The sequence below is a fragment of the Streptomyces sp. NPDC006551 genome, assembly GCF_040611675.1.
Classification (GTDB): Bacteria; Actinomycetota; Actinomycetes; order Streptomycetales; family Streptomycetaceae; genus Streptomyces.
Genome location: NZ_JBEXOT010000001.1, coordinates 56,749 through 172,091 on the forward strand (window position 1 = coordinate 56,749; position 115,343 = coordinate 172,091).

Here is a 115,343-nt window from a genome sequence, read left to right on the forward strand (position 1 = left end):
TCTGCGCGGTGAGTACGCCAGTGTCGACTGGGCCGGCTGGCCGGTTCCGGCCCCTGTCGCCCCTGAACTCGTCGGCCGAACCGACACCGTCGACGTACTCCTGTCGCCCGGTGAAGAGCCGAACCGCTGGCTGCTCCGGAACGACGTGGCCAACACCCTTCTCTTCGACCACCCGGTCGACCACGTGCCGGGGCTCGTCCTGCTGGAGGCGGCGCAACAGGCGGCACACGCGCTCGTCGCCCCGGCTCGTTTCACTCCCACCTGGGTTTCCACCCGCTATTCACGCTATGTCGAGTTCGACCAGCCCTGCTGGATCGAAGCCGAGACGCTTCCCACGCCCGACCCGAACGTGCTCTCCCTTCGAGTCCGAGGGGTCCAGCGCGGGGAGACCGCGTTCACGGTCGACTTCGAGGGCATGGCGAAGTGACCACCTTGTGCGTCCGGGCGAGGCGCACACCCGCCCGGACGCACAAGGTCATTGGTTCACGAAGCCCCCGTCCACCGGCACCACGGTGCCGGTCAGGAACGGGCAACGGTCGCTGAGCAGCCACGCCGCCGCGGCGGCGATCTCCTCGGGCTCGGCCGTACGCCCCTGGGGGGTGAGCGAGTTGACGAGGTCCTCGAGGCCGGGGTTGCGGCCGAACCAATCGGTGGTGATCTCGCTACGGGTGGTTCCTGGGGCCACCGCGTTCACACGGATGCCCTGCTTGGCGTACTCGTCGGCCGCGGCCCTGGTGAAACCGACGACGGCGTGCTTGGAAGCGATGTAGGGAGCGGCGGTGGGGATGGCCACCAGGCCGCCCACACTGCTGTTGTTGACGATCGAGCCGCCGCCGTTGCGCAGCATCGCCGCGATCTCGTGCCGCAGGCAGTTGAAGACGCCGCGGACGTTGGTGTCCATGATGCTGTCGTACACGTCGTCCGACATGAGGTGCAGCGGGGTACGGTCGCCGCCGATTCCCGCGTTGTTGAACGCCGCATCGAGGCGTCCGTACTCGCCCACCGCGAAGTCCACCGCCTTGGCCGCGTCCTGGGGGTCGGACACATCGCCGACCACGTACGCGGCTTCCGCTCCCTCCCCGCGCAGCTCCTCGACGAGCGCGGCCAGGCGGTCCTCCCTTCGCGCGGTCACCACCACCGTCGCGCCCTCACGGGCGAACACCTTCGCCGATGCCGCGCCTATACCGCTGCTCGCCCCCGTGACGAGAACGACTTTTCCCGCAAGCAGATCATTGGTCATGGCTGAAGTCTGTCAGGCCTTCCCGCGCGGTGGAGGGCAGCTCATGCCGGCTCGCCGCTCAGCGAGGACTCCCGCACCGACCTGCCGAGTACGCGGAGAAGTTCGGCCGGCCGGCGACGGGAGTCCTTGAACGTCCTCTGCTCAAGCACCACCAGCACGGCGCACTCCATCAGCAGAGCGGAGACGGCCGCTTCGTCTCGGAGCGGTGGTTCCGAGTCCGGATCGGACGGGATCCACGGCTGCGCCGGCGTGGCGAGCCCGAAGGCCTCGGCCAGCAGCCGCCGGGCACGGCGGACCGCCGCGGACCGGGCCGCGGCGTCATGCCGGTCTTCCCGGGCGAGGGCGGCCGGCAGGCAGGCTGTGAAACGCCGCAGCACCGCGGCCGCGTAGGGATCGGACAATTCGGCTGTGCCGGAGGGCTGTCCGGGCAGTGCGTAGGCCCCGGACGCGACCGACCTCGTCAGTCCTTCGTTCAACGCGTCCACGAAGCACCGCCCGATGGCGGCTATCCGGATCTCGCTGTTCTCCGGGTCGTTTCCTGTTCCGCCAGGCATTTCGCGTACACACCCGCGCATTCGTTGTGAGGTGGCCGTCGGTGCACCGCCGGGGTCGAGCGTGTCGGGCGACACGCCCGACCCCGGCGGTGTGCAGGGGCCTCGCTGAAGAGGCTCAGTCGAGTTCGTCGACGAAGGCGAACAACTCCTCGTCGGCCGCGTCGTCCAGATTCTTGCCGAGCTGCTCGTCGAAGGCCGTGCCGGTCGCAGGGCCGCCGAGCAGGTGCCGGAGCCTTGCCACCGCCTCCGATTCGAGTTGTCCGTCGCGAATCAGCGCCTCCAACTGGTCGAGGAGCGGAGCGGCTCGCTTGGCCGCCAGGATGCCCCGCAGATTCTCGGCCAGTACGGACGGAGTCGGATAGTCGAACACCAGCGTGGTCGGCAGCCGTTCACCTGTGGCCGCCGAGAGCCGGTTACGCAGTTCGACCGCTGTCAGGGAGTCGAGACCCAGATCGGTGAACGGCGCCTCGGACGCGATCGCCGACACGTCGTCGTGTCCCAGCGCGGCGGCGACCTCGCGACGCACCAGGTCGAGCACCGCACCCGGCTGTTCCCACGCGATCCCGGACCGCTCCTGGGCAGGCCGCGGCCGGTCGGCACGCGCTGCCGCTGCCTGTCCGCGACGGGGCACGAGGTCCCGCAGCGGCGAGGGCGGGTTCGAGGCGGCCCCGAGAGCGGCCCGGTCGATCCCGGTCACGGCGAGCACCGCGCTCCGGGCGTCGGTGGCCGCCGGGCCGGCGATCGCCGAGGTGGCGACGTCGAAGGCGGCCAGCGCGTCCGGTACGGCGATCGGGCGCAGTCCGAGCGCGTAGATCCGCCGCAGGTCGGCCTCGGACAGTCCGTCGCCCATCCCGGTCTCCCACAGTCCCCATGCCAGCGAGACCGTGGGGAGACCGAGCGAGTGGCGGTACTCGGCCAGGGCGTCCAGGAACGTGTTCCCGGCCGCGTAGTTCGCCTGTCCCGCGGTGCCGAGCAGTCCGGCGATCGACGAGTACAGCACCACGGGGGCGTCCCCGGCGACCTCGTGCAGATGCCAGGCGGCATCGATCTTCGGCCGGAGTACGGCGTCGACCTGCTCGGGGGTCAGCCCGTCCACGGTGCCGTCGGACAGCGTGCCGGCGGCGTGGACGAAGGCGACGGGGCGGTGGCGCTCGACGAGCGCGGCCAGCGCCTCGCGGTCGGCGACGTCACACGCCGCCGCGGTGATCTCGACGTCGGCCGCCGCGCCCTCGATCTCCGGCGCGGTCCCGCTCCGGCTGACCAGCAGCAGCGACTTGGCGCCGTGCCGCTCCACAAGATGCCGGGCCAGCGCCGTGCCCAGCGCACCGCTCGCGCCGGTGATCATGACGGTGCCCTCGGCCCAGGGGACCGCGGTCATCTTCGGGTTCTCCGGGTCTCCCGATCCGGGCTCGGCCGGCCGCTTGTACCGGACGAGCCTCGGGACCAGGAGCTCCGCGTCGCGAACCCGTACCTGCGGCTCGTCACCGATGTCGGCGCCGGCCAGGAGCTCCTTGACGGCGCCCCGGACATCGGCGGCACCGTCCCAGTCGGGACGGTCCACCAGGACGAACCGGCCGGGGTGCTCGGTCGCGGCGCTGAGGACCAGGCCGCGGACTCCGGCATGGGCGAGGTCGGCGCCGACCACGACGGCGAGCGTGCCGGTGCCGTCGGTGTCCAGCCGGTCACGCAGCACACCGAGGGTGTGGTGTACGGCGTTCCGGGCGCGCTGCGGCAGGTCGCCCGTACCGGCGTCGACCTGCACCACCTCGTACGCGGTGCCGTTCGCCGACGTCCCGGCGGGCGCACCGGCCGTGTCCAAGCCGCGCCAGACGGAGGTGAACAGAAGGTTCTCGCCGGCGGAGGCGCCGGTCAGGAGACCGGTGAGGGGACGCAGGACCAACTCGTCCACCTCGACCAGGACATGGCCCTCGGCGTCGGTCACCAGCAGGCGCACCGCGTCCGAACCCGTAGGGGTGATCCGGGCCCGCAGAGCCGTTCCGGCCGCCGCCGGAGCCGCGGCGTGGAAACGCACGCCGGACCAGGCGAACGGCAAGGCGGCAGGCCGGTCACCGGCGACGTCGGGCAGCAGGGCGTGCAGGACCGCGTCCAGCAGCGCCGGGTGCACGGCGAAGCCGGCTCCGTTTCCGGCCGGGTCCTGCTCCACCTCGACCTCGGCGAACAGCTCCTCGTCGTGCCGCCACAGGAGCCGCAGCCCCTGGAAGGCGGGACCGTACTCGTAACCGTGCTCGGCGACCCGGTCGTACACGCCGGTGAGGTCGATCTCCGTCAGATCGCCCGGCCACGGCTCGGCATCCGGTGCGGCCCGGTGTCCTTCGGTGTCGAGCGTGCCGACGGCGTGCCTGGTCCACGGAAGGTCGCCGGAGCCGGCGTCCCCGCTCCGGGAGAAGACCGTGACGTCGGTGCCGTCGACCACCATCTGGATGGTGAGCGTGCCGGTCTCCGGTACGACCACCGGTTCGGTGATGGTGAACTGCGCTATCGGGCCCGCCGACGCGGCCAGTTCGACCAGCGCGGTACCGGGCACGATCACGACGCCCTGTACCCGGTGATCGGCCAGCCACGGGTGGGTGGACAGGGACAGCCGGCCGGTCGACACGGTGGTGCCCCCCTCCCCCGCACCGCCCGTGGCGAGATCGACGGCCGCGCCCAGCAGCGGGTGCTCCGCGGATCGCAGACCGGCACCGGTCACATCGGCCTGTCCGGCCGGGGCGAGCCAGAACCGCTTGCGCTGGAACGCGTAGGTCGGCACATCGACAGGCTTGGCGCCGGGGAACACCGCCTGCCAGTCGATCTCGGCACCTCGGGTGAACAGGGTGCCGAGGGCCGTGACGACGGTGTGCGGTTCGGCCTTGCCGGCCCGCCGCAGCGGCACGGCGACCGGGCTGTCCGCCTCGTCGGCGGGGAAAGCGGCCGCGATCATGCCGGTGAGCACCGCGTCCGGTCCCACTTCCAGGACCGTGCGCACGCCCTCGTCCCGCGCGGTCCGCACCGCTTCGTGGAACCGGACGGTCGCCCGGACCTGGTTCACCCAGTACTCGGGGTCGGTCCAGTCCTCGGCGTGCTGTCCGGTGACCGTGGAGATCGCGGGGATCGTCGGGGTGTTGTAGGTGAGCTCCCGGGCGACCGCCCGGAAGTCGTCCAGCATCGGCTCCATCAGCGGTGAGTGGAAGGCGTGGCTGACCGAGAGCCGCTTGGTGCGCCTTCCCCGGCCGGCGAACTCCTCCTCCACGAAGGACAACACCGCCTTCTCGGCGCCGGACAGCACGATCGAGGTGGGACCGTTGACCGCGGCGATCGTCACCCCGGCGGGCAGGTCCCGCCCGTCGAGGTCGGCGGCGCTCGCCTCGACGGCGACCATCGCCCCGCCGCGGGGCAGGGCCTGCATCAGGCCGCCACGGGCGGCGACCAGCCTGGCCGCGTCGGACAGCGACAGCACTCCGGCGACATGCGCGGCGGCCAGTTCACCGATCGAATGGCCGAGCACCAGGTCCGGCCGTACCCCCCAGGACTCCACCAGGCGGAACAGCGCGACCTCGACGGCGAACAGCGCGGGCTGTGCCGTGCCGGTCTCGTCCAGGTCGTCCCCGGTGGCGATCGCTTCCCTGATCGTCGAGCGCAGCGAAGCGTCGAAGTGGGCGCAGACCTCGTCGAACGCCGCCGCGAACACCGGGTAGGCGGCTGCGAGTTCGAGGCCCATGCCGACGCGCTGTGCGCCCTGGCCGGTGAACGCGAAGGCCAGCTTGCCTCCCGCCACCCGCACCGGGACCGCGTCGCGCAGGGCCCCGGGGCTCGTCGCCGCGATCCGGTACGGCATCGCGGAACGGGTGGCCAGCGTGAACGACTCGTCCGCGGTGGACAGGTGGGCGACCCGTTCCGCCTGGTCCGCGAGGGCCTGCTCGGTACGGGCGGACAGCACCCACGGCATCAGGGGCGGCTCGGCCGGGGCCTCGGTGATCGGAGCCGGTTCGGTTTCGGCCTCCTCGATGATCACGTGGGCGTTGGTGCCGCCGAACCCGAAGGAGGACACGCCGGCCCGGCGGGGCTGCTCCCCGCGCGGCCACGGGCGGGACCGGGTCAGCAGTTCGACCTTGCCCTCCGACCAGTCGACGTGCCGGGACGGGGTGCCCACGTGCAGGGTCGCCGGGGCGATCTCGTGCCGCATGGCCTGGACGACCTTGATGATGCCGCCGACTCCCGCGGCCGCCTGGGCGTGGCCGATGTTCGACTTCAGCGAACCCAGCAGCACCGGGTTCTCCCGGTCGCGCCCGTAGGTGGAGATCACGGCCTGCGCCTCGATGGGGTCACCGAGCTTCGTCCCGGTGCCGTGCGCCTCCACGAGGTCGACATCGGCCGGGGCCAGGTCGGCGGCGTCGAGCGCGGCTCGGATCACCCGCTCCTGGGCGGGACCGTTCGGCGCGGTCAGCCCGTTCGAGGCACCGTCGGAGTTCACCGCCGAGCCGCGCAGGACGGCGAGCACCTGGTGCCCGTTGCGCCTGGCGTCCGACAGCTTCTCGAGGAGCAGCATGCCCGCGCCCTCGGACCATCCGGTGCCGTCGGCGTCGTCGGAGAACGACTTGCACCGGCCGTCCTCGGACAGCCCGCGCAGGCGGGAGAACTCCACGAACGGTGTCGGCGTGGCCATCACCGTCGCGCCGCCCGCCACCGCGAGGTCGCACTCCCCGCGCCGCAGCGCGCTCGCGGCCAGGTGCACCGCGACCAGTGAGGACGAGCAGGCGGTGTCCACGGTGAGGGTCGGCCCCTCGAACCCGAACGTGTAGGCGAGCCGACCGGAGGCGATGCTGCCCGCGCTACCGCTGTACAGGTATCCCTGCACCCCGTCCGGCGGCAGATCCGGCCGGGACCCGTAGTCGCTGTACATGACACCGACGAACACACCGGTCCGGCTGCCCCGCAGTCCCTGCGGGTCGAGGCCGGCCTTCTCCACCGCCTCCCAGGTGGTCTCCAGCAGTTGCCGCTGCTGCGGGTCGACGGCCAGCGCCTCTCGCGGCGACATGCCGAAGAACTCCGCGTCGAAGAGTTCCGCGTCGTGCAGGAATCCGCCCCGGTGGGTGGTGGAGGTGCCGGGGTGGTCCGGGTCGGGGTGGTAGAGGTCGCTCGGCCAGCCCCGGTTGACCGGGAACTCCGAGGTGGCGTCCCGGCCGTCGGCGACCAGGTGCCAGAGGTCCTGCGGTGAGGTGATCCCACCCGGGTACCGGCAGGCCATCCCGACGATCGCGATCGGCTCGTCGTAGCCCTCCTCGGCCGTCGCCGACCGTTCCCGGACCTTCGCGGGAAGCGGTCGCTCCTCGGCCGAGACGAGACTCCGCAGGTGCTCGGTCAGCGCGGCGGGGGTGGGGTGGTCGAACACCACGGTCGCGGACAGCCGCTTGCCGATCGCGGTGCTCAGCTGGTTGCGCAGTTCGACGGCGGTCAGCGAGTCGAAACCGAGTTCGCTGAAGGGACGGTTCTCCTCGACCTCGGCCGAATCGGCGTAACCGAGGACCGCGGCGACCTGACGGCGAACGATCTCCTGGACGTCGGCGGGGCCGACCTCCGGAGCGTCCGCTCCCCGCCGGTGGGCCTCACTGTCCCGCGCGGCCGTGGGGGCGGCCGCGGCCGGTCCGGCCAGGTCGCGCAGCAGCCCGGGCAGGTCGGTCCGGCCCCGGAGGGCGGCCCGGTCGAACCGGGTCAGGGCCAGCACCGCGGAACCGGTGCCGGTGACCGCGTCGAGGGAGGCGTCGAACAGGCCGAGCGCCTCGGCGGTGTCCAGCGGACGCAGACCCGTGCGGGCCAGTCGCTGAAGGTCCGTGTCGGTCAACTGCTCGGAGACACCGCTGGCCTGCGCCCACAGACCCCAGGCGAGGGAGACCGCGGGCAGGCCGAGTCCACGGCGGTGCTCGGCGAGGGCGTCCAGGAACGTGTTGGCCGCCGAGTAGTTCGCCTGGCCCGCCGTACCGAGCAGTCCGGCGACCGACGAGTACAGGACCAGCGGCCTGTCGCCGGCCACCTCGTGCAGATGCCAGGCGGCATCGATCTTCGGGCGCAGCACCGTGTCGATCTGTTCGGTGGTCAGTCCGGTCAGGGTGGAGTCGGCGACCACACCCGCCGTGTGCACCACCGCGGCCGGCTCGTGCTCGGCGAACACGCGCTCCACGGCGTGCCGGTCGGTCACATCGGCGGCCACCAGGCTCACGGCGGCGCCGAGGCCGACCAGCTCGGCCCGGAGGTCGGTCGCGCCGGGCGCGTCCTCACCCCGGCGGCTGACCAGCACCAGGTTCCGCACCCCGTGCTTCACCACCAGGTGCCTGGCCAGAACGGTGCCGAGGGTTCCGGTCGCGCCGGTGATCAGCACCGGGCCCGCGGTCCAGTCCACGCCGGCGTCCACACCGGTGTCCGAGGCGCTCGCCGCGACACCGGTCGGGCGGGCGAGCCGGGGCACCAGGATCCTGTCCTCCCGGATCGCCAGTTCCGGCTCCGGGGTCCGAAGCGCGAGGGCGAGCCGCTCCTCGGTGGCCGACTGGTCGGCCTCGATCAGGACGAACCTGCCCGGATTCTCCGCCTGGGCACTGCGGACCAGGCCGCGCACCGCGGCGTGCGACAGGTCCGGGGTGATCACGAAGGCGTGCCGGCGCTCGTCGTCCTCGGCGAGGATCGCCCTGAGGTCGCCGAGAACGGCATGGACCAGGGCCTTCGCCGCGGTCGGAACGTCCTGGTCCGGGTGCTCCGCCGCGACCGGTACCCGGTGCGGGACGGCGGGTTCCAGGGAGTCGTCGGGTCCGGCGGCATCCCGCCAGGCCACCGTGTTCATCCCCGCGGGCGCATGGCTCCCCCCGAGGGGCAGCAGCGCCAGTTCGTCCACCGTCAGCACGGCACGGCCGTCCTGATCGTGGACCACCAGATTCGCCGTGTTCCCGCGCACCGCGACCCTGGCCTTGACCGCCGTCGCACCGGACGAGTGACGGGTCACCCCGGTCCAGGAGAACGGCAGAACCGGCGGGGCGCCGGGATCGACCACTCCGGGAAGCAGCACGTGCAGCACCGCGTCGAGCAGTGCCGGGTGCACTCCGAAGCGGCTCGCCTCGGTCCGGTGGCGCGGCTCCAGTTCCACCTCGGCGAACCGGTCCTCGCCGTCGTGACGCACCGCCTGAAGGCCCTGGAACGCCGGGCCGTAGTGGTAGCCGTGCTCGGCCAGCCGCTGGTACACCCCGGCCAGGTCGACCTCGGTTCCGGCCGGTTCGGGTGCGACCGGGGGCGACTGCTGCCCGGGGACGAGGACGCCGTGGGCGTGTTGCGTCCACTCGGCCCGCTCGTCGGCCTCGGCGCTCGGCCGGGAGTGGATCAGTACCGAACGGCTGCCGCTGGGCTCGGGGGCCTCGACCCGGATCTGGACCGATACGGCTCCGTCTTCGGGCAGGACGAGCGGCGTGGTGAAGGTCAGTTCGGCGACCGTCGGGCAGTCCACCCATGCCCCGGCGTGCAGTGTCATGTCCAGCAGCGCCGTGCCGGGGAGGATGGCCTCGCCGCGGATCCGGTGGTCGCCGATCCATCCGCCGGCACTGATCTCACCGGTGAGCACGGCCGCGCCGTCGACGAGGTGCGTCGCCGTGTCCAGCAGCGGGTACGAGGAGGACGGGGCCTCCAGCCAGTACCGGCGGTGCTGGAACGGGTAGCGCGGCAACGGGACCGGCCCGGTCGCCGGGAGCACCGCCGGCCAGCCGACCGGTACACCGCGGACGTGCAGGGCACCGAGCGCGGCGAACGCGGTCTCCACGTCGCTTCGTCCGGAACGCAGCATCGACACCGAAGCGCCGCCGCTCTCCACGGCCTCCTCGTCCGCGATCGCCTGGGAGACCATCGCGGTCAGCACGGCGTTCGGGCCGAGTTCGACGAATTCGGTCACACCGCTGCGCCGCAGTGTGCGCACGCCGTCGAAGAACCGGACGGCTTCCCGGACATGAGTCACCCAGTAGTCCGGTGAGGTCAGCTGCTCGGCGGTGGCGATCTCGCCGGTCACGTTCGAGACGACCGGGACCCGGGGCTCGTGGAAGGTGATCGTGTCCAGCTCGGCCCGGAAGGCGGCCAGCACCCCGTCCATGTGCGGCGAGTGGAAGGCGTGGCTGACCGACAGCCGTCGGGTTCGCCTGCCCTGGCTCGACCAGTGTTCGGTCATCGCGGTCACCGCGGCATCGTCGCCGGACACCACGACGGCCCGGGGACCGTTGACGCCGGCGACCGCCGCTCCGGCGACCAGCGAGTCGAGCACCTCCTCCTCGGTGGCCTCCAGCGCTGCCATCGCCCCGTCGTCGCGGGCGGACTGCATCGCGGCGCCCCTGGCGGCGACCAGCCGGCAGGCGTCGGGCAGATCGAACACCCCGGCCACATGCGCCGCGGCCACCTCGCCGACCGAATGCCCGAGCAGGTAGTCCGGGGTGACGCCGTAGTGCTCGGCGAACCGGTGGAGCGCCACCTCCACGGCGAACAACGCCGCCTGGGTGTAGGCGGTCCGGTCGAGCAGGGCCGAGTCCGCGCTGTCGGGCTCGGCGAACAGCACGGCGCGCAGCGGCCGGTCGAGCAGCGGATCGAGGTGCGCGCACACCTCGTCGAGCGCGGCTCGGTAGACCGCGGACCGCTCGTACAACTCCTCTCCCATTCCGGCCCGTTGCGCACCCTGTCCGGTGAACAGGAACGCCGTCGCACCGCGACCCGCCCCGTTTCCGCGCACCACTCCGGGCCCGCCGGACGTGCCCGCCGCGACGGCGTCGAGGCCGCGCAGCAGCGTTTCCCGGTCGGCACCGAGCACGACGGCCCGCTGGTCGAGCAGGGCGCGCCGGCCGGCGAGGGTTCCGGCGACGTCGACGACGTCGATCTCCGGGTGTTCGTCCAGGTGGGCCCGCAGCTCGGCGGCCCGCACGCGCAGTGCCTGCTCGGTCCGGGCCGACAGCACCAACGGCACCGTCGGGTGAGCGGCATCGAGTTGATCACCCGGTACGGAGGGTTCGGTCGCCGTACGGGTGGGACGCGCGACGTTCTCGGCCTGTTCCAGGATCACGTGGGCGTTGGTGCCGCTGATCCCGAACGCGGAGACCGCGGCTCGGCGTGGCCGGCCGAGGTCCGGCCAGTCCTGCTGCTCGGCGAGCAGCTCGATCGAGCCCGCGGACCAGTCCACGTGCGGCGACGGCTCGCCGAGGTGCAGGGTGCGGGGCTGGACGCCCTGCCGCATCGCCTGGATCACCTTGATCACGCCGCCGACGCCGGCGGCGGCCTGGGCGTGCCCGAGGTTCGACTTCAGCGAACCCAGGCGAACGGGTTCGTCGCGGTCCTGACCGTAGGTGGCCAGCAGGGCCTGTGCCTCGATCGGGTCACCGAGCCGGGTACCGGTGCCGTGCGCCTCGATCAGGTCGACATCGGCGCTCGACAGACCGGCGTCGGCGAGGGCGGACCGGATCACCCGTTCCTGGGAGGGCCCGTTCGGCGCGGTCAGCCCGTTGGAGGCGCCGTCGGAGTTCACCGCGGAACCACGCAGCACCGCAAGCACCTGATGCCCGTTCCGGCGAGCGTCCTCGAGCCGTTCCACCAGCAGCAGGCCGACACCTTCCGACCAGCCCGTACCGTCGGCGTCGGCCGAGAACGACTTGCACCGGCCGTCCGTGGACAGTCCGCTCTGGCGGGAGAACTCCACGAACGTGCTCGGCCCGGACATCACGGTGACGCCGCCCGCCAGGGCCAGGTCCACCTCACCCGAGCGCAGCGCGTTCGCGGCCAGGTGCAGCGCGACCAGCGACGACGAGCACGCGGTGTCCACGGTGATCGCCGGGCCCTCGAGCCCGTAGACGTACGCCAGCCGTCCGGAGACCACGCTGGAGGTGTTGCCGGCCAGGAGGAAGCCCTCCACCTCGCGCGGGGTCGCCGGGAGCCGCGAGGCGTAGTCGTCGTACATCACGCCGGTGAACACGCCGGTCCGGCTTCCGCGCAGGACACCCGGGTCGATCCCGGCGTCCTCGAACGTCTCCCACGCCGTCTCGAGCAGCATGCGCTGCTGCGGGTCGGTGGCCAGTGCCTCCCGCGGCGACATGTCGAAGAACGCCGCGTCGAACAGGTCCGCGTCGTGCAGGAATCCGCCGTGCCTGGTGTAGCTGGTGCCCGGGTGGTTCGGATCGGGGTGGTACAGCCTGTCCAGGTCCCATCCGCGATTCGTCGGAAACTCGGAGATCACGTCCCGCCCGTCGAGGACCAGCCGCCACAGGTCGTCGGCCGAGCGGACTCCGCCGGGATAGCGGCAGGCCATACCGACGATCGCGATCGGTTCGTCGGTCCGGCTCCTGTTCTTGCTCCGCCGCCTCGAACCACCGGCCGGCTTCTTGTCCGAGGACGCGTTCGAGTCCTCGGACAGGTACGCCGCCAGCGCCTGCGGCGTGGGGTGGTCGAAGACCAGGGTGGCCGGGAGCTGCCGCCCGGTGGCCGCGATCAGCCGGTTGCGAAGGTCGACGCCGGCCAGCGAGTCGAATCCCTGCTCCCGGAACGCCTTGCTCAGGTCGAGCGTGTTCGGGTTCGGCAGCGCGAGCACCGCGGCCGTGGCCGCCCGGACGAGCTCCAGCGCCTGCTTCTCGGTCAGCGCGTGCCCCGCCTGCCCGACCGGCTCGGTCCTGGCCGGCTTCCGGCGCCGCCTGACCAGGCCGGCCAGCACGGCAGGCACACGGTCGGTGTCGGAGAGCCCGGACAGCCGCAGGGTCGCGGGGACGGGCAGCGCCGCGTCCCCGGACACCGCCCGGTCGAACAGGGCGAGCCCCTGCTCGGCGGTCAGCGGTGCCACGCCGGACCGGGTCCAGCGGTTGATCTCGGCCTCGCCGAGGGTCTGCCCCATGCCCTCCTGCCACAGGCCCCAGGCCAGTGACGTCCCGGGCAGCCCGAGGGCACGGCGATGCGCGGCCAGGGCGTCCAGGTAGGTGTTGGCGGCGGCGTAGTTGGCCTGACCGGCCGTGCCGAGCAGACCGGAGACGGAGGAGAACAAGAGGAAGGCGCCGAGGCCCAGGTCCGCGGTCAGTTCGTGGAGGTGCCGGGCGGCGTCCGCCTTGACCGCCATGACCGTGTCGATCCGCTCCTCGGTCAGCGCCGAGACCGTGGCGTCGTCGAGCACGCCGGCGGTGTGGATCACCGCGGTCAGGGGCGCGTCGGCCGGTACGCCGTCGATCAGCGCGGCCAGTGCCGCCCGGTCCGTCACGTCCACGGCGACCACGCGCGCGCCGTCCAGTTCCGCCATCAGCTCGGCGGCACCGGGCGCGTCCGGGCCACGACGGCTGACCAGCAGCAGGTTCCGTACACCGTGCTCGTGGTGGAGGTGCCTGGCGATCAGCGCGCCCAGCCCACCCGTGCCGCCGGTGATCAGGACCGTGCCGTCGGGGTTCCAGCCGAATCCGGGCTCGATGCCCCCGTTTCCGGTGGCATCCGCGACCGGGCCGGCGGCCTTGGTCAGCCGGGGCACCAGGAGTTCACCGTTCCGCACGGCGATCTGCGGCTCTCCGGTCCGTACCGCCGATTCGATCGCGGCCGCCGTCGCCTCCGGGGCGGCGGTGCCCGCGGTGTCGGCGACGTCCACCACGACGAGCTGGTCCGGGTACTCGCTCTGGGCGGTGCGCACCAGGCCCCACACGGCCGCCGCGGCGAGACCGGTGACCGGTTCACCCGGCTCGACGGCCACCGCGTTCCGGGTGACCAGTACCAGCCGGTCGTGCGGGTCGTGTTCGGCGGCCACCCACTCCTGGATCGCCCTGAGCGCTCCGGCGACCGCGGTCGCCGGGGCATCGGCCGGGGCGACCTCGACGACGGTGGGCCGGAGGGCGTCATCGGCGTCGGCGGCGGCCCTGGCCGAGGTGGACCGGGGCCGCCAGGTCAGCTCGTACATCGGGACGGTGTCGGCGCCGGTGCGCGTCGAGGCCCGGAAGGCCAGTCCGTCGACGGTGGCCACCGGGGCACCCGTCGCGTCGGCGAGCAGCAGTTCGTAGGTGTCGCCGCCGCCCGCCGGGGTCAGCCGGGCGCGGAACTCGGTTCCACCGACGACGCCGGTGTGCGCGCGTACCCCGCTCCAGGCGAACGGGAGACGCGTCCCCTCGCCGCCGTCGACCAGGCCCAGCACGATCGGGTGCAGCACCGCGTCCACCAGTGCCGGGTGCAGCAGGAACCCGGATTCCGAACCGAGGTGTTCGTCCGGGAGCCGGACCTCGGCGTACACGGTGTCGCCGTCCCGGTACACCGTCCGCAGTCCGCGGAACAGGCCGGTGTAGTCGTACCCGCGCTCGGCGAGGAGCGCGTAGGCGTCCTCGACCGGTACCGGGTCGCCGCCGGGCGGCCACTCCAGCCGGTCGGCCGCGTCGAGCTCCAGGGCGGGGTCGGCGTCCAGGAGCAGCCCGGACGCGTGCCGGGTCCATTCCCGTTCCCCGTCGCGCCGGGAGTGGATCGCCAGTTGCCGGTCGCGCACGGTGACCTGGATCTGGACCGTGCCGGATTCGGGGAGTTCGAGCGGGCTCTCCAGGGTCAGATCCGCCACTTCGGGCAGTCCGAGACGCTCTCCGGCGAACAGCGCGAGCTCCAGGAACGCCGTTCCGGGGAGCAGGGGTGAGCCGTTGATCACATGCCCGGAGAGCCACGGGTAGTCGGCCAGCGACAGGGTGCCCACCAGCACCACCTCGTCCCGGTCGACCAGCTCCACCACCGAGTCGAGCAGCGGATGCTCCGAGGCGCCGCGCGCCGGCCGGGGCGGCAGCCAGTACCGGTCCCGGCGGAACGGGTGGGTGGGCTCCTCGCCACCGGCCCTGGCCATGCCCGAGGCGAAGACATCCGCCTCGGAGCCGGTGGACCTGCCGAGCGGGATGACCCGGGTGATCCCGGCGGACCTGATGAGCGGAGTCAGCGCGGCCGACGGTCCGGCCTCGACGAACACGGCGGCACCGGCCTCGCGCAGGGCCGTGACGGCGTCGTGGAACCGTACGGTGCCGCGGATCTGGGTGACCCAGTGGTCGGCGTACCCGGTCACGTCGGCGGGGAGCGGTCGGCCGGTCACCGTGGAGATCACCGGGATCCGCGGCGGCCGGTGGTCGATCGACTCGGCCACCGCGCGGAACTCGTCGAGCACCTCGTCCATGTGGGGCGAGTGGAAGGCGTGGCTGACGGTCAGCCGGGTGACCCTGCGCCCGCGCTCCCGCCATCCGGCGGCCACGCTCTCGGTGGCGTCGGCGTCCCCGGCGAGAACCACCGAGACCGGGCCGTTCACCGCGGCCACCACGACTCCGTCGACGAGGGATTCGACGACCTCGGACTCCGTGGCCTCCACGGCGATCATCGCCCCGCCGGAGCGGGCCCGCTGCATCAGCCGGCCCCTGGCGGCCACCAGCTTGGCCGCGTCCGGCAGGGAGAACACCCCGGCCACGTAGGCGGCGGCCAGTTCACCGATGGAGTGCCCGGCGAGCAGCTCGGCGACGAGACCCTGCTCGGTGGCCAGCGCGGCCAGCGCCACCTCGAAGGCGAACAGCGCCGGCTGGGTGTAGCGGGTCTGGTGCAGCTCCGAGTCGGCACCGGATCCGGCGCCGAACATCAGCTCCTTCAGCGGCCGGTCCAGATACGGGTCGAACGCGGCGCACACCTCGTCGAGGGTGCGCGCGAACTCCGGGAATTCGGCGTACAGTTCCCGGCCCATTCCGGGGCGCTGCGCCCCCTGACCGGTGAACACCAGCGCCGTCGGGGTCCGCTCGCCCTCTTCGAGGACGACGTGGGCGTTCGTACCGCTGATGCCGAACGCGGACACACCGGCGCGAAGAGGCCGGTCGCTCCGCCGCCATTCCTCGGCCCGCGTCAGCAGTTCGACCTGCCCGGAGGTCCAGTCCACCCGGGAGGTCGGGACGTCGGCGTGCAGAGTCCGCGGCAGCACCTCGTGCCGCATCGCCTGGACCACCTTGATCACGCCGGCGACTCCGGCCGCCGCCTGGGTGTGGCCGATGTTCGACTTCAGCGAACCCAGGTACAGCGGGACGTCCCGGTCCTGACCGTAGGTGGCGAGGATCGCCTCGGCTTCGATGGGATCGCCGAGCGAGGTGCCGGTGCCGTGTGCCTCCAGCAGATCCACGTCGGCGCCGGTCAGGTCGGCATCGGCCAGCGCGGTGGTGATCAACCGCTGCTGGGACAGACCGCTGGGCGCGGTCAGCCCGTTGGAGGCGCCGTCGGAGTTGATCGCGCTTCCCCGGATCACGGCGAGTACCGGGTGACCCGCACGCCGGGCGTCGGACAACCGCTCCAGCACGAGCATGCCGACGCCCTCGGCCCACCCGGTGCCGTCGGCGTCCTCCGAGAACGGCTTGCACCGCCCGTCGGCGGCCAGCCCGTGCTGCTTGGAGAACTCCTCGAACATGCCGGGCGTGGCCATCACGCTCACGCCGCCGGCGAGCGCTGCCGACGCCTCACCGTCGCGCAGGGCCCGAACCGCCAGGTGCAGTGCGACCAGGGACGAGGAGCAGGCCGTGTCGACGGTGAGCGTCGGTCCCACGATGCCGAGCTGGTAGGCGATCCGGCCGGACAGCACGCTGGTCGTGGTCCCGGTCAGCACATAGCCCTTGACGTCGTCGTCCGCCTCGTGCATCCGGGGGCCGTAGTCGGAGGCGGTGCCGCCGACGAACACGCCGGTACGGCTGCCCCGCAGGGACTTCGGGTCGATTCCGGCCCGCTCCAGGGCCTCCCAGGAGGTCTGCAGCAGCAGCCGCTGCTGCGGGTCCATGGCCAGCGCTTCCCTGGGGGAGATCCCGAAGAACGCCGGGTCGAACTCGGCCGCGGTGTCGAGGAATCCACCGACCCGGGAATAGCCGTCACCGGGCTGCCAGCCGCGGTCGGCCGGGAACGCGCCGATCACGTTCCGCTCCTCGGACACCACCCGCCACAGGTCCTCGGGGGATTCGACCCCGCCGGGGAAACGGCAGGCCATGCCGACGATCGCGATCGCGTCCTCGTCCTGGCCGGAGGAGACGCTCGTACGTCGGGTCTGCCCGGGCGCGTAGGGGCTCCGCGCGGTGCTCCCGGACCCGATCCCGGTCTCGGTGAAGTGGGCGATGAGCTCCTGCGGCGTCGGGTAGTCGAACAGCAGGCCGCTGGAGAGCGATCGCCCGGTGGCGGCGGACAGGTTCTCGATCAGTTCCACGGTCATCAGCGACGAGAAGCCGAGATCGCGGAAGTTCGTGTCCAGCTCGATGCCGTCCGCGTCACCCGCCCCGAGGGCCGCCGCCACCTGGGCCTTGACCAGGGCGGCCGCGTCCGTGCCGGCGGCGTCGGCGCCTCCTGTGCCGGGCTCCGGGGTCAGGTGCTCGCCGGTCCAGAACCGCTCCCGCTGGAACGGGTAGCCGGGCAGCCGGACCCGCTTGCCCCGGACATCGGCGTACGCGGCCGTCCAGTCGACGTCCGCGCCGCCGACGAACTCGACGGCGAGCTCGGTCAGTGCCGCGAGCGACTCGTCGGTCCGGTCGGCCACCGCGTCCTGTGCCGGATCCTGGGCCGCGTCCTGCCCGGCCTCGGCGACCGCGTCCGAGATCACGTTCGGCGCGGGCGTCCCGTTCGCCACCGCGTCGAGCCCGGTGCGCAGCTCCTCGGCGTTCGCGGCGAGGACGACGGCCCGGTGCCGGAACGCCGTCCTGGTCGTCGCCACGGAGAAACCGAGGTCGTGCGGGGTGAGACCGGTGTCGCGCAGAAGGGCGGCGTGCGCCCGCAACGCGGCCGGAGTCCGGCCCGAGACGGGAATCGGAACCAGCGGGGTGTCCGGCCCGGGCTCGGTGGCCGTGTCCTCGGTGACCGCGCTCTCGGTGGCCGGCGGCTCGCTCACGACCAGGTGGGCGTTCGTGCCGCCCATGCCGAAGGACGAGACTCCGGCGATCAGCGGTCGGTCCGGGTGCGGCCAGCCGGAGAGATCCGTGTTGACCCGCAGTCCGAGGTCGTCGAACGGGATGTCCGGGTTGGGGGTTTCGAAGTTCAGGCTCGCGGGAAGCCGCCGGTGGCTGATGCCGAGCACGGTCTTGAGCAGGCCGGTGATTCCGGCGGCACCTTCGAGGTGGCCGATGTTGGTCTTGACCGACCCCACGAGCAGCGGGAGTTCTCCCTCGGCGGTGCCGTCCGCCCGCCGCCCCGAGAAGACCGCGCCCAGCGCGGCAGCCTCGACCGGGTCGCCCACCGGGGTCCCGGTGCCGTGGAGTTCGACGTACTGCACCTGGTCAGGGGTGATGCCGGACCGCCGCAGCGCGGCCTGGATCACTCGCTCCTGCGCCTCGGGGCTGGGCACGGTCAGACCGGGGGTGGCTCCGTCGTTGTTCACGGCGCTGCCGCGAATGACGGCGTAGACGTCGTCCCCGTCGGCCAGGGCCGCCGCCAGCGGCTTGAGCACCATGACCACGGCGCCCTCGCCCCGGACGTACCCGTTGGCCCTGGCGTCGAAGACGTAGCTGTGTCCGTCCGGCGAGAGGCCGCCGAAGCGCTGGGCTCCCAGCGCTCCCTCCGCGAGGAGGTTGAGGTTCACACCGGCCGCGATCGCGAGGGGCGATTCGCCAGATCGCACGCTCTGGGCCGCCAGATGGACCGCGACCAGCGACGACGACTGGGCCGTGTCCACCACGACGCTCGGGCCGCGCAGATTCAGGGCGTAGGAGACCCGGTTGGCGATGATGCCGCGGTGCGTACCGGTGTTCGTGTGCTGCGTGATCGCGCCGTCGCCGCTGCTCAGCACCAGGCCGGCGTAGTCGTCGCGCAGCGAGCCGACGAACACCGAAGCGGCCGAGCCGTCCAGGTCGGCGGGAACGATGCCCGCGTCCTCCAGCGCGGCCCAGGCCAGCTCCAGTACGAGCCGCTGCTGCGGATCCATCGCCGCGGCTTCTCGTGCGGAGATCCCGAAGAATCCGGCGTCGAAGTCGCCGACCCCGTCCAGAAACGCTCCGAACCGGGTGCCGCTGTCGTACCTGACAGAATCCGAGATCCTGTCCCGCCGGCCCTTCGGTATTTCGGTTATCGAATTGCGGCTGTCGCTCAGCAGATCCCAGAACTCGTCCGCACCGGTCGCCCCGGGCAGTCGGCAGGACACTCCGACGATCGCAACCGGCTCGCCACGACCGTCCTCGTAACCGTCATGCCATGTCGTCATGTAAACAGCTCTTTCCTTTACGATTCCAGACAGCCGCGACACGGTTCCCGGTACGCACGGGCGCACCGGGAACCGTCGTTCCGATCTCCGAAATACCTACTGGCCGGACGCTCCGGTCGAATCCGTGGGCAGCAGGGCGGCGCCGTCCTGGTCCCGGAGCACGACCAGCAGTGCGCGCAGCGCCGACTCCAGCCGGTCGACCTCGGCGTCCGTGATGTGGACGGACGGCTCGAGCCGCAGCGTGTTCGTGGCGCTGGCGGTGGGGAGGATGCGCACGGCGTGGACCCGCAGCAGGTAGCCGGACAGCAGATAGCCGAGGAGTCCCGCGCGGGCCTGCTCGGCGATGACCGCCGAGGAGGAGTCCGACTGGTCGTGGAATTCCAGGCCGATCATCAGGCCCTTCCCGCGGACCTCCTTGATGACGGTGCCGAACTCCTCCTGGAGCTTCCGCAGCATCTCCGTCAGCCGGTCCCCGCGCTCCGCCGCCATGCGGTAGACCTTGCCGTCCTCGGCCTCCAGCAGGTCCACCGTCCGGCCGGCGATCAACGTGGAGAAGGCGTCCTTCGCGAAGGTCGAGCTGTGCACCAGCTCGAACTCGTTGCGGTAGCGGGAGCCGCGCACCAGCGTCATCGCCGCCTTGGCGATCCCTCCGCCCAGGCTCTTGGCCAGCGTGTAGTAGTCGCCCTGGAGGCCGACGTGCGAACTGGCGAAGAAGGCGCCGGTGCGGCCCATGCCGCTCTGGACCTCGTCGACGATGATCGGGCAGTCGACCGCCGCGCACGCCTGCTGGATGCGCAGCACGGTCTCCCGGTCGAACGGCCTGATCCCGGCCTCGCCCTGAACCGGCTCGAGGATGAACGCGGCGACGACCGGCAGGTCACGCTCGACCACGCGCACCGCACGGCCGTCGACCGCGAGGTCGAACAGCGTCTTCCGCTCCGACTCGACGGTCTTGGCCAGCGCGTCCGGTTCGTGCACCGGCACGAACCGGCACTGCGCGGCCAGTGACGCGAACGGCGCCCGGAAGCCGGTGTTGTGGGTCAGCTGGACGCTGCCGACCAGCTTTCCGTGGAACGAACCCTCCGGTGCCAGGAACACGGGCGCCGTCGCCATGCGCGCACCGTTGACGCTCCGGATCCCGGCGATCACCTCGGCCGGCGAGGATCCACGGGGCCCGTCCGGGTCCGCGCCCAGGCGGTCGAGGGGCTCTCCGCCGACGATCTCGGCACCGCCGGCCACGGCCGTACGGGCCTTCTCGAGGTTCCCCTCGATCTCCTCGGCCAGTTCGGCCAGCTTCGCGACCCGGTCGAACTCGGCGTGCTTCATCGCGATCTCGACCGCCTCCGCGCCGCTGTTGGCGAAGATCGCGGAGTAGGGCTCCGACGTGCCGAACTCGCGCCGGAGGGCGGAGTTGACCTTCTGCGCGAGGTCGTTGGCGTACGGGTGCTTGGAGAACTGCGCGTGGACCGGCACTCCCTGGTCCAGCAGCTCCTTCGCGTACCGGACGATGTCGGGATTGTTGTGTCCGATGATCGTCGAACCGTAACCGCCGACGAGGTCGAGCACCGCGACCTCGCGCCCCGCGTCGTCACGGTAGAAAAGACTGTCCTTTTCCGCCCTGAAAAAGTGGACGCTCAGGCCGAGCGAGGCGAGCAGACCCCCGATATAGGGTTCCGCGAGGTCGCTTTCTTCGATTTCCGGGTTCGTTTTCAAGTCCGGTTCCCAACCTTTGAGGGCCTACTTACCCGGCACGCTACCCGCCCCTTCTCACGGGCCTGTAATCGGTCACCCACTGGCGCGCAGGAGTGCGGAATTACTGGATCGCGACAACACCTGGGCGACAATGCCGAAGAGTGCGAGTAGCAAGAGAAGTTCTCCGGGAAAGGGAGATTTCCGTGCAGGGTACTGAGGAGCCGGCTGGTGCCTCTCCTGAGGCGATTCTGAAAGCTGAGGGCAAGTGAGCACCGACGAAAACCAACTCCGCCAGTACCTCAAGCGTGCTGTTGCCGACGCCCAGGCCAGCCGCAGGCGGCTGCGCGAGATCGAGGAGAAGGACCGGGAACCCATCGCGATCGTCGGGATGGCGTGCCGGTACCCCGGCGGCGTCGACTCGCCGGAACGCCTGTGGCAGGTGGTCGCCGACGGCGTGGACGCGGTGACCCCCTTCCCCGAGCACCGCGGCTGGCCCCTGGACCGGCTCTACCACCCCGACCCCGACAATGTCGGCAAGTCCTACACCGACCAGGGCGGATTCCTCCACGACGCGGACAAGTTCGACCCGGAGTTCTTCGGCATGTCGCCGAGGGAGGCACTGGCCACCGATCCGCAGCAGCGTCTGCTGCTCGAGACGGCGTGGGAGAGCTTCGAACGGGCCGGAATCGCCGCGGAGTCGGTGCGCGGCAGCCGGACGGGCGTGTTCATCGGGTCGATGTACCACGACTACGGGTCGCGCCCGTACCTGCCGCCGGAGGAGTTCGAGGGCTACCTCTACAGCGGAAGCGCCGGCAGCGTCGCGTCGGGCAGGCTGGCGTACGTGTTCGGCCTGGAAGGACCGGCCGTCACCGTCGACACGGCGTGCTCCTCCTCGCTGGTCGCCCTGCACCTCGCGGCGGCAGCGCTGCGTCGAGGGGAGTGCGACCTGGCCCTGGCCGGTGGCGTGACGGTGATGTCCACGCCACAGGCGTTCATCGAGTTCTCCCGGCTGCGCGGTCTGTCGGCCGACGGAAGGTGCAAGTCCTTCGCGGCCTCCGCCGACGGCACGGGCTGGGCCGAGGGCGCCGGACTCCTGCTGGTGGAACGGCTCTCCGACGCCCGGCGCAACGGCCACCAGGTGCTCGCCGTGATCACCGGATCGGCGATCAACCAGGACGGTGCCAGCAACGGGCTGAGCGCGCCCAACGGTCCCGCCCAGGAGAAGGTGATCCGCCAAGCGCTCGCCGCCGCGGACCTGTCCGCCGCCGATGTCGACCTGGTCGAGGCGCACGGCACCGGAACGCCTCTCGGTGACCCCATCGAAGCCAACGCCCTGCTCGCCACCTACGGGCGGGGCCGGCCGGCGGACCAGCCCCTCCGGCTGGGGTCGCTCAAGTCCAACATCGGGCACACGCAGGCCGCTGCCGGCGTCGGCGGTGTGATCAAGATGGTCCAGGCCATCCACCACGGCGTCATGCCGAAGACGCTGCACGCCGAGGACTCGACACCGCACGTCGACTGGAGCACCGGTGCGCTGACGCTGCTCACCGAGGCGCAGGACTGGCCGGTGCTGGACAGGCCGCGCCGGGCCGCCGTCTCCGCGTTCGGGTTCAGCGGCACCAACGCGCACGTCATCGTCGAACAGGCCCCCCAGCAGGCCCCGGAGGAGGCGCAGGAGGCGTCCGCCGCACCCGCGGCGCCCGCGTCCGTGACGCCGCCTCCGGTCCTGCCGTACGTCCTGTCCGCCAGGTCCCCCCAGGCGCTGCGCGCTCAGGCCGAGCGCGTCGGCGGGCTCCTCGCCGAACGCCCCGACGTCGACCTGCTCGGCCTGTCCCACTCGCTGGCCACCACCCGCTCGGCGCTGCGGCACCGCGCCGTGGCGCTCGCGTCCGGCCGGGACGAGCTGCTGGAGAGCCTCGCCGCCTTGGCGGACGAGGGCCCCGGCACGATCCTCGGCACCAAGGACGAGGGCAAGCTCGCGTTCATGTTCACCGGTGGCGGCGCTCAGCGCATCGGGATGGCGCGCGAACTGGCCGAGACCTTCCCGGTGTTCGCCGCGGCCTTCGACGAGGTCTGCACGGCCCTCGACGAGCACCTGCCCCGTCCGCTGCGCTCGGTGATCGAGTCCGGCGACGAGTTGGACCAGATCGACTACACCCTCGCCGCCCTCTTCGCGGTCGGCGTGGCGCTGTTCCGCCTCCTCGAGACGTGGGGGGTGCACCCCGACTACCTGGTGGGCCACTCGACGGGCGAGCTGATAGCCGCCCATCTCGGGGGCGTGCTGTCGCTGTCCGACGCCGCGGTCCTGGTGACCGCCCGCGGGCGCCTGATGCGGTCCCTGCCGGAGGGCGGCGCGATGGTCGCCGTCGAGGCGACCGAGGAAGAGGTCCGCGAGACCCTCGACCCGGAGGGACGGGCGGTGATCGGCACGATCAACGGCCCGCGCGCGGTGGTCCTTTCGGGCGACGAGGACGCCGTCCACGCCGTCGCGGCGATCTGGAAGGAGCGGGGCCGGAACGTCAAGGTCCTGCCGATCCTCCGCGCCTCGCACTCGCACCGGATGGACCCGATCCTCGACGAGTTCCGTGAGATCGCCAAGGAACTCACCTTCCACCGGCCGAAGTTCGGCATCGTCTCCACGGTCACCGGCCAGGTGGAGAACGGCGACGCGTGGACCACGGCCGACTACTGGGTGGACCAGATCCGCAACCCGGTGCGCTTCGTCGACGCGGTGCGCACCCTGGAGGCGGAAGGCGTGACCACGCTGCTGGAGCTGGGCCCCGACGGGGTCCTCTCGGCGATGGCCGCCGCCAGTGTCGACCACGCGGTCGCGGTGCCGGCCCTGCGCAAGAAGCATCCGGAACCGCGGACGCTGGTCAACGCGCTCGGCGTGCTGTACGCCCGGGGCGTGCCGGTCGACTGGCTGGCGTTCTTCTCCGGGACCGGCGCGGGCAGGGTCGACCTGCCGACCTACCCCTTCCAGCGCGAGCGGTACTGGCTGGAGCCGTCGGCGGAGCTCGCGGCCGCGTCGGGCGCGGAGCCCGGCGAACCGGGTCCGCTCGGCGCGCTCCACCACGTCGGCTGGATCCCGGACGCCGTCCGGCCGTCCACCCGACCGGCGACCTGGGCGAGACTCGGGCGGTTCGCCGACGAGGAGGCCGGAGTCCCGTCGTACGAGGACCTGACGGCCTTCGGAACGGCGCTCGGCTCCGGTACCCGGATCCAGGCCCTCCTCGTTCCGCTGGAGACCGGCCGGGACGACGACGCGGCGACGGACGGGACCACGCGGCCCGCCGGCACCGCACAACCGCTCGCCCATCGGGCGATGACCCTCGTCCGGGACTGGCTGGCCGACGACCGGTTCGCCGACACCCGCCTGGTCGTCGTCACCAGGGGCGCCGTCGCCACGACGGACACCGAGTCGCCCGACCCGGCCGCCGCGGCGGTCTGGGGTCTGGTCCGGTCCGCGCAGTCGGAGGCACCCGACCGGATCCTGCTCGTGGACACCGACGCCGACACGGACACGGAGCCGATTCCCCCGGCCCTGCTCTCCGCCCTGCTCTCCGCCGACGAGCCCCAGGCCGCCGTCCGGGCCGGCCAGGTCCGGGTGCCGCGGCTGACCCGGATCCGCTCCTCCGCGGTGCGTACCGGGCAGGACGGCCCGGTGTGGAATCCGGAAGGCACGGTCCTGATCACCGGCGGCACCGGCGTGCTCGGCGCCACCGTCGCCCGCCATCTCGTCACCGAGCACGGCGTCACGCATCTCCTGCTGGCGAGCCGCACGGGTGCGCGGGCGGCGGGAGCCTCGGACCTGCGGACCGAACTGACCGAGCTCGGCGCGACGGTCCACATGGCCGCCTGCGACGTCTCGGACCGGGAAGCCCTCGCCGCGCTGCTCGGCGGGATCCCCGCCGACCGGCCGCTGAGCGGAATCGTTCACGCGGCGGGGATCCTGGACAACAGTCTGCTCTCGGCCATGACACCTGAGCAGTTGGACTCCGTCCTGTGCGCCAAGGCCGACGCCGCGTGGCACCTGCACGACCTGACGGGCGAGGCGAATCTGTCGGCCTTCGTCCTGTTCTCCTCGACCGTCGGCCTGTTCGGCGGACCGGGGCAGGCGAACTACGCCGCCGCCAGCGCGTACCTCGACGGGCTCGCCGAGCACCGCCGGGCCCGGGGACTGCCCGCGACCTCGCTGGCCTGGGGCATGTGGGACGTGGACGGCGGCCTCAACGCGGGACTGGGCGACATCGACCGCGCCCGGCTGGCCAGGGACGGCTTCACGGCGATCGGCGCGGAGGAAGGGATGGCCCTGTTCGACGCCGCTCTGCTGACGACTCGGCCCGCGCTGGCCGCGACGCCGCTCGACCTGGACGCACTGCGGGCGCTCGACCGGGTTCCTCCGCTGCTGCGGGCGCTGGTGCCCCCGCGGAGCCGCCCCTCGGCGGCCGGCGCCGAGACGCCGGTGGCGGAGCGGCTCTCCGAGATGACCGGTGCCGAGCGCGAGGAGTTCGTCCTCGATCTCGTCCGCGGCGGCGTGGCGTCGGTACTGGGCTTGAGCGACCCGACCGCCGTCGACCCCGAACAGCCGTTCCGGGAGCTGGGCTTCGACTCGCTCACCGCGGTCGAGATGCGCAACAGGCTGAACAAGGTCACCGGCTCCCAGCTGCCGGCCACCGCGGTGTTCGACCACCCCACCCCGTCGAAGCTGGCCGCGTTCCTGCTCACTCGCCTCGCGACGGACACCGCGGCGCAGCCGCGCTCGACCGTGCTCGCCGCCCTGGACGAGCTGGAGGACGTGCTCACCGCCGGCGACGGCACCGGCATCGACACGGACCGCGACGAGATCACCGTCCGGCTGCAGACGCTCCTGTCACGGTGGCTGGAGACCGGCGCGACACCGGGGGACGGATCCGACGCCGGCCCGGCCGACCCGCTCGAAACGGCATCGACCGCCGAACTGCTCGACTTCATCGACAACGAGCTCGGCCGCGCCAAGCACTGAATCCCGCCCGACTTCTGGAACAGGTAAACCCCTCATGGTGGAAGAGAAGAAGCTCGCGGACTATCTGAAATGGGTCACCGCCGACCTGCGGAAGGCCCGACAGCGCATCGCGGAACTGGAGTCCGGCCGAGCCGAACCGCTCGCGATCGTCGGCATGGCCTGCCGCTACCCGGGTGGCGTGCGCTCGGCGGACGACCTCTGGCGGCTCGTCACGGACGGACGGGACGGCGTCACCGAGTTCCCCGACGACCGCGGATGGGATGTCGAGTCGCTGTACGACCCCGACCCGGACGTCCCGGGCACCACGTACACGCGGGAAGGCGGCTTCCTCGACGGAGCGACCGAATTCGATGCCGGGTTCTTCGGCATCTCACCGCGTGAGGCGCTCTCGATGGACCCCCAGCAGCGGGTGCTCCTGGAGACCGCCTGGGAGACCTTCGAACACGCGAGGATCGACCCGACCTCCCTGAACGGCTCCGACGTCGGTGTCTTCGTCGGCGCCGTGGAGCAGTCCTACCTGGGTCTCGCCGGCCCGGAGGAGTTCGAGGGCTATCTGCTGACGAGCAAGCTCGGCAGCGTCGTGTCCGGCCGCATCTCCTACGCCTTCGGCTTCGAAGGCCCCTCCATGACCGTGGACACGGCGTGCTCGTCGTCCCTGGTCGCCATGCACCTCGCGGCGCAGTCGCTCCGCACCGGCGAATCGAGTCTCGCCCTCGTCGGCGGCGTGACGGTCGCCGGAAGCCCCGGCGGGTTCGTCGACTTCTCCCGGCAGCGGGGCCTGGCGCCCGACGGCCGGTGCAAGTCGTTCGCCGCCGCCGCCGACGGCACCAGCTGGGCGGAAGGCGTCGGTCTCATCCTGCTCGAACGGCTCAGCGACGCCGTGAGCAACGGACACCGGGTGCTGGCCGTCCTGCGCTCCTCGGCGGTCAACTCCGACGGCGCCTCCAACGGCCTCACCGCTCCCAGCGGCCCCTCGCAGGAACGGGTGATCCGGACCGCGCTCACCGGCGCACGGCTGGACGCCGCCGATGTGGACGTCGTCGAGGCGCACGGCACCGGCACCCGGCTCGGCGATCCCATCGAGGCCCAGGCCCTGCTGGCCACCTACGGCACCGCGCACACCCCGGACCGCCCGCTCTATCTGGGATCGCTGAAGTCCAACATCGGGCACTCGGTGGCGGCGGCCGGCGTGGGCGGCGTGATCAAGATGGTCCAGGCGATGAGGCACAAGGCGCTGCCGCGGACGCTGCACGTCGACGAGCCGACACCGCTGGTCGACTGGTCCGCGGGCGCGGTCGAGCTGCTCACCGAGCAGCGTCCGTGGCCGGAGACGGGCAGGCCTCGCCGAGCGGCGGTCTCCTCGTTCGGGGTCAGCGGCACGAACGCCCACGTGATCCTGGAGCAGGCGCCCGAGGAGGAGAAGGACGAGAGCTCGGCGCAGACACCGGCGCTCCTCCCGCTGGCGTTCTCCGCGAAGAGCCGGGCGGCCCTGTCCGCCCAGGCGCGCAATCTGATCTCGTACATGGAGGACAACCCCGGTCTGTCCCCGGCCGACCTGGCCTACTCGACGGCCACCACCCGTGCGGCCCTCGCGCACCGGGCCGTGGTGGTCGGTCCGGACGCCGAATCGCTGCTCGCGGCCCTCCGTCCGCTGGCCGAGGAGGGGGCTCGTACCGGAGCCGCCGTGGCACCGGGCAAGAGCGGCAAACTGGGCTTCCTCTTCACCGGCCAGGGCGCGCAGCGCGTCGCCATGGGCAAGCGGCTGTACGAGGAGTTCCCGGCGTTCGCCGAGGCCTTCGACGCGGTCTGCGCCCACCTCGACCCGCACCTGGAGCACCCGCTGCGCGAGGTGCTCGAGGACGAGAGCCGTCTGACCGAGACGCGGTACGCCCAACCGGCGCTGTTCGCGCTGGAGGTCGCCCTGTTCCGGCTCTTCGAGGCGTGGGGGATCAGCCCGGACTTCCTCGCCGGCCACTCGATCGGCGAGCTGTCCGCCGCGCACGTGGCCGGAGTGCTGTCGCTGCCGGACGCGGCGGCCGTGGTCACCGCGCGCGGCAGGCTCATGCAGGCACTGCCCGAGGGCGGCGCGATGGTCGCGCTGCAGGCCACCGAGGACGAGGTCGCCCCGCTGCTGCGCTCCGGCGGCGCCGCGGCGATCGCCGCGGTCAACGGTCCGGTGTCGACCGTGATCTCCGGTGACCGGGACGCGGTCGAGGAGATCAGCGAGACCATACGGGGCTGGGGGCGCCGCACCAAGAAGCTGACGGTCAGCCACGCGTTCCACTCGCCGCTCATGGATCCGATGCTCGAAGAGTTCGGCCGGGTGCTGCGCGGGGTCACCCTGAACGCGCCGAACATCCCCCTGGTGTCGACGCTCACCGGCCGGATCGCCACCGAGGAACAGCTCCGTTCGCCGGAGTACTGGGTGGACCAGGTCCGGCAGCCGGTCCGCTTCCTCGACGCGACCCGCACCCTGACCGACCAGAACGTGACCGTCACCCTGGAACTGGGCCCGGCCGGAGTGCTCTCGGCCATGGTCGCCGAGAGCGCGCCGATCACCCCCGTGGCCGCGGTGCGCAACGGACAGGACGAGGCACACGACGCGGTCGCGGCGCTGGGCGGGCTCTGGTCCGCCGGCATACCCGTCGACTGGACCGCTTTCTTCGCCGGGACCGGGGCGCGGCGGGTGGACCTGCCGACCTACCCGTTCCAGCGGGAGCGGTACTGGCTGAAGCCCGACGCGGTCTCCGGTCCGGCGACGACAGTGCCGGGTCCGCGGGACTCGCTGCTCCGCGTCGACTGGACCCCGGTCACCCCGACCGTCCCGGCCACGCCGCCGGCCCTGGCGACGCTCCGCGTCGGCGGTGTCGATCTCCCCGACCGTCCGGAACTCGCCCCCGGCGAGGTCTTCGACGAGGTGGCGGACGCGTTGGCCGCGCTCGATTCGGACACGCCGTTCGACGCCCTGCTCGTACCGATGATCTTCTCGCCGGGCGGCGACGTGCCTCGGCGCGCCGAGGAGACCGCGCAGCGGGCGCTGACCCTGCTCCAGTCGTGGCTGTCGGACGACCGGACCACCGATGTCCCGCTGGTCGTCCTGACCCGTGGGGCCGTGTCCACCGACGACGACGGCAACGACGTGTCGGACCTCGTCGCCGCACCGCTCTGGGGACTGCTGCGATCGGCGCAGTCGGAGGCGCCCGACCGCGTCGTGCTCGTCGACGTGGACGAGGACCCGGCCTCGCTGCCGGCCGTGCCGTCGGTCCTGGCGTCCGGCCGGCCGCAGGTCGCCGTCCGTTCCGGTCAGGCGCTCGTACCCGGCCTGGCCAAGGTCCCGCCGGGCGGTGAAGCGCGGACCGGTGCCCCGTGGCGCTCCGGCGGCACCGTGCTGATCACCGGAGGGACCGGGGCGCTCGGCGGGCTGTTCGCCCGTCACCTGGTCCGTACGCACGGCGTCTCCCGGCTGCTGCTGGTCAGCCGCCGGGGACCCGAGGCGAACGGCGCCACCGAACTGGCCGCCGAACTCACCGCGCTCGGCGCCGAGGTGCGGGTCGTCGCCTGTGACCTCGCCGACCGGACGGCGCTCACCGCGCTGCTGGAGAGCATCCCGGACGAGCACCCGCTCACGGGCGTCGTGCACGCCGCCGGCGTGCTCGACGACGGCATGATCCCGGACCTGACCCCGGAGCGGATGGCCACCGTCCTGCGGCCCAAGGTGCACGCCGCGTGGAACCTGCACGAACTCACCCTCGACCGGGACCTGGACGCCTTCGTCCTGTTCTCGTCCGTCGCGGGAATCATCGGCGGCACCGGCCAGGCCAACTACGCCGCGGCCAACACCTTCCTCGACGCGCTGGCCGGTCACCGGTCCGGACTCGGGCTGCCGGCCACCTCGCTGGCCTGGGGACTGTGGGCGGACGAACGCGGGATGAGCGGGCACCTGACCCGTACCGAACTCGACCGGATCGCCCGCTCCGGACTGCTCACCATCACCGAGGACGCCGGGCCGGAGCTGCTCGACCTCGCGCTCCGGGCCGGCCGGCCCGCGCTGGCGGTCACCCCGCTCGACCTGACCGCGCTGCGGTCCAACGTCCGGCGGGCGCCGCTCCTGCTGCGCTCGCTGGTCCGGGACACCGACGGAGGCTCCGGCGCGTCCCCGGCCGAGGACGAGCTCCTGCCCGAGCGGCTGGCGGGCCTGTCCCCGTCGCGCAGGCGTGATGTCGTGGCGGACTTCCTCCACCGCGAGGTGGCGCTGGTGCTCGGGCACTCCGCGCCGGGCGCGATCGAGGAACACCAGCGCTTCTCCGACTCGGGCTTCGATTCGCTCACCTCGGTGGAGCTGCGCAACCGGCTCGCGGAGGCCACCGGCCTGAAGCTGCCGCCCTCGCTGGTCTTCGAGCACCCCACGCCGAAGGAGTTGGTGGAGCACCTGTGCACCCTTCTGGAGGCCGCGACCGGGGAGGCCGCCGGAGCCGTCGGCGTGGACTTCGCGGCGGAGGTCCACCTCGACGAGGACATCCGGCCGGCCGGTGAGGTCAGCCGGGTGGCCACGGACCCCGCCGAGATCCTGCTCACCGGCGCCACCGGATTCCTCGGCGCGTTCCTGCTCCGCGACCTGATGCGGTCGACCACGGCCACGGTGCACTGCCTGGTACGCGGTGACGACCAGGCCGAGGCGACCCGCCGGCTGCACGAGAACCTGGCGTGGTACCGGGTCTGGGACGACATCGACCCGTCCCGGCTCTCCGTCGTCGTCGGCGACCTGACCGCCACGCGGCTGGGCCTGACCGAGGACCGGTTCGACGAACTCTCCCGCCGGGTCGACGTCGTCTACCACGCCGGCGCGACGGTCAGCTGGGTGCGGCCCTACACCGCGCTCGCACCGGGCAACGTGGGCGGCACCCGGGAGGTACTGCGGCTGGCCGCGGCGCACCGGACGGTTCCGGTGCACTACGTGTCGACGACCGGGGTGTTCCCCGCACCCGGCCCCGGCGCCGCCGCGGCCACGGTGACGGACCCGACCGGCCCCGGGCACCTGCTGCACAACGGGTATCTGCAGAGCAAGTGGGTGGCCGAGCAGGTCATCGAGCTCGCCAGGGACCGGGGACTGCCCGTCTCGGTCTACCGGGTGGACGTGGTGTGCGGCGACCGGGTGACCGGCGCCTGCCAGACCAAGGACTTCGTCTGGCTGAGCCTCAAGGGCCTGCTGGAGGCCGGAGCGGTACCCGAGAGCCTCGCCGGCGTCCTCCACATGGTCCCGGTGGACTACGTGAGCGGGGCGATCACGGCCCTCGCGACCCGGCAGGAGACCGCGAGCCGGACGTTCCACCTCTACAACCGGCAGAACCAGACGTTCACGGAGTTCGTCGGGCACCTCAGGTCCTTCGGATACGACCTGCCGGAGCTGGACTGGGACGCCTGGTCGGCCCGGGTGCGCTCGGACAGGAAGAACGCCGTCGTCCCTCTGCTGGATTCGTTCGAGGGGATGAACGCGGGCAGCGGCACGACCACCTACCCGCCGATCGACGTGTCGGACACCGAGGACGCACTGCGCGGCACCGGCATCGAATGCCCGCCGGTCGACCGAGAACTGTTCGACAAATACGTGAACTTCTTCGTCGGTGCGGGCTATTTCCCGTCCCTCGCGTCCGCTCAGGACAAGCAGGACTGACCACCCCGGACCGGCGACCACACCGGGCCGGACCAGCCGGACCCCCGCGAGCCTCGCGGGGGTCCGGCTGCGTTTGCATGAGCCCACCTGGAAATCCAACTACCGCCCCACTAGAGCCACTTGGAGTGGTTCTCGGACTATCCGGTGATAGAGTCTTTTGTCATGGATAAGAATGCCGTCACCAAGCTGGTCGAAAAGTACATCGCCATGTGGAATGAATCGGATGGCCGCGCTCGACGGGCATTGCTCGACGAGGTTTTCACGCCGAACGCCACGTACACCGATCCGACCATCGACGCCCACGGCGCCGCGGCCATCGACGAATATCTCGCCGCCGCCCAGAAGAACTTCACCGGAATGCTCTTCACCTACGGCACGGTGCTCACCCACCACGACGCCGTCCACTTCTCGTGGCAGGTCGGCCCCGCGGGTGGCGCGCCGGTCGTGAGCGGGTCCGACGTCGCGTGGCTCGAGGGCGGCCGGATCAGCCGGCTGTACGGCTTCTTCAACGGCTTCTGATTCCTTCGTGGAGCGGGACCACGGGGTCCCGCTCCATCGCCACGGCGCCCCGCTCCACCGCCACGGCGCCCCGAGCACGCGCGAGGCCGGCCGCACACAGTGCGGCCGGCCGGAGAAGAGCGCGCGGAGAAACGCGGGTCATGAGGGCATTACGTGAACTCCTTCACGGCGCCGGTGCCCTCGGCGTCGGGCGCCTTCCCGCCCGGACGGTGAGCCGGGGCCCGCAGGGACCCGTAGGTCCCGAGCACGGCGGCCACCAGGATCAGGCCGGCCACCCCCAGCGTCACACCGTCCGGGTGGTTCAGCGGCTGGCCCCGCAGCGCCTGCCAGAACACCAGGACGAACACGGCGGCATGCACCCCCGAGGCGAGCAGCACCAGGCGCAGCCGTACCCGGTCGTCGGCGAGGCGGGTGAAGCGCGGTGCGAGCGCGATCATCACCATGACCAGCAGCGGCAGGAGTTGCAGCGCGTGCATGCCGACGAAGTGCGGGACCCGCAGATCGCCGCCGGTCGTCGACCAGCCGGTCAGCGCCATCGAGGGACCGCCGTCCGGCACGCCCACGCTGTGCGCGCCGACCACGTCGGTGACGCCCTTCTGCTGCCCCGGTGCGGGCGCGTCCATCAGGAAGCCGACGGCCGTCCCGGCCAGCGCCAGGAAGATTCCGGAGCGCATGGCCCAGGCGGACGCGCGGTCGGCTATCCGGGCGCGGAGCAGCACCACGGCGAGGACGAACGTGGCGAGCCACAGGCAGATGACCGCGCCGCCCATCACGTTGTACATCGCCTCGTCGAAGGGCGTCGCGTAGTTGAAGTGGCTGCGCCTGCCCCGTGCCGCCTGTCCGGTGATGATCACGATCTCGATGACGCACGCCACCGCGACGACCGTCCCCGCCCACCAGACCACGCGCCGGCCGCGGGGAAGGAGCGACAGCATCCAGGACAGGGTGAGGGCGTAAGCGGCGAAGGAGAGCGAGAACTTGAACGGCTTGAACCAGATCGGCGCGTCCACCAGGACGCGGTCGTCGACGATGAGCCCCACCGCGGACAGGATCGCCACCGGCACCATCACCGCGGAGCTCACCACCAGCGGTCGATGCCATGACCGCCAGGACGGAATCGTTGAAGAAGACATGCCTCCCCTAACCGGATACTCGTACCGGCAGCCGCCTGGGGCAGATGATCTGCATCGGGTCTTCGAACTCCACACCGGCCGAGTAGTCCACGGCGATGTCGTCGAAACGGTCGAAGAGCGCGTTGAACGCGATCTTCGCCTCCAGCCGGGCCAGCGGAGCGCCGAGGCAGAAGTGGATGCCCTGCCCGAAGGCGATGTGCCCGCTGGTGTCGCGGTGGATGTCGAAACGGTCGGGGTCCGGGAAACGCAGCGGGTCCCGATTGGCCGCGCCGCTCCACAGGGTCACCAGCTCGCCCTCGCCGATCGCGTGCCCACCGAGCTCGGTCTCGGTCGTGGTCACGCGCGCCATCCTGGAGAACGGCGGGTACAGCCGCATCAACTCCTCGATGGCGTTGGGCAGCAGGTCGCGGTTCGCGCGCAGGGCGGCGTACGCCTCGGGGTGGCGGTCGAAGGTGATGATGCCGTTGCCGAGCAGTGCCATGGAGGCGGCGTGGCCGGCGAACAGGGTCAGGCCGATCAGGCCGATCAGATCGCCGTCACGCAGCGGCTTGTCGTCGATGGTGGCCTGGGCCAGCCCGCTGATCACGTTGTCGCCCGGATTCTCCCGGCACCTGCGCACATGCTCGAGGATGTACGCGTTCATCTCCCGGATGGCGGGGACGATGTCGGCTTCCATCACCTCCGGCGGCACGGTCGCCGCGTCGAGCGCGCCCAGGGCGTCGCCCCACGCCCGGTACATCGGCACGTCCTCGGCCGGCAGGCCGAGCATCTCGGCGACCACGATGATCGGCAGCGGGTAGGCCACCTCGCCGATCAGGTCGAAGGTGTCCGATCCGGACACGCCGTCGAGCAGGGAGTCGACGGTCCGGCCGATCCGATCGGACAGGCCCGCCACCGCGCGCGGGGTGAAGGCGTGGCTGATCGCCCGGCGCAGCTTCCGGTGATGCGGCGCGTCGTTGGTGACCAGGTTGCCGGTGAGGAACAGGTCGAAGTCGGGCTGTGGTTCGTTGTACAGCCGCACCGTGTCCGAGGAGAACGTCTTCGGGTCGGTGAGGACGCGGGTGATGTCGGCGTGGCGGAACAACTGCCAGCCGTACTCGTCGTCGTGATGTACCGGATTCTTCTCGTGCATCTCCCGGAACCAGGAGAAGAGCGAGTCCACGGATTCGTTTGCGGATATCTCTATCGACGGCATGGCTGCCCCTGATCCGATTGCCACTGAGTTGTTGTTCACAGGCCGACCATGGAACGGTAGATCTTGGGATCGGCGTTCGGCACCGCGAGACCCCGGGTGCTCGGCGCGATCGCCGGCGAGGGCGACAGCGTGGGCGAACCGGCGACCCTGAGGCCCGATTCGATGGCGCCGTCCATGTAGCCCGCCCAGCCGAGGGCGATGTCGTCGCCGCAGAACTTGACCTTGCCGAAGGGCTGGTTGATCGCACGGTGCAGCTTCGTCAGCTGGTTCGGCTGCCGGTACGCGGGCCCGCCGAGGGAGAATTCGTCCGCCTGCCAGTCGCACACGGTGTAGCTGCGCAGGGTTGCCGACGGCAGGATCTTCCGCACCGCGGCCTCCACCGCCGCGTGGCTGGCGAGGTTCAGTGTCGTGTCGATGGTGAACGCCACGACCGGAGCGTTCTCGTTCATCCGGCCCATGATGACGAAGGGGTGACCCTCGGGCGCCTCGGCGATGAACCGGTCGGTGGGGGTGGCCAGGTCCAGCCACACCTTCTTCTGGCGCGGCACGCCGTAGCCCTGGGTGGTGGCATCCCGGTACGCCTGCGGCAGTACGGGACTGAAGGTGATCTTCTTCCAGACGTTGACCGGCACCGCCATGACGACCTCGGCCGCCCAGTAGGCAGCCCCCGCCCGGGTGACCACCTTCACCTGGCCGTTCTGCTGCGTGACCGAGGCGACCGGGGACTTGAGCTTGAGGTCCGGCTTGCCGTCCGCCAGGATCGCGTTGGCCAGCGCGGCGGTTCCCTGCTCCATGCGGTAGGTGTTGATTCCGGCGAAACCCTCGTAGTTCCAGCCCGACAGCGCCCACCACTGCGCCAGTTCGAGCAGCGAGCCACGCGAGGTCGGCGCACCGTACAGCCCGGTGGTGCTGGTCATCCGGATCTCGTCTTCGGGCGCGTAGGCCAGCTGGTCGAGCCGGTCGCGCAGGGACAGCCGGTCCAGCGGCGTGATCAGGTCTTCCCGGGTGAAAGGCGCGTAGGGCTTGGGGAAGTACTCCTGTGAGCCCTCGAAGAAGGGCGTGAACAGTTCGCCCTGCCGGGTGTAGGCAGTGACCGGGTCGTACTCGGCGAACCCGCTCGTGGTCGGCATGAGTACGCGCTCGGGCCCCGCGTCGGCCACGATCTTCAGCCCGTAGCGCGATATTTCACGCCAGATGTGTGGCTGCTTCGGATCAACCCAGGCGCCACCACGCTCGATCTGGTAATCATTGAACGTATCAGTCCACGTGCGCCCGCCGATGCGGTCGCGCGCTTCGAGTACGAGTACCCGCCGGCCCTTCGCCCGCAGCTCACGGGCCGCGATGAGACCGGCCAGCCCGGCGCCGACGACGATGGTGTCGTAGCTCTGCCGGACGGTGTAGTCCGCACCGTCGGTGGCCTCGGCGAGCGCGGGAAGGCCCGCGCCGAGCGCGGTTCCGGCGATGGCCAGGCCGCCCAGCTTGAGGGCGGACCTCCTGGAGGCCGCATGACGAGGCGTGGATCTGTTCGTCTTTCCGTTACCGTTGAACACGAATTTCCCCCGTTTGACTGCGGAAGTGTTGGAGTGGATTCACAGAAATTCGGGCAAAGCCGGAAACCTGGGTCGGGGAATTCACGATCCGGTTCCCGGCTTTGCCCGTGACGGTGCAGGGAAGAAATCAGGCGGAGGGCTTGCGGAACTGCTTGATCATCGCCGCGTAGCTGTCCTCGGCATTACCGTCGGCCACCGCGCGCTTCGCCAGCTCCAGGAAGAAGCTCGGCAGCTCGGTGTTGACGCCGAGCGCCTGGCTCTCCTCGAGGAGGTGCGTCATTCCGCCCACGTGGACGTTGATGGTGGCGTCGGTGGCCGGGTACTCGCCCTTGTCGAGCTGCTCGGCGTACGCGGAGGCGTAACCGGACGTGACGTTGATCGCGATGGTGGCCAGCTCGGCGAACGTCGTCGCCTTGACGTTCGCGGTACCCAGCAGTGCGGCACCGTGCAGGAAGCTGTTCAGGACGCCCCACATGATGCTCAGCACGGACATGTCGTACAGGGCGGCCAGGCCGTGGTCCTCGTCGAGGTAGACCGATCCGTTCTCGCCGAGCACCTGGAGGGTGGCCTGGTGCTGCTCGAAGCCCGCCTTCGACCCGGCGTACAGCAGCGTGGCGCCTTCGGAGCCGATCTCGTGCGGAAGGGCCAGGATCGCACCGTCGACGTAGGCGATGTCGAGCTTGCCCGCCCACTCGGCGGTCTCGCGCGCCTGGGTGGAGCTGGCCGTGGTGAGGTTGACCAGGGTGCGGCCCGCCAGCGAGGAGCCGACCGGGTCCAGCAGCCCGTGCACGGCGTCGTAGTCCGAGACGCAGATGACGACGAGCGGGCTCGCCTCCACCGCGCTCTTGACCGAGTCGGCGAGGGTGGCGCCCTTGGCGACGAGCTCGTCGGCCTTGCCGGCCGAACGGTTCCATACGGTGGTCGGGTGGCCCTTCGCCAGGAAGGCCGAGGCGAGCGCTTGGCCCATCAGGCCGAGACCGACAACGGTGACCGGTGACTCGGAGGCTGAAACAGTGGACACAGGTACTTCTCCGTACTTCGTGCGGCGTCCGCCGCGATGGGTGTGATGGATCGTTCGGCGGTCTCGGGCGGCGGCACGGAGGCTGGGTACGGTCCCCGCGCTCGGGCCATCGGTCAGCCCTGGTTCTCGTCCTCGGCGGTCCACGGGCCGCTGACACCGAAGGGGTTGTCCACGACGTAGCGCCAGTAGCCGTCCTCGCCCTTGTGCAGGACGTCGATGGCCACACCCTTGAGGAGCTCGGGCCGGCCGTTCTCGTCGAGCGCCGCCATCTGCCACTCGACCACCAGCTGCGCGGTGTCGCCGACCACCAGCTGCTGGCGCACCGTCGCGTCCACGGAGGGCTTGCGGTCCTTCAGGAACTTGACGACATAATCACGGCGGTCCTGGCCGTAGACCGGAAATCCCGGCTCCCACATTCCGACCGCCTCGTCGGTGTACATCGCGTTCACCGCGTCCGCGTCACCGGCGTTGAACGCTTTCCCGAACGCCTCCTGGTGGTCCTCGATGTCAGTCACGAGCGTGTAACTAGTTTCGGCCACGGCGCATTCGCTCCATTTCTTGTCTGCAGCACTGCATAAATCTGCTCGCACGCTACCAGCGCGGGTTCCCCGCTCCGGTCTCCTTCCGGTAATCGCGCACAGACGTGCACGACACCGATTTGATTACCGAGGAATGACCACGTTCCGTCGTCCTTTCCTGAGGGTCCGCCGGCTCGCCGACCGACGATCCTTCGCTGCGCGCCGCCGAGAGCAGGAACTCCACCAGCTGCTCATTGGTGATCCGCTCGGGCCGGTCCAGGGTGACCGTCGTGGTGTGGCTCTTGCCACCCGCCCAGGACGGCCTGCGGGCCAGCAGCTCGGGCCTAGCGCAGGCGACCACGAACAGCGCCCCCGCACCCGCGGATTCGGCCAGTTCCTCGACCGCGTCCAGGGTCATGTCGGGGACGTGGTGCAGATCGTCGACACACAGCACGAGGGGGCGCCGCTGCGCGGCCTCCAACAGGAACTCCCGCCAGACGGAGAGGACTTCGATCGGGCACGGCTCCCCGGAGTGGGCATCGAAGCCGCCTCGGGCGATGAGGGCCCGCAGTCGGGCCAGTCGCTGCTCCACCGTCCGGTCGGAGAGGTACAGGGCGCGCACTTCGCGCTCCAGGGCGGCCAGCGCGGTGGCCTCGTCGTCCCCGGGTCTGATGCCGCAGTAGGCCGCGAGGAGCCGGCCCGGCACCGTCAGCGGGCAGTCGCCGGAGCCTTCGGGGGCGCGAACGGTCAGGAGGAGGGGCGCGTCCGGCTGTTCGGCGACCCAGCGCCCGAACTCGCCGAGCAGGCGGGTCTTTCCGGTGCCGGACTCACCGAGGACCGTGACCAGATGGGGCACGGCGCGGTGCTGGGTGCGCTTCACCAGGCCGCGCAGGACGTCGAGTTCGACGGCCTGCTCGGAGGACTCCACGCATTCGGTGCCGGTGTCGCTCGGGCCCAGGGCGTACCAGCTCGCGGCCGGCGTGTCACCGCGGCGGTAGCAGACGGCGTGCTCGCTCGCGCGGCGGACGGCGTCGCTGACCCGCACCTCGCCCGCGGGCACCTCGCACAGCAGTGTCTGGGACTCGTCGAGGACCGCGCCGACGGCGGTCGGCGCCTCGTCCCGGCCGCGCCTGCGCAACAGCACCTCGCCCGTGGTCACCGCGGCGTGGACCGTCGACCGGGCGGTGTCGGACCCCGATCCGGCCGGGACGTCGAGCACGTCACGGATCGCGAGGGCCGCGAGAACGGCCTGACGGGCGTCGTCCTGATGCGGCTCGTCGAGCCCGAACAGGGCGAGGGACACGGAACCCATGGAGGCGGTCACCGTGCCGCCGAAGCGCTCGATCTGCTCCTTGACCAGCAGCGCGGCACCGTCGAGGAGATCGTCGAGTTCCCGGTCGGCGCCGCTGCCGAGCGAGGGTGCGATATGGGTGCGTACGGAGACGACGCTGACCTGGCGGCGCTCCGTGCTCACGCTCCGCTCCGCCGCGCCCGCACCGGGCTCCTCGCTCCTCGGCCGCCTCGCCTGTGGCGCGGCCGAGAGCGGCCTGTACGCAGGGGTGTTGTCGGCCATCGTGGTGAGCGTGATGTGCTCCCTGGCGTCGTCACCGTGCGCGTACGAGGTGTACGGGGCCTGCGCGGGGTCCAGGGCGAGCGCCGGGTCCTGGGTGAGGATCCGCTGCTGCAGACGCTGCAGACCACGACCCGGCTCAAGGCCCAGGTCCTCGACGAGAGCGGCCCGTACGCGGCTGTAGACGGCGAGCGCGTCCGCCTGCCGGCCGCACCGGTACAGGGCGAGCATCAGCTGACCGCACGACCGCTCCCTGAGCGGCTCCGCCCGCACCGTGTTCTCCAGTTCCGCGAGGACCTCATGGTGCCGGCCGCAGGCCAGCCGCGCCTCGACGTAGTCCTCCATCACATCCAGGCGGGTGTTCTGGACCGCGGCCAGTTCGTGCCACTCGACACCCCTCTCCACCAGATCGGCGAGGACGGGCCCGCGCCACAGCGCCAGCGCGTCGCGCAGCAGCGACGCCGCCGCCTCCGGGAAGCCCTTCGCCAGCTTGTCCCGGCCCTGACCGACCCAGGTGTGGAAGAGGTGCAGATCCACTCGCTCGGGATCGACCCGCATCATGTAGCCGGGCGGCTGGGTCAGCAGCGCCGCGCCCGTCGGGTTGCCCGCGACGTGAGCGGACGACAGCGCGCCGCGCAGCCCGTACACCGCGTTCTGCAGAATCTTGCGGGCCGTCACCGGGGCCTCGTCCACCCCCCACAGGGCGTCCAGAAGCCGGCTGGTGGCCACCACCTTGTTCGGCTGGAGCAGCAGAAAGCCCAGCGTGGCACGCTGCTTGGTGCCGCCGAGCACCACCGTCCTGTCGTTGTCGACCACTTCCATCGGCCCCAGCAATCGGAACTGCATCTCATCCCCCGCCTCGCAAAACCGTCCGTGTCCCGCCCCCAAGGCGACCTGTCCAGCCGGTCACCCGCCGAGATCACGTCACCAGGGTGCAAGACGGCGGTCCAAGCGCACACAAACCTCGGACAAGGCGGTTCAGCGAGCGGGCGCCGCCGGGGTCGCCGACGCGGTCGCGGGCCGGTGGGCGACGACGGGGAGTCGACGGGCGACGCTGACGGCACTGTGCGTCAGAGCTATGGCCGTCAGCAGGATTCCGTTCCGTTGTGTCCAGCTGCCCTCGAACCCGGCGATTCTGCTGCCGCCGATCTGCGGTCCGGGCACGAGCAGCCGCGCGTAGAAGCCGCCCCGGTCCGGGTCGACGGTGACGACGGCCTGGTCGAAATCGAGCCAGCGGCCGGTCAGCGGGAACCACGCCTTGTAGACGCTCTCCTTCGCGCTGAACACCAGGCGGTCCCAGGACACCTCGGGCCGGCGCACCCGCAGCGCGGCCATCCAGACCCGCTCCTCGGGGACGGTCACCAGGTCGCGTGTGCCGCTGCTCTTGATCGGCAGATTGGGCTCCGCGTCGATCCCGATCGTCGCGAGGTCGGCGGCGTGCGCCACCGCGGCCGCCCGGTATCCCTCACAGTGCGTCATGCTGCCGACGACCCCGGCGGGCCACACGGGTGCGCCGCGCTCCCCGGGCAGGATCGGCGCGGGCGGGATCCTCAGCTCCCCGAGGGCCCTGCGGGCACACGTGCGTACGGTGGTGAACTCCCGGCGGCGCTGGGGAACGGCACGCGACACCAGCCGCTCCTCGGCCGCGTACAGACCGGGCCCCTCGATGTCGTCGTGAAAGGCCTCGGCGACCGCCATGGGCGGGGCGAGCAGCTGCTCGATCATGGGTGTCCTCCGCGTCGTCGCGAGGTGAGGGCGATTGGAAGGCGATACGAGGGTGCGTCAGTGCGCGGTGCCTGCGGGCCCGGCGAGGATCGGCACGGGCCAGCCGGGGTCGCGGGGGCGCTGGCGCCATTCGCGCGGGTAGCCCAGGGAGACCTCCCGGTGCGGCACTCCGTCGTGATGGATGAGCCGTGGGATGTGGAGGTGGCCGTAGACCACCTCGGCGGCGCGGAAGCGCCGGGGCCAGTCGGCGGTGGCGGTGGTGCCGCACCACTGCGCGAACTCCGGATAACGCAGGACGCGGGTGGGCTCGCGGATCAGCGGGAAGTGGTTGACCAGGACCGTCCGCAGGCTTTCCGGGATCTCGGCGAGACGGGCCTCGGTGTGGGTGATCCGGGCGGCGCACCAGGCGGCGCGGCTCGGATAGGGGTCGGGGTGCAGCATGAACTCGTCCGTGCACACCACGCCCGCCCGCTCGGCGATCTCCAGACTCTCGCGCATGGTGTGGGCACCGGGCGCGTGGAAGGTGTAGTCGTACAGGACGAACAGCGGGGCGACGGCGACCGGACCGCCCTCGCCTTCCCACACGGCGTAGGGGTCCTCGGGAGTGAGCACGCCCAACTCGCGGCAGACGCCCACCAGATGGTCGTAACGGTAGGCGCCGCGCAGCCGCACCGGATCGTCCTGCGGGGTCCACAGCTCGTGGTTGCCCGGTGCCCACACGACGCGCGCGAAGCGGTCGCTCAGCAGGCCGAGGGCCCATTCCACGTCCGCGACGAACTCCCCGACATCTCCGGCGACGATCAGCCAGTCGTCGTCGTGGCGGGGCCGCAGCCCTTCGACGATCTTCCGGTTCTCCTCGTAGCGCACATGCAGATCACTGACGGCGAGGAGACTGCCGTGGCGCGTGGCGGTACCCACCCCGGTTACGGGGCGAGGAGGGCGGACGCGGACGACGGACCGGTGCCCGCCAGGTCGTCGGCCACGGCCTTGACGATCGCGGGCAGCTGTCCGTCGAGGTAGAAGTGGCCGCCGGGGAAGACGTCGACGGTGGTGGTCGCGGTGGTGAAGTCCCGCCAGGCGGACGCCTGGTCCACGGTCACCACCGGGTCGCTGTCACCGACGAACACGCTGAAAGGAACGTCCAGCGGGTCCCCCTGCCGCCATGCGTACGTCCCGATGGCCCGGTAGTCGGCACGCAGTGCGGGCATGACCATCTCCCGCAGCTCCGGGTCGTCCAGGACGGCCGGCGTGGTCCCGCCCAGCCGGCGCACCGCCGCCAGCACGTCGGCGTCCGTGGACATCCGGTCGTGCGGACTGGGTCCGAGGGTCGGGGCTCCCCTGCCGGACAGGAACAGCCGGGTGGGCCCCGCCACGTGGCGGTCCCGCAGCCGTCGGGCGGTCTCGTAGGCGAGGAGTGCGCCCATGCTGTGCCCGAAGAAGGCGTACGTGCCCCGCAGTTCGCTCCGCACCTCGGCGGCGAGGGCGTCGGCGAGCTCCCCGATGTCGGCGATCGCCTGCTCCCGCCTGCGGTCCTGGCGGCCGGGATACTGCACGGCGAGGACATCGACGTCGGGCGCGAGCCCGCGGGACAGCGGCACATAGGTACTGGCCGCGCCGCCCGCGTGGGGGAAGCACACCAGCGTGGCACGGCTCGCGGACGCGGAGTTCCCTTCGGGAGAAGCGAATCTGCGAAGCCACTCGCTGCCCATGCCACGTTCCCCGTTTCCACCACTCGCTGTCGCCCGCCGTCGGGCCGAACCGCACCCATGCTCCGGTTCGCCGCTCAACGCGCGCGCAAAGGCCGCTCAAAGCGGCCGGTCCGACGGGGAAAGAGGAGGCGTTCTCCCGCTTGCCCGGGCGCTTGTCCGAGGGGAAAGCGGGGCGCTTGCCCGGGAGGGTCCTAGGCCACTCCGCAATCCGCTCCGTCGTAGGGGTTGCCGGGCGGCATCAGGTCGTCCGTTCCGCTCTCTCCCGGCGGCCACGCCTGTGTCGTGGTGCCTTCCGGTACGAGGGACCGTGCAACCCGCTCGCTCGCGAGCCGCGGCAGCATCAACCGCCAGAAGCGGGTGACGGCCTGCCGCGAACACCACGCGGCGTCCCGCCTGGCCCGTACCTCGACGCCGGCCACCACCGCGGTGACGGCGTACACGGCGTCCTCGACGCACACGTCCGGCGCCAGACTGCCCTGGTCCCTGGCCACGGTGAGCATCAGCTGCACCCAGTCCTGCCACTGCTCCCACAGATCCCCGTCACCCTGCCAGGTCGCATCGGTTCCGAGGCCGAACCCGGCACGCAGCACCGGGTCGTTCAGGAGGCACCGGGCGAGCGCGTGGGACGTGTCGACCAGGTGCTGCAGCGGCGCGGGGTGACGCAGCGGGATGCGCCCGGTGACGCACAACAGGTTCCGTGCGGCGGCCCGTTCGATGGCGTTGCCCAGCGCCCTCTTGTTGCCGAAGTGGAAGTGCACGGCGCCGTTGCTCATGCCCGTCCTGGAACTGATCGCGTTGATCGAGGAATCGGCGAAGCCGACCTGGTAGAAGACCTCGGATGCTGAGCGGATCAGCTCCTGGCGGGTGCGAAGGGCACGGTGCTGCTTGGCCATGTGGCGCTCCGATGGGGGAAGGCGAGCGACGAGACGGGCACACGAGAACCCGCCGCAGCCCGGATGGAGGGGGCCGGATCCGGCCGTTCGGTCGTCTGAGAACCGGCTGGTTCGGCTCCACTTCCGCGGTCATGGGCCGGGCGCGGTCCGGGGTGACCGACCGTCAGGGCCGCGCCGGCCTGGGGCTGCCGAGCGGTTTCGTACGGGCACTTTACGCATCCCGGTGGCGCGAACAGCCCGCCGTACAGCCGAGCTGGCGCGATATCGTGCCCGCATGCTCGCCATACGATTCGACCGCTTCGGCGGACCCGAGGTCCTCGCCCCCGTGGAGATTCCGGCCCCGGAACCGGGCCCGGACCAGGTGCTGATCACCGTCGAGGCGGCCGGGGTCAACTTCGCGGACACCCACCAGACCGACGGATCCTATCTGAGCGCGGACCGGCTGCCGTACGTACCGGGCAGTGAGGTCGTGGGCCGCACCACCGACGGCCGGCGGGTGCTCGCCAGGGTCTCCGGCGGGTACGCGGAGCAGGTCGTGGCCGACGCGTCCGGCGTGGTGGAGATCCCGGACGAGCTCGGAGCGGGCCAGGCACTCGCCCTGCTGATGCAGGGGCTGACGGCCTGGCACCTGCTGCGTTCGGCGGCCCGTCTGTCCCCCGGCGAGACCGTGGTCGTGCACTCGGCGGCAGGCGGGGTGGGCAGTCTCGCGGTGCAGCTGGCCAAGGAGTTCGGCGCGGGCCGCGTGCTCGCCCAGGCATCGTCCCCGGCCAAGGAGCGACTCGCCCTGGAACTGGGCGCGGACGGCATCGCCACGTACCCCCTGGACGTCAAGGCGGACGTCGTACTCGACGCGGTGGGAGGCGCGCTCTTCGACCAGGCGCTGGAGTCCCTGGCGTCGTTCGGCCGCCTGGTGAGCTACGGCAACGCGGCCCGCACCGGGTTCACCCCCGTCGACCCGGCACGTCTCGGCAGGCTCAACGCCTCCGTCGTCGGATTCTGGCTGCGCCCCACGCTGGCCCGGCCGGGCGCGGTCGAACAGCCGCTCAAGGAACTGCTCGACCTGACACTGCGGGGCACACTCCGGCCGGTCGTCCACGACGCCTACCCCCTGGCCGAGGCCCGGCGCGCCCACGAGGACCTGTGGGCCCGGCGCACGGTCGGCAAGGTGGTGCTGCGCCCCTGAGCCCGTCCCGGCGCGAGCCCCGCTCAAACCCTGATCAAAGCGCCCCGCGGGACATGACACACTCCGCCCCACCGATTGAGCGCGCCGCCGCCCCCGGTCCACGATCATGCGTGGCCGGGTCGGTACCCATCCCCCGTGTACCGACCCGGCCGGCAACTCCCCGCGCCACTCCCCGCGGAGTGGACGCCTGCGGCCTTCGCCCGGGTCGCTGACGCCCGCTTGTACTCGACATGACCGGCGATCCGTTCCCATGGAGACCGGCGCGGTGCGAGGCCCTGCTCGCCGTACGAGACCTGCTGAAGCAGGTGGGAACCTCCAGCGGCTACACCGGTGACTCCCTCATCGCCATCTGCGTGCGCTTCGTCAAACGACTCATCGCCGATCACCGCGGCATCCTTCAAGTGCCCAGCAACCTCACCGCGCTCCGTGAAATCTGCGACACCTTCATCGACGCAGGCTGGCCCAGGCATACAGCCTCGTCTTCAGTATTGAGCAGATCTTCCGCTAGCCGGTCCTGGAATCTGCACATCGCAGGGCGGCGTCCCGGCCTCAGGCGCGACCTGGAGATCAGTAGCGATAGCGAGCCGCGAGAATGACGATCTCCTTGTCCGTGACCAGGTAGACGAGGCGGTGCTCGTCGTCGATCCGTCGCGACCATGCTCCGGGCAAGTGGTACTTCAGCGGCTCGGGCTTACCGATCCCCGTGAAGGGGTCACGCTTGACGTCCTCGATGAGCTTGTTGATCCGAGCGAGCGTCTTGCGGTCGTTCTTGAGCCACGACGTGTAGTCCTCCCAACCCTGATCCTCGAAGACGAGCCTCACGCGGCACCCTCACGTGCCGCATCCGGCGAGTCGGGGTCGATCAGCTCCCGCTCGGACACGTTGATGTTGGCCAGGGCGTTCTCGTACGCCTTGAGCAACCGGCGAGCGTTCGCCGGAGAGCGCAGGAGGTACGAGCCTTCGCGTAGCGCCGCATAGTCCTCGGCCGAGACGAGCACCGCATTGCCGTGCTTGGAGACGATCTCGATGGCCTCGTGGTCGTCGTTGACCTTCTTGATCAGCGGAAAGAGCGCCTTGCGGGCTTCGCTCGCAGTTATGGACATGACCTACCCTTTCCCGATAGTGGTACCGAATAACGTACCACTATCAGCGCTCCCGGGCGGAGTGTACCTGACGAAGGGTCAGGAATCCCAGCACCGCCCCAGTACGGGAAACAACAGGGGGTCGACTCCCCGAGGAGCCGACCCCCTGCCACCTGTGAACTTGACGAAGCTCCTAGCTCCAGGTAACGAGCCGCTCACACATTGAAGCGGAATATCTGAAGCCAGATCCTGACCTGCGGCCGAGCCTCTTCCAGGGCTCTGACCTGGGATTTCCTCGTTGGCGTGTGTTGGCTCCAGACCGCCGTTTACTGGGTGCCCTGCGGACTGGCTGCGGACCGGCCGGGCGGGCGGAGGCCGAGAAATCCATGGCGCACCGCCGGGACCGGCAAGGAGACTGCCCAGGTGAGCGACCGCTACCCCTGCCCATGCTGCGGGCACCGCGTGCTGGGCGAGATGCCCGGCTCGTACGAGATCTGCCCCGTCTGCTTCTGGGAGGACGACGGGGTCCAGTTCCGCTGGCCGACGATGGGCGGCGGCGCGAACAAGGTCTCCTTGTTCGAGGCCCAGCGGAACTACCAGGACTTCGGCGCCTGCGACCAGCACGGCCGGCGGTACGTCCGCCCTCCGGCCGAGGACGAGCCGCTCGACCCCGCCTGGCGCCCCATCGACCTGACACGCGACTCCTTCGAGGACTGGGCGGCCGAGGACCGCGCCCCGTGGCCCGACGACCGCTCGGCGCTCTGCTGGTGGCTCCCCACTTTCTGGCGCCGGGACCACTCCGCGTCATGACCTCCCACATCGAGACACTCGTCCAGCAGCTCGACGGCAAGGCCGACGAGTCCTACGACGCCCGCGCGGAGCTGATCTGGATCGGCGCCGACGCCATACCCGCCGTCATCAACGGCCTGCCTTCCCTCGGCGGCTTCGGCCAGCTGACCGCCATCGAGGTCTTCGAGGAGGTGGGCGATCCCCGTTGCGGCCCTGCTCTTATCGGCCTGCTGGAAAGCGACAACCCGACCGTCCGCGAATGGGCGGCCATGGCTCTGGCGAGCCTGGAGATCGACGGCGCCGTCGAGCCCTTGCGCCGCGCCTACCGCGCCTGCCTGGAACGGGCGACCCCACCGGACTGGACCGAGCCCGACGGCATCCGCTGGGCCCTGACCGAACTCGGTGCCCGCACCCCCGTCGTCCCACCTCTCACCGCACGCCTACGAGCCACCGCCGCGGACAACGCCCCCGGCTGGCCCTCGACCCACTTCACCGAGATCATCAACGACCTGGCCGACCACGCCCAGGTGATCCTCTACTCCCAGTTCTGGCGCGTGGACGCCGACCGCACGTACGTCGTCTCCGGTACCGGCCTGGACTGGGAACTCGACTGGAATGCACCCTGGGAGCACCTGATCGAAGAGGCCCGCACCTGGTCCCTGCTGGAAGCCTCCGAAGCCCCCACCGGCGACAACATCTTCGTCACCCCCACCTGGATCGACCGTACCGACCTCTACCCGGAAAGGTGACCGATGCCGTCCCAGCACCCCGAGGAAGTCGGCTACGGCCATGTGGTCGAGAGCTACGTGACGAGGATGTACGGCGGCCTCCCGCGCTATCTCGTACTGAACGGCGGACGGTTCCTGGGCCCCCGGTGGTGGCACACCACCCGCTTCACCCGACACCTACTCAGTGACGCCGTCGCGATCAGCGACGAGGAACTGGAAGCCCTCCTCGGGTACGAATGGCGCTCGACCTGCTCCTGGCCAGCGAGGTCTGCTACTCCGGCGGTGCCTACTGCTTCGCCCTGGCCCGCTTCGGCACGCACGCGGACGCCGAGATCCTCACCGCCTACCTCGACTGCTACCTCCCCCCGCACCGACCTCCACTACGACCAGCCCGCCGCCCTCGGCGCCCTCCTCCGCCTCGACGCCCTCCTCGGCACCCACCATGCCGACCGCTTCACGGAGCCCGACGGCCTCTGGGACGAGTGGGTCAAGGGCGTGGGACGCCTCGGCTACCCCAGCCACACCCCCGCCGAACAGCGCCGCTGGACTGACCTCCAATGCGACTTCACCAACGGCTGGTCCCGTGCGTAGGGGACGGCTACGTGGCGGTTTGTGAACGGTTGCGACACGGGCTGTCAGTGGTGTCCTGCATGCTGGAGGGCGAAACCGAGGCCAAGGGGGAATCGCCATATGGGCGGAGTCGATACGGCACGGGGCATGAGTTTCCAGACGGCGTGCGCCATTCTGCAGCTCATCCGCACTCCGGAGGAGTACCCGGAGGCCGAGACCTTCCGGGTCGAGGGCGCCGATGAGGCCATCGACTTCGAAGTACGCGACGCGCAGGGACGGCCGCTGCTGCTGGCACAGGCGAAGACCCGCGTCGAGCCGGGCTCATGGTCAGGTCCGGAACTGATACGGCTGGCTCGACGCTGGGGCTCTGCAGATCCCGAAGGCACGGCGGTGCTGCGGTTCCTCTCGGACGCTCCCGTGCACTCGTCGGGACATGCCCTGCGGAACGCGGTGGCACGTGCCCGGGCCATGCCGGACCCTGACAAATGGCTGGCAGAGTGCAAGGACGAAGTGCCGGCCTCGATCGGGCTGTCCGAAAACGACCACGCCTTACTCCGCCGGCTGGAGATCGATACCCGGATTGGACCGTGGGAGCAGATCCTCGACCAGGCCCGGTTGGAGCTGCTGCGCCTGTCACCCGTCGCCATGGCGGCGGAGGACATCGACAGCACGGTCGACGCGCTGTTTGTGAAGATGTTTCAGTGGTCCGGGGACCACCTGCTCGCCAGGCGCACGTTCCGGTTGGCCGAGCTTCCGAGCCTCCTGCGCGGACGCCGCGGCACGCCTGCGGCCGAGGCGGTCAAGCTGACCGGGCCCGGCCGCGCACTCTTCCGTGAGGTCCCTTCGGCCGCCGGTGTGCGCGGCCGGAGCAGGGAGCTGGCGACGCTCAGGGAACGGTTCAGCAAAGAGCCCGATGCTGGGACACCCCGGGTGGTCGTGTCCGGACTCGGCGGGATCGGCAAATCGAGCATCGCACGGCTGTATGCCCACCGACACCGAGACCAGTACGACTTTGTCTGGTGGATCCCGTCCGACACCAGGGAGGACGTCATCGCCGCGTATCGGCGGATGGTCGCCGAGGAGCGGCAGGACACCGAGCCAGCCACCGACGTGGAGATCCTCACTCAGGTCGGCCTTCGACTAGCGCACCTAGGCTCCAGACTGTTGCTCGTCTACGACAACGTCGCGGACCAGGAGCAGCTGCAAGGTCTGCTGCCGACCTGCGAGGGCGCGCATGTGTTGGTCACCACCCGCGACTCGGCCTGGGCTGCGGCAGACGGCGGGCTAGTCGTTGAACGGATGACGGCCGAGGAGGCCACTGTCTGGGCTGGAGAACGGCTGCCACATATCTGCGAGTCCGAGGCGTCCGCGCTGGTCAACGCAGTGGAGGGCATCCCGCTCGGCATCGCCCAGGCCATCGGCTACATCGCGGCGACCCAGTGCCCGGTCGACGTCTATCTGACTGAACTCGCGCACTGCCGCGCCCAGTTGCTCGACGACCGCGGCTTCGTACCGCTCGACTACCGGGAGGGCGCGACGCTGACCGCGGCGGTCACCCTCAGCGTGAAACGGGTACTCGATCAGGCGCTGCACTCGTCCGACGACCTGGGACAGCATCTCCCCGCTGCGCTGCTCGCCCGCTGTGCCCTGCTCGCCCCAGAGTTCATTCCGCTCCATCTCGCGACACTCGATCTGCCGACCGGATCCGCCGTCTACAGAGCTGTGGCGGAGCTGCGCAGATTCTCCCTGGTCGACCCCCGAGACGGATTTCTTGCAATCCACCGCATCGTCCAGGAAGTCATCCGCGCGATGATGGACAGCGAGGCCGTCAAGACGATGCAAGGACGCTTCCAGTACGAGCTGGTGAAGCGACTGGTGGACTGCCAGAAACAGCACTCATGGGCCGAGGCTGCCACCCTGATCGAGCATGCGGTTCATGTGGCGCACCGCGTGACGAGCAGCGGCCATGCGGACGCCAACACCGTGGCCCTGCTGGCCAATGTTGCAGGAGCGATCTCAAACATCCACGGTGATCTGGCGCGCAGCGAGGGACTGTTGCGTGAGGCTCTGACAATCGCGGAGCACGCCGGCCAAGAGGCAATCGACGATCCCGTCTACCGACGAGCCGCCACGATGACGACACTGGCCCAGTGCCTGATAAACCAGTCGCGGTTCGATGAGGGCGCGCAGGCGGCACAGATTGCCTGGACTCTGTTGGAAGGCATGGACGCCCTCGACGCCGAAGGCGTCGAGCATCTGCTGTTGGCCCACGTCGCCCACATGCGCGCAGCAGTGGCAACGGACCGCTTCGCTGACTTCGCCCGCGCCAACGCCAGGCTCGAGGCGGTTCTGCAGCGCGAGGATGTGGCTCCCTCGACAGCCTTGGGGATCCGATTGGAACAAGTGCAGTCGCTCGTGTGGATCCAGAACTGGGACGACGCGGCTATGGCCATCAGCCAGGCCAAGGCAGCAGCTCCGGCAGACGCCGAGACGAGTGCGGAACTGCGCTTCCTGGACGCCATCGTCAAAGCATCCACGGGTCGGCTGGAGGAGGCCCTTGCCGTCACTGCGGGAATCCCCGAGCCCGCCGAGCGGGAAGCCGTGAACATCATGCGCCACCACGCGGACCATATGGTGGACGCGGCCCATGCCCTGATGGTGGGCAGCCTCCACAGGCAGAAGAAGGGACTACCCACTGACGCCTGGATCCTGCAAGCCGCAGGGTTGTTGATCGACCAGGCTGAGGCGCTGCTCGTGGCACACACCGAAGCCGGACCGGACGTACTGGCCCATGTCCCGCACCGACGCGCTGTGCTCGCCTGGACCCGATACCTTCTGGGGCATCCAGACGGTGACCTGGAAGTGTGCCGCGCCCTGATGCGAGAGAGCCTCGAACTGTTCGAGGCCGCGGGGCAGAGTCACGTACCGCTTGCGGTCACAGCCCGCCAGTTCCTGGAGCTGCGTGAAGAGGATCTCCACGACGAGCCTTCCGAAACATTGACCCTGGAGGGGCCTGCTCACTTTCCGTTGCCGCCGTCGGGGGGCAGTGGAACGTACCCGATAGCCGAATACCCCTGGCACAACGCCGTAGCTCTCGCCCGGGCCGTTCCACTTGATGCGCGCTCGCTTTACAGCCTGCTTGGGGCCACCTCTTATCATCTAGGTGGGCAAACGGCGCCCTCTCCTGCCTTCCTCGTGCTGGCATTCACCACGGCCCTGCGCTCCCTTGGACTGGAGTGCCGACTGATCCCTACCAAGTTGCGCGTGACCCGGAGCGACGGCGGATCGGTCGACCTGCCGGACTGGGGGCTTCCGCCCGTGGTCACGCAGAACGGGGAAGTCCGGGGGCACGTAACCGTCTGGTGCGAGGAAGCAGCGCGGTTGGTAGACCCGGCCCTACTGATTGGCCAGAGCCGGCTCGCCCCGGACGCTGTGGAGCGCGAGATCTTCCGGTCCCCCGTAGTCTTTCCGGCGCCCGATCTGAACGCTCTGCTCGGCATCAGCCCGGCCACCCACCGAGAGGGGTGCCTACTCGCTTACGAGTTCCGCCTCGACTGGGAGGAGCACCTCCGTGGGGCGATTGAGCACCTGGACAAGGCGGCTGTAGCCAGCCTTGCGCGAGTACTGGCCGCTTCCGCCACCCTGGCCGCCGACACCGGTCTCTATGCCTGAGAACGTCTCACCAGGCTGAAGTTCTGCGGACTGCTGCGGACAGCGCAACGGCCTGACCTGCATAGCCGCAGGTCAGGCCGCCTCTAGGCGCGCGATCACACGTTGAAGCGGAATGTCTGGGAGCTGACCCTGACCTGCGGCGGAGCCCAGCAGAGCGCCCTGACCAGGCGCTTCTCCGTTGGCGAGCGTTGGGTCCCGACGGTCGCTTGCGGGTGCCCTGCGGACTGTCTGCGGACAGCTCGCCCCGCGGCTGAATCAAACGCGGGTCTGATTCCGCCCTTGCCGGAGCCGGGCCTCGTTCTTCCCTGATGTATGGGTGAGGCACTACCACACACGTCATGCGCCGCCAGCCCGGAACCGGATAGCCGGCCCGGATCCTTCGCTGTCCTTTCTGTTGGGCGTCAACAGCGCGAAGCCGATGGAGACGCGAACGGGGTCCACCGGCCGCCGGAGCGCCTGTTCCGGTTCGATGACGGGATAGAGCAACGCCACCCCGCGCCCGCCGTCATTCAGCAGCTCCCGCGCCACCCGGCGATGGCCGGGATCGCTGATCGCGCCGAACGCGCCGGGGCGCCGACGAGCACGCCGGAACAGTGAGATCTCAGGTGTCCCGGGGAGGACTACCTTCAGGGCGTTCTCCGAGGCGAGCTGCGGTGCCACGATCAGCCATCCGGCCAGGGGCTCCGGGCCAGTGCCGAGGCTCCGCAGATAGGCAAGGTGCGGTGCGAAGATCTTCGGCTGGTCCCACTCCAGACCGCCCAGTACGTCGAGCAGCCGTTCGTGCGTGACGATCGCGGTGAGTGCCGAGAACGACGCGGCCCTCATCCCGTCATGGGCGGGCACCGAGAGTTGCTCCGGTGGTCCGCCCAGAGCCGACAACACCGGCCGCCACCGTTTCGTGTTCCGCCTGATTGTGACGCCACCGACCGGAAGCGCGCTCGGCTCGATCCACCTGCCGGGCGAGTGGATCTCCACGGGCTGCGCATTCGCCATCTTGCTCGCGCTGGTGGGTTTTAGCTCGGGGAGGTACTGGGCCACCAGCGGCCTGATCTGCGACGGCGTGATCGCCGGACCGCCGTCCACCGGCTTCGCGTAGTCGGCCAGCTGCGCCCGGAAAGCGTCTTCGTCGCGGCAGGCAGCCTCGAACGCCTCGTACAGGTCGATACCCTTGTCGCCTCCCGTGCCACGCCCGATGTACAGCCGCACCAGGTCCCTGTAACCATGGCGGAACCCGAACCACCGGCCCATCTGCATGAGAGAGTCGGCCTGGTTGGTGCTGCGCCGGTAATAGGTGACGGTCAGACCTTCGACGGTGAAGCCGCGGGAGAGCTTGGCTCCTCCCACGAGAATCTTCCAAACCGGACGGCGGTCGAAGTCCACGGTCCCGCTCTCAATGTCCTGGTCGCCATTGACCACGATGACGGGACCGCCTCCCCCTTCGATGCGGGTGCGCGCCGCACGGAGGTGTGGCACCAGGTCACCGAAGTCCGCCGGCATCACGAACCCGTCGTGGTGGTGAGCCGAGACACGAGCGAAGTCGGACTCGAACAGAGCGTGGAGTCGTCCGAGCCCGCGCTTACCCTCATGCTGGTCCGCGTGCCAGAGCTGGGCAAGCCTGTGGGCGCTCTCGCGATGGTCAGCCATCCGTACGGACTCGTGGACGAGCATCGAGTGATGTCGGTAGGTGATACCGCTCGGGTCATGCGCCTCACGGTAGAGCTTGACTGCCGCCGACAGGAGAAAGGCGTCCAGTGCCTCCCGTAGGTACATGTCGTCGCCCCCGGTCTCCCCCATGGGCCGGACGTGCGCGAGCTCCCGCGAGTCGGCGACCGTCCGCTTGTGTACCGGGACGTGGGAGTCGAAGTCGTGGAACTCGCGCGCCCCCATGTAGCCGGAAGGACGGGGCAGCGCCATCACGAAGTCCTTGGGGAACAGGTCCTCCTGATCGGTCGGGTTGATCAGGACATTCGCGAACGGGGTGGCGGTGTAGGCGACGTACTGGGCACGCGGGAGCAGCCCCAGCAGTTCGGAGATGAGGCCGTTGATCGCCGTGCGGTCGGCGCGCTCCCGTCCTCTACCGGGGTGCGCTGTGTTCACCGATCCGTGGTCCGACTCATCGTCCACGATGAGGACGGGAACCTCCTCGAGTTGTCGCCCCAGCCGCCGGAGGTCGTTGACGACCCGCGCCAGCACCGCCTTGTTCTTCTTGACCACCATGAGCCGCGCCGAGCTGCGGTGCAGGTTGTGGGGGTGGTGGAGCGGCAGGGCAGGATCGGCCTTCTCGAATTCGAGCGCGGTGATGCCCTGGCGCAGCGCCTGGTAGTCGTCGTTCCGGGTGGTGAGACGGATGACGTCGAACGCTCCTAGGCGTGAGGGGAGTTCGCCGTGCGAGAGGAATCTTCCCTGCTCCCACGCCGGGTCGTCGGCGTACTCGGAGTACTCCTCGGGAGCTCCGCGCAGAATGTTTTCCTTACCCACCAGTTCCATGTCGAGACGCCGTTGCGTCTGGGCCCGCAGCAGGTTGAGGGATCCGCTGAGTACGATCACCATCCGGTAGCCGCGGTCCACCGCCTTGGCGATCACGCCGGTGAAGTTGGCGGTCTTTCCGGACTGGACATACCCCATAACCAGGCCTTTGGTCTGGTAGGCGGCCGTGTTTGTGGGGTCGGCGAGCCGCTCGACCACTCGGTCGGCGGCCTCGTCGATGCCGGTCACGGCTTCGGCCGACCAGCCCTTGAGGTCCCGCAGGCATCGTTCGTACGCAGGCCAGTACCAACCGTTGGCGAGGTGCGCCGGAGTTACCCACGGCCGGGGCGGTTCGCCGATGACGACGGGGCCCGCGGCGAAGGAGATCGGGATCAGCTCGGTTAGGACCCGGCGGGTACCGGGTTCCAGGGCGAGGGCTTCGTACAACGCGATCCGTCGCTCGGCTGTGCGGGGCGGGGTGTCCGTCCACTGCGGGTCCGGCTCGTGGTCCCACCGACTGACGTTCCGTCGCCAGGAGGCGGCCAGCGGGCCCTCGGCGCCGCCGGTGGCCAACTGGCCAGGCAACACGTGCTGTGAGGTGTCGGGCCGGGTCGACAGGTCAGCGGACACATACTCGAGCGCTCGGACAAAAGGCCGGGGTCCGGAACCGACCATGATGTTGAAGGCCAGCTCATGCAGCTCCGCCATTGCCTCACTCAGTGATTCGGCATCCGGATCGCCCAGCGGAACGAGGGCATCCAGCACATCGCGGCGGCGCTGTTCGAGTTCGAGCAGGTCATAGGTCGCGACCCGGCGATCCCGTGTACCCGGCAGGGAATCCGTACGAGACATGTTGGGTACGAAGTCCGCGCCCAGCAGGAAGGTGCGCCAGGAGGCGAGAACACTGGGGCGCACGCGGACCGGCATGTCATGGGTACCGGACGCGCGCTGTGCCGCGTAGCGGTCCAGCTCGGTCAGGAAGGCATCCCCACAATCCTCTAGTGACCCCGTGGAGATGTGCAGTTGAGTTCGCAGTCGACGGATCTCCGCGCGGGCCACGCTCAGGCCGGCTTCTGCTTCCTCTCTTCTCCGGTCTGCGTCCTTTGCCTGTTCGACCGTACGGCGGACCTGAGCGCTCAGCGCCCGCATCTGGTGCTGTGGGCCCTTACGCCCCTCCTCGGCGGCGCCATGGAGGCGCCGAAGCTGCGCGGCCTCATCCGCGGAGAGGTTGTCTCCGGCAAGCCCGATGAGCCCCTCGATGAACTGCACAGGCGGAAAACTCTTGCACGCGAGGTACCTGCTGACCGTCGTGAAGTCCCACGGCAGTTTGCGTGCGACGCCCCTGAGCGAGAGGCCCAGCGTGGCAAACGCCGCGCGCATGGCCTTTAGGAGGTCCCGTTCGGCGGCGGACAAATCGGCACGAGGCTCGTCGAGTGTGCCGTCCGCCCGGTTGTCTGACAGCACCACCCATTCCTACCTGCTGACTCTGACACCCGGGGCTGTTGCGCGGAATCCTGCAACACCCTGGCTGTTGCAGCGGACTCCGCAACAAGTTGCCCCGTGCACAACACTCTTCGAGTACCGGAACGTCGTCACCGGAACTGCCCAACCTCACCACCAGGACGACTAAGATGCACAAGCTCAAGGCGCTCAAGAAGAATCTGAAGACGACCCCGAAACGGGCGGCCCGCATCCGACGGCTGCGCCAGCTCGCCCACCGCGCCTGGTCCGCTCTCATCAGGCACATGCTCCGCGGCGCGGCTTCAGCGCTGGGCTCCACGCTCATGGCGTGGCTCATCTGGTGGGCGATGAACCGGTGAAGCATCAGACGACTCCCTTCGCGCCGAGCGCCGTCGTCGGCGAGCCAGTTCCCGACCGCACTGACTGAAGTCGGAACCACACGTCGCCGCCGCACGCGGAAGGGGTCGCCCCCCGGGGCCCGATCCCTTCCTCTGCGCGTTCGGCGAGTTGCACGTCGAAGCGGAATGGATCCGGGCGAACGTCCTGCGGTCGTACAGCCTGGAAATAGATGGCACCAGCACGGGCCAGTCGATGAGACTGCGCAGGTGAGCGGCCGCTACCCCTGTCCCTGCTGCGGGCGCCGCGTGCTGGACGCGATGCCCGGCTCGTACGAGATCTGCCCCGTCTGTTCCTGGGAGGACGATGGGGTCCAGTTCCGCTGGGCGGCCATGACAGGCGGGGCGAACAAGGTCTCCCTGATCGAGGCCCAGCGCAACTACCAAGCCCACGCGCTCTACAGTCGAGCATGATCCGCATTACGCAGCGCTCTCGCTGGGTAAGGCCGTCCAGGCAGCAGCCTCCCGCCTGGGGTCGTACGATGCTTGCGCAGGTGTCCACCGGCTCCTGGGTAGACCGCCCTCATGGCTCACATTGCCCGCCCTGATCGCCCTGGTGGACGCCGACGACCCCGCCATCAGGAAGTGGGCGGCGATAGACCTGGCGATCCAGGACTCGACGGCGCGGTCGAGCCTCTGCGCTGCGCGATTACACCTAACTGGAACGGGCGCCCCATCCGACTGGACCGAGCCTGCGCGGTCCGTGGTGGGCGATCGTCAAGGCGAGGCCCTCTTTGGCACAGCGCCGCTCATGAGGTACTCGACGTACGCCACGACATGCCCCAATCGGAGAGTACTGTCAACCTTGCACCCCCACTCATGGAGAAGTCATGCTCGACGGAACAATCATCCGGGTTCTTTCGGCGAAATTCGAGAATTCTTTGGATGCCGCGAACAATATCGGCGACGGGAAGGTCGTTGGATACGATCAATGGGCACCCGGAAGTAACGTCTAGGCCGACAGTGCAACGCCCAGCAAGGTTCTCAATCACGAGAACCCCGCTCTCCGCACCAGTAGAATCGGAGGCGACCATTGCCCAAAAATTTGAGCAGTTGATTGACTCCGGTTCATGTGGACTATCTGCAGTGACACGCGCACAGTCAGATGCACAGGCGTCCAATAGGTCAGACTGCGCAAATGCGAGCACTGGACGCAGCGCACCATCTTGCCAAAGTTTTAGCCTGGCCTCGTCTTCAGCAATTTCCTCTCCCTCTACGATGAATCGCCATGGATTCACAACCAGCCCCACCACCTCCTCCTGAGGAAGCAGATTAAGACAAGCGATCAATACACGTGCTGCAGCCGCAATGCCGCGAATGGTATCCAGCGGGCGAGGAAGGTCACCCCGTGAGGCCTTAGCCGGCAGGTTGACGAGGCACTCCACTAGCGCTACAGGGAAGTCTCCTTTTTGGAGCAGTTGCCACCACAGCCTACGGCGCGGGATTGGCACCCCCTCCGCGTAAAGGAACATCAGGACGGCCGCAACAGCCACCTGCGCCCCCTGCCTCATAACCCACTCACGCCGCTCCCAAAAGAAATCAAGATCGGCTTGCGTCGGTTCTTCACCAAGCTCATCAAAGCGGCTAATAAGCAGCCGAAGCCTTTCCTCGTCCGAGAGCACCGCGGGTAGGATTCGCGCTGCAACCGTGGGGTGCCGTCGGACGAGTCTATCCAGGTTGTCGCGATCCCATAGTTTGATTAGAGGGTGCGGATGAACACGCAAGCGCTCCTCAAGCCAGTCACGCGTTGGGTTGCTGAATCGACTGTTTGTCGCTACGACGAGGACATCGACGTCTGTACGAGCACACGCGTCCAGCACCGCTTGCTGAACCGCACCCCGCTCAACCGTGCCGCTCCTGCCCTTGCACTCGATCCACCAGCGCTGCCTGTCGAGTTCCCCGTCCGGACTCGGCCTATCGAAAATAGCCTCCAAATCGCGGCCGCTATCGGATGCAGTTACGCCCCTTTCCGACCCGGCACGCCAGACTAGGTTTTGCGCACCCATCGCCTCCAAGAGACCGAATAACAGCTCTTCGAGCTGACTGCCGGATACTTCTTTCCATAGAACTTTCGTGACAGTCGCGTCGAACCCGCTACTCACTTCTCCCACCTCTTCCTATTCCACCTGACCTAACGGAGCCCATGGCGTTCCCCATTCCCAGGATCCGATCACGCCAAATTCGAGAACCTCAGCGGCATCGCGCGATGGTCACGAAGCTGACCAACCATCCAACGAGACATCCGCCCCTTTGTTCAGGTAGTTCTGCAAGGCACTGGCCGTGGTTTCAACAAAGGCTTCAGGGATGGCGTTGCCATCGACCCAGCGGACCTGGGAGTGCTTGCGGGGTTCGCGGTTTTCGGGTTCGCCGGTCCATTCGTGGGCAGCGAAGACGACCGTGAGGAAGCCGTTGGGAGCTTCGACGCCCCAGGCGCCGTGGATGATGTGGGCGACCTTAAGGGAATCGGGCTTCACGGTGAGGCCCGTCTCCTCGTAGAGCTCGCGGACGGCGGTCTCCGTGATGGGCTCGCCCGGCTCGCTCTTGCCGACGGGGAGGTCCCACATGCCCTGGGCGAACTTCGCGTTCTCGCTGCGCTGGAGGAGGACGACGCGGTTGGTGGCCTTGTCGTGGACGATGACGGCGGCGACCAGCAGGGTCATCGATTCGAGCGCCGGCTTGAGGGCTCGGGAGCGGTCGTCTGTCTGCTGGGCCACGGTGTTCCCTTCGTCGGGCGGGTTGTTGGGCATGTTAGGCGAGGGCTTCGCGGGCGCGGCGGGCGAGATCGGCGGCGCCGGGCACTTTGCGGCGCTGGTAGACCGCGAGGGTGGAGCGGATCGAGGTGATCGCCTTGCGCGTGCGGTCGGAGGTCATGCCTTCCATGAGGGCCAGGGCCTGGGTCCAGGCGGCGACGGCTTCGTCGGCCCGGGCCTGTGCGGCGAGGCTGTCGCCGAGGTCGGCGTGGGTGAGGGCGTGGACGCGCTTGTACTTCGCAGGGTCCCAGCGGGTGAGGGCGTCGCGGTGCTGCTGCTCGGTACCGATGTGGTCGGCGAGATCGGTCAGGGTGCGGGCGGTGTGGCTGGCCACGGTGCCGGCGGCCGGGCCGCTTACACGGGAGTAGCTGGGCTGGAGGCCGTCGTCCCGCAGGAGGGCGTCCTCGGCGGCGAGCAGGGCGCGCGCGGCCTGGGGGTTCTCGTTCACGGCGGCGTAGGCGCGGGCGTGCGTGATGTGGAGGAGGGCCTCGGTCTGGCCGTCGACGTGGCCGAGACCTGTGCGTAGGGCGCCTTCGACGAGGTCGACGCAGTGGTGGGGCTGCTTGAGGCTCAGGGCCTGGTGGGCGAGGGCGCGCATCATCCAGGCAGCGTGGCCGTGCGGGTCGGCTTCGCAGGCGAGCTTGTAGCCGACCTGGTAGTAGCGCTGGGCGGCGCCTTCCTGGCCGAGGTCGTGGTGTTTCCAGCCTGCGAGGTAGGCGAGTTCGGCGACGGCGCCGAAGGCTGTCCGGCGTAAGGCTTCGTTAGGGAAGCGTCCGCGCAGCATGGGGGCGGCTGTGTCGGCGAGGTACGCGGTGACGGTGGTCAGGCCGTGCCCGCCGCCGAGGCGCTCGTCGGCGGCGCTGAAGGCCGCGGTGATCTGCCGTACGACGTCCACGTCCTCTGCCCCGACCACGGACGCGCCGGTGCGGGCGCGGAGCATGCGGGCAGTGGCTTCGTGGTCGTATCCGAGCGGCATGGCGACGCCGGCGGTGGTGAAGGCCGCGATGGCGAGGAAGCGGCGGCGCTCGACGTCGGCACGGCCCAGGTCGGTGGCGGCGAGGACAGGGTCGGATGCCGTCGGCGCTTCGTCATCGCTGGCCTGGAGGCCGATCTCGGTCTGGGTGACCATGCGCCCCGCTCGGCGGGACAGCGCCTCGGCCAGGTACTGACCTACCCGGCCCGACGGGGCGCGGGTGCCGTTCACCCAGTGCGAGATGGCCGACTTGTTGGTCTGGAGGATCTCGCCGTTCTCGGCCGCGATGCGCCGCACGTCTCTGGCGAGGGCCTCGTAGGTGCAGTCGACCGCCGCGATGACGTCGCGCAGACGGGAGTTGGGTTCTCTCGGCGCCGCCACGATCACCTCCACTCCGGAGCTGTAAACCGCGTATACCGCTTCAACTGCCTTCCACCGTACCCACTGAGCGTGACCACCGGTTCACTTATCAGCAGCCGCCCGGAACGGCGCGACCGTGATCCAGGCTCCCCCTTGGTCCAGGCGGCACCCCGAAGTTCCGTACGCCCACACCAGGCTCGGGCATTCCTGTGCCCGAGACCGGCCAATCAGAGACGGAGACACGGTGACCACCATTGACACCACGGCCATCACGGTCGAGCTGCCCCAGGCGTTCGACCCGCGCTGGAGCCGCTTGCCCGGCATCCAGGTCGACGGCCGGCGCATCATGATCGACCCGGCCGAGTACTTCTTCCGCTTCGAGTCCAACACGTGGCTCGTCGCCGACTGGGAGCTGGTCAAGGCCCAGCTCCTCGGTGCGGACGAGACGACCGAGAGCGCGGTCGAGCAGCTCGCGCTCGACTTCATCAAGCAGCACAGCGAGTCCACCTCCGACGCGGCCCGCGTCCTGGCCACCGCGTACGAGGTGTACGCGTACCTCTTCCGCGACGAGCACCTGGCAAGCCTCGGCCTGCCGCAGATCACCGCCGACCACCTGCGGATGCTCCGCGAGGCGGCCACGCTCATGGCACTCAACAAGGTCGAGCTCGACGGACACATCTCCAACGTCGGCCCGTGCTGGTTCTTTCCCGCCGCCACCTCCGTCGTCTTCGACCTGGACGACGAGGTGGGCGGGAGGCTCGATGAGGTCTACCACGGCGGCTGGTTCAACGAGCACCGCCGCATCGAGTCCATCAAGGCCCACGCCGCCCTCGGTGGCCGGCTCGTGCACGGCTGCCAGTCCGTGCCGGACCAGTCCGGCGGCGTGGTCGCACCCTACGGTGCCTCGATGGCGAACTTCCGTGACGACCTCGCCGCGTTCAAGGCGGGCTGGATCGAGCAGGTCTACGCCCACCGCGTGAACCCCGTCGCGTAACACCACCCGATCAGGCTCCGGGGCGGGCTGGCATCCCTCGCCCGCCCCGGACGCCACCACCCCTCTCTGGAGCCCTCACGTGACCACGAACCCCAGCGCCGAACTCCTCGACAACCTGCTCACCGCGACCGGCCAGACCACCGCCGTACGGGAGGAGGTACGTGTGTGGTCCATGTCCGGCGTCGAGCGCGTCACTTCCCCCGACGGCACCACGGCCATCTTCAAGTACGCCAAGAAGCCCTTCGACAGCGAGGACCAGGCCCTCCGCCTGGCCCACACCCTCGGCGTACCCGTCCCCCAGGTCCACGCCTCCGCCGTCCTGGACGGCTGGCTCGGCATGCTCATGGAGGACCTCGGACCGTCCGTCCGCGAGGCCGACGACCTCGACGGCGTCGCCGCGGCCGTGGTCCTGCACGGCACCCGTACGGCACCGCCCTTGCCCGTCCTCGACCAGGACCGGCTGCGCACGCTCCCGGCCCGGGCCCTGGAGCATCTCGAACGGCTGCGCAAGGCCGACCGGTGGCAGGACGCCGACGACATCGAGAACGCGCTCGACCGGATCGCCCAGGCGGCCGAGGCCCGCTCGGCCGGAGCGACGCTGGAACCGTTCGGCTGGGTGCACTCCGAGTTCCACCCCACCAGCCTCCACATCGGAGAGCACGGCTGGCGGCTGCTCGACTTCGCCCGCGCCTTCACCGGCCCCGGCCTGCTCGACCTCGCCAGCTGGCACGGCACCATCGAGCCCCCGCACCCCGTACGCCTGCGCGTCTTCCTGGAGCAGTACGTCACCGCCGGCGGCACCCCCGACGCCCTCGCCCCGCGCGGCGGGCTCACCGCCGAGAACTGGGCCCTGGGCTGGCACCGCATGTGGGCCGTCGAGTGGTTCATGGAACAGGCCATCCGCTGGATCGACGACCCGGCCACCGACCCCGCCTACATCAAGGCCGTCCGCCGCCACCTCACCGACGTCCTCCACCTCCTGGAGATCTGACGTGCTCGCCCAGGCATCCCCCTGGCACGCCCACGCGCTCCAACGCACCGCCTCTGGACTCGCCGAACCCCTCTCCGTACCCGCCCGGATGGAGTGGACCACGAGACCCGGCCAAGGTCCCGGCGCCGAGATCCTCGGCCCCGACCTGAGGGGCAAGCGACTCCTGGAGCTCGGCTGCGGCCCCGGCCACAACGCCGCCCACCTCGCCACCCGCCATAGCGCCCACGTCACCGGCGTCGACCTGGTCGGCCTCCAGGTCCGCCGCGCCCGCTCCCACTACGGACGGCTGAACGGCCTCACCTTCGTCGCCGGTCACGCCCTGCACTACCTGCACGCCTCCGACGAGCAGTTCGACGCGGTCTACTCCGTCTTCGGCGCCGTCGGCCTTGTCGCCCCCGAGCTCCTGCTCCCGGCCATCGCCCAGCGCCTTACGCCTGGACGAGTGCTCGCCTTCTCCGTTCCCCATCCGCAGCGTGGCGGCCGAAGCCTTTCCGGCAACGACCGGCCTCGCCGCGACTACGTCACCCTCCCCGACCGCACCCGGCTCCCCATCGCCCGCTGGGAGTTCTCCACGGACCGGTGGGAGAAGCACCTCAGCCAGGCGGGTTTCTGGCTCACCTCAGCCCAGAAGTTCCACGACCCCCGCATGGGCCACTGGCCCACCACCCTGCTGATCCGCGCCCGCAAACTCTGACCAGCCACCCGCCCGGCTTCCCCGGAGGAACCGATGCGCCCGCCCTACCTGCTCCTCGACATCGACGGCGTCCTCATACCCTTCCCCAACGCGGACGGCTCGACCCCGGCCACCCACGCCCGCCACGACGTCGTCCCCACCGGCCGCAGCGCCGACAACCCGGTCACCGTCTGGCTCCACCCCGACCACGGCCGCCTTCTCATGCACGTGATCCGCACTGGCCTGGTCACCCCCGTCTGGTGCACCAGCTGGCGCCAGGACGCCACCGCCCTCATCGGGCCCCTTCTCGACCTCCCGGCCCTGCCGCACGTCGACCTGCCACGTCCCCAGATCACCACCAGCCACCCCAACGGCTACCTCTGGAAGCGCTACCACGTCGACGCCTGGCTCGGCGACGCCCCCGCCGTCTGGATCGACGACGACTTCACCAGCCTCGACCACGCCTGGGCGGCGGAGCGCAATGCCAAGGGAACGGCGACGCTCCTCATTCAACCCGACCCGCACCTCGGTCTACAGCCCGAGCACCTGACCGAGGTCACGAGGTGGGTCGCGCAGTTACCCGCAGCCCGCGCCTGACGACTGATGCCCTCGTTGCCACGAGCAGCGAGGGCATCGGGGTGCGCTGTGGTCCGTGAGCGGTGCAGAAGGTGACTAAGCAAGGATCGCGGCCACGTCCTCGGCTGAGACGTGGGTGTCCTCCGCCACTCGCCGGGCGAGCTGCTCGACCACCAAGCTCATACCAGGGCCTGCCTAGCTCGCTGCTGCTGGTGCCCCCAGTTCCGCGACTGCGGCTGCAGGCCCGGCGGTCCGTAGTCCAGTTCCCGCCAGCCGACCCCCGGAAGACCAGCGCTCGCGGCGCAGACCCCTCCCGAGCGAGAACCTGGTCCCCGAGGCCCCGTGCGCCGAGGCGAAGCTGCCCTCGGTACCACGGAAGAAGATCGTGCCCCTGGCCGTCGAGCAGGTGCGGACGCTGTCCGAGGAGATACCCGCCCGATACAAGGGCCTCGTGCTGCTCGGCGCGGCCACCGGGCTCCGCCCCGGCGAGCTCTTCGGCCTCCAGGTCCGCCACCTCGACCTGCTGCACGCAACCGTCTCGGTCGAGCAGCAGATCCAGCAGACCCCAAGCACGGTGTGTACGTCTGCCCGCCCAAGACCGCCCGCTCGCACCGAACGGTTCCACTCCCCCGCGTGGCGGATGGGTCCTGGCGGCCTGCCTGCGCGAAGGCCGGCATACCGAAGGGCACAGCCACCGGTCGACGAAGCGGCGTAGCCGCTCCCCCGCGCGCTGACCGAAGTCGGCGCGCTGCGGACTCTGTGCGGACCACAAAGGCCGCCCAACCCGCTCCGTCGCAGGTCAGACGGCCTTTCGCCGAACGTATTAGACGTTGAAGCGGAACTCCACCACGTCGCCGTCCTGCATCACGTACTCCTTGCCCTCCATGCGCGCCTTGCCCGCCGCGCGGGCGTCGGCGACCGAGCCCGTTTCGACGAGGTCCGCGAAGGAGATGACCTCGGCCTTGATGAAGCCCTTCTGGAAGTCCGTGTGGATCACGCCGGCCGCCTCGGGGGCCGTCGCGCCCTTCTTGATCGTCCAGGCGCGGGATTCCTTCGGGCCGGCCGTCAGGTAGGTCTGGAGGCCCAGGGTGTCGAAGCCGACGCGGGCCAGGGTCGCGAGGCCCGGCTCCTCGGCGCCCACGGACTGGAGGAGCTCCATGGCGTCCTCCTCGTCGAGCTCGGCGAGGTCCTGCTCCAGCTTGGCGTTGAGGAAGATCGCCTCGGCCGGGGCCACCAGCGCCCGCTGCTCGTCCTTGAAGGCGTCGTCGGTCAGCTCGTCCTCGTCGACGTTGAAGACGTAGAGGAACGGCTTGGTGGTCAGCAGGTGCAGGTCGTGCAGCAGCTCCGCCTTCTCCGAGCCCTGGACGATGCCGTGGGAGAAGAGGGTGTCGCCCTTCTCCAGGATCTCCTTCGCCGCCTCGACCGCCGCCACCTTCGGGGCCACGTCCTTCTTGATCCGCGCCTCCTTGGCCAGGCGCGGCAGGACCTTCTCGATCGTCTGGAGGTCGGCGAGGATCAGCTCGGTGTTGATCGTCTCGATGTCGTCCTTCGGCGAGACCTTGCCGTCGACGTGCACGACGTTCTCGTCCTTGAAGGCACGGATGACCTGGCAGATCGCGTCCGACTCACGGATGTTCGCCAGGAACTTGTTGCCCAGGCCCTCGCCCTCGCTCGCGCCGCGCACGATGCCCGCGATGTCCACGAAGTCGACCGTGGCGGGGAGGACACGCTGCGAGTTGAAGATCTCCGCGAGCTTCGTCAGGCGGGCGTCGGGGACACCGACGACGCCGACGTTCGGCTCGATCGTGGCGAACGGGTAGTTGGCCGCCAGCACGTCGTTCTTGGTCAGGGCGTTGAACAGGGTCGACTTGCCGACATTCGGCAGGCCGACGATTCCGATCGTGAGCGACACGTTGGCGACTTCCCTAGCGGTGTGGAGGCGGTGTGGGCGGTACGGATGATGGGCCGATCCCCCAGTTTACGGGCGTGGCGAACCGGCCAGCGACGTGCGTTCCCCGTCGACTCTCGGTCGAACTCGACCCCAAGGTCACCCAAAGGGCGTGTCCCGTGGCGGTGACCCGCCCCTCCCCGACCTACGTTGGTGGAGTGGAGCAGCACAGGACAAGTCAGCCCCAAGGGCGCCCGCGGCCGCAAACCCCCCTCGCGCCGCCCGGCGCCCTCGTCGAAGGCGCCGCCGTCTACCGCGTCGCCCGTACGGGGCGTCCCGGCCGCGGCCGGGTCGAGCGGGCCGCCGGACCCGTCCGCGGCAGGCCCGTGCCGCCCGTCGTCCTCGCCCTGCGGCGGATGCCGAACCCCCGGCTGACCGGCCTCGGCGCCGGACTCTTCGCCTCCGCCGCCATGCTGGTCCTCGGCATCCTCGACTGGCTGTTCCTCGACGGGTCGCCCCTCGTCTACGGCCTGCTGTTCCTGCCGGTCAGCGCCCTGACCGCGCTCTGGGTCCGTACCGCCGACCTCGTCACCGCCCCCATCAGCGTGCCCATCGCCTTCGCCGTCGGCGTGGTGCCCATCTCCGGCGGTTCGGGCGGCTTCGGCGGCCACGCGATGGCCGTCGTCACCGCCCTCGCCGTCCACGCCGGGTGGCTGTACGGCGGCACGCTGGTCGCCGGACTGATCAGCAGCGTCCGGAAGGTACGGGACATGGGGCGCCGGCAGCGCGTCGCCGCCGCCCGCGCTGCCGGGCAGGGCGGGCGCCGCCCGGCCTCGTAGCCGAACGCGCCCGCCCGATCGGTGGTGCCGTCACCACGCCGCAGCGCGCGGCGCCGTCCCGGGCCCGGAAAGCCCGGAAAGCCCGGAAAGCCGCAAAGCCGCAAAGCCGCGAAGCCCCGCAAGCGGGAGCGAGGCCCCCTCGGCCCTGATCCGCCGGACAGGAAGGCCCCTAGCGGCCCGCCGCCGCCATCGCCGCGCCGACGATTCCCGCGTTGTTCTGCAGACCGGCGGGGACGATCTCCGCCCTGATGCCCTCGATCAGCGGCAGGAACTTGTCCGCCTTGCGGCTCACTCCCCCACCGATGATGAACAGCTCCGGCGAGAACAGCATCTCCACGTGCTCGAGGTACTTCTGGAGGCGCCGCGTCGCCCAGTGCTCCCAGCTGAGGTCCTCGTCCTCCTTCGCCTTCGTCGAGGCGCGCTTCTCCGCGTCGTGGCCCTTCAGTTCCAGGTGACCCAGCTCCGTGTTCGGCACCAGCCGCCCGTCGACGAAGAGCGCCGAGCCGATGCCCGTACCCAGCGTCAGCAGGATCACCGTGCCCTTGCGGCCCTGGCCCGCGCCGAAGGTCATCTCCGCGACCCCGGCCGCGTCGGCGTCGTTCAGGACCGTCACCGGGAGGCCGCCCAGGCGTTCGCCGAGCAGCTTGCCCGCGTCGACGCCGACCCAGGCCTTGTCGACATTGGCGGCCGTACGGATCGTGGAGCCGGTCACGACTCCTGGGAAGGTGACGCCCACCGGCCCCGACCAGCCGAAGTTCTCCACCACCTCCGCGACACAGCCCGCCACACCGTCGGGTGTGGCGGGCTGTGGGGTGAGTACCTTGTGGCGCGGCTCCATGAGAGCGCCTCGCTCCAGATCCACGGGAGCGCCTTTGATGCCCGAGCCGCCGATGTCCACTCCGAAGACGTTCATGGACTCAACGGTAGGGGGAAACCGCGGCCGGCGGTCACTCCCCGAGGAGCGCGGCCGCCTCCGCCCGCAGGTCCTTGTTGCGCAGCTCCTTGGGGAGCGAGAACGTCAGGGACTCGTCGGCCGTCTTGACGATCTCCACGTCGGCGTAGCCGCGCTCGGAGAGCCAGGCCAGGACCTCCTCGACCAGCACGTCCGGGACCGAGGCGCCCGACGAGAGGCCGACCGTCGTGACGCCCTCCAGCCAGGCCTCGTCGATCTCGCTCGCGAAGTCGACGAGGTACGCCGCCGGCACGCCGGCCTGCTTGGCGACCTCGACCATGCGAATGGAGTTCGAGGAGTTCTTCGAACCGACCACGATCACCAGCTCCGCCTGTCCGGCGAGCTCCTTGATGGCGGTCTGCCGGTTCTGGGTGGCGTAGCAGATGTCGCTGGACGGCGGGGAGATCAGCTGCGGGAACTTCTCCTGCAGCGCGTCCACCGTCTCCATCGTCTCGTCGACCGAGAGGGTGGTCTGGGAGAGCCAGACGACCTTGGAAGGGTCGCGCACCTCGACCTTGGCCACGTCCTCCGGGCCGTCGACCAGCTGGATGTGGTCGGGGGCCTCGCCGGAGGTGCCGATGACCTCCTCGTGGCCCTCGTGGCCGATCAGAAGGATGTCGAAGTCCGCCTCGGCGTACCGGACGGCCTCCTTGTGCACCTTGGTGACCAGCGGGCAGGTCGCGTCGATGGTCGCGAGCCGGCCCTGCCGGGCCTCCTCGTGGACGGTCGGGGCCACGCCGTGCGCGGAGAACATCACGATGTTGCCCGGGGGGACCTCGGTCGCCTGGTCGACGAAGATCGCGCCCTTCCGCTCCAGGGTCTGTACGACGTACTTGTTGTGGACGATCTCGTGGCGTACGTAGATCGGCGACCCGTACTGCTCCAGGGCCTTCTCCACGGCGATCACGGCACGGTCGACGCCCGCGCAGTAGCCACGGGGAGCGGCGAGCAGGACACGCTTCGGGCGGTTGGTCGCGGGCGTAGCAGTCATGCGTCCCATCGTAAGGCCGCGCCATGGGGGCCCCGCTCGTGCCACTCGCCGCGCCACCCGTCAGGTCCCACTGGTGCCGGGCCCGCACGTGCGCGTGGCGACCGTAAAGCGGTACGCGCGCGTGGAGGGCACGCAAGGCGGCACGCGCGCGTGGAGGCGCGTAAGCCCGCGTCGGTCAGGTGGATGATCGGCTCCGTGGCCGAGACTGGCCCCATGGCGCAGGAATCACACCAGGAGCCGCAGGTCGCGGACCACACCGGACTGCGGCGGACCCTCGGCTTCCGCGACCTCGTCGTCTACGGGCTGCTCTTCATCGCGCCCATGGCCCCCGTCGGCGTCTTCGGCACCCTCGACGCGAAGTCGCACGGCGCCGTCGCCCTCGTGTACGTCGTCGCCACGATCGCCATGGCGTTCACCGCGTTCAGCTACGCCCAGATGGTCCGGGTCGCCCCGCAGGCGGGTTCCGTCTTCACCTACGCCCGTAAGGGCCTGGGTGAGGGGCCCGGCTTCATCGCCGGGTGGATGGCGATGCTCGACTACCTCCTGATCCCCGCCGTGGCGTACCTCTTCGCTGGGATCGCCATGGAGGCACTGGTTCCGGAGATCGACCGGTGGGTGTGGACCGGGATCGCGGTGGTGATCACGACCCTGCTCAACCTCTGGGGCGTCCGCGCGGCGGCGCGGGTCGGCTTCGCGGTGCTGGCGATGGAGATCGTGGTGCTGCTGGTCTTCGTCGTATCGGCCGTGACCGTTCTCGTACGGGACGGGGCGCGGCGCGACTGGTGGTCGCCGCTCGCCGGTGACGTGTCGTTCTCGCTCGCCGCCGTGCTGGGCGCGGTGTCCGTGGCCGTGCTCTCGTACCTCGGTTTCGACGCGATCGCCTCCTTCGCGGAGGAGGTCACGGGCGGCTCGGCGAAGGTGGCGCGGGCGGTGCTGTTCTGTCTGGCGCTGGCCGGGGTGCTGTTCGTCGCCCAGACATATCTGGTGGCCCTGTTGGAGCCGGTGTCGTCGGCGGAGCTGGCGGCCGAACCCGCGAAGCAGGGTTCGGCCTTCTACGACGCCGTGGAGGTGTCCGTGGGCGGCTGGCTGCACGACCTGGTGGCGGTCTCCAAGGCGATCGGCGCGGCGTTCGCGGCGCTGGCCGGCCAGGCCGCTGGCGGGCGGCTGCTGTTCGCGATGGGCCGGGACCGGCGGCTGCCGCACGCGCTCGCGCGGACGGACTCGGGGGTGCCGCGAGTGGCGCTGCTGGTCGCGGCGACCGTGACGATGGTGGCCGCGGTGTGGGCGGCGCGGCGGGACGACGGGCTCGACCATCTGGTGTCGGTGGTCGACATCGGGGCGCTGACGGCGTTCGTGCTGCTGCACGCGAGCGTGGTGGGGTGGTTCGCGGTACGGAGGATGGAGGGGCCGCCGCATCGGTGGCGGCACGTGGTGGCGCCGGTGGTCGGCGCGCTGATCCTGGTCGCGGTGATCGTGGAGGCGGCGACGTCGGCGCAGTTGGTGGGCGCGGCGTGGCTGGGGGTCGGCCTGGTGGTGCTCGCCGTCCAGGGCACGGCGCGGCGGACCTGACTTGACGTCGGGGGCGGCAGGGGCGGGCTGCTGTCGGCCACGGCGCGTAGGGCCGCCGGGGGCGCGGGAGGGAAAGGCGGCTGTCGGCGACCGGGGGCCGGGCGGCTGCCGGGCGCGCGTGTCAGGGCTGCCAGGCGCGCGGGCGCGAAAGGCGGCTGTCGGCGAGCGGGGGCCGGGTGGCCGTCGGGCCCGGCGCGAAAGGGCCACCGGCGAGCGAGGACCGGGCTGCTGTCTGCCCTGGCGCGAAAGGCCACCGCGAGCGAGGACCGGGCGTCGGGGCGGCTCGGGTGTCCGAAGCTGGCACTAGTCTCGGCGCATGGGTCTCAATACGTCCGCCGAAGCGCCGATTCCCGTAGGGGAGGTCTCCCGGCTCATCGGGGGGTGGATCGACCGGCTCGGAGCCGTGTGGGTCGAGGGTCAGATCACGCAGCTGTCGCGGCGGCCCGGGGCCGGGGTCGTCTTCCTGACCCTGCGGGATCCGTCGTACGACATCTCCATCGGCGTCACCTGCTACCGCCAGGTCTTCGACGCCGTCGCCGACGTCGTCTCCGAGGGCGCCCGGGTCGTCGTGCACGCCAAGCCCGAGTGGTACGCGCCGCGTGGGCAGCTCTCGCTGCGCGCGGTGGAGATCAAGCCGGTCGGCATCGGTGAACTCCTGGCCCGTCTCGAACAGCTGAAGCGGAGTCTCGGCGCCGAAGGGCTGTTCGCTCTCGACCGCAAGAAGCCGCTGCCGTTCCTGCCCCAGCTCATCGGCCTCGTCTGCGGCCGCGCCTCCGCCGCCGAGCGGGACGTCCTGGAGAACGCGCGACGGCGCTGGCCGGCCGTCCGGTTCGAGGTGCGCAACGTCGCCGTGCAGGGCGTGAAGGCCGTGCCGCAGGTCGTCCAGGCCGTCAAGGAGCTCGACGCGCACGACGGCGTGGACGTGATCATCGTGGCCCGGGGCGGCGGCAGCGTGGAGGATCTGCTGCCGTTCTCGGACGAGCAGCTGATCCGGGCCGTCGCCGACTGCCGTACGCCGGTGGTCTCCGCGATCGGCCACGAACCGGACTCGCCGCTGCTCGACCTGGTCGCCGACCTGCGGGCCTCCACACCGACGGACGCGGCCAAGAAGGTCGTACCGGACGTCGGGGAGGAGCTGGACCGGGTGCAGGGACTGCGTGACCGGGCGCTGCGGACGGTGCGGGGGCTGCTCGAGCGGGAGGAGCGCGGGCTCGCGCACGCGCTGGCGCGGCCGGTCATGGAGCATCCGCAACGGATGGTGGAGCTTCGGGAGGACGAGCTGGACGCGCTGCTCGCGCGCAGCAGGCGGACCCTCAGGCATCTCCTCGACCGGGCGGACTCCGAGCTTTCGCACACCCGCGCGCGGGTCCGGGCGCTTTCGCCGGCCGCCACGATGGAGCGCGGGTACGCGGTGCTCCAGCGGGCGGACGGGACGGTCGTGCGGAGCCCTGAGGAGGTCGCCGTGGACGAGCAGCTGCGGGCACGCGTGGCCGCGGGCGAGTTCGGAGTGCGCCGCGTCGACGGGCCCGGGGCCGACGGCTCCCCGGCCGGCGAGTCCCGCGTCGACGGGCCCGGGGCCGACGGCTCCCCGGCCGGCGAGGCCGACGCCGACGAACCCCACGAGCCCCCGGCCGACGGGTCCGAGGCAGACGAGCCTCAGTCCGACGCCCCCCAGGCCGACCGGGCCCCCGTCGACCGGGCCCCCGTCGACGGATCTTGATCCTTTGTCCGAACCCACACATAGGGTGGTGCGCATGGCAGGCACGGTGGAAGAGGCGGCGCTCGGCTACGAGCAGGCACGCGACGAGCTGATCGAGGTCGTCCGGCGGCTCGAGGCGGGCGGAACGACCCTGGAGGAGTCCCTGGCCCTCTGGGAGCGCGGCGAGGAGCTGGCGAAGGTGTGCCGGCGCTGGCTCGAAGGGGCGCGGGCGCGGCTCGACGCCTCGCTGGCGGCGGAGCAGGAGGGGGCCGGAGAGGACGAGTGACTTCGGTAAGGTGGGCGATGTGAAGCGGATCACTATCCGCATGAGTTAGTTGAAAATTAACCAAACACCGTCGTACTGTCGGGGCATCGGTTGAATCCCTTGCTTGTCCGGAAGGTACGCAGCATGTCTCTCGCCCTTGACCCCGCCGCCCAGGACCTCCTCTTCCGTGAGGCCCGCACCGCCAACACCTTCACCGACGAGCCGGTGACCGACGAGCAGATCCAGGCGATATACGACCTGATGAAGTTCGGCCCGACCGCCTTCAACCAGTCGCCGCTGCGCGTCGTCCTGGTCCGCTCGCCCGAGGCCCGCGAGCGCCTGGTCAAGCACATGGCAGAGGGCAACCAGCCCAAGACCGCCACCGCCCCGCTGGTCGCGATCCTGGCCGCCGACAACGAGTTCCACGAGGAGCTCCCGGCCCTGTTCCCGCACTTCCCGCAGGCCAAGGACGTCTTCTTCGCCGAGCGCCCGACCCGCGAGGGCTCGGCCGCCTTGAACGCCGCCCTCCAGGCCGCCTACTTCATCATCGGCGTCCGCGCCGCCGGCCTCGCCGCCGGCCCGATGACCGGCCTGGACTTCGCCGGCGTCCAGAAGGAGTTCCTCGACGACGACCACACGCCCCTCATGGTCGTCAACATCGGCAAGCCGGGCGACGACGCCTGGTTCCCGCGCTCGCCGCGCCTGGCCTACGACGAGGTCGTCACCACCGTCTGAGCCCGCCGCGGCCCTCGACGCGACAAAGCCCCCGGCGCTTCCCGCGCCGGGGGCTTTCCCGTTTCTCACGTACGCCGTCCCGCGTCTAGACCTTCTTCGCCCGCAGCGCCCCGGCCATCTCCGCCAGCCGCTCGAACGAGGCCGTGCCGGTCACCACCGTGGTCGCCTTGCCGTCCGTCCGCACGAGGGCGTCGTACTTCGGGCCCTCCCAGCGCTGCCACACCTGGCCGGCCACCGTCTGCGTCTTCCCCGTGTCCGAGGCCTGCTGCGTGACGTCGGGGACGAACTTCTTCGGCTCCGCCGTCGACTGGTGCAGCGAGACGTACTGCGTGTCCGGGTCCAGGAAGCCGAGGTGCCAGGCGTCGCCCTTCTCGCGCTTGTACGAGACGACCGTCGCCTTCCACTGCTCACCGAGGCCCTCGGGGGCCAGCACCGGATACGGCGCCGCCCGCTGGGCCGTCAGGAGCTCGACCCGGTAGTCCTTCGCCTGAACCGGGTTCGCGTCCTCGTCGTGCGGGATGAAGAGATACATCACGCCCGCGGCGACCATGATCACCGCCAGGGACTGGAACATCCCGCGTACCGTCTGCCTGCCTCGCATACCTGCCACGCCCCCCATGGTCGCATCATGGTGCTGTGCTCATACGTGGGCCCCTCTGCTCAATTTGTCGACGTACCGATAGAGTCGCAGCACCCTCTTTATTCCGGCCGTCGCCGTACAGAAAGGTGCGCTCCGATGACCGAGCATCATCTGCCGTCCGAGCTCGAGGTCTCTCCCGAGGCCCCCGACCGCAACCTCGCCCTGGAGCTGGTGCGCGTCACCGAGGCCGCCGCCATGGCCGCCGGCCGCTGGGTCGGTCGCGGCGACAAGATCGGTGCCGACGGCGCGGCGGTCAACGCCATGCGGACCCTCGTCTCCACCGTCTCGATGAACGGCGTCGTCGTCATCGGTGAGGGCGAGAAGGACGAAGCGCCCATGCTCTACAACGGCGAGCGGATCGGCGACGGCACCGGCGCCGAGGTGGACATCGCCGTCGACCCGATCGACGGCACCACCCTCAACGCCAAGGGCATGCCGAACGCGATCGCCGTGCTGGCCGCCGCCGACCGCGGCACCATGTTCGACCCGTCCGCGGTGTTCTACATGGACAAGCTGGTCACCGGCCCCGAGGCCGCCGACTTCGTCGACATCAACGCCCCCGTCTCGGTCAACATCCGCCGGGTCGCCAAGGCCAAGAACATGTCGCCCGAGGACGTCACGGTCGTCATCCTGGACCGCCCCCGCCACGAGGGGATCGTCAAGGAGATCCGCGAGACCGGCGCCCGGATCAAGTTCATCTCGGACGGCGATGTCGCCGGCTCGATCATGGCCGTCCGCGAGGGCACCGGCGTCGACCTGCTGCTCGGCATCGGCGGGACGCCCGAGGGCATCATCTCGGCCTGCGCGATCAAGTGCCTGGGCGGTGTCATCCAGGGCAAGCTGTGGCCGAAGGACGACGCCGAGCGCCAGAAGGCGCTCGACGCGGGTCACGACCTGGACCGGGTGCTGTCCACGAACGACCTGGTCAGCGGCGAGAACGTGTTCTTCGTAGCCACCGGCATCACGGACGGCGAGCTGCTGCGCGGCGTCCGCTACCGCTCGGAGACGGCGACCACGTCGTCGCTGGTGATGCGCTCCAAGTCCGGCACGATCCGGCAGATCGACTCGACCCACCGGCTCGCGAAGCTGCGCGCCTACAGCAAGATCGACTTCGACCGCGCGAAGTAGCGGCGGAGGCAGACGTACGAAGAGGGGCGCCCCCATGTGCGGTGGGGGCGCCCCTTCTCGTACGGCCGACCGTCCCGTTTCCGTACGGCCGACCGCTCGTACGGCCGACCGTCCCGTTTCCGTACGGCCGACCGCTCGTACGGCCGACCGTCCCGTTTCCGTGCGGCCACCGTCGGAGCGCCGGCTGTCAGCCGGCCGCGGCGATGCGGTCCGTCGCCGCCTTTCTGAGCTCCACCTCGCGCCGGCGGCGCCGGGCGAGCACGACGCGGCGCTCGGCCGCGGTCAGCCCGCCCCACACTCCGTACGGCTCGGGCTGGAGCAGCGCGTGCTCCCGGCACTCGACCATCACGGGGCAGCGGGCGCAGACCCGCTTGGCGGCCTCCTCGCGGGAGAGCCGGGCGGCGGTCGGCTCCTTGGAGGGGGCGAAGAACAGCCCGGCCTCGTCCCGGCGGCACACCGCCTCCGTGTGCCAGGGGCCGGCCTCGTCCTCCCGTGCGGGGGCACGCTGGGGAGGGACGGCGGCGACCTGGACGGGCTGATGCGGCAGATGCAGCACGGTCTACTCCTGACGACGGCTTCGCGAGCGAGAGACGATGCAGCAGCCTTACCCGCTGTGCGTGCGCCTATGCACTGGGTGCCGTGGAGTTCCGGACTCCGGAACCTCAGGGGCGGATTCCGGTCACCGCGCCCCCGCCCCGGTCACGGCTCGCGCGTCCGCCGCCCCGCTGTCCGTCCGGTCAGTGGCCGAGGTGCTTGCGCAGCTGGTTCTGGAGGTTCGTGACCCACTTGCCCCGCTTCGGCTTCGCCTCGACGTTGCCGAAGATCGAGTAGCCGTTGATCACCACGACCGGGGCCTGCGGGTCGGCGGCCTCCATGTTCACCACCTCGAAGTTTCCGAAGAACCCGGTGCCGTTCCCGCGCAGGCTGATGTTCTCCGGGACCCGCACCTCGACGTTGCCGAAGATCGAGGTGGCGTTGATCGTGGTGAGCCGCTGCGCGAAGAGCGCCTCGGTCAGGTCGATCTCGATGTTGCCGAAGAGGGAGAAGGCGTTGGTCCTGCGCCCCACGCGCCAGCGGCCCTTGCGGGTGGTGCTGGAGAAGACGGCGACCAGGTTGTCGGCGGGGCCCGAGGTGTCGTCGGGGCCGTACGCGTAGGCCGACTCGGGATCCTGGCGGGGCCGGGCCCCGGCGGGGAGGTCGCGGACGATGGGCTCCAGTTCGCCCACGGTCTTGGCGCGATAGACGGCGTCGATCCGCTCCGAGTGCTCCTCGGCGTCGAGCCGCCCCTCTGCCAGGGCGTCCCGGAGGATGTCCGCGATCCGGTCCCGGTCGGCGTCCGAGGCCCGCAGGGAGTCACCGGCAGCGGCGGGGGCCGGTGCGGCAGGGGCGGGCTCGGCGGGGGCGACCGGCTTCTGGGGCTGCTTTTCGAGGTCCACGACCTCAGACTAGCGAAACGCGATAGATCGCGACCAGGGGCGCGGCGCGGCTTCCGGCCATGGGCCCCGCTGTCGGCCCCCGGACCGGCAAGTGAGCCTTACCTCACAGGATCGGTGTCGGTGGCGCGTCTTACGCTTGAGGGCGCGCTGCCAATGGAGGCGGCGCAGCTGTCTGCCGATGTGAGGAATGGCCGCCGTCATGCCAGAGTTTGCGTACTCCGATCTACTCCCCCTGGGAGAGGACACCACGCCCTACCGCCTGGTGACCTCCGAAGGTGTCTCCACCTTCGAGGCCGACGGCCGTACGTTCCTCAAGGTCGAGCCCGAGGCGCTGCGCCGGCTCGCCGCCGAGGCCATCCACGACATCCAGCACTATCTGCGCCCGGCCCACCTGGCCCAGCTGCGCCGGATCATCGACGACCCGGAGGCGTCGAACAACGACAAGTTCGTCGCGCTCGACCTCCTCAAGAACGCCAACATCGCCGCCGCGGGCGTCCTGCCCATGTGCCAGGACACCGGCACCGCGATCGTGATGGGCAAGCGCGGCCAGAACGTGCTGACCGAGGGCGGCGACGAGGAGGCCCTGAGCCGCGGTGTCTACGACGCGTACACCGAGCTCAACCTGCGGTACTCCCAGATGGCCCCGCTGACCATGTGGGAGGAGAAGAACACCGGCTCGAACCTGCCCGCGCAGATCGAGCTGTACGCGACCGACGGCGGCGCGTACAAGTTCCTCTTCATGGCCAAGGGCGGCGGCAGCGCCAACAAGTCCTTCCTCTACCAGGAGACGAAGGCCGTGCTCAACGAGGCGAGCATGATGAAGTTCCTGGAGGAGAAGATCCGTTCGCTCGGCACGGCCGCCTGCCCGCCGTACCACCTGGCGATCGTCGTCGGCGGCACCTCCGCCGAGTTCGCCCTGAAGACCGCGAAGTACGCCTCCGCGCACTACCTGGACGAGCTGCCCGCCGAGGGTTCGGAGCTCGGCCACGGCTTCCGGGACAAGGAGCTGGAGGAGAAGGTCTTCGAGCTGACCCAGAAGATCGGCATCGGCGCGCAGTTCGGCGGCAAGTACTTCTGCCACGACGTGCGCGTGGTCCGCCTGCCGCGCCACGGTGCCTCGCTGCCGGTCGCGATCGCCGTCTCCTGCTCGGCCGACCGTCAGGCCGTCGCGAAGATCACCGCCGAGGGCGTCTTCCTGGAGCAGCTGGAGACCGACCCGGCGCGCTTCCTGCCGGAGACCACCGACGAGCACCTCGACGAGTCCGGCGACGTCGTGAAGATCGACCTGAACCAGCCGATGGACGAGATCCTCGCCGAGCTGACGAAGTACCCCGTCAAGACCCGGCTTTCGCTGACCGGTCCGCTGGTCGTGGCCCGCGACATCGCGCACGCCAAGATCAAGGAGCGCCTCGACGCCGGCGAGGAGATGCCGCAGTACCTCAAGGACCACCCGGTGTACTACGCCGGTCCGGCCAAGACCCCTGAGGGCTATGCCTCCGGCTCCTTCGGCCCGACGACGGCCGGCCGCATGGACTCGTACGTCGAGCAGTTCCAGGCGGCGGGCGGCTCCAAGGTCATGCTGGCCAAGGGCAACCGCTCGAAGCAGGTCACGGACGCGTGCGGCAGCCACGGCGGCTTCTACCTGGGCTCGATCGGCGGCCCCGCGGCGCGCCTGGCGCAGGACTGCATCAAGAAGGTCGAGGTCGTCGAGTACGAGGAGCTCGGCATGGAGGCCGTCTGGAAGATCGAGGTCGAGGACTTCCCGGCGTTCATCGTCGTCGACGACAAGGGCAACGACTTCTTCCAGAACCCGGCTCCGGAGCCGACCTTCACCCACATCCCGGTGCGCGGCCCCGGCCTGGGCTGACAGCGGTACGTACGTGCTGACGACAGGGCCCTCGGCAACCGCCGGGGGCCCGTCCCCACTCCCGGCCGCCCTCACTAGGCTGACGCGCATGAGACATCACATACGGGTACGGGCCCTGGCGCCCGTCCTCGCCGCGGTCACGGCCGTCGGCGTACTGGCCGGCTGCGGTACGGAGAAGGCGTCGACGCCGGAGGTCAAGGAGGCGCCGGCCGCCGGTGCCACGACGGCCGCCAAGGACAAGACGGCGGCCAAGGCCGCGGCCTCCCTCGGGGAGCCGGGCACCGCGTGCGTCCTTCCCGTCTCCTTCGGCCTCGCCGCGGACTGGAAGCCGAAGGCCGTGAAGGTCGACGAGGGCGACGAGCTCGCCGTCGCGCTCGGCAAGCAGGGCCCCGCGACCATGGTCTGCGAGATCGATGCCAAGCCCGCCGGCAACATCGGCTACCTGCGCGTCTGGACCGCCCCCGGCGGCTCGGCCCGTACGGCGCTCGAAGGGTTCGTGAAGGCCGAGGAGAACACCTCCAAGGTCTCCTACAAGGAGACGAAGGCAGGCGCGCTGCCCGTCGTCGAGGTGACGTACACCGTCTACAACAAGATCATGGAGGAGTCCAAGGAGGAGAGCGCCTTCGCGGTCTCCACCCCGAAGGGCACGGTCATCGTGCACCTCGGCGGGCTCGACTCCGAAGAGCACCGCGAGATGCTCCCGGCGTACGAGCTGGCCCGCTCCAGCGTCAAGGCTCTCTAGGGAGTCTCCCCCTGGACGGCCGCAAGGCCGGGGCCCCCGTCCCGCACCGGACGAGGGCCCCGGGTCCGTCGCGGTTATACGAACCGCTGGTTCGCCGAGCCGTCGCAGCTCTGGAGCCGCAGCGGCTCCTTCGCCGCCGCCTGCGTCAGGCAGAGCCCGGTCGCGGCCGCCGGCCGGATCGTGGCCCCGTCGCGTACGAACGTCTGGTTCGCCGCGCCCGAGCAGTTCCACACGATCATCGCCGCGCCCGTCTGGTACTTCGCGCCCGGGACGTCCAGGCAGCGGTCCTGGGTCAGCTCCGTGTGGACGGTCTTGCGGGCGGAGTCGTACCACCAGCCCTGGTTGCGGCCGCCGTGGCAGTCCCAGCCGAGCACCCCGGTGCCGTTGGCGCTGTTCGAGGCGTTGACGTCCACGCAGTTGCCCGTGGCGCCGTTCTTCAGCGGCTTGTAGACGTCGTCCCAGGCGTACGGGAAGAGGGCCGGCGTTCCGGACGAGTTCACGTCCGCGCAACTCGCCTCGCGCAGGTTGGAGTTGTAGAGCTGCGTGAGGCAGGAGGCGAAGGCGGCGTGGCCGCGGGCGTTGGGGTGGAAGGACTGCCGGACGGAGTTCTCGTCCGGGGTGCCGGGCTTGGAGAGGTCGATGTAGAGGCCCCGGGCCCAGGCGTCGTCCATGCAGACCTCGTGGCCGTGGAAGAGCCGCGAGTTGTCGAGGTAGGTGGCGCCGGTGTTCGCGGCGGCCTTGCGCATGCCGCGTTCGAAGGCGGGGACGGCGGTGTTGCGGCCCCAGACGGTGTCGGAGTCGTAGCCGAGTCCGCCGCAGGCGAGCTTGCCGGGGAAGTTCGGGTTGTCGTGGAAGTCGGGTCCGATGGGGCTCGGGTAGCCCATGACGACGAGCTTGTAGTCGCGGTCGGCGTATCCGGCGTCCCGCATGACGGTCCTCAGGTCGCGTACGGTCTGCTCGACCTTGGGGACGAGCGCGTCGACGCGCGCCTGCCAGCCGGGGGCGTACTTGGGCTCGCACGGGCCCTGCAACGTCAGATACCGCGTGACACAGTCGGTCATCACGGGCCCGAACTGCAGGTCGTCGTTGGCTCCGGCGACGAGAAGCACCATCTTGATCCGGGTGTTGCGGGCCTTGATGGCGAGGTTGTCACTCTGGACGAGTTCGTCGGCGTACTGCTTCGAGCCGCCGATCTTGATGTTGCCGGTGTAGGCGCCGGAGCAGGACACGTTGAACGTGAGGTCCGCGGGGATGGCGGTGCGGTGGACGGCGGCTTCGGGCGAGCGGTGGCACCAGTTGCTGGGGCCGTTGGTCGGCGGCTCGTAGGTGCCGACGCCCTCGCCGGAGATCTCGCTGTCGCCGAGCGAGATCAGACCGCTCTTGCGGTCGGCGAGCGGCCGCTCGGCGGGGTCGCCGTAGATCTTGACGGCCTCGGCGGCGCGGATGGCCTCCAGTTCGGGCGAGAGCGGTACGGATGCGACGCGAGCGGTGCCGTTGGTCGTGTCGGCCGCGCCGGCGGGTGCCGCGGCTGCCATGGTTCCGAAGGCCGTCGCGGCCGCGGCCGCGGCCGCGATCGTCCAGCGGACTCTGTGCCTGGTGCGCCTCATTGCGCCTCCTGGAGGGTGGGGTTACCCACGGTTTCTACTGGCCGGTACGCGCATTGGGAATAGGCAGAACAAGACAACTGCTCAACTTTTACAGGAGGTTGAGGAACATGAGTGACACGAGTGACAACCGGGAAGGCTTCCGGGTCGAGCACGACTCCATGGGCGAGGTGCGGGTCCCCGCACACGCCAAGTGGCGCGCCCAGACCCAGCGGGCGGTGGAGAACTTCCCCGTCTCGGGACAGCGCCTGGAGCGCACCCACATCGAGGCCCTCGCCCGGATCAAGGCCGCCGCTGCCAAGGTCAACGCCGAACTCGGCGTGATCGACAAGGACATCGCCGGAGCCGTCCAGGAGGCCGCGGCGGAGGTCGCCGAGGGCCGCTGGGACGAGCACTTCCCCGTCGACGTCTTCCAGACCGGCTCGGGCACCTCGTCCAACATGAACACCAACGAGGTCCTCGCCACCCTCGCCGGCGAGCGCCTCCCCGACGGCCGGGACGTCCACCCCAACGACCATGTGAACGCGTCCCAGTCGTCCAACGACGTCTTCCCGTCCTCGATCCACATCGCCGCGACCGCCGCCGTCACCCGCGACCTGATCCCGGCCCTCGACCGTCTGGCGGTGTCCCTGGAGCGGAAATCGGCCGAATTCGCGGACGTGGTGAAGTCCGGCCGTACGCACCTCATGGACGCCACCCCGGTGACCCTGGGCCAGGAGTTCGGCGGCTACGCGGCCCAGGTCAGGTACGGGATCGAGCGGCTGGAGTCCTCTCTCCCCCGGCTCGCCGAACTCCCCCTCGGCGGTACGGCGGTGGGTACCGGCATCAACACGCCACCCGGCTTCTCCGCCGCGGTCATCGCCGAGGTCGCCCGCGCCACCGGCCTGCCGCTCACCGAGGCCCGCGACCACTTCGAGGCCCAGGGCGCCCGGGACGGTCTGGTGGAGACGTCCGGCCAGCTCAGGACCATCGCCGTCTCCCTGACGAAGATCTCCAACGATCTGCGCTGGATGGCGTCGGGTCCGCGCACCGGCCTGGCCGAGATCAACCTCCCCGACCTCCAGCCGGGCTCCTCGATCATGCCGGGCAAGGTGAATCCGGTCATTCCCGAGGCGGTCCTGATGGTCGCCGCGCAGGTGACCGGAAACGACACCACGGTGGCGGTGGCGGGCGCGGCCGGGAACTTCGAGCTCAACGTGATGCTGCCGGTGATCGCCAAGAACCTCCTGGAGTCGGTCCGGCTCCTCGCCAACGCCGCCCGGCTGCTCGCGGACCGTACGGTCGACGGCATCACCGCCAACGTCGAGCGGGCCAGGGAGTACGCCGAGTCCTCGCCGTCCGTCGTCACCCCGCTGAACAAGTACATCGGCTACGAGGAGGCGGCCAAGGTGGCCAAGAAGTCCCTGGCCGAGCGGAAGACGATCCGCGAGGTGGTGCTCGAATCCGGGTACGTCGAGCGCGGCGCCCTGACCGTCGAGCAGCTCGACGAGGCCCTCGACGTGCTGCGCATGACCCGTCCGTAGACGGGCGGGCGAAATCGGCGGACGGACCGGTGGGTGATACAGGCGGACGAAACCGACAGGCGGATCCGGCGCGTGAAACCGGCGCGTCCGTATCTGACTCATCTCCGACCCCTCCGTGACCTGTGCCGCAGCGGTGGCGGGGGCACGCCCCTAAGATCTGCGCATGACAGGATCGGGCGGCCCCCAGCACTGGGCGCCTGGGGAGCACATCCTCTGGCGCTACCGCGGCAACGGCTCCGGCGCTGTGCACATCTGCCGGCCGGTGACCGTCGTCCAGGACACCGCCGAGCTGCTCGCCGTCTGGATGGCGCCGGGCACCGAGTGCGTCAAACCGGTGCTCACCGACGGCACTCCCGTCCACGAGGAGCCGCTCGCCACGCGCTACACCGCGCCGCGCACCACCGTGCGCTCGCGCTGGTTCGGCACGGGCGTGCTGAAGCTGGCCAGGCCCGGGGACCCCTGGTCGGTCTGGCTGTTCTGGGAGCGCGGCTGGCGCTTCCGCAGCTGGTACGTGAACCTGGAGGAGCCCCGGACCCGTTGGGCCGGCGGCATCGACTCCGAGGACCATTTCCTCGACATCTCCGTCTACCCGGACCACAGCTGGCTGTGGCGGGACGAGGACGAGTTCGCGCAGGCCCAGCGGGCCGGGCTGATGGATGCGGCGCAGGCCGCGCGGGTACGGGCCGCGGGCCGGGCCGCCGTCGAGGTGATCCGGGCGTGGGGGGCGCCGTTCTCGGACGGCTGGGAGGACTGGCGGCCGGATCCGCGCTGGAGCGTTCCCGAGCTTCCGTCGGACTGGGATCGCACTCCGGCGCACACGGCACCGTGAGACCCTTGATGCGCCCCCGGGGTGCAAACGTAGGATCGTCCTCCGCAAGACCGTGATCAACCGAGCGTCGCGTCAACCACTGAGCACAGCGCAGGACCTGACCGTAAGTCATCCAAGAGGGGGAGAGCCGTGCCGGACGTGTGCCCGGGTGTTCCCACCCCTGCCGTAGCCGCTGCTCGCGGGGTATTCACATCCGCCGCCCGCCAGGGGTTTATCGCCGGTGAAGGCGCGGCATCGGCGAGAAGAGCGAGTGCATCGCCCCACCGGCCCGGACGGACGGAATCCCACGCGTGACGGAGCATCCCACCTCCCACGAAGGCCGCCAGCCGCTGGCTGCCCGGTCGCAGGAACGCACCCGCCCTCGCCAGGAGGCGGCGGCCGCGGCCGTCGCGGTGCCCGCGCCCACCGGCGCCGGGGTGGCGCAGGACGTCGCCGCCATGCGGCGGGAGGGCGACCGGCTGCGGTTCGTGGGCGCGGCGACCCGGCGGATCGCGCGCGGGATAGACCTGGACGAGATCGTGCTCGGCCTGTGCCGGGCGACCGTACCGACGTTCTCCGACGCGATCCTGGTCTATCTGCGCGACCCGCTCCCGGTGGGTGACGAACGGCCGGTCGCGCCGTTCGTGCTGCGGCTGCGCCGCACCGACCGGCTGCGCTTAACGGACCTGGAGGGCGAGGAGCTCGTCCTCGTACCCGACCCCGACCCCACCCCCGCGGCGGAGCTGTGCGAGGTCCGCTCCGGCGGCGCGCTCGCCGAAGTGCTGCGCGGGGTGCGGCCGGTCTTCGGCGACTCCGCGGCCGCCCGGGCCGCGCTGCCCGAGCTGCTCGGCGCCGAGCACGCGCTGCCCGGCGGACACCGGGCGATCCTCGCCCCGCTGCGCGGCCGGCGGCGGGTCATCGGCGCCGCCGTCTTCCTGCGCCGACCCGAGCGGCCGGGCTTCGAGCCGAACGACCTGCTGGTCGCCGCGCAGCTGGCGACGCACACGGCGCTCGGCATCGACAAGGCCGTGCTCTACGGCCGGGAGGCGTACATCGCCGACGAGCTGCAGCGCACCATGCTGCCGGACTCGCTGCCGCAGCCGACCGGGGTGAGGCTCGCCTCCCGCTATCTTCCGGCCGCCGAGACGGCCCGGGTGGGCGGCGACTGGTACGACGCGATCCCGCTGCCCGGCAGCCGGGTGGCGCTGGTCGTCGGTGACGTCATGGGCCACTCCATGACGTCCGCCGCGATCATGGGCCAGCTGCGGACCACGGCGCAGACCCTGGCCGGGCTCGACCTGCCGCCGCAGGAGGTGCTGCACCACCTGGACGAGCAGGCGCAGCGGCTCGGGCAGGACCGGATGGCGACGTGTATGTACGCGGTGTACGACCCGGTCTCGCACCGGATCACGATCGCCAACGCCGGTCATCCGCCGCCGATACTGCTCCACCTCGGCGGCCGGGCGGAGGTGCTCCGGGTCCCGCCGGGCGCTCCGATCGGCGTGGGCGGGGTGGACTTCGAGGCCGTGGAGCTGGACGCGCCGGCCGGCGCGACGCTGCTCCTCTACACGGACGGTCTGGTCGAGTCCCGGCTGCGGGACGTGTGGACCGGGATAGAGCAGCTGCGGGAGCGCCTCGCGGCGACGGCCCAGCTGACCGGCCCCGACCACTCGCCCCCGCTGGAGGCGTTGTGCGACGACGTCCTCGACATGCTCGGGCCGGGCGACCGGGACGACGACATCGCGCTGCTCGCGGCCCGTTTCGACGGAATCGCGCCCAGTGACGTGGCGTACTGGTTCCTGGAGCCGGAGGACGCGGCCCCGGGCCGGGCCCGGCGGCTCGCGCGGCGGGCGCTCGCCCGCTGGGACCTGGAGGAGCTGTCGGACTCGGTGGAGCTGCTGATCAGCGAGGTCGTGACGAACGCCGTGCGGTACGCGGAGCGGCCGGTGACGCTGCGGCTGCTGCGGACAGACGTCCTGCGCTGCGAGGTCGGCGACGACTCTCCGCAGCTGCCCCGGCAGCGGCGGGCGCGCGACACCGACGAGGGCGGCCGCGGCCTCTTCCTGGTGAACCGGCTGGCCCGCCGGTGGGGAGCGACCCGGCTCTCGGGCGGCAAGGTGGTCTGGTTCGAGCTGGCCACCCGTACGTAAGCGCGCGGAGTACGCACACGGCGACGGCCGGGCCCTTGGCGGGGCCCGGCCGTCGCCGTGTCAGTGCGGAGGTCGTGTCGGCGCGGGAGCCCCGTCACCGCTGCGGGGCAGAGGCCCTGTCACTGCTGCGGGCGCCCGTCGCCCTCCCCGACGACCGGCGGTTCGAACGTCGGCTCAGTCCGCGTGGGCGTCGGCTCCGGCGGTGTCGTGGTCGTCCGGGTCGGCTGCGGCGGCGTGGTCGCGGTCGAGGTCGGCGGCGGCGTCGGGTCCGGGGACCCGGTGCTGGTGGCCGGCGGGGTCGGCTCCGGGGACTCGGTGGTCCGCGACGGCGTCGGGTCCGGCTCGACGACCGCCGAGTCGTCGGTCTCCAGGTCGAAGCGGGCGTCGGATCCGCCGCCCAGCGCGCTGGTGGTGTAGGCCCCCCAGATCTGGGCCGGGGTACGGCCGCCGTTGGCGCGGCCCGGGTTGATCGTGTCGGTCAGGGTGGTCTGGCCGCCCTTGACCTCCTCGCCGAACAGGCCGACGGCGGTGACCAGTTCGGGGGTGTAGCCGACGAACCAGGCGGAGCGGTTGTTCTCGGAGGTACCGGTCTTGCCGGCGGCCTGGTAGTTGCCCGCGGCCCGGAAGCCGGAGCCGCTGCGGACGACGCCCTGCATCGCCTTGGTGGTGGTGTCGGCGGCCTCGCGGCTGATCACCTGCTCGCCGATCGACTTCACCGGCTCCGCCTTGCGGTCCTTGTGCTCGGCGGACTTCACGATGGTCGGGGTGACCTTCACACCGTGGTTGTCGAGCGTGGCGTAGACGCCGGCCATGTCCCAGGTGGAGGCGCCCATGACCCCGAGCGACATCGAGGGGGTCTCGCCGAAGTCCTCGCCGTCCTTCATGCCGAGGTCGAGGGCGGTCTTCTTGACGTGGGCCGGGCCGACGTCGACGATCATCTGGGCGTACACCGAGTTGATCGAGCTGTTGGTGGCCTTCTGGACGGTGACGGGGCCGTAGCTCCGGTCGTCCTCGTTCTCCGGGTTGAACGGCACGTCGCTGCCCACGACCGGCCGCTTGCTGGTGCCGTCGTAGATGGTGCCGAGGCCGATCTTCCGGCCGTCCTGGGTCTCGGCGCCGTTGTCGAGGGCGGAGGCGAGCACGATCGGCTTGAAGGTCGAGGCGGGCTGGTAGTCGCGGCGGGTGGCGTTGGACATCCAGTGCTGGGTGGCGCCGACGCCGCCGTAGAGGGCGACGACCTTGCCGGTCTTCGGGTCGACGGAGGTGGCGCCGGCCTGGACGGTGGCGTCCTTCTTGTCGCCCTCGCGGTCGAGCTTCTCCTCCAGCTGCTCGTCGACCGCCTCGACGAGCGCCTTCTGCTTCTTCTCGTCGACGTTGAGGGTGATCGTCCAGCCGCCGGCCTTGATGTCCTCCTCGCTGATGCCCTGGCGCATCAGCTCCTGGTTGGCGGCCTCGACGAGGTATCCACGCTGGCCCTCCATACCGGGGGCGGGCTTGGGCTTCTGCGGGACGGGGAACTTCAGGCCGTGCCGCTCGGTCTGCTCCAGCCAGCCTTCCTCGACCATGTTGTCGAGGGTGTAGTTCCAGCGCTCCTCGACCAGCTTGCGGCCGGTGGGGGTGGCGGAGGTCCAGTCGTACTGGTTGGGGGCCTGGAGCAGCGAGGCGAGGTAGGCGCCCTGGGCGACGTTCAGCTTGGAGGCGTCGACACCGTAGTAGGACTGCGCGGCGGCCTGGATGCCGTAGGCGCTGCGTCCGTAATAGCTGGTGTTCATGTACCCGGCGAGGATCTCGCTCTTCGCCATGCGCTGGTCGACCTTGAGCGCGATCACCATCTCCTTGAGCTTGCGGGTGACCGTCTGGTCCTGGTCCAGGTAGTAGTTCTTGACGTACTGCTGGGTGATGGTCGAGCCACCCTGCTTGCCCTTGCCGGTGACGGTGTTGAGCGCGGCGCGGGCGGTGCCGCGGATGTCGACGCCGTGGTCCTTGTAGAACGTTTTGTTCTCGGCGGCGACGAAGGCGTACTGGACCTTCGTCGGTATCTTCTCCAGGCCGACGATCTCCCGGTTGATCTCGCCGGTCCGGGCGATGAGCTTTCCGTTGGAGTACTTGTAGACGTTGCTCTGCATGGTGGCCTGGGCGTTGGCGGACGGCACCGGGACCAGCAGGTAGATCGCGTAGAAGGCGCCCATGACGAGCAGGCAGCCGACGAAGAACGTGCCCAGGAGTCTCTTCCAGGTGAAGAGACGGCGTATCCGTCCGCCCTTCTTCACTTGGCGTTTGTCCGCTCGGCCCATGTCCCTCGTCGCTCCGCTCATCGTCGTCCCGGGCAGGTGTCCGCACCGAGTCAGCTCAGCAAGCTAACACCGCTGATGCAGACAAAGGGCAATCGATCCGGTCTTTTCCGGACGTGAGAATCAGCACCTGTCTCCCCTGGAACCGACGCGTCTGGGGCCCCGATGGTTGTGCGACACCGGTCACATGTTGGCTATACAACGTGCGTATACACCGGGTGTACAGTGACGACCATGTCCATCGGTCACACACTTCTCGGGCTCCTGGAGTCCGGACCGCGCCACGGCTACGACCTCAAGCGCGCCTTCGACGAGAAATTCGGCCACGACCGGCCCCTGCACTACGGGCAGGTCTACTCGACCATGTCGCGGCTGTTGAAGAACGGCCTGGTCGTGGTGGACGGCGTCGAAGCCGGCGGCGGCCCCGAGCGGAAGCGGTACGCGATCACCGAAGCCGGCATCACCGATGTCGAGCGCTGGCTGTCGCAGCCCGAGAAGCCGGAGCCGTACCTCCAGTCCACGCTCTACACCAAGGTCGTCCTCGCCCTGCTCACCGGGCGCGGCGCGGCGGAACTCCTCGACGTGCAGCGCTCGGAGCATCTGCGGCTCATGCGCGAGCTCACCCGGCGCAAGAAGGAGGGCGACCTCGCCGACCAGCTGATCTGCGATCACGCCCTGTTCCACCTCGAAGCCGATCTTCGCTGGCTCGAACTGACCGCCGCCCGACTCGACCGGCTCGCCGAGGAGATTCGCCGATGACCACCCCTCCCCTCCTCCTCGCGACCGGCATCGACAAGGCGTACGGACCGACCCCCGCGCTCTCCGGCGCGGACTTCGCGGTCCGGGCCGGCGAGGTCGTCGCCGTGATGGGCCCCTCGGGCTCGGGGAAGTCCACGCTGCTGCACTGTCTCGCCGGGATCGTCCGGCCCGACGCCGGCACCATCACCTACGACGGGCGCGAGCTCACCACCCTGCCGGACACCGCGCGCAGCTCCCTGCGCCGCACCGACTTCGGCTTCGTCTTCCAGTTCGGCCAGTTGGTTCCCGAACTGAGCTGCGTCGAGAACGTCGCCCTCCCGCTGCGCCTGAAAGGCGAGCGGCGCAAGAACGCCGAGGCCAAGGCGGCGGAGTGGCTGACCCGGCTGGAGGTCGAGGACATCGCCGCCAAGCGCCCCGGCGAGATCTCCGGAGGCCAGGGCCAGCGGGTCGCGGTCGCCCGCGCGCTGGTCGGCTCCCCGCGTGTGGTCTTCGCCGACGAGCCGACCGGCGCCCTGGACTCGCTCAACGGCGAACGCGTGATGGAGCTGCTCACCGACGCGGCCCGGGACACCGGCGCCTCCGTCGTCCTCGTCACCCACGAGCCCCGGGTCGCCGCCTACTCCGACCGCGAGGTCGTCGTCCGCGACGGCTCCGTGCGGGACGCGGAGTGGGCGGCATGAGGCTCCGTACCTGGGTGCGCGACCTGACGCTCGGCGCGCGGTTCGCGGTCACCGGAGGCCGCTCCGGCTGGACCCGGACGGCCCTGACCGGCGTCGGCATCGGCCTCGGCGTCGCCCTGCTGCTCGTCGCCTCCTCGATACCGAACCTGCTGTTCTCCCGCGAGGTGCGCGAGTCGCAGCGGGACGTCAACGCGAGCCAGGAGGTGCCCCGCCCCACAGCGGACTCCTTTCTCTACGCCAAGCCCTCCACCCTCTACCGCGGCGAGACCGTCACCGGGCTCGTTCTGCGGCCCGAGGGTCCGGACGCCCCCGCCCCGCCGGGTGTGGCGAAGCTGCCCGGAGCGGGCGAGATGCTGGTCTCCCCCGCGCTCGCCGAGCTGCTCGCCTCCCCGGACGGCGCCCTGCTCCGCGAGCGCATGCCGTACCGGACCATCGGCACGATCGGGGACGCGGGCCTCATCGGACCGGCCGAGATGCGTTACGTCGCGGGAAGCGACACCCTCACCACCGACAACTACGACGGCCGGGGGAAGGACTACGGCTGGTCGGTGCCGGGCGAGCCGCTGAACGCGTTCCTGCTCCTGCTCGTCGTGATCGCCTGCGTCGTCCTGCTCCTGCCGGTCCTCGTCTTCATCGCCACCGCCGTCCGCTTCGGCGGCGAGCAGCGGGACCGGCGGCTGGCCGCGCTGCGTCTCGTCGGCGCGGACAGCGCGATGACCCGGCGCATCGCGGCCGGTGAGTCGCTCGCCGGCGCGCTGCTCGGGCTCGGCCTCGGCGCCGTGTTCTTCGCGCTGGCCCGGCAGCTCGTCGGGACGGTCCAGGTGTGGGACGTCAACGCCTTCCCCTCCGACGTGGTGCCGCTGCCCGCGCTCGCCGTGCTCGTCCTCGTGATCGTGCCGGTCTCGGCGATCGTGGTGACCGTCTTCGCCCTGCGCGCGGTCGCGATCGAACCGCTCGGTGTCGTACGGACCTCCACCCCGCGCCCCCGCCGGCTGTGGTGGCGCCTGCTCCTGCTCGCCGCCGGCGTCGCCCTTCTCGTCCCGATGGCCGGCGAGGTCGGCCTCCGGGAGACCTCGATCAACACCACCGTGGTCACGGCGGGCGCGGCTCTCTCCCTCACCGGGCTCACCACGCTGCTGCCGTGGCTGGTCGAAGCCGTCGTCAAGCGACTTCGGGGCGGCCCGGTGGCCTGGCAACTGGCCACCAGAAGACTGCAGTTGAGCAGCGGCACGACAGCACGGGCGGTCAGTGGGATCGTGGTCGCCGCAGCCGGGGCGATCGCGCTCCAAATGCTCTTCCAGGCGATGCAGAACGACTTCATGCGGCCCACCAACATGGACACCGCACGAGCCCAGATGCAGGCCCAGGGAGACGCGAGGAACGGCGACGAGGCCCGCGAGATGATCGCCAAGTTCTCGGAGACCAGGGGCGTCACCGGGGTGATCGGAACGATCTCGTCGCACGTGTGGCGGCCGGGCCCGCTGAAGAAGGGCGAGGAGTTCGGCCCGATCACCTCGCTCGTCGTCGCCGACTGCGCCTCGCTCGAGGAGCTGGCCTCCCTGCCCTCCTGTACGGACGGCGACGTCTTCATCGCGCAGGTTCACGGCAAGGAGGGTCCGGACGACGCCTATCTCGCCGAGACCGCGCGCCCCGGAGCGGTGGTCGCCCTGCGTGACGCCCCTGCGGAGCCGGCGGGCAAGGTGCCGACCTGGCGGATCCCGGACGAGGCCCGCACGGTCGACGCGCGCCGGGACCCGATGGGCCGCTACCAGTTCGGCGTCTTCGCCACGCCGTCCGCCATCGACGCCTCGACGCTGGACATGCCGAACGCGAGCGCGATGGTACGGATCGACCCGGCGGTGCCGGACGCGCCCGAGTACGTACGGAACACGGCCGCCTCGATCGATCCGTTGATGTGGGTCGGCACCCTGCAGAACTTCGAGCGGGACCAGCAGTTCAGCAGCGTACGGACCGGGATCCTGGTCGGCGCGACCGCGACGATGATCCTGGTGGCCGCGTCGCTCCTGGTCACGACCCTGGAGCAGTTGCGGGACCGGAAACGCCTGCTGTCCTCGCTGGTCGCCTTCGGGACGCCGCGGACGACGCTGTCCTGGTCGGTGCTGTGGCAGACGGCGCTCCCGATCACACTGGGCCTGGCCCTCGCGGTGGCCGGCGGGCTCGGCCTCGGCCTGGTCCTGCTGAAGATGATCGACAAGCGGGTCGAGGACTGGGCGGTCTTCCTGCCGGTGACCGGGGTGGGCGCCGCGCTGATCCTCGCGGTGACGTTGCTGAGCATGCCCGCGCTGTGGCGCGTGATGCGGGCGGACGGGCTCAGGACCGAATGATCCGGACGGAGTGAACCCCCCGGGGTGGGTGCCGGTCGCCGCTTCAGGCGTCGGCGCCCACCACCCGCACCGGAAGCCGCTTCATCGCGCCCCGCAGTGACCGCGCCAGCTCCTCGAACTCCTCGTGCCGGGCCGCTCCGGTGCGCATGGCGAGAGCGACCCGCCGTGAGGGCGCCGGATCGGTGAAGCGGCCGGTGAACAGGGCCGTGTTGCGGGCGGTCTCGACCTTGACGGCGGTGCGCGGGAGCAGGGTCACGCCGAGACCGCCCGCCACCAGCTGGACCAGGGTGGACAGACCCGCCGCGGTGGTGGTGACGGGCGCCCCCTCCGTACGGCCTGCCTCCCGGCAGATGTCGAGGGCCTGGTCGCGCAGGCAGTGCCCCTCGTCGAGAAGCAGCAGATTGAGCTCCTTCAACGCCTCGCGCGGAATGTCGTCGCGGCCGGCCAGCGGATGCCCCTGCGGGGTGACGAGCACGAAGTCCTCGTCGAAGAGCGGCAGTTCGGTGACACCGGGCACCCCCAGGGGCACGGCGAGCAGCAGCAGATCCAGCCGCCCGGCCGCGAGCCCCTCCAGGAGCGAGGAGGTCTGCTCCTCGTGGACCTGGAGGTCGAGCTCCGGATAGCGCTCGTGGACGAGGCGCAGGACCGTGGGCAGCAGGTACGGCGCGACGGTCGGGATCACGCCGAGCCGCAGCACCCCCGTGAACGGCGCCTGCGCCGCCTCCGCCTCCTCCATCAGCTCCGACACCGCGTCCAGGACCGCCTTGGCGCGCACCGCGAGCCGCTCCCCCGCGGGCGAGAGCAGTACCTTTCGCGTCGTACGCTCGAGGAGCTGGACACCGAGTGCCTCTTCGAGAGCCGAAACCGCGCCCGAGAGCGCGGGCTGACTCATCCCGATCGCCGCCGCCGCGTCGCGGAAGTGCAGATGCTCCGCGACTGCCGCGAACGCTCTGAGCTGGGAGAAACTGGGCTGCTTGCCTCGGTACGGGTTGTACGGGGATCCCACTGATAACCACCTTCAATCAACACGACCCAGTCTAGCTATTTCACTGATCAATGCACCGCGTGCCATGCTGGGCCCCGTCCAACCCCCACGGAGGACCCCAAAAGGGACCCCCACCCTCTGCAAGGAGAGCGCGTGCTCACTGTCGGTGACCAGTTCCCCACCTACGACCTGACCGCCTGCGTGTCGCTGGAGAGCGGCAAGGAGTTCGCTCAGATCGACCACAAGACCTACGAGGGCAAGTGGCGTGTGGTGTTCTTCTGGCCGAAGGACTTCACCTTCGTCTGCCCCACCGAGATCGCCGCGTTCGGCAAGCTGAACGACGAGTTCGCCGACCGTGACGCCCAGATCCTCGGCGTCTCCGGCGACTCCGAGTTCGTGCACCACGCCTGGCGCAAGGACCACGCCGACCTGCGTGACCTGCCCTTCCCGATGCTCGCCGACTCGAAGCACGAGCTCATGCGCGACTGCGGCGTCGAGGGCGAGGACGGCTTCGCCCAGCGCGCCGTCTTCATCGTGGACCAGAACAACGAGATCCAGTTCACCATGGTGACCGCCGGTTCCGTCGGCCGTAACCCCAAGGAGGTCCTGCGGGTGCTGGACGCCCTGCAGACCGACGAGCTGTGCCCGTGCAACTGGACCAAGGGCGAGAACACCCTCGACCCGGTCGCGCTCCTCTCGGGCGAGTAAGGAACGGGTGAACTGAGATGGCTCTCGACGAACTCAAGTCCGCCATACCGGACTTCGCCAAGGACCTGAAGCTGAACCTCGGTTCGGTGATCGGCAACAGCGAGCTGCCGCAGCAGCAGCTCTGGGGCACCGTCCTGGCCTGCGCGATCGCCTCGCGCTCGCCGAAGGTCCTCAAGGAGCTGGAGCCGGAGGCCAAGGCCAACCTCAAGCCCGAGGCGTACCAGGCCGCCAAGTCCGCCGCCGCGATCATGGCGATGAACAACGTCTTCTACCGGACCCGGCACCTGCTGTCGGACCCCGAGTACGGGACGCTGCGCGCCGGTCTGCGGATGAACGTCATCGGCAACCCGGGCGTCGAGAAGGTCGACTTCGAGCTGTGGTCGCTGGCCGTCTCCGCGATCAACGGCTGCGGTCAGTGCCTGGACTCGCACGAGCAGGTGCTCCGCAAGGCCGGTGTCGACCGCGAGACGATCCAGGAGGCCGTCAAGATCGCCTCGGTGATCCAGGCGGTCGGCGTGACGCTGGACGCGGAAGCGGTGCTGGCCGAGTAAGGCCGCTTCACGCGAGGAGGGCCCCGGGGTGTTCACCCCGGGGCCTTTCCGTCATTCCTTGAGCGCGGCCATGAGCGCCTTCATGTCCTGGATCAGCACGGCCTCGATGCCCGACAGATCGACCTTGTTGTCGGCCGGGACCGCCTGGTCCGTCTCCACGTCCCAGTTCAGCTGCGAATTGATCCAGATGTCCAGCTGGGCCTGGCCGTCCAGGACGCTGATCCAGGCACCGGAGTTGTCCTCGTCTCGGTGGACGTACGCCCGCTCCCCCAGCCCTTCGACCGGCTCGGTGTTCGCCATCATCTCGGCGAGCCTCGGCTCGAACTCCGGCCCGGGGTCGGTCACCTTGTGCAGGTCGTACGTGACATCGGCGGTGAAACCGCTTTCGGGAGAACCCAGCACGACCGAGCATCGCGCCCTGTCCAGCGCCGGGTGCGCCCGTGTCGGCGTGGGCAGGTCGTCGCCGGGCGACTTCTTCCCCAGCTCCACCTGGAGCGCCTTCAGCTCGACCTTGTCGCAGAGGTTCCCGACCGTGCGGTATCCGCCCAGATCGGGGCCGCCGTCCTGGGTCCTGTCGTACGCGTGGAGTCCACCGGCCCACACCGCCGACGCCACCACCGCGCCGCCCAGCGCCCACAGCCAGGGCCGACGGGGCCGGGGCGGCCGGGGCGCCTGGGGCGCCGGTTCGGCGAGAGGGACCTCGGCGGCCGGGAAGGCCGTACCGCCCACCAGTTCGGGTTCGGTGATCACGTGTCGTCCCTGTCCTTCGATCCCGGCGCCGGGGTCGGTGCCACCGCGTGGGCCGTCGCCCCGCGCGGTTCCGGTGTGCTGCGCAGGGCCTGTTCGGTGCTGTACGCGCGGAGGTAGCCGACCGCCGTGTTGGTGACCGCGACCAGCGGCACCGCCACCACCGCGCCACCGATGCCCGCCGTCAGACCGCCGGCCGCCACCGCGAGGACGACCGCCAGCGGATGGACCCGCACCGCCCGGCCCAGGATGAAGGGCTGGAGCACATGGCCCTCGATCTGCTGCACGGCCAGGACCACGACCAGCACCATCAGGGCCGTGAAGACCCCGTTGGTGACCAGGGCGACCACGACCGCGAGGGCGCCGGAGATGACGGCACCGACCAACGGGATGAAGGCGAAGAGGAAGATGAAGACGGCGAGCGGCACCGCCATCGGGACGTCGAGGAAGTAGAGCCCGAGGCCGATGAAGACCGCGTCGATCAGGGCGACGATGACCGTTCCCCGTACATAGGCGGTCAGGGTCCGCCAGGCGCGCGGCCCCGCGCCCGCGACACCGGGCCGGGCCTGGGCGGGCACCAGCTTCAGCGTCCAGTTCCAGACCTTCTTACCGTCGTACAGCAGGAAGAGCGTCGAGAACATCGCGAGCAGTATGCCGGTCATCGCCTCGACGACCACCGTCACGCCCTGGAGTCCGGCGGAGGTGATCTGCTCGGTGTTGGCGCCGATGGTGTCGCTGAGGTTCTGCGCGATGTCGTTGATCTGCGACTCGGTCACATGGAACGGGGAGTCGAGCAGCCAGCGCTTGAGCTCCTCGATGCCGTCCCTGACACGGTCGGAGACGTTGTCGAGGTTGTCCATGACCTGCCAGACCACGAACCAGCCCACCAGCCCCATGACCACGAAGCCGGAGACGGCGGTGACGGCGGTGGCGACCCCGCGGGGCAGGCCCATCCTGCGCAGCCGGGCCACGGTGGGCTGGAGCAGCGCGGTGATGAGGAGCGCGGCGACGAAGGCGAGCACGACCAGCTGGACGGAGCTGATCACCTTCATCAGCACCCAGAGCGTGCCGGCGAGGACGAGCAGCCGCCAGCCGGCCTCGGCCGCGACGCGCATGCCCCACGGGATGGCGTCGACGGGATCGGGCCGCGCGGCGACGGCGGGCGCGTAGGCGGGGGGCGCGGGTACGGACGCGGCGGGGGCGGCCGGCGCGCGCCGCCCGGGCCACCGGCCGGCCCCGGACTTCGCCGCGCCGCCCGCGGTGTCCGGACCTTCTCCCGCACCGGGAGCGTCGGCGTCCGGCCGATCGGACGGACCGCCCGAGCCCTGGCCGGGCGCGTCTGACGGGTCGTACGTGCGCCCGCCCAGTTCGTCGTAGGGCGGGCCGAGTTCCTCGTCCGCCTCCGCACGGGCGCGGCGCTCGTCCAGGCGCTCACCCATGCGGGCCAGGCGGTCGCCCAGCCGGCTCAGCCATCCTGGCAGTTTCGACATGCTCTTCCTTCTTCCCCCGCTCACTCCCCCGGGGAGCCCGTCCGCTTCCGAACCTACACGCACGGAGCCCCTCACCGTAGGACGGTGAGGGGCTCCACGAGGTTGAGCTCGCCGGACTAGTACCAGCGGTTGGCCTGCCAGAACGACCACGCGCCGCAGGGGCTGTCGTAGCGGTTGTTCATGTAGTTCAGGCCCCACTTGATCTGGGTGGCGGGGTTGGTCTGCCAGTCGGCGCCGGCCGACGACATCTTCGAACCCGGGAGGGCCTGGACGAGACCGTACGCGCCCGAGGACGGGTTGGTCGCGCGGTAGTTCCAGCCGGACTCGTGGTCCACGATGTTGCTGAAGCACTGGAACTGCGAGGCCGGGATCATCTGACGGGCGATCGCCTTGACCTCCGCGATGGAGTAGGAGCCCTGGGCCGAGAAGCTCGACGCGTCGCGCACCGCGGAACGGTTCGCGCGCTCCTCGGCTTCCTTGCGCTCCCGCTCCGCCTTGTCGGCGGCCTTCTTCTTGGCCTCGGCGTCCTGGGCGGCCTGGAGACGGGCCGCTTCCTCCGCGGACTTCTTCGCGGCCGAGTCGGCCGCGGCGGCCTGGGCGTCGGCCTGGGCCGAGAGCGAGGAGACCTGTACCTGGGCCTGCTCGCCCACGGGAATGTCCGCGAGCAGCGTGGTGTCGGCAGCGGTGGCCTCGAAGTTGTCGTCCGCGGGCTGGGTGCTGCCCGAAGCAACGCCGACGACGGCGCCGACAGTGGTGACCGCAGTGGCCGAAGCCACCGCGAATCCCCGGACCGAGATCCGGCTCACACGGTTTCCTTCCAGCATCGCCCACGCAGGTGACCAAATGGGCGAAATCGTGCCCCTGGCGCTGGTCTTCGACGAAATGGGTCACAGAAGACACGGGCCCGTGGTGCTGTGGGCGGCATACGGCGAACGGCTGTTGAGTTGTGTGGTGCCGCACCCCTGAGGGTGCACGTGTGCCGTATGCGGGGCCTGACGGAAGCAAGACTCTGCCGGACGCCGACGCCGCAAGGCAATTCTGAGTTGCGTGTGAAAGCTCACACCCCGTCCATCACAGCGGTTTTGGCCGATACGGGGGACAGCGCGGCGCCGCCCGGCTAAGCTCCTGCGCTTTGCCGGGCGGCGCCAACTCCCGTACCCGTACGGGACCGTGCGAAACGGGTCAGATCTGTCCGTCCTCCAGCATTTCGGTCACGAGCGCGGCGATCTGCGAGCGCTCGGAGCGGGTGAGCGTGACGTGTGCGAAGAGCGGATGCCCCTTCAGCTTCTCGACCACGGCGACGACGCCGTCGTACCGGCCGACCCTGAGGTTGTCGCGCTGGGCGACGTCATGGGTCAGCACCACACGGGAGTTCGCCCCGATCCGGGACAGAACGGTCAGCAGGACGTTCCGCTCCAGGGACTGGGCCTCGTCGACGATCACGAAGGCGTCGTGGAGGGAGCGGCCCCGGATGTGGGTGAGCGGCAGGACCTCCAGCATGCCGCGGCCGAGCACCTCCTCGATGACCTCCCGGCCCGCCACCGCGGAGAGCGTGTCGAAGACCGCCTGGGCCCAGGGGCTCATCTTCTCGGACTCGCTGCCCGGCAGATAGCCGAGCTCCTGGCCGCCGACGGCGTACAGCGGACGGAACACCATCACCTTCTGGTGCTGCCGGCGCTCCAGGACCGCCTCCAGGCCGGCGCAGAGCGCCAGCGCGGACTTGCCGGTACCGGCCCGGCCGCCCATGGAGATGATGCCGACGTCCGGGTCGAGGAGCAGATCGAGCGCGATCCGTTGCTCTGCGCTGCGGCCACGGATGCCGAAGACCTCACGGTCGCCGCGCACCAGGCGGACGTTGCCCTCCGCCGTGATCCGGCCGAGCGCCTTGCCCCGCTCGGACTGCAGCACCAGGCCCGTGTGCACCGGAAGCTCGGCGGCCTCCGGGACATACAGGGACTCCTGGTCGTAGAGGATGTCCACCTCGTCGGCACTGAGCGCGATCTCGGACATTCCGGTCCAGCCGGAGTCCGTGATGGCGAGCTCGGCGCGGTACTCCTCGGCGAGGAGACCGACCGAGGATGCCTTGATGCGCAGCGGCAGGTCCTTGGAGACGACCGTGACGTCGTACCCCTCCGCCTGGAGGTTGCGCGCGACCGCGAGGATCCGTGAGTCGTTGTCCCCCAACCGGTAGCCGGCCGGAAGCACGCCGGGGTCGGAATGGTTGAGTTCGACCCGCAGCGTGCCGCCCAGGTCCCCGATGGGGAGCGGGGCGTCGAGGCGTCCGTACCGGACCCGGAAGTCGTCCAGGAGGCGCAGGGCCGCCCGGGCGAAGTAGCCGAGCTCGGGGTGGTGCCGCTTGGCCTCCAACTCGGTGACCACGACGATCGGGAGCACGACCTCGTGCTCGTCGAAGCGGGACACGGCGTTGGGGTCGGCCAGCAGGACGCTGGTGTCGAGTACGTAGGTGCGCCTGTCGGACAAGCGGCGCTTAGTGCTGGTCACCACGGAAGGACAGACCCCCTCTGAAGACCCCTGTGAGGTCGGGGTGCGACGGAATCGTTGTCGCTGCGGGATGGGACCGGGCTCTGGCCACGAAAGGCGGGCCGAGCACCGGCCCTCCGCTTCGTCCGTACATGTCCTGCACGGTCGTCCTGGTGCAACGGGCCTCCCGGGTGGCGGTCTCCGTGCCGCTCACTCTGGAAGGGATATGCCCTCCAAGACGCGCCGCCATGCCATGGCATATGACGACGTATTCATGAACGCTCGGCGACCCGTGCCCCGTGACCCGCCCGACCACGGGTGTCAGGTGCCGTAGCGGCGGTGCCGGGCGGCGTAGTCGCGCAGCGCGCGCAGGAAGTCGACCTTGCGGAAGGCGGGCCAGTGGACTTCACAGAAGTAGTACTCGGAATGGGCGCTCTGCCACAGCATGAATCCGGACAGACGCTGCTCGCCGCTGGTACGGATGACCAGGTCCGGGTCGGGCTGCCCGCGCGTGTAGAGGTGCTCGGAGATGTGTTCGACGTCGACGATCTCGGCGAGCTCCTCGAAGCTCGTGCCCTTCTCCGCGTGTTCCAGGAGCAGCGAGCGGACCGCGTCCGCGATCTCCTGGCGGCCGCCGTAGCCCACGGCCACGTTCACGAGTATCCCCGTGTTGTCGTGGGTGGCCTGCTCCGCTTCCTTCAGTACGGACTGGGTACGGGCGGGCAGCAGGTCCAGCGTGCCCACGTGGTGGACCCGCCAGCGGCCGTCGGCCGCGAGGGCGCGCACCGCGTTCTCGATGATGCCGAGCAGCGGCACGAGCTGCTCCTCGGGCCGGTTGAGGTTGTCCGTGGAGAGCATCCAGAGCGTGACGACCTCGACGTCGGTCTCGGCACACCAGCCGAGCAGCTCCTGGATCTTGTCCGCACCGGCCTTGTGCCCCTGCTCGGGAGTCCCGCCGGACGCCTTGGCCCAGCGCCGGTTGCCGTCGAGGATGACGCCGATGTGCTTCGGCACCTGGGCGTGGTCGAGGCGGCCTTCCACCCGGCGTGCGTAGAGCCCGTACACCAGGTCGCGCAGGTTCACTGTTCTTAACCCCTCCATGCCGCGGCGGTTCCCCGAAGCCGCCACATTACTGCGCAGGGGTCCATGGCTCCCAGCCCGGGACTGTCACAAGACCGTGATAAGCAGAGATACGTGACTGATTCTCCCCTGTACCGCGCCTCAGCGGACCGTTACGACCACATGGAGTACCGCCGTACCGGGCGCAGCGGGCTCAAGCTCCCCGCCATCTCGCTGGGCCTCTGGCACAACTTCGGCGACGACCGGACGCTCGGCTCACAGCGGGCGATCCTGCGCCGCGCCTTCGACCTCGGCGTGACCCATTTCGACCTGGCGAACAACTACGGGCCGCCGCCCGGCTCCGCCGAGCTGAACTTCGGCAAGATCTTCGCCCAGGACTTCGCGGCCTACCGGGACGAGCTGATCGTCTCGACGAAGGCCGGCTATCTGATGCACCCCGGTCCGTACGGCGAGTGGGGCTCCCGCAAGTATCTGATGTCGTCGCTCGACGCCTCGCTGAAGCGGATGGGCCTCGACTACGTCGACATCTTCTACTCGCACCGCTTCGATCCGCACACCCCGCTGGAGGAGACGATGGGGGCCCTGGCCTCCGCCGTCCAGCAGGGCAAGGCGCTGTACGTCGGTGTCTCCTCGTACACCAGCGAGCAGACCGCCGAGGCCGCCGGGATCCTCAAGGAGATGGGCGTCCCCGCCCTCATCCACCAGCCGTCGTACTCGATGATCAACCGCTGGACCGAGGAGGACGGCCTCCTCGACACGCTGGAGGCGGCCGGCATGGGCTGCATCTCCTTCGTGCCGCTGGCCCAGGGGCTGCTCACCAACAAGTATCTGAAGGGCGTCCCGGAGGGTTCGCGGGCCACGCAGGGCAAGTCCCTCGACCCGAACCTGCTCTCCGACGAGGTGCTGCGGCGGCTGCGCGGGCTCGCGGAGATCGCCGAGCGCCGTGGGCAGTCCCTGGCGCAGCTGGCGCTGTCGTGGGTGCTGCGCGACGAGCGGATGACCTCCGCGCTGATCGGCGCGTCCAGCGTCGGGCAGCTGGAGGAGAACGTGGCCGCTCTGTCCGGTCCGCCGCTGACGGAGGAGGAGCTGAAGGAGATCGACTCGTTCGCGGTGCACACCGAGGGCACGAACATCTGGGCCGGGCGGGGCTGACGCCCGGGCCGGCGAGAAGAAAAAACGGGCCGGTCCGTGGGGGGGATACGGACCGGCCCGAGGGGGGGTTTCCACCATAACCCTTCGTAAGTCGTGGTGTGTGCCACCCGGAGCCGACGGATGGCCGGCGAGGCGTCGCAGCCCAGTCACGACACGGGTCGTGCGGGGCGGTGGCGGGTTTACGCCCCGGCGTGGCGGCGGTTTCCGTACTTCCCAAGGGGGACCCCCGGGGACGGGAGCCCGGTTGACGCGGCGGGGGCGTGGCGGGAGGCGGGAGAGGCGCCCGGGCCGGCTGAGCGGGGGCGCCGGGGCCGGGCCGGCGGGGCGGGAGCGCCGGGAAGGCGCGCGCTCGGTGGTCAGGCGGCCTGCTCCGCCTTGCGGGCGAGGAGGTACGCCATCGGTGGTCAGGCGGCCTGCTCCGCCTTGCGGGCGAGGATCTCCGTCATGAAGCGGTCGCCCCACTCCCCCAGCGGCATGAGCGCCGTGTTGAGCGCCTCGCCCAGCTCCGTCAGGGAGTACTCCACCCGGGGCGGAACCTCCCGGTAGATCTCGCGGTGGACGATGCCGTCCGCCTCCAGCTCGCGCAGCTGCTGGATCAGCATCTTCTCGCTGACGCCGGAGATCTGCCGCCTGAGCTCCCCGAAGCGGCTCGTGCCGTGCGCGTGCAGCGCCCAGAGGATCAGCGGCTTCCACTTGCCGCCGACGACGTCGACGGCCGCGTCGAGCCCGCAGTCGTAACCCGTCTTGCCCTTGGCCATCGCCAACTCCTCGAATCGTCCCGGCTGTTCGGTCAATGCGGACAGCCCCTGACCTATTCCTCCCCTACGGTCGGAGGCATGACCACCACCCCACCACATGTCGGCTGGGCCGAGGCCGACGCCCGGAGGATCCACCGTCAGTTTCTGGACGAGCCGACCGACGCCCCGCCGGCGGCGGTGACGGCCGCGATGCTCGGCGCGCACGCCCAGGTCATGTCGGCCGCCGAGCTGTCCGTGGCCCTGCGTATGACCGAGGCGACCCGGGCCGACGTGCGGGCCGCGCTGTGGCAGGACCGCTCGCTGATCAAGACGTACGGCCCGCGCGGCACCGTGCATCTGCTGCCGGCCGCCGATCTGCCGCTGTGGACGGGGGCGCTCTCCGCGATCCCGTCCGGGCCGCACCAGATGCCGGCGGACGTACGGATGACGGCCGCGCAGACGGACGAGGTCGTGGCGGCGATCGGGGACGCGCTCGCGGGCGCGGAGCTGACCGTGGACGAACTGACGGACGCGATCGTGGCGCGTACCGGCCCCTGGGCGGGCGAGCGGGTGATGGACGCCTTCCAGGACAAGTGGCCGCGCTGGCGGCAGATGACCCACACGGCGGCACATCGCGGGGTCCTGTGCTTCGGCCCGAACCGGGGCCGGAAGGTCACCTACACCAGCCCCGGCGTGCGGCCCGCCGAGGGGACGGAGGCGCTCGGCGCCCTCGTCGAGCGCTACCTTTACGCGTACGGCCCGGCGACCCCGCAGCACTTCGCCAAGTGGCTGGCCGCTCCGGCGGGGTGGGCGGGCACGCTGTTCGCCGCACTGGCCGGGGACGGGCGGATCGAGGAGGTCTCCTTCGAGGGCGCGGTGGCCTGGGTCGTCGCCGGGGACACGGAGTTCCCGGCGGAACCGGCGCGGAGCGTGCGGTTGCTGCCGTACTTCGACGCCTTCACCATCGCCTCGCAGCCGCGCGAACGGCTCTTCCCGGGTGCCGCGTACGGACGTGCGCTCGCGGGCGGGCAGGCCGGCAATTACCCGGTGCTGCTCGTCGACGGGACGGTGGCCGGGGTCTGGCACCAGCGGCGCTCGGGCAAGCGGATCGCGGTCACGGTCGAACCGCTGTGCCCGCTGAACGCGGCCCGTACGCGGGAGCTGGAGTCCCAGGCCGCGCGGGTGGCCGCGGTTCTGGAGGGGACGGTGGACCTGACGGTGGGGACGGTGACGGTGGGCCCGCACGCGTGAGCGTTGAGCGTGCGGTGCGGCGCGGGGGGGGCGGCGTTGAGCGTGCGGTGCGGCGCGGGGGGGCGACGTTGAGCGTGCGGTGCGGCGCGGGGGGGCGGCGTCGAGCGTGCGGTGCGGCGGCGAGAGGGGTGAGCCGCGGCTCAGGGGCCCTCGGCGCAGGGGGTCGGCGTCTCAGCGTGCGGTGCGGCGGAGGAGGGTCAGGCCGTCGCGCGCGGCCACGAGCTCGTAGCCGTGCTTCTCCCGCGCCGCGGCCAGCTCCGCCTGCTGCTGTTCGAGCGGGTAGGGCCAGTGGCCGGTCTTGTACGGCCACGCCTCCGGCGCCTGGGCGTCGTGGAGGATCCACTCGGTCGTGGGCGGCGGGAAGCTCTTCCGGTCGTACCGGTACAGCTTGCTGTCCACCGGGAACGTCGGGAAGACGACGACCGTACAGCGCGAGGTGAGCTGCGGGATCAGCCGGTTGGACGCGGCGACGGTCGCGCCGTCCGGGATCCTCGCGAGCAGCGTGCGCGCCGCCTCGATATGGGGCGTGGTGCGCCAGGTGGCCCGCTGGGCGAGCTGGGCCAGCGGGAAGGACGGGATCATCACCGCCGTCACGGCGAGCACCGTGGCCAGTGAGGCCCGGATGTGACGGGCGGCGAGCGGATGGTCGCCGCGGCGCCAGACGGTGAGGGCGTCGATCAGCCCGGCGAAGACGACCGGCATGAGGACCGCGCTGTAGTGGAAGGCCGTGCCCCAGTGGAAGCCGTTCTCGGAGAGCATCCGCCACGCGAGGGTCGGTACGGCGATCAGTGAGAACGGGGAGCGGAGCGCCAGGAGCGCGGACGGGGCGAAGACCAGGACGATGGTCATCGCCTTGATGTCGGGGCGCAGGGCGTCGAGCGGCGCGTGGGCGAGGGTGGAGAGCAGGGAGCCGTAACCGTCGGAGAGGTTGCCGCCGTGGGCGTAGCCCCCTCCTGGGTTGAACGCGGGCAGCAGGAGTTTGATCTCGACGAGGGAGCCGAGCAGACCGGCCGCGGCGGTGCCGACGCCGAGCCGGCGCGGGCCTTTGATCGCGATGTACACGCCGACGGCCGCGAGGGTGAGGCCCAGGTCCTCCTTGACGAGCAGCAGAGGCGCGGCCCAGGCGACGGCCGGTCCCCAGCACCGCCGGCCGAGCGCTTCGAGGCTGAACGCGAGGAGCGGTACGGCGAGGGCCACCTCGTGGAAGTCGAAGGCGGCGGCGGAGGCGATCCCCCAGCTCAGTCCGTATCCGGCGGCGACGACATGGGCGGCCCGGCGGCCGAGCGCGCGGACCGCCCAGCGGGCGAGGGGGACGACGGCGAGGGCCAGAAGTGCGGACTGGGCGATCAGCAGGCAGAGGGGCGAGGGCCAGAGGCGGTAGAGGGGGGCGAGGACGGCGAGGAGCGGGTGGAAGTGGTCGCCGAGGAGGTTGAAGCCCTCGCCGCGCAACGGGACGACGGGCGCGCGCAGTTCGGCGTAGGCGCGGACGGCCTGCTCGAAGATGCCGAGGTCGTAGCCGGTGGTACGGAGGAGGAGGTGGCGGCGCACGGCGACGGTCGCGTAGAGGACGCACAGGCCGGCGGCCCACGTCCAGGGCAGGAGGGCGGACGCTCTCCGGGGCGGCCGGAGGACCGCGGGAACCACTCGAACCGCTCTGTCAGCAATTGTCCGCATACGGCAGGATGCTAGGACGCGAACCTCAGGGGGTGGCGGAGAGCGCGCCGAGGAGGAGGCCGAGCAGGGCGCCGCCGAGCATGAAGGGGCCGAACGGGATCGCCGCCTTGCGGCCGCCGCGCCGGGACAGGATCAGGCCGAGCCCGTACAGGGAACCGAGGAGGAAGCCCGCGAAGGCTCCGGCGAAGAGGATGCCCCAGCCGTACCAGCCGAGGGCGGCACCGAGGGAGAGCGCGAGTTTGACGTCGCCGAAGCCCATGCCGCCGGGGTTGATCAGGAACAGCACCAGGTAGGCGCCGCCCAGGGCGAGCGCGCCGAGCAGGGCGTGGCCCCAGGAACCGGCGTCGTACGGCAGGAGCGCGGCGGCGCCGAGGAGCGACGGGGTGGCGGCGGCGAGCGGGAGCGTGAGCCCGTCGGGCAACCGGTGCACGCGCACGTCGACGCTCGCCAGAAGAACCGCGAACGGCGCGTACAGCAGCCAGACGACCAGCTCGGGGCGGGGCCCGGTGGCGGCGGCGAGGAGGGCACAGACGAGGGCGGTGAGGAGGGCGGGGGCGGTGGGGCGGAGGGGGTCGGAGGTTTCGGGGTCGGGGTCGGGGTCGGGCTGAGGCTCGGTTTCAGGCTCGGGCTCGAACTCGGGCCCGGGCAGGCGATCGGGCTCAGACTCGGGCCGAGACTCGGACTCGGACTCGGACCGAGGCTCGGGCTCGGCTTCAAGGCTCACGGCCCCCACCTGGATCCGGCTCCCGATGGGGCGGGCCTCGGCCCCGCACGTACGGCAGAGCGGGGCGCCGAGCCAACCGCCCGCCGGGCCCGTGAGGGCGTGGCCCGCCGGGCAGCGGTCACGCCATGGCTCCCCCGGCTCGACCGACAACCGGTAGGCCGCGCGCGGCACGAGCAGGCCGGTGGCGGCGCCCCACAGGGCGGCGACGGCGATCAGCGTGACGAACACGGGCCGACCCTAGGCCCGGCGTACCGCTACCGTCTCCCTTTATGGGGAGTTGGCGCGACGGTACGGGGATGCTGACCGTCCCGGACGGGACGGTACCGCTGGAGATCGCGGCCTCCTACCGGGCACGGCGTAGGGGGCTCCTCCGCCGGGACGGCATCACGGGCGCGCTCCTCATCACCCCGACCAACAGCGTGCACACCTTCGGCATGCGGTTCACCATCGACGTGGCCTACCTGGACCGTTCGTTCGGCGTGATCGACGTGGTGACGATGAAGCCGGGTCGGCTCGGCATGGTCCGGCCGCGGGGCCGGCATGTGCTGGAGGCGGAGGGCGGCGCGATGGCGGGTTGGGGGCTGCGACGGGGCGTGCGGGTCACGGTGGTCCCGAACCCAGAAGCGTGAAGGCGCCGTAGACGGCGGAGGCGAGCGCGAGACCGGCCAGGACAAGGACCCGGTTGCGCACTCGGAGCCGTACCAGCGCCACCGCGGCCGGAAGGAGCAGACCGAACGCGGGCATCATCAGGCGCGGCCGGGAGCCGAAGTACGCGGCACCGATGAGGGAGATCACGACGACGCCGATCGTGTACACGAGCAGGGGCAGGGGCTGCTTCTGCCGCACGCACAGGACCACCAGCCAGGCGAGCAGGCCGAGGGCCGCGCACAAGCCGAGGGCGGCCAGGGGCGGCAGACCCCAGATGAAGCGGGCGAGGGCGGCCCCGCCGTCGATGGAGTTCCCCCAGGCCGCTTGGACGTCGAAGTAGGCGGTCGCGCTGCCCTCGCGTACGCCGACGTAGACGATGTACGCGAGCCAGCCCAACGGCGCGAGCAGCACACCGGCCACCACGCGCGCGTGGAGCCTGCGTTCGCGGAGGACGGTGGCGAGGGCCGTGATGCCGATGGCGGCGACGAGCGCGGCCGCGGTCGGCCGGGTGAGCCCGGCCAGCGCGCACAGGGCACCGGCCAGGATCCAGCGCTCGCGGAGCACGGCGAGAACCGACCAGGCGGCGAGGGCGGTGAAGAGCGTCTCGGTGTACGCCATCGACTGCACGAAGGCCGTGGGGTACACGCCCCACAGGACGGCGAGGGTGATCCCGGCGGGGCGGCCCGCGATGTGCGTGCCGACGGCGAAGACGCCCCACGCGGCGGCGAGCGAGGCGGTCCAGGAGACGAGCAGTCCGGCGGTGGCGGCGTCGACGGGGAGGGTGGCGGACAGGGCCCGTTCGAGGAGGGGGAAGAGGGGGAAGAAGGCGAGATCGGAGTGGACGCTGCCGTTGGGGAGGGTGACCTGGTAGCCGTAGCCGTGCTCGGCGATCCGGACGTACCAGACGGAGTCCCAGCGTCCGTTCAGCCGGTGCAGTCCGTCCTTGCCGGTGACGGCGGCGGCGATGCCGAGGACCGCGAGGCCGAGGAGGCGGGTGGCGGCGTAGCCGCCGAGCGCGGGCCAGGGGACGGCCGCGAGGGCGGACCGCCGCGGGGCGGTGGGCTGAGCTGGGGACATGCGCTCGATTATGTCCGGGCGCGTCCAGGGCTCCGAAGCGGCGGCTGTCGCCGCTTGGTCGGCCGGTGAGTTATCCACAGGGGATGCGGCCGGCCCCTCCTTGGTGGACCGTTGGGGCATGAAGGGCGCGGGGGACGTGGAGGACTTGGTGAGGACCGCCCGGGGTGGGGTGCTCCTGACCGAGTGGGCGTACGCGGCCGGCTGGCCGCCGGGGAGGCTGCGGGGACGGCTGCGGCGCGAAGGATGGCAGCGGATCTGCCGGGAGGCGTGGGCCGTTCCGGGAAAGGAGGTGGACTGGAAGGTCCGGGCGAGGGTGGTCCAGCTACGACGGCCGGAGTGGGTGTGCAGCCACAGGACGGCGGCGGCGCTGCACCGCGTCGAGGTCCTGAACGGCGACGCGGAAGGAGAGGGGAAGCGGGACGTGGAGTTCACCGTGCTGAGGCGAGGAGGCGGCGGTGTCTCCTGTGAGGCCGGACTGCGCGTCCACACGACGGTGGTCCTCACCGAACGGGACGTGTCCGTACGGGCGGGGCTGCGGGTGACGAGCCCGGCGCGGACGGTCGGCGACCTGATGCGGTGCGGCAGCCGTGAGGAGGGCGTGGTCGTGGCGGACTCCGCGCTGTCCCGCCGCACGGTCCGGGGAGTCCGCCGCGAGCCGCTGGTCCGCCCCGGCGATCTGACGGCCCAGCTGTCCCGCCGCCTCCCGGGCGCGGCCCGGGCCCGGGCCATGCTGGCCCTGACCGACCCGACGGCCGGCTCTCCCGCGGAGACGGTCGCCCGCCTCCACATGCGCGACGCGGGCCTCCACCCGGAGTCCCAGCCACTCCTCCACACCGCCTCCGGCCGCCCGCTGCGCCCCGACTTCCTCTTCCGCGACGCGGGCCTGGTCGTCGAGATCGAGGGCTACGCCTTCCACGGCACCCGCCACGCCCACGCCCGCGACATCGATCGCTTCAACGCCCTCGCGGAGTGCCCGTCGGTACGACGCATCCTGCGCTTCACGGCCTCGGAGGTCTTCCACCACCCGGCCCGCATGATCGCCAGAATCCGGGCGGTGCTGGCCGCGTAGGGGATAACGGGCGGGCGAAGGGCGCCTGGTAGGGAATCAGTTGCCTGTCGTGCGGGGGAAGGAGATCTCCACGCGGCGGTTCTTCGTGCGGCCTTCCTCCGTGCGGTTGTCGGCGATGGGGTAGTCCTCGCTGTAGCCGCGGATGTCGAACGTCTTCCCCGGGTCGAGGCTCTTGGCCAACTCCTGCTGCACGGCGTCGGCCCGCTGCTTGGAGAGCTTGAGGCCGTGTTCGTACGTCCCGAGGTTGTCGGTGAACCCGAAGACCCGGACCTTGCTTGAGCCCTGCTGGTTGATCTCGGCGGCGATGGCGGCGATGCGCGCGGTGGCGGCGCTGCTGAGCTTCGCGCTGTCCTTGCCGAACAGCACCTCGGCCTGGAGGGCGAACGTGACGTCCACATTGGTGTCCTCCCGCCGCTGTTCACCGCCTTCCTCCTCGACGATCTGCTTGATGTCGAGCACCTTGGCGGGCGCGAGAGTGGCCCCGTCGGGAAGCATGAGTTCGGGCGAGTTCGGGTCGATCGGGGGCGGCGGGGAGGAACTGGAGGTGGAGTTGGGCGGGTCGTCGGCGAGGGCGGGACCGGCGGTGAGCGTCGCGGCGAGGAGGGTGACGGCGGCGAGGGTGGCGAGGCGGTGGGGAGTCGTCATGGCAGCGGCGTCCGTCAGGAGAGTTTGATGGTGCCGGGGCGGAAGGTGGGCAGCTGGAACGTCACCTCGGTGGTGTTGGCCGGCGGGGCGGGGAACTGCATGAAGATGTTGGTGGAACGGCCCTTGCCGAGGCTCGACAGGCCAGTCGTGGTGAGCGGCCGGCCGTCCGTGTCTCGCAGAACGTAGTAGCGCTTCTTCGCGACTGAGTCGACGAGGGTGGCGCCGCCGAACGAGCTGCCGTGCTTGAGGATCTCGGTTTCGTCCCCACTCACCTGGGAGGTGATGGTGGCGGCCGAATCCGAAGTGTTCTTCAAGTTTCCGGTAACCGTCAGGAAGCCGCCCACGTCTCTCTTCGCCTCGTGAATCGTGAGCTCCAGCCCATCCTGCCCCTTGAGGACGGCAAGCACCTCGGGCGGCGCCTCGGACTGCGCTCCTTCTTTACCGTCATCGCTCTTGGAGGCAGTGGTGCTCGCAACGGCCTGGCCCTTCGTCGGCTCCTCCTCACCGCCACAGCCAGTCACGACGAGAGCCAGTCCGGCCGCGAGGGCGACGGCTGCCCGCCCTCTTCGAGCCTTCCGTGCGTACCGAACATTCATGAAACGGGGTTCCTTCACTCATCATTCGCAGACAGTCGGACAATGAAGAGATCGGCGGCACTCGGAAGGGTCGGGTTCTCTGGATCGATCTCCCAAGGAACACCGTCGCACGAGAGGCCGAGAATGGGTTTCCCCTCTTCTTCAGCGTCTTCGCGGTCAGGCGTCTCAGCCGGTGCCGGCGTGGGCTCCGATTCAGGGGCGTCGAATGTGCAACGAGGCTCGACCACCGCCGTGGCGGTGGCTATGGCGTGCCGTTCGTCGGTGCCAGGGATGACCGACGCACCTACCGTCCCGCGCGTGCGCACCGTCACTCTGAAACCTTCTTCGGTGCCGTCGACAGGAACACACTCGTCGCCCCACAGCTCCGCGTCGTTCTTGGCCGCGAAGACACCGGCACGTCCGCAAGCCTCGTCACTTTCGAAGCGCCCGCCGTCCAGATAGTCGGGCCACGCGGAAGGGTTCGCAATTACGCCGAGCCACCCATCCCGCAGTTGGTCCCTCGCACTGTGAGCCGCTGCCAACGCCGCGGCATCAGCTGCTGTCTGCGCTCCATTACGTGTGGCAGCCGCCTGCCCCACCGCGAAGTAGGCAAACGCAAGAAAGAGCAGGCCTCCCACCACCGTGACATAGATGGGGAAGGCCTGGCCTGCGTCGCCTGTTCGGCGAGCCATCACTCCCCGCCGCCACCGCCGGTCAACTCGCTGATCTTGGTCGTGATCGCGTCCTTGATGCTCTTGCCGATGTCCGTGCCGGTGATCGCGATCACGATCGCCACCACCACCACGATGATCCCCAGGTACTCGACCGCCGTCTGCCCCCGGTCCTTCGACGCCCCCCGCGTCCAAGCACCCACGTGCACCTTGGCCTTCGTCACGGCCTTCAGCATGACGTCGCTCATGGTGGTCCCCTCCGGATCCGTACATCACCGCGCCGATCCCGCCCCGCTCACCGTACGCGATCGGGTCGTGACGGTGACAGGGTCCGTGGGCCCAAAGGCGGGCCCAGGTCATGAGGTGGTCCTTGTGCCGAGCCAGGCGGCTATGGCCTCGCTTCTTGTCGCGCTGTGGAGCTTGGCGAAGATGCGGTTGATGTGGTTCTTGACCGTCTTCTCGCTGATGAAGCAGGTGTCGGCGATCTGGCGGTTGTTCAGGCCCGACGCGATCAAGTCCATCACCTCCCCCTCCCTCCGACTCAGACCGAAGCATGCCATATCGCGTTGCACTTGCGAAGGGGAATAGCCAAACTGTGACCGCTCAAAGGCTCTTACCCGCTCGTTCGCGTGTGCAGTCGCACCCGGCTCCATCCCCCGCACCACCGCCAACACCGCGTTGGCCGCCGTCGGCGTGAAGTGCGCCCGGCCCTCCCTCACATCGCGTACCGCCGTCACCAGCTCCTCCACCGTGAACTCCCCGTGCACCAGGTAGCCCCCCGCCCCCAGCCGCAGCGCCTCTCGGACCACCCCGCTCTCCCCGCTGTACGTCAGCATCAGGACCGGGGCCAGGCGGGTCAGGTGCGGGAGGGCCGTCAGGCCGTCCATGCCCGGCATGCGGACGTCGAGGAGGACCACGTCCGGGCGGTGGCGCGCCGTCGCCTCCAGGGCCGTGCGGCCGTCCGGGGCCTCCGCCACCACCCGAAGGCCGGGGTGGCCGGTCAGCAGGGAGGTGAGGCCCGCCCGGACGACCGGGTTGTCGTCGGCGACCAGCACGGTCAGGGTCATCGCGCGGCACCCCCGACCGGCAGCTCCAGGCGTACCTCCGTGCCCTTCACCGCCCCGCCCCGCCCGATCCTGATCCGCGCCCCCACTTCCGCCGCCCGTTCGACCATCCCGACCACGCCGAAGCGGCCGGTCCGGCGCAGGCCTTCCAAGGTCGTGCCCGGGGGCAGGCCCGGGCCGTCGTCCCGCACGCTGATCCGGAGCAGGCCCGCGAAGACGCCGGCCGAGACGTCGATCCGGGTCGGCCGGGCGTGGCGCCCGGCGTTCTCCATCGCCTCCGAGGCGATCGTGAGGAGCTGCCGGGCGACGGTGTACGGCACCGGCGGTGCGGCCCCCTCGCCGACACCCCGGTAGGCCGTCTCGATGCCCGAGCGCTTCCCGAAATCACGTACCCGGTCGTGAAGTTCCGCGACCACGTCGACACCGCCCTCCCCGCTTCCGTACGACTGTCTGCGCAGGTCCGCGAGCAGCTCCCGCGACTCGGCGACCGCCCTGCGCGCCGCGCGCGCGACCAGCTCCGCCTGGCCCCGGACCGTCCGGGGGTCCGCCGTCGCGGCCAGGGCGTCGGCGGCGAGCGCCAGGCCGTGCAGGGTCTTGGCCACCGAGTCGTGCATCTCGCGGGCGAGGCGGGCGCGTTCCTCCTCCACCGCCTGTGCGGCGGCGAGACGGGCCCGCGTCTCCGTGAGGGCCTGGGTGGCCGCCCCGAAGCGGAGGAGGAGGTTCCTGAGTGTCACGCCCAGCGCTCCCGTGATGACGCAGAGGCCGGGCAGCAGCAGCGCCTCCCCCAGGGACGTGTCGACGCGCCGTGGATCGGCGGCGTGGATCGCGAGCAGGATCAAGGACTGCAGGCAGGCGAAGAAGGCGGCGCCGCGCCAGCTGTAGACGATCCCCGCGAGCAGCGGCGTGCAGACGCTGACGTAGCCGAGAGTGCTGCGCGGGCCGGCCGTGACGAGCAGCAGCGCGCCGAAGAGTGTGTCCACGGCCAGCAGGGAGGGGTGCCTCAGGAGCAGCGGGCCGAACCGTTCCCAGTCCCTGAACAGCGTGTACGAGACCATGAACGTCACGAGCACGGCGGCGCCGACCAGCTTCTGGGCGAGGCCGGGGGCGGCGTTCAGGAGCGCTGCCGGGGCCGCCAGGGCGATCATCGCGAGCCGGAAGCCGAAAACCTGGCGGCACATGGCCTGGAGGGCGTTGACCTGAAGGTCCGGGGAAGCCGTGGGTCCCGGGCCCACCGGCGCCCCACCCACCCGGCCGCTCCCCCGCCCACTCACCCGCAGACCCGCGCGACCGCCTACCCGTCCACCCACCCCCAGGCCCAGGCGCCCGCCCACCCGTCCACTCACGCGTTCGCCCACGCGCAGACCCACGCGCCCGCCCACCCGTTCACTCACCCGTGATCGAGCCGAAGTCGGTGCCCGTCCCCAGGAACAGGCCCGCGCCCAGCAGGATCATCGTCGCCGGAACCATCAGGGTCGTGATCACCATGGTCGCCTTGGGGACCGCCTTCGCCGCCTTCCTCCGAGCGTTCTGGGCGTCGGTCCTGCGCATGTCGTTGGCGATCTGGATCAGCGTGTCGACGATCGGCGCCCCCAGTTCCTCGCCCTGCTGCAGCGCCGTGACGAACTGGGCGACCTGTTCGGAGTCGTTGCGCCGGCGCAGTTCGTCGAAGGCCTTGCGGCGGCTGACGCCCATGTCCATCTGGCGCAGGGTGATCCGGAGTTCGTCCGACCAGGGCCCCTCGTACTTGTCCGCCACCCGGTCCAGCGCCTGCCGGAATCCGAGCCCGGCGCTGACGACGACGGCGAGGACGTCGAGGAAGTCGGGCAGGGTCCGCTCGATCTGGTCCTTGCGGATGCGGATGGCCGACCAGATGCCGACCTCGGTCCAGAAGACGCCGAACGCGAAGAGGAGCAGTGCGACGACGATGTCGCCGTTGGAGAGCATGACCAGGCCGCCGAGGCCCCCGAGGAAGCCGTAGACGGCGCGCCTGGCTCCGTACCGGTCGATGGTCAGACCGCCGGGGTTGCCCGCCAGGTCGATCCTGCGCCGGACCCGGTTGACCCGCTTGGGGCCCATCAGGCGCAGGACGGCGGGTGAATAGCGCATGCCGAGCCGGTCCACGACGGAGTCGACGGCACCGGTGCGCGTGGAGCCGACCTCCAGGGCGAGCCGGAGGTCGTCGGGGAGGCGGGCCTCCGCGCGGTAGAGGCGGATGCCGTAGAGGATCCCGGCGACGGAGAGGCCGGCGGCCAGGGCGAGCAGCAGGTCCATGTCGACTCCCCGGCCCTCAGACGTCGATCTTCGAGAAGCGGCGGATGACGAGGAAGCCGACGACGTACAGGCCGAAGGCGAGGACGACGGCGAACTGTCCGAGGCCGGAGCCGGTCATCCGGTCGAGCGCGCCCGGCTGCATGTTGTCGATCATCAGCAGGGAGCCGATGCCGATGACCGGTACGGCGTAGGCGGTCATGCTCACCTGGGACAGCTGCGTACGGACCTCCCGCCGGGTCTCCTTGCGCTCCTCCAGGGTCTCGGTGAGGTTGCGCAGGGAGGCGACGACGGTGCCGCCCGCCTTGTTGGCGAGGACGAGCGTGGTGACGAGGACGACGAGTTCGCGCGAGGGCAGACGCTCGGCGAGTTCACCGAGGGCGTCGTCGAGGGAAGTGCCGACCGCGAGCTGCTGGGCGACCCGTTCCAGTTCGTCGCCGGCCGGGGCCTCCATCTCGTCGGCGGCCATGCTGAGCGCCATCCGCAGGGCGAGCCCGGCGTGGGTGGCGTTGGCGAGGATGCGGGAGAGTTCGGGGAGCTGGTTGATGAACTTCTCGATCCGCTTCTGCCGCTGCCAGTTGAGGAACCCCAGGGCGACCCACACGCCGAGGAAGCCGCAGAGCGGGCCGAAGAACGGGGACAGCAGGGACTGCCCGGTGATCCACAGCGCGGTCACGGTCGCCGCCATGGCGACGAGGAACTCGCCGGGGGTCAGGTCGAGACCGGTGGCGGAGATCCGCAGTTCCAGCCGGCGCCCGAAGCGGGTCCGCCGGACGCGGCGGTCGATGGCCCGGAAGCGGCGGCGCCGGCCGCGGCCCGTCGCCTCCGGTTCGCCGGTCTGGGCGAGCCGGGCGACGAGGGCGGCGCGCTGGGCGGCCCCGCTCGCGTACAGCTGCGTACCGATCACCCCGAGGACGCCGCAGAGCAGCGCGACGCCGATCGTCAGCAGGGTCGGATTCATCCTTCGTCGCCTCTCCTACTTCGCTTCTCGGGTGGCGAGCTGTTCGTCCGACGCGGCCACGCCGAACGCCTGGGGGATCGGCTGGCCGGCGAGGTAGAGCCGTTCGGCGACCCGCCGCGGCAGCGGGTGGTAGGTGAACTCGCCGTGCACCCGTCCGTCGGCGGCGAGCGGCTGGGCGCGGAACCGGCAGACCGTGGCGAGCGTGAACCGCTCCCGTCCGTTCGACGCCAGGACGGCGACCTCGGTGATCCGGCGGGTGCCGTCGGGGTGCCGGGTGAGCTGGACCAGGACGTCGACGGCGCTGTTGATCTGGTCCCGGAGCGCCTCGAAGGGGACCTTCACCTCCGACATGGAGGCGAGGGTCTGGAGCCGCATCAGGGCGTCCTCGGCGGAGTTGGCGTGGACGGTGGCGAGCGAGCCGTCGTGGCCGGTGGACATCGCCTGGAGCATGTCGAGCGTCTCGCCGCCCCGGACCTCGCCGACGATGATGCGGTCGGGGCGCATGCGCAGGGAGTTGCGGACGAGGTCGCGGATGGTGACCTGCCCCCGGCCCTCGATGTTCGGGGGGCGGCTTTCGAGGCGGATGACGTGGGACTGCTGGAGCTGGAGTTCGGCCGAGTCCTCGATGGTGATGACGCGTTCGCCGTCGGGGATCAGTCCGGAGAGCGCGTTGAGGAGGGTGGTCTTTCCGGTGCCGGTCGCGCCGGAGACGATGATGTTGAACTTCGCCTGCACGAGCCCGGCGAGCAGGAACAGCATGTGCTCGTCGAGCGAGCCGAGGCCGATCATCTCGGTGAGGGTGTACGCGCGGGGGAAGCGGCGGATCGTCAGGGTCGCCCCGGTCAGGGAGAGCGGCGGGATGATCACGTTGACGCGCTCGCCGGACGGCAGCCGGGCGTCGACCATGGGGTTCGACTCGTCCACCCGCCGGTTGACGGTGGAGACGATCCGCTCGATGGTCTGCATCAGCTGCTCGTGGGAGGCGAAGCGCAGCGGGAGGAGTTCCACCCGGCCGGCGCGCTCGATGAAGATCTGGTCGGGGCCGTTGACCATGATCTCGGTGATGGACGCGTCTTCGAGGAGTGGTTCGAGGACGCCGAGGCCGAGCGCCTCGTCGACGACGCGGCGGATGAGCTGGGCGCGTTCGACGGTGGAGAGGACCGGTCCCTCGCGGCTGATGATGTGCCCGAGGACGCGCTCCAGGCGGGCCCGGCGCTCGGCGGCGGCGAGCGCGGACATCTCGGTGAGGTCGATCTCCTCCAGGAGCTTGGCGCGGAAGGAGGCGACGAGGTGACCGTCCTCCCGGCCGCCCGAGCCGCTCTCCTCGGGGGCGTTGATACGGGCCCGCAGACTCATGAGCCGTCCTCCTCGGGCGTGGATTCGGATGCGTACACGAACTCGGGCGCGGACTCGGGCTTCGGCAGGGTCGCCGTCTTCCGTACGTTTCCGAAGTCCCAGAAGGGCACCACCGACGGGATGTCGACCGTCACCGTCGCCGTGACCTGCCCGTCCCCACCAGGCGCGGAGACGTCGCTGCGCTCGGCGATCCAGTCGCTCATCGCCGCGTAGCCGGCCGCTTCCGGATCGAGCGTCGTGTCGTCGTGCGTGGCCGCCCGGGCCGCCGCCCGCGCGCCCGTCCCCGCCTGCTGGGCGGCGTACGCGGCGAGGCCGAGCTGGATCCCCGCGAGAGCGACGAGCAGCAGGACGGGCAGGAAGCCGAGGTACTCGACGGCGACCTGCCCCCCGTCCCGGCCAGGCCCCCCGGGGCGCCGGGGAGCCCGATCTCGGAAAGCCCGGTCTCGCTCTCGCTCCCCGCGCCTCATGGCCGGCTCCGCTCTTCTCGTACGGCTCCGGCCTCGCCGGGCACCGTGAAGGGGAAGGCGATCGCCCCCGGGAACAGCACCGGCACCCGCAGACCGACCCTCGCCCGCACCATGTCGCCCTCCTCGCCGCAGGTCACGGCGGCGCCGTCCGCCCATGCCCCGTCCAGGTGCCGCATCCCCGCCTCCCCGCAGTCGTTGCCCACCGCCGCCGCCCGAGCCGCCTCGTCGGCAGCGTTCCCCGCGAGCGTGAAGGTGTAGCCGACCAGGACGCACTGCCAGAGCAGCACCAGAGTGAGGAGGATGAGCGGGACCATGCCGAGGAACTCGACCGCCACCTGCCCTCGGTCGTCCCGGTACGGCGCGGGCCCGGCGGCCGGCACGGCTCAGCGCCCCTTTCCGCCGCGCCGCAGCAGCCCGACCGACCCGCGGTCGTTGCCCCGCGTCACCCTGGCGAGCTGCTTCCCCGGCCGGTTCGCGCCGCCCGCCCCGCCCGCGCCGCCCTGGTCGGGCGCCTTCACCAGGCCCAGCTCCCCGGCCAGCGACCACAGCGCCTGCTTCACCGTCGAGCGGGAGTCGAGTTCATGCAGCCGGCCGGCGTCCACGACGCCCTGGAGCTCCTTGAAGTGCGCGGGTACGACGACCCCCGCCATCCGGGTGCCGGTGATCTTCTGGATGAGGTTGGGCTGGATCTCGGTGGAGCGTGTGTAGCGGTTCACCAGGCAGACGGTCTCCTCCGCCTTGCGGATCTGGAGGCGGTCCCACATCCGTACGACCCGCTTCGCCGCCCGTACCGCGACCACGTCGGGGGTGGTGACGAGGACGGCCGCGTCGGCCATCTCGACGGCGGCGGCGTTGGAGCCGGTGAGATAGGTGCCGCAGTCGACGACCACGACGTCGTAGCGGGAGCGGAGGGCGCCGACGATCTGGCGTGCGGAGCGGTCGCTGACCTCTTCGCCGCGTTCGCCGTCGCCGGGGGCGAGGAGCAGCGCGATGCCGGTCTCGTGGGTGTAGACGGCGTCCTGGAGGACGCGGGGCGAGATGTCGTCGACGGCCGCGAGGTCGGCGAGGGAGCGGCGGAACTGGACGTCGAGGTAGGAGGCGATGTCGCCGCCCTGGAGGTCCATGTCGACGAGGGCCACGCCGTGGCCGGACGCCTGGGCGGCGAGGGCGAGCTGAACGGCCGTGACCGTGGTGCCGACACCGCCCTTGGCCCCGCT

General features: G+C 70.7%; 86 protein-coding genes and 1 pseudogene (2 of these 87 only partly in view). 37 read left to right on the forward strand and 50 right to left on the reverse strand.

The annotated features are described in order from the left end of the window. Positions 1–427: the end of a ScbA/BarX family gamma-butyrolactone biosynthesis protein gene (locus ABZY12_RS00245; protein WP_356885465.1), read on the forward strand. It extends 458 nt beyond the left edge of the window; only the last 427 of its 885 coding nucleotides appear in the window; its start codon lies beyond the left edge, outside the window; the stop codon is at positions 425–427. A 48-nt stretch (positions 428–475) separates the two neighbouring features. On the opposite strand, the gene ABZY12_RS00250 is transcribed toward ABZY12_RS00245, so the two are convergent. The 4 genes from ABZY12_RS00250 to ABZY12_RS00265 form a co-directional block, all read right to left on the reverse strand. Then, positions 476–1,240: a glucose 1-dehydrogenase gene (locus ABZY12_RS00250; RefSeq protein WP_356885467.1), complete on the reverse strand. Its 765-nt coding sequence runs from the start codon at positions 1,238–1,240 to the stop codon at positions 476–478. A gap of 41 nt (positions 1,241–1,281) precedes the next feature. Continuing rightward, positions 1,282–1,794 carry a hypothetical protein gene (locus ABZY12_RS00255; RefSeq protein WP_356885469.1) on the reverse strand — a complete coding sequence of 171 codons (513 nt, stop codon included), beginning with the start codon at positions 1,792–1,794 and terminating at the stop codon, positions 1,282–1,284. Positions 1,795–1,909: 115 nt separating this feature from the next. After that, positions 1,910–18,970, reverse strand: coding sequence for an SDR family NAD(P)-dependent oxidoreductase (locus ABZY12_RS00260; RefSeq protein WP_356885471.1), 17,061 nt, complete (start codon positions 18,968–18,970; stop codon positions 1,910–1,912). 96 nt (positions 18,971–19,066) lie between these two features. Next, positions 19,067–20,683, reverse strand: a complete 1,617-nt coding sequence (locus tag ABZY12_RS00265) for an aminotransferase class III-fold pyridoxal phosphate-dependent enzyme (protein ID WP_356885473.1) — start codon at positions 20,681–20,683, stop codon at positions 19,067–19,069. 244 nt (positions 20,684–20,927) lie between these two features. Between ABZY12_RS00265 and ABZY12_RS00270 the strand changes: the two genes are divergently transcribed. The 3 genes from ABZY12_RS00270 (at position 20,928) to ABZY12_RS00280 (ending at position 31,857) form a co-directional block, all read left to right on the forward strand. Further along, positions 20,928–25,667 (forward strand): SDR family NAD(P)-dependent oxidoreductase, encoded by a 4,740-nt coding sequence (locus tag ABZY12_RS00270; RefSeq protein WP_356885475.1) that lies wholly within the window; start codon positions 20,928–20,930, stop codon positions 25,665–25,667. A 34-nt stretch (positions 25,668–25,701) separates the two neighbouring features. After that, a complete protein-coding gene (locus ABZY12_RS00275; RefSeq protein ID WP_356885477.1) occupies positions 25,702–31,338 on the forward strand; it encodes a thioester reductase domain-containing protein in 5,637 nt (1,878 codons plus the stop codon). 120 nt (positions 31,339–31,458) lie between these two features. Then, complete coding sequence (locus tag ABZY12_RS00280) at positions 31,459–31,857, forward strand: nuclear transport factor 2 family protein (protein ID WP_356885479.1); 399 nt, start codon at positions 31,459–31,461, stop codon at positions 31,855–31,857. A gap of 149 nt (positions 31,858–32,006) precedes the next feature. Here ABZY12_RS00280 and ABZY12_RS00285 read toward each other — a convergent pair whose 3' ends face one another. From ABZY12_RS00285 to ABZY12_RS00330, 10 genes are all read right to left on the reverse strand, one after another. Next, positions 32,007–32,924: a hypothetical protein gene (locus ABZY12_RS00285; RefSeq protein WP_356886246.1), complete on the reverse strand. Its 918-nt coding sequence runs from the start codon at positions 32,922–32,924 to the stop codon at positions 32,007–32,009. A gap of 73 nt (positions 32,925–32,997) precedes the next feature. After that, positions 32,998–34,185: a cytochrome P450 gene (locus ABZY12_RS00290; protein ID WP_356885481.1), complete on the reverse strand. Its 1,188-nt coding sequence runs from the start codon at positions 34,183–34,185 to the stop codon at positions 32,998–33,000. 35 nt (positions 34,186–34,220) lie between these two features. Further along, positions 34,221–35,735, reverse strand: coding sequence for an NAD(P)/FAD-dependent oxidoreductase (locus ABZY12_RS00295; RefSeq protein ID WP_356885483.1), 1,515 nt, complete (start codon positions 35,733–35,735; stop codon positions 34,221–34,223). A 127-nt stretch (positions 35,736–35,862) separates the two neighbouring features. Continuing rightward, positions 35,863–36,756: an NAD(P)-binding domain-containing protein gene (locus ABZY12_RS00300; protein ID WP_356885485.1), complete on the reverse strand. Its 894-nt coding sequence runs from the start codon at positions 36,754–36,756 to the stop codon at positions 35,863–35,865. A gap of 113 nt (positions 36,757–36,869) precedes the next feature. Continuing rightward, positions 36,870–37,271: a DUF4440 domain-containing protein gene (locus ABZY12_RS00305; RefSeq protein WP_356885487.1), complete on the reverse strand. Its 402-nt coding sequence runs from the start codon at positions 37,269–37,271 to the stop codon at positions 36,870–36,872. Between the two features lie 76 nt (positions 37,272–37,347). Beyond that, entirely contained in the window at positions 37,348–39,690 is a 2,343-nt protein-coding gene (locus tag ABZY12_RS00310) for a BTAD domain-containing putative transcriptional regulator (protein ID WP_356885489.1), read from the reverse strand. Positions 39,691–39,822: 132 nt separating this feature from the next. After that, positions 39,823–40,569: a 4'-phosphopantetheinyl transferase superfamily protein gene (locus ABZY12_RS00315; RefSeq protein ID WP_356885491.1), complete on the reverse strand. Its 747-nt coding sequence runs from the start codon at positions 40,567–40,569 to the stop codon at positions 39,823–39,825. Between the two features lie 57 nt (positions 40,570–40,626). Then, on the reverse strand, positions 40,627–41,487 hold the full coding sequence (locus tag ABZY12_RS00320) for a metallophosphoesterase (RefSeq protein WP_356885493.1): 861 nt from the start codon (positions 41,485–41,487) through the stop codon (positions 40,627–40,629). Between the two features lie 5 nt (positions 41,488–41,492). Beyond that, positions 41,493–42,278: an alpha/beta fold hydrolase gene (locus ABZY12_RS00325; protein WP_356885495.1), complete on the reverse strand. Its 786-nt coding sequence runs from the start codon at positions 42,276–42,278 to the stop codon at positions 41,493–41,495. 191 nt (positions 42,279–42,469) lie between these two features. Next, positions 42,470–43,171, reverse strand: coding sequence for a ScbR family autoregulator-binding transcription factor (locus tag ABZY12_RS00330; protein ID WP_356885497.1), 702 nt, complete (start codon positions 43,169–43,171; stop codon positions 42,470–42,472). Between the two features lie 274 nt (positions 43,172–43,445). On the opposite strand from ABZY12_RS00330, the gene ABZY12_RS00335 reads away from it, so the two are divergent. Further along, the gene (locus tag ABZY12_RS00335; protein WP_356885499.1) at positions 43,446–44,354 is read left to right on the forward strand and encodes a zinc-binding dehydrogenase; all 909 of its coding nucleotides are present in this window, start codon (positions 43,446–43,448) and stop codon (positions 44,352–44,354) included. Between the two features lie 567 nt (positions 44,355–44,921). On the opposite strand, the gene ABZY12_RS00340 is transcribed toward ABZY12_RS00335, so the two are convergent. Next, a complete protein-coding gene (locus tag ABZY12_RS00340) occupies positions 44,922–45,176 on the reverse strand; it encodes a Txe/YoeB family addiction module toxin (protein WP_356885501.1) in 255 nt (84 codons plus the stop codon). Further along, entirely contained in the window at positions 45,173–45,457 is a 285-nt protein-coding gene (locus ABZY12_RS00345; protein ID WP_210926971.1) for a type II toxin-antitoxin system prevent-host-death family antitoxin, read from the reverse strand. Before ABZY12_RS00345 ends, ABZY12_RS00340 begins: the two co-directional genes overlap by 4 nt. Before the next feature lie 402 nt (positions 45,458–45,859). Here ABZY12_RS00345 and ABZY12_RS00350 point away from each other — a divergent pair, with 402 nt between their 5' ends. The 5 genes and pseudogenes from ABZY12_RS00350 (at position 45,860) to ABZY12_RS00370 (ending at position 51,195) form a co-directional block, all read left to right on the forward strand. Next, positions 45,860–46,246, forward strand: a complete 387-nt coding sequence (locus ABZY12_RS00350; protein ID WP_356885503.1) for a CPCC family cysteine-rich protein — start codon at positions 45,860–45,862, stop codon at positions 46,244–46,246. Beyond that, positions 46,243–46,974: a HEAT repeat domain-containing protein gene (locus tag ABZY12_RS00355; protein WP_356885505.1), complete on the forward strand. Its 732-nt coding sequence runs from the start codon at positions 46,243–46,245 to the stop codon at positions 46,972–46,974. The genes ABZY12_RS00350 and ABZY12_RS00355 overlap by 4 nt, the downstream gene beginning before the upstream one ends. Before the next feature lie 66 nt (positions 46,975–47,040). Further along, positions 47,041–47,255, forward strand: a pseudogene (locus ABZY12_RS00360) (DUF6000 family protein); the annotation flags it as partial. After that, positions 47,236–47,544 (forward strand): DUF6000 family protein, encoded by a 309-nt coding sequence (locus ABZY12_RS00365; protein WP_356885507.1) that lies wholly within the window; start codon positions 47,236–47,238, stop codon positions 47,542–47,544. The pseudogene ABZY12_RS00360 and the gene ABZY12_RS00365, both read left to right, overlap by 20 nt. A gap of 126 nt (positions 47,545–47,670) precedes the next feature. Next, entirely contained in the window at positions 47,671–51,195 is a 3,525-nt protein-coding gene (locus tag ABZY12_RS00370; RefSeq protein ID WP_356885509.1) for an NB-ARC domain-containing protein, read from the forward strand. Between the two features lie 336 nt (positions 51,196–51,531). Here the strand turns inward: ABZY12_RS00370 and ABZY12_RS00375 are convergent, their stop codons facing one another. Next, positions 51,532–55,125, reverse strand: coding sequence for a Z1 domain-containing protein (locus ABZY12_RS00375; RefSeq protein ID WP_356885511.1), 3,594 nt, complete (start codon positions 55,123–55,125; stop codon positions 51,532–51,534). 167 nt (positions 55,126–55,292) lie between these two features. On the opposite strand from ABZY12_RS00375, the gene ABZY12_RS00380 reads away from it, so the two are divergent. After that, positions 55,293–55,481: a hypothetical protein gene (locus ABZY12_RS00380; protein ID WP_356885513.1), complete on the forward strand. Its 189-nt coding sequence runs from the start codon at positions 55,293–55,295 to the stop codon at positions 55,479–55,481. 246 nt (positions 55,482–55,727) lie between these two features. Then, the gene (locus ABZY12_RS00385; RefSeq protein WP_356885515.1) at positions 55,728–55,931 is read left to right on the forward strand and encodes a CPCC family cysteine-rich protein; all 204 of its coding nucleotides are present in this window, start codon (positions 55,728–55,730) and stop codon (positions 55,929–55,931) included. A 335-nt stretch (positions 55,932–56,266) separates the two neighbouring features. Here the strand turns inward: ABZY12_RS00385 and ABZY12_RS00390 are convergent, their stop codons facing one another. The 3 genes from ABZY12_RS00390 to ABZY12_RS00400 all read right to left on the reverse strand — a co-directional run bounded on the left by ABZY12_RS00390 (position 56,267) and on the right by ABZY12_RS00400 (position 59,621). Beyond that, entirely contained in the window at positions 56,267–57,619 is a 1,353-nt protein-coding gene (locus tag ABZY12_RS00390) for a restriction endonuclease (RefSeq protein ID WP_356885517.1), read from the reverse strand. A gap of 108 nt (positions 57,620–57,727) precedes the next feature. Beyond that, positions 57,728–58,264, reverse strand: coding sequence for an NUDIX domain-containing protein (locus tag ABZY12_RS00395; RefSeq protein ID WP_356885519.1), 537 nt, complete (start codon positions 58,262–58,264; stop codon positions 57,728–57,730). Between the two features lies 1 nt (position 58,265). Beyond that, positions 58,266–59,621 (reverse strand): tetratricopeptide repeat protein, encoded by a 1,356-nt coding sequence (locus tag ABZY12_RS00400; protein ID WP_356885521.1) that lies wholly within the window; start codon positions 59,619–59,621, stop codon positions 58,266–58,268. A gap of 223 nt (positions 59,622–59,844) precedes the next feature. On the opposite strand from ABZY12_RS00400, the gene ABZY12_RS00405 reads away from it, so the two are divergent. The 5 genes from ABZY12_RS00405 to ABZY12_RS00425 all read left to right on the forward strand — a co-directional run bounded on the left by ABZY12_RS00405 (position 59,845) and on the right by ABZY12_RS00425 (position 63,549). Continuing rightward, a complete protein-coding gene (locus ABZY12_RS00405; protein WP_356885523.1) occupies positions 59,845–60,594 on the forward strand; it encodes a hypothetical protein in 750 nt (249 codons plus the stop codon). 79 nt (positions 60,595–60,673) lie between these two features. Then, positions 60,674–61,585 (forward strand): aminoglycoside phosphotransferase family protein, encoded by a 912-nt coding sequence (locus ABZY12_RS00410; protein ID WP_356885525.1) that lies wholly within the window; start codon positions 60,674–60,676, stop codon positions 61,583–61,585. 1 nt (position 61,586) lies between these two features. After that, positions 61,587–62,279, forward strand: a complete 693-nt coding sequence (locus ABZY12_RS00415; RefSeq protein ID WP_356885527.1) for a class I SAM-dependent methyltransferase — start codon at positions 61,587–61,589, stop codon at positions 62,277–62,279. A gap of 33 nt (positions 62,280–62,312) precedes the next feature. Next, positions 62,313–62,855: an HAD domain-containing protein gene (locus ABZY12_RS00420; RefSeq protein ID WP_356885529.1), complete on the forward strand. Its 543-nt coding sequence runs from the start codon at positions 62,313–62,315 to the stop codon at positions 62,853–62,855. 364 nt (positions 62,856–63,219) lie between these two features. After that, a complete protein-coding gene (locus ABZY12_RS00425; protein ID WP_356885531.1) occupies positions 63,220–63,549 on the forward strand; it encodes a hypothetical protein in 330 nt (109 codons plus the stop codon). A 108-nt stretch (positions 63,550–63,657) separates the two neighbouring features. On the opposite strand, the gene ychF is transcribed toward ABZY12_RS00425, so the two are convergent. After that, positions 63,658–64,746, reverse strand: a complete 1,089-nt coding sequence (gene ychF, locus ABZY12_RS00430) for a redox-regulated ATPase YchF (protein ID WP_356885533.1) — start codon at positions 64,744–64,746, stop codon at positions 63,658–63,660. A gap of 362 nt (positions 64,747–65,108) precedes the next feature. Between ychF and ABZY12_RS00435 the strand changes: the two genes are divergently transcribed. Then, positions 65,109–65,561 (forward strand): DUF6542 domain-containing protein, encoded by a 453-nt coding sequence (locus ABZY12_RS00435; RefSeq protein ID WP_356886248.1) that lies wholly within the window; start codon positions 65,109–65,111, stop codon positions 65,559–65,561. Positions 65,562–65,730: 169 nt separating this feature from the next. Here ABZY12_RS00435 and ppgK read toward each other — a convergent pair whose 3' ends face one another. Further along, the gene (gene ppgK, locus ABZY12_RS00440) at positions 65,731–66,474 is read right to left on the reverse strand and encodes a polyphosphate--glucose phosphotransferase (protein ID WP_356885535.1); all 744 of its coding nucleotides are present in this window, start codon (positions 66,472–66,474) and stop codon (positions 65,731–65,733) included. A 34-nt stretch (positions 66,475–66,508) separates the two neighbouring features. Continuing rightward, positions 66,509–67,513 (reverse strand): 4-hydroxy-3-methylbut-2-enyl diphosphate reductase, encoded by a 1,005-nt coding sequence (locus ABZY12_RS00445; RefSeq protein WP_356885537.1) that lies wholly within the window; start codon positions 67,511–67,513, stop codon positions 66,509–66,511. 204 nt (positions 67,514–67,717) lie between these two features. Here ABZY12_RS00445 and ABZY12_RS00450 point away from each other — a divergent pair, with 204 nt between their 5' ends. The 4 genes from ABZY12_RS00450 to ABZY12_RS00465 all read left to right on the forward strand — a co-directional run bounded on the left by ABZY12_RS00450 (position 67,718) and on the right by ABZY12_RS00465 (position 71,772). Next, positions 67,718–69,073, forward strand: coding sequence for an APC family permease (locus ABZY12_RS00450; protein WP_356885539.1), 1,356 nt, complete (start codon positions 67,718–67,720; stop codon positions 69,071–69,073). A 316-nt stretch (positions 69,074–69,389) separates the two neighbouring features. Next, positions 69,390–70,793, forward strand: a complete 1,404-nt coding sequence (gene xseA / locus ABZY12_RS00455; RefSeq protein WP_356885541.1) for an exodeoxyribonuclease VII large subunit — start codon at positions 69,390–69,392, stop codon at positions 70,791–70,793. Positions 70,794–70,827: 34 nt separating this feature from the next. Beyond that, positions 70,828–71,058 carry an exodeoxyribonuclease VII small subunit gene (locus ABZY12_RS00460; RefSeq protein WP_356885542.1) on the forward strand — a complete coding sequence of 77 codons (231 nt, stop codon included), beginning with the start codon at positions 70,828–70,830 and terminating at the stop codon, positions 71,056–71,058. 123 nt (positions 71,059–71,181) lie between these two features. Further along, a complete protein-coding gene (locus tag ABZY12_RS00465) occupies positions 71,182–71,772 on the forward strand; it encodes a malonic semialdehyde reductase (RefSeq protein WP_356885544.1) in 591 nt (196 codons plus the stop codon). A gap of 85 nt (positions 71,773–71,857) precedes the next feature. Here the strand turns inward: ABZY12_RS00465 and ABZY12_RS00470 are convergent, their stop codons facing one another. After that, a complete protein-coding gene (locus ABZY12_RS00470; RefSeq protein WP_356885546.1) occupies positions 71,858–72,391 on the reverse strand; it encodes a DUF4245 domain-containing protein in 534 nt (177 codons plus the stop codon). A 117-nt stretch (positions 72,392–72,508) separates the two neighbouring features. Here ABZY12_RS00470 and glpX point away from each other — a divergent pair, with 117 nt between their 5' ends. Then, the gene (gene glpX / locus ABZY12_RS00475; RefSeq protein ID WP_356885548.1) at positions 72,509–73,540 is read left to right on the forward strand and encodes a class II fructose-bisphosphatase; all 1,032 of its coding nucleotides are present in this window, start codon (positions 72,509–72,511) and stop codon (positions 73,538–73,540) included. A gap of 187 nt (positions 73,541–73,727) precedes the next feature. On the opposite strand, the gene ABZY12_RS00480 is transcribed toward glpX, so the two are convergent. Both ABZY12_RS00480 and ABZY12_RS00485 read right to left on the reverse strand, forming a co-directional pair. Then, complete coding sequence (locus ABZY12_RS00480; RefSeq protein ID WP_356885550.1) at positions 73,728–74,096, reverse strand: WhiB family transcriptional regulator; 369 nt, start codon at positions 74,094–74,096, stop codon at positions 73,728–73,730. Positions 74,097–74,277: 181 nt separating this feature from the next. Continuing rightward, positions 74,278–74,976, reverse strand: coding sequence for a DUF1707 domain-containing protein (locus tag ABZY12_RS00485; protein ID WP_356885552.1), 699 nt, complete (start codon positions 74,974–74,976; stop codon positions 74,278–74,280). A 199-nt stretch (positions 74,977–75,175) separates the two neighbouring features. Here ABZY12_RS00485 and ABZY12_RS00490 point away from each other — a divergent pair, with 199 nt between their 5' ends. Then, positions 75,176–76,843, forward strand: a complete 1,668-nt coding sequence (locus ABZY12_RS00490) for a fumarate hydratase (RefSeq protein ID WP_356885554.1) — start codon at positions 75,176–75,178, stop codon at positions 76,841–76,843. Between the two features lie 88 nt (positions 76,844–76,931). After that, the gene (locus tag ABZY12_RS00495) at positions 76,932–77,585 is read left to right on the forward strand and encodes a lipoprotein (RefSeq protein WP_356885556.1); all 654 of its coding nucleotides are present in this window, start codon (positions 76,932–76,934) and stop codon (positions 77,583–77,585) included. 74 nt (positions 77,586–77,659) lie between these two features. Here the strand turns inward: ABZY12_RS00495 and ABZY12_RS00500 are convergent, their stop codons facing one another. Further along, complete coding sequence (locus tag ABZY12_RS00500; protein WP_356885558.1) at positions 77,660–79,192, reverse strand: ricin-type beta-trefoil lectin domain protein; 1,533 nt, start codon at positions 79,190–79,192, stop codon at positions 77,660–77,662. Positions 79,193–79,299: 107 nt separating this feature from the next. On the opposite strand from ABZY12_RS00500, the gene ABZY12_RS00505 reads away from it, so the two are divergent. From ABZY12_RS00505 to ABZY12_RS00515, 3 genes are all read left to right on the forward strand, one after another. Then, positions 79,300–80,712, forward strand: a complete 1,413-nt coding sequence (locus ABZY12_RS00505; protein WP_356885560.1) for a class II fumarate hydratase — start codon at positions 79,300–79,302, stop codon at positions 80,710–80,712. A gap of 163 nt (positions 80,713–80,875) precedes the next feature. Further along, complete coding sequence (locus tag ABZY12_RS00510; protein ID WP_356885562.1) at positions 80,876–81,541, forward strand: DUF402 domain-containing protein; 666 nt, start codon at positions 80,876–80,878, stop codon at positions 81,539–81,541. Positions 81,542–81,831: 290 nt separating this feature from the next. Further along, entirely contained in the window at positions 81,832–83,670 is a 1,839-nt protein-coding gene (locus ABZY12_RS00515) for a SpoIIE family protein phosphatase (RefSeq protein ID WP_356885564.1), read from the forward strand. 119 nt (positions 83,671–83,789) lie between these two features. Here ABZY12_RS00515 and ABZY12_RS00520 read toward each other — a convergent pair whose 3' ends face one another. Next, positions 83,790–85,964, reverse strand: a complete 2,175-nt coding sequence (locus tag ABZY12_RS00520; RefSeq protein WP_356885566.1) for a transglycosylase domain-containing protein — start codon at positions 85,962–85,964, stop codon at positions 83,790–83,792. Positions 85,965–86,195: 231 nt separating this feature from the next. On the opposite strand from ABZY12_RS00520, the gene ABZY12_RS00525 reads away from it, so the two are divergent. The 3 genes from ABZY12_RS00525 to ABZY12_RS00535 are packed head-to-tail and all read left to right on the forward strand — an operon-like array spanning position 86,196 to position 89,745. Next, entirely contained in the window at positions 86,196–86,720 is a 525-nt protein-coding gene (locus tag ABZY12_RS00525; RefSeq protein WP_356885568.1) for a PadR family transcriptional regulator, read from the forward strand. Continuing rightward, on the forward strand, positions 86,717–87,400 hold the full coding sequence (locus ABZY12_RS00530) for an ABC transporter ATP-binding protein (RefSeq protein WP_356885570.1): 684 nt from the start codon (positions 86,717–86,719) through the stop codon (positions 87,398–87,400). The genes ABZY12_RS00525 and ABZY12_RS00530 overlap by 4 nt, the downstream gene beginning before the upstream one ends. Next, positions 87,397–89,745, forward strand: a complete 2,349-nt coding sequence (locus ABZY12_RS00535; protein ID WP_356885572.1) for an FtsX-like permease family protein — start codon at positions 87,397–87,399, stop codon at positions 89,743–89,745. The genes ABZY12_RS00530 and ABZY12_RS00535 overlap by 4 nt, the downstream gene beginning before the upstream one ends. A gap of 43 nt (positions 89,746–89,788) precedes the next feature. Here ABZY12_RS00535 and ABZY12_RS00540 read toward each other — a convergent pair whose 3' ends face one another. Further along, a complete protein-coding gene (locus tag ABZY12_RS00540; RefSeq protein ID WP_356885574.1) occupies positions 89,789–90,751 on the reverse strand; it encodes a hydrogen peroxide-inducible genes activator in 963 nt (320 codons plus the stop codon). 132 nt (positions 90,752–90,883) lie between these two features. On the opposite strand from ABZY12_RS00540, the gene ABZY12_RS00545 reads away from it, so the two are divergent. Both ABZY12_RS00545 and ABZY12_RS00550 read left to right on the forward strand, forming a co-directional pair. Continuing rightward, positions 90,884–91,438 carry a peroxiredoxin gene (locus tag ABZY12_RS00545; RefSeq protein WP_356885576.1) on the forward strand — a complete coding sequence of 185 codons (555 nt, stop codon included), beginning with the start codon at positions 90,884–90,886 and terminating at the stop codon, positions 91,436–91,438. 17 nt (positions 91,439–91,455) lie between these two features. Further along, positions 91,456–91,989 carry an alkyl hydroperoxide reductase gene (locus ABZY12_RS00550; protein WP_356885578.1) on the forward strand — a complete coding sequence of 178 codons (534 nt, stop codon included), beginning with the start codon at positions 91,456–91,458 and terminating at the stop codon, positions 91,987–91,989. Positions 91,990–92,040: 51 nt separating this feature from the next. Here the strand turns inward: ABZY12_RS00550 and ABZY12_RS00555 are convergent, their stop codons facing one another. The 5 genes from ABZY12_RS00555 to ABZY12_RS00575 all read right to left on the reverse strand — a co-directional run bounded on the left by ABZY12_RS00555 (position 92,041) and on the right by ABZY12_RS00575 (position 97,790). Continuing rightward, positions 92,041–92,739 carry a hypothetical protein gene (locus ABZY12_RS00555; protein ID WP_356885580.1) on the reverse strand — a complete coding sequence of 233 codons (699 nt, stop codon included), beginning with the start codon at positions 92,737–92,739 and terminating at the stop codon, positions 92,041–92,043. Then, positions 92,736–94,226: an AI-2E family transporter gene (locus tag ABZY12_RS00560; protein ID WP_356885582.1), complete on the reverse strand. Its 1,491-nt coding sequence runs from the start codon at positions 94,224–94,226 to the stop codon at positions 92,736–92,738. Before ABZY12_RS00560 ends, ABZY12_RS00555 begins: the two co-directional genes overlap by 4 nt. 116 nt (positions 94,227–94,342) lie before the next feature. Beyond that, positions 94,343–95,032 carry a transglycosylase SLT domain-containing protein gene (locus ABZY12_RS00565; protein WP_356885584.1) on the reverse strand — a complete coding sequence of 230 codons (690 nt, stop codon included), beginning with the start codon at positions 95,030–95,032 and terminating at the stop codon, positions 94,343–94,345. Positions 95,033–95,408: 376 nt separating this feature from the next. After that, complete coding sequence (locus ABZY12_RS00570) at positions 95,409–96,731, reverse strand: PhoH family protein (protein ID WP_356885586.1); 1,323 nt, start codon at positions 96,729–96,731, stop codon at positions 95,409–95,411. Positions 96,732–97,028: 297 nt separating this feature from the next. Further along, positions 97,029–97,790, reverse strand: a complete 762-nt coding sequence (locus tag ABZY12_RS00575) for an isoprenyl transferase (protein WP_356885588.1) — start codon at positions 97,788–97,790, stop codon at positions 97,029–97,031. A gap of 111 nt (positions 97,791–97,901) precedes the next feature. Between ABZY12_RS00575 and mgrA the strand changes: the two genes are divergently transcribed. Beyond that, entirely contained in the window at positions 97,902–98,939 is a 1,038-nt protein-coding gene (mgrA, locus tag ABZY12_RS00580) for an L-glyceraldehyde 3-phosphate reductase (protein ID WP_356885590.1), read from the forward strand. A gap of 404 nt (positions 98,940–99,343) precedes the next feature. On the opposite strand, the gene ABZY12_RS00585 is transcribed toward mgrA, so the two are convergent. Next, positions 99,344–99,697 (reverse strand): helix-turn-helix domain-containing protein, encoded by a 354-nt coding sequence (locus ABZY12_RS00585; protein ID WP_356885592.1) that lies wholly within the window; start codon positions 99,695–99,697, stop codon positions 99,344–99,346. A 78-nt stretch (positions 99,698–99,775) separates the two neighbouring features. Between ABZY12_RS00585 and ABZY12_RS00590 the strand changes: the two genes are divergently transcribed. Continuing rightward, positions 99,776–100,927, forward strand: a complete 1,152-nt coding sequence (locus tag ABZY12_RS00590; protein ID WP_356885594.1) for a winged helix DNA-binding domain-containing protein — start codon at positions 99,776–99,778, stop codon at positions 100,925–100,927. A 171-nt stretch (positions 100,928–101,098) separates the two neighbouring features. Here ABZY12_RS00590 and ABZY12_RS00595 read toward each other — a convergent pair whose 3' ends face one another. Next, positions 101,099–102,571 carry a DUF2079 domain-containing protein gene (locus ABZY12_RS00595; RefSeq protein ID WP_356885595.1) on the reverse strand — a complete coding sequence of 491 codons (1,473 nt, stop codon included), beginning with the start codon at positions 102,569–102,571 and terminating at the stop codon, positions 101,099–101,101. Between the two features lie 55 nt (positions 102,572–102,626). Further along, on the reverse strand, positions 102,627–103,553 hold the full coding sequence (locus ABZY12_RS00600; protein WP_356885597.1) for an A24 family peptidase: 927 nt from the start codon (positions 103,551–103,553) through the stop codon (positions 102,627–102,629). Between the two features lie 41 nt (positions 103,554–103,594). Here ABZY12_RS00600 and ABZY12_RS00605 point away from each other — a divergent pair, with 41 nt between their 5' ends. Next, complete coding sequence (locus ABZY12_RS00605) at positions 103,595–103,954, forward strand: DUF192 domain-containing protein (RefSeq protein ID WP_356885599.1); 360 nt, start codon at positions 103,595–103,597, stop codon at positions 103,952–103,954. Here ABZY12_RS00605 and ABZY12_RS00610 read toward each other — a convergent pair. Then, a complete protein-coding gene (locus ABZY12_RS00610) occupies positions 103,926–105,050 on the reverse strand; it encodes a hypothetical protein (RefSeq protein WP_356885601.1) in 1,125 nt (374 codons plus the stop codon). The two genes, ABZY12_RS00605 and ABZY12_RS00610, sit on opposite strands and share 29 nt — an antisense overlap. A gap of 118 nt (positions 105,051–105,168) precedes the next feature. Between ABZY12_RS00610 and ABZY12_RS00615 the strand changes: the two genes are divergently transcribed. After that, positions 105,169–106,119: a hypothetical protein gene (locus tag ABZY12_RS00615; RefSeq protein WP_356885603.1), complete on the forward strand. Its 951-nt coding sequence runs from the start codon at positions 105,169–105,171 to the stop codon at positions 106,117–106,119. A 36-nt stretch (positions 106,120–106,155) separates the two neighbouring features. Here ABZY12_RS00615 and ABZY12_RS00620 read toward each other — a convergent pair whose 3' ends face one another. From ABZY12_RS00620 to ABZY12_RS00675, 12 genes are all read right to left on the reverse strand, one after another. Then, positions 106,156–106,764 (reverse strand): OmpA family protein, encoded by a 609-nt coding sequence (locus ABZY12_RS00620; RefSeq protein ID WP_356885605.1) that lies wholly within the window; start codon positions 106,762–106,764, stop codon positions 106,156–106,158. A 14-nt stretch (positions 106,765–106,778) separates the two neighbouring features. After that, positions 106,779–107,360, reverse strand: a complete 582-nt coding sequence (locus ABZY12_RS00625; protein ID WP_356885607.1) for a hypothetical protein — start codon at positions 107,358–107,360, stop codon at positions 106,779–106,781. A 14-nt stretch (positions 107,361–107,374) separates the two neighbouring features. Next, complete coding sequence (locus tag ABZY12_RS00630; RefSeq protein WP_356885609.1) at positions 107,375–108,031, reverse strand: pilus assembly protein TadG-related protein; 657 nt, start codon at positions 108,029–108,031, stop codon at positions 107,375–107,377. Continuing rightward, entirely contained in the window at positions 108,031–108,258 is a 228-nt protein-coding gene (locus ABZY12_RS00635; protein ID WP_356885611.1) for a Flp family type IVb pilin, read from the reverse strand. The genes ABZY12_RS00630 and ABZY12_RS00635 overlap by 1 nt, the downstream gene beginning before the upstream one ends. A 108-nt stretch (positions 108,259–108,366) precedes the next feature. Next, the gene (locus ABZY12_RS00640) at positions 108,367–109,077 is read right to left on the reverse strand and encodes a response regulator transcription factor (RefSeq protein ID WP_356885613.1); all 711 of its coding nucleotides are present in this window, start codon (positions 109,075–109,077) and stop codon (positions 108,367–108,369) included. Further along, positions 109,074–110,252, reverse strand: coding sequence for a histidine kinase (locus ABZY12_RS00645; protein ID WP_356885615.1), 1,179 nt, complete (start codon positions 110,250–110,252; stop codon positions 109,074–109,076). The genes ABZY12_RS00640 and ABZY12_RS00645 overlap by 4 nt, the downstream gene beginning before the upstream one ends. Positions 110,253–110,457: 205 nt before the next feature. Then, the gene (locus ABZY12_RS00650; protein WP_356885617.1) at positions 110,458–111,345 is read right to left on the reverse strand and encodes a DUF5936 domain-containing protein; all 888 of its coding nucleotides are present in this window, start codon (positions 111,343–111,345) and stop codon (positions 110,458–110,460) included. Positions 111,346–111,361: 16 nt separating this feature from the next. Beyond that, on the reverse strand, positions 111,362–112,303 hold the full coding sequence (locus tag ABZY12_RS00655) for a type II secretion system F family protein (RefSeq protein WP_356885619.1): 942 nt from the start codon (positions 112,301–112,303) through the stop codon (positions 111,362–111,364). A gap of 15 nt (positions 112,304–112,318) precedes the next feature. Continuing rightward, complete coding sequence (locus tag ABZY12_RS00660; RefSeq protein WP_356885621.1) at positions 112,319–113,659, reverse strand: CpaF family protein; 1,341 nt, start codon at positions 113,657–113,659, stop codon at positions 112,319–112,321. Then, positions 113,656–114,126 (reverse strand): TadE/TadG family type IV pilus assembly protein, encoded by a 471-nt coding sequence (locus ABZY12_RS00665; protein WP_356885623.1) that lies wholly within the window; start codon positions 114,124–114,126, stop codon positions 113,656–113,658. Before ABZY12_RS00665 ends, ABZY12_RS00660 begins: the two co-directional genes overlap by 4 nt. Continuing rightward, positions 114,123–114,440, reverse strand: a complete 318-nt coding sequence (locus tag ABZY12_RS00670) for a pilus assembly protein (RefSeq protein WP_356886250.1) — start codon at positions 114,438–114,440, stop codon at positions 114,123–114,125. Before ABZY12_RS00670 ends, ABZY12_RS00665 begins: the two co-directional genes overlap by 4 nt. 69 nt (positions 114,441–114,509) lie before the next feature. Continuing rightward, positions 114,510–115,343, reverse strand: the 3' portion of a protein-coding gene (locus ABZY12_RS00675) for a P-loop NTPase (RefSeq protein WP_356885625.1). It continues 462 nt past the right edge of the window; only the last 834 of its 1,296 coding nucleotides appear in the window; its start codon lies beyond the right edge, outside the window; it ends in the stop codon at positions 114,510–114,512.

Coding starts and splice junctions, on each gene's coding strand:
- ABZY12_RS00250 (WP_356885467.1), bottom strand. CDS start 1,240: ATGACCAATGATCTGCTTGCGGGAAAAGTCGTTCTCGTCACGGGGGCG.
- ABZY12_RS00255 (WP_356885469.1), bottom strand. CDS start 1,794: ATGCCTGGCGGAACAGGAAACGACCCGGAGAACAGCGAGATCCGGATA.
- ABZY12_RS00260 (WP_356885471.1), bottom strand. CDS start 18,970: ATGACGACATGGCATGACGGTTACGAGGACGGTCGTGGCGAGCCGGTT.
- ABZY12_RS00275 (WP_356885477.1), top strand. CDS start 25,702: ATGGTGGAAGAGAAGAAGCTCGCGGACTATCTGAAATGGGTCACCGCC.
- ABZY12_RS00285 (WP_356886246.1), bottom strand. CDS start 32,924: ATGGTGCCGGTGGCGATCCTGTCCGCGGTGGGGCTCATCGTCGACGAC.
- ABZY12_RS00290 (WP_356885481.1), bottom strand. CDS start 34,185: ATGCCGTCGATAGAGATATCCGCAAACGAATCCGTGGACTCGCTCTTC.
- ABZY12_RS00310 (WP_356885489.1), bottom strand. CDS start 39,690: ATGCAGTTCCGATTGCTGGGGCCGATGGAAGTGGTCGACAACGACAGG.
- ABZY12_RS00315 (WP_356885491.1), bottom strand. CDS start 40,569: ATGATCGAGCAGCTGCTCGCCCCGCCCATGGCGGTCGCCGAGGCCTTT.
- ABZY12_RS00325 (WP_356885495.1), bottom strand. CDS start 42,278: ATGGGCAGCGAGTGGCTTCGCAGATTCGCTTCTCCCGAAGGGAACTCC.
- ABZY12_RS00330 (WP_356885497.1), bottom strand. CDS start 43,171: ATGGCCAAGCAGCACCGTGCCCTTCGCACCCGCCAGGAGCTGATCCGC.
- ABZY12_RS00335 (WP_356885499.1), top strand. CDS start 43,446: ATGCTCGCCATACGATTCGACCGCTTCGGCGGACCCGAGGTCCTCGCC.
- ABZY12_RS00345 (WP_210926971.1), bottom strand. CDS start 45,457: ATGTCCATAACTGCGAGCGAAGCCCGCAAGGCGCTCTTTCCGCTGATC.
- ABZY12_RS00355 (WP_356885505.1), top strand. CDS start 46,243: ATGACCTCCCACATCGAGACACTCGTCCAGCAGCTCGACGGCAAGGCC.
- ABZY12_RS00370 (WP_356885509.1), top strand. CDS start 47,671: ATGAGTTTCCAGACGGCGTGCGCCATTCTGCAGCTCATCCGCACTCCG.
- ABZY12_RS00380 (WP_356885513.1), top strand. CDS start 55,293: ATGCACAAGCTCAAGGCGCTCAAGAAGAATCTGAAGACGACCCCGAAA.
- ABZY12_RS00395 (WP_356885519.1), bottom strand. CDS start 58,264: ATGCCCAACAACCCGCCCGACGAAGGGAACACCGTGGCCCAGCAGACA.
- ABZY12_RS00420 (WP_356885529.1), top strand. CDS start 62,313: ATGCGCCCGCCCTACCTGCTCCTCGACATCGACGGCGTCCTCATACCC.
- ppgK (WP_356885535.1), bottom strand. CDS start 66,474: ATGAACGTCTTCGGAGTGGACATCGGCGGCTCGGGCATCAAAGGCGCT.
- ABZY12_RS00445 (WP_356885537.1), bottom strand. CDS start 67,513: ATGGGACGCATGACTGCTACGCCCGCGACCAACCGCCCGAAGCGTGTC.
- ABZY12_RS00450 (WP_356885539.1), top strand. CDS start 67,718: ATGGCGCAGGAATCACACCAGGAGCCGCAGGTCGCGGACCACACCGGA.
- xseA (WP_356885541.1), top strand. CDS start 69,390: ATGGGTCTCAATACGTCCGCCGAAGCGCCGATTCCCGTAGGGGAGGTC.
- ABZY12_RS00460 (WP_356885542.1), top strand. CDS start 70,828: ATGGCAGGCACGGTGGAAGAGGCGGCGCTCGGCTACGAGCAGGCACGC.
- ABZY12_RS00465 (WP_356885544.1), top strand. CDS start 71,182: ATGTCTCTCGCCCTTGACCCCGCCGCCCAGGACCTCCTCTTCCGTGAG.
- ABZY12_RS00470 (WP_356885546.1), bottom strand. CDS start 72,391: ATGGGGGGCGTGGCAGGTATGCGAGGCAGGCAGACGGTACGCGGGATG.
- glpX (WP_356885548.1), top strand. CDS start 72,509: ATGACCGAGCATCATCTGCCGTCCGAGCTCGAGGTCTCTCCCGAGGCC.
- ABZY12_RS00490 (WP_356885554.1), top strand. CDS start 75,176: ATGCCAGAGTTTGCGTACTCCGATCTACTCCCCCTGGGAGAGGACACC.
- ABZY12_RS00495 (WP_356885556.1), top strand. CDS start 76,932: ATGAGACATCACATACGGGTACGGGCCCTGGCGCCCGTCCTCGCCGCG.
- ABZY12_RS00500 (WP_356885558.1), bottom strand. CDS start 79,192: ATGAGGCGCACCAGGCACAGAGTCCGCTGGACGATCGCGGCCGCGGCC.
- ABZY12_RS00505 (WP_356885560.1), top strand. CDS start 79,300: ATGAGTGACACGAGTGACAACCGGGAAGGCTTCCGGGTCGAGCACGAC.
- ABZY12_RS00510 (WP_356885562.1), top strand. CDS start 80,876: ATGACAGGATCGGGCGGCCCCCAGCACTGGGCGCCTGGGGAGCACATC.
- ABZY12_RS00520 (WP_356885566.1), bottom strand. CDS start 85,964: ATGGGCCGAGCGGACAAACGCCAAGTGAAGAAGGGCGGACGGATACGC.
- ABZY12_RS00525 (WP_356885568.1), top strand. CDS start 86,196: ATGTCCATCGGTCACACACTTCTCGGGCTCCTGGAGTCCGGACCGCGC.
- ABZY12_RS00530 (WP_356885570.1), top strand. CDS start 86,717: ATGACCACCCCTCCCCTCCTCCTCGCGACCGGCATCGACAAGGCGTAC.
- ABZY12_RS00535 (WP_356885572.1), top strand. CDS start 87,397: ATGAGGCTCCGTACCTGGGTGCGCGACCTGACGCTCGGCGCGCGGTTC.
- ABZY12_RS00550 (WP_356885578.1), top strand. CDS start 91,456: ATGGCTCTCGACGAACTCAAGTCCGCCATACCGGACTTCGCCAAGGAC.
- ABZY12_RS00560 (WP_356885582.1), bottom strand. CDS start 94,226: ATGTCGAAACTGCCAGGATGGCTGAGCCGGCTGGGCGACCGCCTGGCC.
- ABZY12_RS00585 (WP_356885592.1), bottom strand. CDS start 99,697: ATGGCCAAGGGCAAGACGGGTTACGACTGCGGGCTCGACGCGGCCGTC.
- ABZY12_RS00590 (WP_356885594.1), top strand. CDS start 99,776: ATGACCACCACCCCACCACATGTCGGCTGGGCCGAGGCCGACGCCCGG.
- ABZY12_RS00605 (WP_356885599.1), top strand. CDS start 103,595: ATGGGGAGTTGGCGCGACGGTACGGGGATGCTGACCGTCCCGGACGGG.
- ABZY12_RS00610 (WP_356885601.1), bottom strand. CDS start 105,050: ATGTCCCCAGCTCAGCCCACCGCCCCGCGGCGGTCCGCCCTCGCGGCC.
- ABZY12_RS00615 (WP_356885603.1), top strand. CDS start 105,169: ATGAAGGGCGCGGGGGACGTGGAGGACTTGGTGAGGACCGCCCGGGGT.
- ABZY12_RS00620 (WP_356885605.1), bottom strand. CDS start 106,764: ATGACGACTCCCCACCGCCTCGCCACCCTCGCCGCCGTCACCCTCCTC.
- ABZY12_RS00625 (WP_356885607.1), bottom strand. CDS start 107,360: ATGAATGTTCGGTACGCACGGAAGGCTCGAAGAGGGCGGGCAGCCGTC.
- ABZY12_RS00630 (WP_356885609.1), bottom strand. CDS start 108,031: ATGGCTCGCCGAACAGGCGACGCAGGCCAGGCCTTCCCCATCTATGTC.
- ABZY12_RS00635 (WP_356885611.1), bottom strand. CDS start 108,258: ATGAGCGACGTCATGCTGAAGGCCGTGACGAAGGCCAAGGTGCACGTG.
- ABZY12_RS00640 (WP_356885613.1), bottom strand. CDS start 109,077: ATGACCCTGACCGTGCTGGTCGCCGACGACAACCCGGTCGTCCGGGCG.
- ABZY12_RS00645 (WP_356885615.1), bottom strand. CDS start 110,252: ATGTGCCGCCAGGTTTTCGGCTTCCGGCTCGCGATGATCGCCCTGGCG.
- ABZY12_RS00650 (WP_356885617.1), bottom strand. CDS start 111,345: ATGGACCTGCTGCTCGCCCTGGCCGCCGGCCTCTCCGTCGCCGGGATC.
- ABZY12_RS00655 (WP_356885619.1), bottom strand. CDS start 112,303: ATGAATCCGACCCTGCTGACGATCGGCGTCGCGCTGCTCTGCGGCGTC.
- ABZY12_RS00660 (WP_356885621.1), bottom strand. CDS start 113,659: ATGAGTCTGCGGGCCCGTATCAACGCCCCCGAGGAGAGCGGCTCGGGC.
- ABZY12_RS00665 (WP_356885623.1), bottom strand. CDS start 114,126: ATGAGGCGCGGGGAGCGAGAGCGAGACCGGGCTTTCCGAGATCGGGCT.
- ABZY12_RS00670 (WP_356886250.1), bottom strand. CDS start 114,440: ATGGTCCCGCTCATCCTCCTCACTCTGGTGCTGCTCTGGCAGTGCGTC.